General features: G+C 64.2%; 111 protein-coding genes, 1 other RNA gene, 1 pseudogene and 1 riboswitch (1 of these 114 cut by a window edge). Of the genes and pseudogenes, 51 read left to right on the top strand and 62 right to left on the bottom strand.

The window, feature by feature from the left end:
• A protein-coding gene (locus FJW07_RS23870; RefSeq protein ID WP_140859008.1) for a response regulator crosses the window boundary here: on the top strand, positions 1–1,180 show its 3' portion. Its footprint begins 1,154 nt before the window's first position; only the last 1,180 of its 2,334 coding nucleotides appear in the window; the start codon falls outside the window, past its left edge; it ends in the stop codon at positions 1,178–1,180.
• A gap of 76 nt (positions 1,181–1,256) precedes the next feature.
• Here the strand turns inward: FJW07_RS23870 and FJW07_RS23865 are convergent, their stop codons facing one another.
• The 3 genes from FJW07_RS23865 to FJW07_RS23855 all read right to left on the bottom strand — a co-directional run bounded on the left by FJW07_RS23865 (position 1,257) and on the right by FJW07_RS23855 (position 3,806).
• Positions 1,257–2,117 (bottom strand): lytic transglycosylase domain-containing protein, encoded by an 861-nt coding sequence (locus FJW07_RS23865; protein ID WP_140645797.1) that lies wholly within the window; start codon positions 2,115–2,117, stop codon positions 1,257–1,259.
• A 4-nt stretch (positions 2,118–2,121) separates the two neighbouring features.
• A complete protein-coding gene (gene ispG, locus FJW07_RS23860) occupies positions 2,122–3,372 on the bottom strand; it encodes a flavodoxin-dependent (E)-4-hydroxy-3-methylbut-2-enyl-diphosphate synthase (protein ID WP_140859007.1) in 1,251 nt (416 codons plus the stop codon).
• Positions 3,373–3,626: 254 nt separating this feature from the next.
• Positions 3,627–3,806: a YdcH family protein gene (locus FJW07_RS23855; protein ID WP_140645799.1), complete on the bottom strand. Its 180-nt coding sequence runs from the start codon at positions 3,804–3,806 to the stop codon at positions 3,627–3,629.
• A 239-nt stretch (positions 3,807–4,045) separates the two neighbouring features.
• Between FJW07_RS23855 and FJW07_RS23850 the strand changes: the two genes are divergently transcribed.
• The 3 genes from FJW07_RS23850 to FJW07_RS23840 all read left to right on the top strand — a co-directional run bounded on the left by FJW07_RS23850 (position 4,046) and on the right by FJW07_RS23840 (position 5,948).
• On the top strand, positions 4,046–4,249 hold the full coding sequence (locus FJW07_RS23850) for a DUF465 domain-containing protein (protein ID WP_040985243.1): 204 nt from the start codon (positions 4,046–4,048) through the stop codon (positions 4,247–4,249).
• Positions 4,250–4,377: 128 nt separating this feature from the next.
• The gene (gene purE, locus FJW07_RS23845) at positions 4,378–4,875 is read left to right on the top strand and encodes a 5-(carboxyamino)imidazole ribonucleotide mutase (protein WP_140859006.1); all 498 of its coding nucleotides are present in this window, start codon (positions 4,378–4,380) and stop codon (positions 4,873–4,875) included.
• Positions 4,872–5,948: a 5-(carboxyamino)imidazole ribonucleotide synthase gene (locus tag FJW07_RS23840; protein WP_140859005.1), complete on the top strand. Its 1,077-nt coding sequence runs from the start codon at positions 4,872–4,874 to the stop codon at positions 5,946–5,948. Before purE ends, FJW07_RS23840 begins: the two co-directional genes overlap by 4 nt.
• 9 nt (positions 5,949–5,957) lie before the next feature.
• Here the strand turns inward: FJW07_RS23840 and FJW07_RS23835 are convergent, their stop codons facing one another.
• Complete coding sequence (locus tag FJW07_RS23835) at positions 5,958–6,383, bottom strand: lysozyme inhibitor LprI family protein (protein ID WP_140859004.1); 426 nt, start codon at positions 6,381–6,383, stop codon at positions 5,958–5,960.
• Between the two features lie 260 nt (positions 6,384–6,643).
• Between FJW07_RS23835 and ykgO the strand changes: the two genes are divergently transcribed.
• From ykgO to FJW07_RS23820, 3 genes are all read left to right on the top strand, one after another.
• Positions 6,644–6,769: a type B 50S ribosomal protein L36 gene (gene ykgO, locus FJW07_RS23830; RefSeq protein ID WP_006203764.1), complete on the top strand. Its 126-nt coding sequence runs from the start codon at positions 6,644–6,646 to the stop codon at positions 6,767–6,769.
• 114 nt (positions 6,770–6,883) lie between these two features.
• Positions 6,884–7,504: a hypothetical protein gene (locus FJW07_RS23825; protein WP_140859003.1), complete on the top strand. Its 621-nt coding sequence runs from the start codon at positions 6,884–6,886 to the stop codon at positions 7,502–7,504.
• A 119-nt stretch (positions 7,505–7,623) separates the two neighbouring features.
• Positions 7,624–8,685, top strand: a complete 1,062-nt coding sequence (locus tag FJW07_RS23820; protein ID WP_140859002.1) for an alpha/beta hydrolase — start codon at positions 7,624–7,626, stop codon at positions 8,683–8,685.
• Between the two features lie 182 nt (positions 8,686–8,867).
• Here FJW07_RS23820 and pyk read toward each other — a convergent pair whose 3' ends face one another.
• Positions 8,868–10,295, bottom strand: a complete 1,428-nt coding sequence (gene pyk / locus FJW07_RS23815) for a pyruvate kinase (protein WP_140645805.1) — start codon at positions 10,293–10,295, stop codon at positions 8,868–8,870.
• Entirely contained in the window at positions 10,292–10,849 is a 558-nt protein-coding gene (locus FJW07_RS23810) for a DUF1036 domain-containing protein (RefSeq protein ID WP_181175304.1), read from the bottom strand. The genes pyk and FJW07_RS23810 overlap by 4 nt, the downstream gene beginning before the upstream one ends.
• Before the next feature lie 169 nt (positions 10,850–11,018).
• On the opposite strand from FJW07_RS23810, the gene FJW07_RS23805 reads away from it, so the two are divergent.
• The 3 genes from FJW07_RS23805 to FJW07_RS23795 all read left to right on the top strand — a co-directional run bounded on the left by FJW07_RS23805 (position 11,019) and on the right by FJW07_RS23795 (position 13,766).
• Positions 11,019–11,816, top strand: a complete 798-nt coding sequence (locus tag FJW07_RS23805) for an N-formylglutamate amidohydrolase (protein ID WP_140859001.1) — start codon at positions 11,019–11,021, stop codon at positions 11,814–11,816.
• Between the two features lie 55 nt (positions 11,817–11,871).
• On the top strand, positions 11,872–12,180 hold the full coding sequence (locus tag FJW07_RS23800) for a DUF1244 domain-containing protein (protein WP_140858997.1): 309 nt from the start codon (positions 11,872–11,874) through the stop codon (positions 12,178–12,180).
• 404 nt (positions 12,181–12,584) lie between these two features.
• A complete protein-coding gene (locus tag FJW07_RS23795; RefSeq protein WP_140858993.1) occupies positions 12,585–13,766 on the top strand; it encodes an MFS transporter in 1,182 nt (393 codons plus the stop codon).
• Here FJW07_RS23795 and FJW07_RS23790 read toward each other — a convergent pair.
• Positions 13,724–14,638 (bottom strand): LysR family transcriptional regulator, encoded by a 915-nt coding sequence (locus FJW07_RS23790; protein WP_140858988.1) that lies wholly within the window; start codon positions 14,636–14,638, stop codon positions 13,724–13,726. The two genes, FJW07_RS23795 and FJW07_RS23790, sit on opposite strands and share 43 nt — an antisense overlap.
• A gap of 92 nt (positions 14,639–14,730) precedes the next feature.
• On the opposite strand from FJW07_RS23790, the gene FJW07_RS23785 reads away from it, so the two are divergent.
• On the top strand, positions 14,731–15,687 hold the full coding sequence (locus tag FJW07_RS23785; RefSeq protein ID WP_140858983.1) for an SDR family oxidoreductase: 957 nt from the start codon (positions 14,731–14,733) through the stop codon (positions 15,685–15,687).
• Here FJW07_RS23785 and FJW07_RS23780 read toward each other — a convergent pair whose 3' ends face one another.
• From FJW07_RS23780 to FJW07_RS23760, 5 genes are all read right to left on the bottom strand, one after another.
• Positions 15,688–15,846 (bottom strand): DUF3309 family protein, encoded by a 159-nt coding sequence (locus FJW07_RS23780; RefSeq protein WP_140645812.1) that lies wholly within the window; start codon positions 15,844–15,846, stop codon positions 15,688–15,690.
• A gap of 136 nt (positions 15,847–15,982) precedes the next feature.
• On the bottom strand, positions 15,983–19,153 hold the full coding sequence (locus tag FJW07_RS23775; RefSeq protein ID WP_140858979.1) for an efflux RND transporter permease subunit: 3,171 nt from the start codon (positions 19,151–19,153) through the stop codon (positions 15,983–15,985).
• Between the two features lie 74 nt (positions 19,154–19,227).
• Complete coding sequence (locus tag FJW07_RS23770) at positions 19,228–20,427, bottom strand: efflux RND transporter periplasmic adaptor subunit (protein ID WP_140704611.1); 1,200 nt, start codon at positions 20,425–20,427, stop codon at positions 19,228–19,230.
• An 85-nt stretch (positions 20,428–20,512) separates the two neighbouring features.
• Entirely contained in the window at positions 20,513–20,725 is a 213-nt protein-coding gene (locus FJW07_RS23765; RefSeq protein WP_140704608.1) for a hypothetical protein, read from the bottom strand.
• A gap of 59 nt (positions 20,726–20,784) precedes the next feature.
• Positions 20,785–22,206, bottom strand: coding sequence for a coniferyl aldehyde dehydrogenase (locus FJW07_RS23760; RefSeq protein ID WP_140858973.1), 1,422 nt, complete (start codon positions 22,204–22,206; stop codon positions 20,785–20,787).
• Between the two features lie 272 nt (positions 22,207–22,478).
• On the opposite strand from FJW07_RS23760, the gene FJW07_RS23755 reads away from it, so the two are divergent.
• Positions 22,479–23,363, top strand: a complete 885-nt coding sequence (locus tag FJW07_RS23755; protein WP_140858968.1) for an AraC family transcriptional regulator — start codon at positions 22,479–22,481, stop codon at positions 23,361–23,363.
• Positions 23,364–23,452: 89 nt separating this feature from the next.
• On the opposite strand, the gene FJW07_RS23750 is transcribed toward FJW07_RS23755, so the two are convergent.
• Together FJW07_RS23750 and FJW07_RS23745 are read right to left on the bottom strand one after the other, a co-directional pair.
• Positions 23,453–24,583, bottom strand: coding sequence for a patatin-like phospholipase family protein (locus FJW07_RS23750; protein WP_140645818.1), 1,131 nt, complete (start codon positions 24,581–24,583; stop codon positions 23,453–23,455).
• Between the two features lie 492 nt (positions 24,584–25,075).
• A complete protein-coding gene (locus FJW07_RS23745; protein ID WP_140858966.1) occupies positions 25,076–26,161 on the bottom strand; it encodes a citrate synthase/methylcitrate synthase in 1,086 nt (361 codons plus the stop codon).
• Between the two features lie 89 nt (positions 26,162–26,250).
• Between FJW07_RS23745 and FJW07_RS23740 the strand changes: the two genes are divergently transcribed.
• On the top strand, positions 26,251–27,396 hold the full coding sequence (locus tag FJW07_RS23740) for a citrate synthase (protein ID WP_140858965.1): 1,146 nt from the start codon (positions 26,251–26,253) through the stop codon (positions 27,394–27,396).
• A gap of 79 nt (positions 27,397–27,475) precedes the next feature.
• Here the strand turns inward: FJW07_RS23740 and thyA are convergent.
• Positions 27,476–27,839 (bottom strand): annotated as a pseudogene (thyA, locus tag FJW07_RS23735) (thymidylate synthase); the annotation flags it as partial.
• A gap of 365 nt (positions 27,840–28,204) precedes the next feature.
• Positions 28,205–28,630: a helix-turn-helix domain-containing protein gene (locus FJW07_RS23730; RefSeq protein ID WP_140858964.1), complete on the bottom strand. Its 426-nt coding sequence runs from the start codon at positions 28,628–28,630 to the stop codon at positions 28,205–28,207.
• Between the two features lie 206 nt (positions 28,631–28,836).
• Here FJW07_RS23730 and FJW07_RS23725 point away from each other — a divergent pair, with 206 nt between their 5' ends.
• The gene (locus FJW07_RS23725; protein WP_140858963.1) at positions 28,837–30,069 is read left to right on the top strand and encodes an NAD(P)/FAD-dependent oxidoreductase; all 1,233 of its coding nucleotides are present in this window, start codon (positions 28,837–28,839) and stop codon (positions 30,067–30,069) included.
• 438 nt (positions 30,070–30,507) lie between these two features.
• Here FJW07_RS23725 and phaR read toward each other — a convergent pair whose 3' ends face one another.
• On the bottom strand, positions 30,508–31,101 hold the full coding sequence (gene phaR, locus FJW07_RS23720; RefSeq protein WP_140645823.1) for a polyhydroxyalkanoate synthesis repressor PhaR: 594 nt from the start codon (positions 31,099–31,101) through the stop codon (positions 30,508–30,510).
• Between the two features lie 305 nt (positions 31,102–31,406).
• Here phaR and FJW07_RS23715 point away from each other — a divergent pair, with 305 nt between their 5' ends.
• The 6 genes from FJW07_RS23715 (at position 31,407) to FJW07_RS23690 (ending at position 39,467) form a co-directional block, all read left to right on the top strand.
• The gene (locus tag FJW07_RS23715) at positions 31,407–32,591 is read left to right on the top strand and encodes an acetyl-CoA C-acetyltransferase (RefSeq protein ID WP_140645824.1); all 1,185 of its coding nucleotides are present in this window, start codon (positions 31,407–31,409) and stop codon (positions 32,589–32,591) included.
• 124 nt (positions 32,592–32,715) lie between these two features.
• Positions 32,716–33,441, top strand: a complete 726-nt coding sequence (phbB, locus tag FJW07_RS23710; RefSeq protein ID WP_140858962.1) for an acetoacetyl-CoA reductase — start codon at positions 32,716–32,718, stop codon at positions 33,439–33,441.
• Positions 33,442–34,153: 712 nt separating this feature from the next.
• Positions 34,154–37,546 (top strand): helicase-related protein, encoded by a 3,393-nt coding sequence (locus FJW07_RS23705; protein WP_140859024.1) that lies wholly within the window; start codon positions 34,154–34,156, stop codon positions 37,544–37,546.
• Between the two features lie 91 nt (positions 37,547–37,637).
• Positions 37,638–38,024: an RNA-binding S4 domain-containing protein gene (locus FJW07_RS23700; RefSeq protein ID WP_140704592.1), complete on the top strand. Its 387-nt coding sequence runs from the start codon at positions 37,638–37,640 to the stop codon at positions 38,022–38,024.
• Positions 38,025–38,175: 151 nt separating this feature from the next.
• Positions 38,176–38,514 carry a ferredoxin FdxA gene (gene fdxA, locus FJW07_RS23695; RefSeq protein ID WP_140645827.1) on the top strand — a complete coding sequence of 113 codons (339 nt, stop codon included), beginning with the start codon at positions 38,176–38,178 and terminating at the stop codon, positions 38,512–38,514.
• Between the two features lie 371 nt (positions 38,515–38,885).
• Positions 38,886–39,467: a CarD family transcriptional regulator gene (locus tag FJW07_RS23690; protein ID WP_140645828.1), complete on the top strand. Its 582-nt coding sequence runs from the start codon at positions 38,886–38,888 to the stop codon at positions 39,465–39,467.
• A gap of 298 nt (positions 39,468–39,765) precedes the next feature.
• Here FJW07_RS23690 and FJW07_RS23685 read toward each other — a convergent pair whose 3' ends face one another.
• The 4 genes from FJW07_RS23685 to FJW07_RS23670 form a co-directional block, all read right to left on the bottom strand.
• Complete coding sequence (locus tag FJW07_RS23685) at positions 39,766–40,536, bottom strand: amino acid ABC transporter ATP-binding protein (RefSeq protein ID WP_140858961.1); 771 nt, start codon at positions 40,534–40,536, stop codon at positions 39,766–39,768.
• Positions 40,533–41,213: an ABC transporter permease subunit gene (locus FJW07_RS23680; protein WP_140645830.1), complete on the bottom strand. Its 681-nt coding sequence runs from the start codon at positions 41,211–41,213 to the stop codon at positions 40,533–40,535. Before FJW07_RS23680 ends, FJW07_RS23685 begins: the two co-directional genes overlap by 4 nt.
• A gap of 162 nt (positions 41,214–41,375) precedes the next feature.
• Positions 41,376–42,149 carry an amino acid ABC transporter substrate-binding protein gene (locus FJW07_RS23675; protein ID WP_140645831.1) on the bottom strand — a complete coding sequence of 258 codons (774 nt, stop codon included), beginning with the start codon at positions 42,147–42,149 and terminating at the stop codon, positions 41,376–41,378.
• On the bottom strand, positions 42,146–42,385 hold the full coding sequence (locus FJW07_RS23670; RefSeq protein ID WP_140858960.1) for a hypothetical protein: 240 nt from the start codon (positions 42,383–42,385) through the stop codon (positions 42,146–42,148). Before FJW07_RS23670 ends, FJW07_RS23675 begins: the two co-directional genes overlap by 4 nt.
• 68 nt (positions 42,386–42,453) lie before the next feature.
• Here FJW07_RS23670 and FJW07_RS23665 point away from each other — a divergent pair, with 68 nt between their 5' ends.
• Together FJW07_RS23665 and FJW07_RS23660 are read left to right on the top strand one after the other, a co-directional pair.
• Positions 42,454–43,317, top strand: coding sequence for an RNA polymerase factor sigma-32 (locus tag FJW07_RS23665; RefSeq protein WP_140645832.1), 864 nt, complete (start codon positions 42,454–42,456; stop codon positions 43,315–43,317).
• A gap of 171 nt (positions 43,318–43,488) precedes the next feature.
• Positions 43,489–45,480 (top strand): caspase family protein, encoded by a 1,992-nt coding sequence (locus FJW07_RS23660; RefSeq protein ID WP_140858959.1) that lies wholly within the window; start codon positions 43,489–43,491, stop codon positions 45,478–45,480.
• A gap of 72 nt (positions 45,481–45,552) precedes the next feature.
• Here FJW07_RS23660 and FJW07_RS23655 read toward each other — a convergent pair whose 3' ends face one another.
• The 4 genes from FJW07_RS23655 to thiB all read right to left on the bottom strand — a co-directional run bounded on the left by FJW07_RS23655 (position 45,553) and on the right by thiB (position 50,830).
• Positions 45,553–47,019 (bottom strand): M48 family metalloprotease, encoded by a 1,467-nt coding sequence (locus FJW07_RS23655; RefSeq protein WP_140858958.1) that lies wholly within the window; start codon positions 47,017–47,019, stop codon positions 45,553–45,555.
• A 152-nt stretch (positions 47,020–47,171) separates the two neighbouring features.
• On the bottom strand, positions 47,172–47,960 hold the full coding sequence (thiQ, locus tag FJW07_RS23650) for a thiamine ABC transporter ATP-binding protein (protein WP_140858957.1): 789 nt from the start codon (positions 47,958–47,960) through the stop codon (positions 47,172–47,174).
• Positions 47,957–49,579, bottom strand: a complete 1,623-nt coding sequence (gene thiP, locus FJW07_RS23645; RefSeq protein ID WP_140858956.1) for a thiamine/thiamine pyrophosphate ABC transporter permease — start codon at positions 49,577–49,579, stop codon at positions 47,957–47,959. The genes thiQ and thiP overlap by 4 nt, the downstream gene beginning before the upstream one ends.
• A gap of 240 nt (positions 49,580–49,819) precedes the next feature.
• Complete coding sequence (gene thiB, locus FJW07_RS23640; protein ID WP_140782994.1) at positions 49,820–50,830, bottom strand: thiamine ABC transporter substrate binding subunit; 1,011 nt, start codon at positions 50,828–50,830, stop codon at positions 49,820–49,822.
• A gap of 42 nt (positions 50,831–50,872) precedes the next feature.
• A riboswitch (TPP riboswitch) is annotated at positions 50,873–50,978 on the bottom strand.
• 137 nt (positions 50,979–51,115) lie between these two features.
• On the opposite strand from thiB, the gene FJW07_RS23635 reads away from it, so the two are divergent.
• The 4 genes from FJW07_RS23635 to FJW07_RS23620 are packed head-to-tail and all read left to right on the top strand — an operon-like array spanning position 51,116 to position 54,175.
• Positions 51,116–51,760: a thiamine diphosphokinase gene (locus FJW07_RS23635; protein WP_140858955.1), complete on the top strand. Its 645-nt coding sequence runs from the start codon at positions 51,116–51,118 to the stop codon at positions 51,758–51,760.
• A gap of 1 nt (position 51,761) precedes the next feature.
• On the top strand, positions 51,762–53,576 hold the full coding sequence (locus FJW07_RS23630; RefSeq protein WP_140858954.1) for an ABC-F family ATP-binding cassette domain-containing protein: 1,815 nt from the start codon (positions 51,762–51,764) through the stop codon (positions 53,574–53,576).
• Between the two features lie 57 nt (positions 53,577–53,633).
• Positions 53,634–53,876: a type II toxin-antitoxin system CcdA family antitoxin gene (locus FJW07_RS23625; protein ID WP_140645840.1), complete on the top strand. Its 243-nt coding sequence runs from the start codon at positions 53,634–53,636 to the stop codon at positions 53,874–53,876.
• Positions 53,876–54,175, top strand: a complete 300-nt coding sequence (locus FJW07_RS23620) for a CcdB family protein (RefSeq protein ID WP_140645841.1) — start codon at positions 53,876–53,878, stop codon at positions 54,173–54,175. Before FJW07_RS23625 ends, FJW07_RS23620 begins: the two co-directional genes overlap by 1 nt.
• A 27-nt stretch (positions 54,176–54,202) precedes the next feature.
• Here the strand turns inward: FJW07_RS23620 and FJW07_RS23615 are convergent, their stop codons facing one another.
• Complete coding sequence (locus tag FJW07_RS23615; protein WP_140858953.1) at positions 54,203–55,999, bottom strand: hypothetical protein; 1,797 nt, start codon at positions 55,997–55,999, stop codon at positions 54,203–54,205.
• Between the two features lie 69 nt (positions 56,000–56,068).
• Positions 56,069–57,367 (bottom strand): adenylosuccinate synthase, encoded by a 1,299-nt coding sequence (locus tag FJW07_RS23610; RefSeq protein ID WP_140858952.1) that lies wholly within the window; start codon positions 57,365–57,367, stop codon positions 56,069–56,071.
• Between the two features lie 320 nt (positions 57,368–57,687).
• On the opposite strand from FJW07_RS23610, the gene FJW07_RS23605 reads away from it, so the two are divergent.
• On the top strand, positions 57,688–58,587 hold the full coding sequence (locus FJW07_RS23605; protein ID WP_140858951.1) for a DMT family transporter: 900 nt from the start codon (positions 57,688–57,690) through the stop codon (positions 58,585–58,587).
• 108 nt (positions 58,588–58,695) lie between these two features.
• Here FJW07_RS23605 and serA read toward each other — a convergent pair whose 3' ends face one another.
• The 5 genes from serA to glmM all read right to left on the bottom strand — a co-directional run bounded on the left by serA (position 58,696) and on the right by glmM (position 65,132).
• Complete coding sequence (serA, locus tag FJW07_RS23600; RefSeq protein ID WP_140858950.1) at positions 58,696–60,297, bottom strand: phosphoglycerate dehydrogenase; 1,602 nt, start codon at positions 60,295–60,297, stop codon at positions 58,696–58,698.
• A 65-nt stretch (positions 60,298–60,362) separates the two neighbouring features.
• The gene (locus tag FJW07_RS23595) at positions 60,363–61,538 is read right to left on the bottom strand and encodes a phosphoserine transaminase (RefSeq protein ID WP_140858949.1); all 1,176 of its coding nucleotides are present in this window, start codon (positions 61,536–61,538) and stop codon (positions 60,363–60,365) included.
• A 194-nt stretch (positions 61,539–61,732) separates the two neighbouring features.
• Positions 61,733–62,518, bottom strand: a complete 786-nt coding sequence (locus tag FJW07_RS23590) for an outer membrane protein (protein ID WP_140858948.1) — start codon at positions 62,516–62,518, stop codon at positions 61,733–61,735.
• Between the two features lie 201 nt (positions 62,519–62,719).
• Positions 62,720–63,559 carry an outer membrane protein gene (locus tag FJW07_RS23585; RefSeq protein ID WP_140858947.1) on the bottom strand — a complete coding sequence of 280 codons (840 nt, stop codon included), beginning with the start codon at positions 63,557–63,559 and terminating at the stop codon, positions 62,720–62,722.
• Positions 63,560–63,779: 220 nt separating this feature from the next.
• Positions 63,780–65,132, bottom strand: coding sequence for a phosphoglucosamine mutase (gene glmM, locus FJW07_RS23580; RefSeq protein WP_140654936.1), 1,353 nt, complete (start codon positions 65,130–65,132; stop codon positions 63,780–63,782).
• Positions 65,133–65,501: 369 nt separating this feature from the next.
• Here glmM and FJW07_RS23575 point away from each other — a divergent pair, with 369 nt between their 5' ends.
• Entirely contained in the window at positions 65,502–66,362 is an 861-nt protein-coding gene (locus FJW07_RS23575) for a hypothetical protein (RefSeq protein ID WP_140654933.1), read from the top strand.
• Positions 66,363–66,855: 493 nt separating this feature from the next.
• On the opposite strand, the gene ftsH is transcribed toward FJW07_RS23575, so the two are convergent.
• The 9 genes from ftsH to ybgC form a co-directional block, all read right to left on the bottom strand.
• Positions 66,856–68,790, bottom strand: a complete 1,935-nt coding sequence (ftsH, locus tag FJW07_RS23570; protein WP_140645850.1) for an ATP-dependent zinc metalloprotease FtsH — start codon at positions 68,788–68,790, stop codon at positions 66,856–66,858.
• Positions 68,791–68,895: 105 nt separating this feature from the next.
• Positions 68,896–70,272: a tRNA lysidine(34) synthetase TilS gene (tilS, locus tag FJW07_RS23565; protein WP_246680854.1), complete on the bottom strand. Its 1,377-nt coding sequence runs from the start codon at positions 70,270–70,272 to the stop codon at positions 68,896–68,898.
• Positions 70,266–71,435 (bottom strand): tol-pal system protein YbgF, encoded by a 1,170-nt coding sequence (gene ybgF / locus FJW07_RS23560; RefSeq protein ID WP_140858946.1) that lies wholly within the window; start codon positions 71,433–71,435, stop codon positions 70,266–70,268. The genes tilS and ybgF overlap by 7 nt, the downstream gene beginning before the upstream one ends.
• Before the next feature lie 210 nt (positions 71,436–71,645).
• Positions 71,646–72,152, bottom strand: a complete 507-nt coding sequence (pal, locus tag FJW07_RS23555; protein ID WP_126080754.1) for a peptidoglycan-associated lipoprotein Pal — start codon at positions 72,150–72,152, stop codon at positions 71,646–71,648.
• Positions 72,153–72,569: 417 nt separating this feature from the next.
• Entirely contained in the window at positions 72,570–73,856 is a 1,287-nt protein-coding gene (tolB, locus tag FJW07_RS23545) for a Tol-Pal system beta propeller repeat protein TolB (protein ID WP_226892221.1), read from the bottom strand.
• A gap of 66 nt (positions 73,857–73,922) precedes the next feature.
• Positions 73,923–75,077: a TonB family protein gene (locus FJW07_RS23540; protein ID WP_140858944.1), complete on the bottom strand. Its 1,155-nt coding sequence runs from the start codon at positions 75,075–75,077 to the stop codon at positions 73,923–73,925.
• Positions 75,078–75,084: 7 nt separating this feature from the next.
• A complete protein-coding gene (gene tolR / locus FJW07_RS23535; RefSeq protein ID WP_140645854.1) occupies positions 75,085–75,543 on the bottom strand; it encodes a protein TolR in 459 nt (152 codons plus the stop codon).
• Positions 75,544–75,552: 9 nt separating this feature from the next.
• Positions 75,553–76,263 (bottom strand): protein TolQ, encoded by a 711-nt coding sequence (gene tolQ, locus FJW07_RS23530; protein WP_140645855.1) that lies wholly within the window; start codon positions 76,261–76,263, stop codon positions 75,553–75,555.
• Between the two features lie 309 nt (positions 76,264–76,572).
• Complete coding sequence (ybgC, locus tag FJW07_RS23525) at positions 76,573–77,046, bottom strand: tol-pal system-associated acyl-CoA thioesterase (RefSeq protein ID WP_140704559.1); 474 nt, start codon at positions 77,044–77,046, stop codon at positions 76,573–76,575.
• Between the two features lie 131 nt (positions 77,047–77,177).
• Here ybgC and FJW07_RS23520 point away from each other — a divergent pair, with 131 nt between their 5' ends.
• On the top strand, positions 77,178–78,428 hold the full coding sequence (locus FJW07_RS23520) for a cellulase family glycosylhydrolase (RefSeq protein WP_140858943.1): 1,251 nt from the start codon (positions 77,178–77,180) through the stop codon (positions 78,426–78,428).
• A gap of 96 nt (positions 78,429–78,524) precedes the next feature.
• Here the strand turns inward: FJW07_RS23520 and FJW07_RS23515 are convergent, their stop codons facing one another.
• The 6 genes from FJW07_RS23515 to FJW07_RS23490 all read right to left on the bottom strand — a co-directional run bounded on the left by FJW07_RS23515 (position 78,525) and on the right by FJW07_RS23490 (position 83,825).
• The gene (locus FJW07_RS23515; RefSeq protein ID WP_140654914.1) at positions 78,525–79,427 is read right to left on the bottom strand and encodes a metallophosphoesterase; all 903 of its coding nucleotides are present in this window, start codon (positions 79,425–79,427) and stop codon (positions 78,525–78,527) included.
• 133 nt (positions 79,428–79,560) lie between these two features.
• Positions 79,561–80,598 (bottom strand): Holliday junction branch migration DNA helicase RuvB, encoded by a 1,038-nt coding sequence (gene ruvB, locus FJW07_RS23510; RefSeq protein ID WP_140858942.1) that lies wholly within the window; start codon positions 80,596–80,598, stop codon positions 79,561–79,563.
• Positions 80,599–80,641: 43 nt separating this feature from the next.
• On the bottom strand, positions 80,642–81,262 hold the full coding sequence (gene ruvA / locus FJW07_RS23505) for a Holliday junction branch migration protein RuvA (RefSeq protein ID WP_140858941.1): 621 nt from the start codon (positions 81,260–81,262) through the stop codon (positions 80,642–80,644).
• 10 nt (positions 81,263–81,272) lie between these two features.
• Complete coding sequence (gene ruvC, locus FJW07_RS23500) at positions 81,273–81,782, bottom strand: crossover junction endodeoxyribonuclease RuvC (protein ID WP_140858940.1); 510 nt, start codon at positions 81,780–81,782, stop codon at positions 81,273–81,275.
• A 137-nt stretch (positions 81,783–81,919) separates the two neighbouring features.
• On the bottom strand, positions 81,920–82,984 hold the full coding sequence (locus tag FJW07_RS23495) for a glycosyltransferase family 2 protein (RefSeq protein ID WP_140858939.1): 1,065 nt from the start codon (positions 82,982–82,984) through the stop codon (positions 81,920–81,922).
• A gap of 310 nt (positions 82,985–83,294) precedes the next feature.
• Positions 83,295–83,825, bottom strand: a complete 531-nt coding sequence (locus FJW07_RS23490; RefSeq protein WP_140654898.1) for a DUF1465 family protein — start codon at positions 83,823–83,825, stop codon at positions 83,295–83,297.
• A gap of 561 nt (positions 83,826–84,386) precedes the next feature.
• Between FJW07_RS23490 and FJW07_RS23485 the strand changes: the two genes are divergently transcribed.
• Positions 84,387–84,938: a DUF2269 family protein gene (locus FJW07_RS23485; RefSeq protein WP_140858938.1), complete on the top strand. Its 552-nt coding sequence runs from the start codon at positions 84,387–84,389 to the stop codon at positions 84,936–84,938.
• A gap of 31 nt (positions 84,939–84,969) precedes the next feature.
• Here the strand turns inward: FJW07_RS23485 and FJW07_RS23480 are convergent, their stop codons facing one another.
• On the bottom strand, positions 84,970–85,740 hold the full coding sequence (locus tag FJW07_RS23480; RefSeq protein WP_140859022.1) for a sulfite exporter TauE/SafE family protein: 771 nt from the start codon (positions 85,738–85,740) through the stop codon (positions 84,970–84,972).
• A 163-nt stretch (positions 85,741–85,903) separates the two neighbouring features.
• On the opposite strand from FJW07_RS23480, the gene FJW07_RS23475 reads away from it, so the two are divergent.
• Complete coding sequence (locus tag FJW07_RS23475) at positions 85,904–86,362, top strand: GNAT family N-acetyltransferase (RefSeq protein ID WP_140859021.1); 459 nt, start codon at positions 85,904–85,906, stop codon at positions 86,360–86,362.
• A 35-nt stretch (positions 86,363–86,397) separates the two neighbouring features.
• Here FJW07_RS23475 and FJW07_RS23470 read toward each other — a convergent pair whose 3' ends face one another.
• On the bottom strand, positions 86,398–86,796 hold the full coding sequence (locus tag FJW07_RS23470; protein ID WP_140654892.1) for a GFA family protein: 399 nt from the start codon (positions 86,794–86,796) through the stop codon (positions 86,398–86,400).
• Positions 86,797–86,942: 146 nt separating this feature from the next.
• Positions 86,943–87,671, bottom strand: coding sequence for a class I SAM-dependent methyltransferase (locus FJW07_RS23465; RefSeq protein ID WP_140858937.1), 729 nt, complete (start codon positions 87,669–87,671; stop codon positions 86,943–86,945).
• 211 nt (positions 87,672–87,882) lie between these two features.
• Between FJW07_RS23465 and FJW07_RS23460 the strand changes: the two genes are divergently transcribed.
• The 8 genes from FJW07_RS23460 to FJW07_RS23425 all read left to right on the top strand — a co-directional run bounded on the left by FJW07_RS23460 (position 87,883) and on the right by FJW07_RS23425 (position 95,013).
• On the top strand, positions 87,883–88,530 hold the full coding sequence (locus FJW07_RS23460) for a thiamine phosphate synthase (RefSeq protein ID WP_140858936.1): 648 nt from the start codon (positions 87,883–87,885) through the stop codon (positions 88,528–88,530).
• Between the two features lies 1 nt (position 88,531).
• Positions 88,532–89,650: a tetratricopeptide repeat protein gene (locus tag FJW07_RS23455; protein ID WP_246680853.1), complete on the top strand. Its 1,119-nt coding sequence runs from the start codon at positions 88,532–88,534 to the stop codon at positions 89,648–89,650.
• Between the two features lie 143 nt (positions 89,651–89,793).
• Complete coding sequence (gene efp / locus FJW07_RS23450) at positions 89,794–90,360, top strand: elongation factor P (RefSeq protein WP_140645868.1); 567 nt, start codon at positions 89,794–89,796, stop codon at positions 90,358–90,360.
• 23 nt (positions 90,361–90,383) lie between these two features.
• Positions 90,384–91,184, top strand: coding sequence for an inositol monophosphatase family protein (locus tag FJW07_RS23445; protein ID WP_140645869.1), 801 nt, complete (start codon positions 90,384–90,386; stop codon positions 91,182–91,184).
• Positions 91,185–91,376: 192 nt separating this feature from the next.
• Positions 91,377–92,069 (top strand): hemolysin III family protein, encoded by a 693-nt coding sequence (locus FJW07_RS23440; protein ID WP_140782974.1) that lies wholly within the window; start codon positions 91,377–91,379, stop codon positions 92,067–92,069.
• Between the two features lie 111 nt (positions 92,070–92,180).
• A complete protein-coding gene (locus FJW07_RS23435) occupies positions 92,181–93,203 on the top strand; it encodes a MotA/TolQ/ExbB proton channel family protein (RefSeq protein ID WP_140645871.1) in 1,023 nt (340 codons plus the stop codon).
• 1 nt (position 93,204) lies between these two features.
• A complete protein-coding gene (locus tag FJW07_RS23430; RefSeq protein ID WP_140858935.1) occupies positions 93,205–94,233 on the top strand; it encodes a peptidoglycan -binding protein in 1,029 nt (342 codons plus the stop codon).
• Between the two features lie 354 nt (positions 94,234–94,587).
• Positions 94,588–95,013, top strand: a complete 426-nt coding sequence (locus FJW07_RS23425; RefSeq protein ID WP_140645873.1) for a hypothetical protein — start codon at positions 94,588–94,590, stop codon at positions 95,011–95,013.
• Positions 95,014–95,119: 106 nt separating this feature from the next.
• Here the strand turns inward: FJW07_RS23425 and FJW07_RS23420 are convergent, their stop codons facing one another.
• Positions 95,120–95,473: a DUF1304 domain-containing protein gene (locus FJW07_RS23420; protein WP_140704526.1), complete on the bottom strand. Its 354-nt coding sequence runs from the start codon at positions 95,471–95,473 to the stop codon at positions 95,120–95,122.
• A gap of 148 nt (positions 95,474–95,621) precedes the next feature.
• On the opposite strand from FJW07_RS23420, the gene FJW07_RS23415 reads away from it, so the two are divergent.
• The 3 genes from FJW07_RS23415 (at position 95,622) to FJW07_RS23405 (ending at position 97,914) form a co-directional block, all read left to right on the top strand.
• Positions 95,622–97,109 (top strand): carboxypeptidase M32, encoded by a 1,488-nt coding sequence (locus FJW07_RS23415; protein WP_140858934.1) that lies wholly within the window; start codon positions 95,622–95,624, stop codon positions 97,107–97,109.
• A gap of 98 nt (positions 97,110–97,207) precedes the next feature.
• On the top strand, positions 97,208–97,486 hold the full coding sequence (locus FJW07_RS23410; RefSeq protein WP_140858933.1) for a hypothetical protein: 279 nt from the start codon (positions 97,208–97,210) through the stop codon (positions 97,484–97,486).
• Positions 97,483–97,914 carry a type II toxin-antitoxin system VapC family toxin gene (locus tag FJW07_RS23405; RefSeq protein ID WP_140858932.1) on the top strand — a complete coding sequence of 144 codons (432 nt, stop codon included), beginning with the start codon at positions 97,483–97,485 and terminating at the stop codon, positions 97,912–97,914. The genes FJW07_RS23410 and FJW07_RS23405 overlap by 4 nt, the downstream gene beginning before the upstream one ends.
• Positions 97,915–97,922: 8 nt before the next feature.
• Here the strand turns inward: FJW07_RS23405 and FJW07_RS23400 are convergent, their stop codons facing one another.
• Positions 97,923–99,725 (bottom strand): ABC transporter transmembrane domain-containing protein, encoded by a 1,803-nt coding sequence (locus FJW07_RS23400; protein WP_140858931.1) that lies wholly within the window; start codon positions 99,723–99,725, stop codon positions 97,923–97,925.
• Between the two features lie 206 nt (positions 99,726–99,931).
• Here FJW07_RS23400 and rpmE point away from each other — a divergent pair, with 206 nt between their 5' ends.
• Positions 99,932–100,153, top strand: coding sequence for a 50S ribosomal protein L31 (gene rpmE, locus FJW07_RS23395; protein ID WP_027166741.1), 222 nt, complete (start codon positions 99,932–99,934; stop codon positions 100,151–100,153).
• A 324-nt stretch (positions 100,154–100,477) separates the two neighbouring features.
• On the opposite strand, the gene FJW07_RS23390 is transcribed toward rpmE, so the two are convergent.
• On the bottom strand, positions 100,478–101,119 hold the full coding sequence (locus FJW07_RS23390) for a TetR/AcrR family transcriptional regulator (protein ID WP_140654865.1): 642 nt from the start codon (positions 101,117–101,119) through the stop codon (positions 100,478–100,480).
• A 128-nt stretch (positions 101,120–101,247) separates the two neighbouring features.
• Here FJW07_RS23390 and FJW07_RS23385 point away from each other — a divergent pair, with 128 nt between their 5' ends.
• Positions 101,248–101,724 carry a DUF1772 domain-containing protein gene (locus tag FJW07_RS23385; protein ID WP_140858930.1) on the top strand — a complete coding sequence of 159 codons (477 nt, stop codon included), beginning with the start codon at positions 101,248–101,250 and terminating at the stop codon, positions 101,722–101,724.
• Between the two features lie 33 nt (positions 101,725–101,757).
• Here the strand turns inward: FJW07_RS23385 and FJW07_RS23380 are convergent, their stop codons facing one another.
• From FJW07_RS23380 to FJW07_RS23370, 3 genes are all read right to left on the bottom strand, one after another.
• Positions 101,758–102,066 (bottom strand): SelT/SelW/SelH family protein, encoded by a 309-nt coding sequence (locus FJW07_RS23380; RefSeq protein ID WP_140858929.1) that lies wholly within the window; start codon positions 102,064–102,066, stop codon positions 101,758–101,760.
• A gap of 11 nt (positions 102,067–102,077) precedes the next feature.
• Positions 102,078–102,827 carry a YebC/PmpR family DNA-binding transcriptional regulator gene (locus FJW07_RS23375; protein ID WP_140654856.1) on the bottom strand — a complete coding sequence of 250 codons (750 nt, stop codon included), beginning with the start codon at positions 102,825–102,827 and terminating at the stop codon, positions 102,078–102,080.
• A 204-nt stretch (positions 102,828–103,031) separates the two neighbouring features.
• The gene (locus tag FJW07_RS23370) at positions 103,032–103,355 is read right to left on the bottom strand and encodes a helix-turn-helix domain-containing protein (protein WP_140858928.1); all 324 of its coding nucleotides are present in this window, start codon (positions 103,353–103,355) and stop codon (positions 103,032–103,034) included.
• A gap of 51 nt (positions 103,356–103,406) precedes the next feature.
• Between FJW07_RS23370 and FJW07_RS23365 the strand changes: the two genes are divergently transcribed.
• The 3 genes from FJW07_RS23365 to FJW07_RS23355 are packed head-to-tail and all read left to right on the top strand — an operon-like array spanning position 103,407 to position 104,806.
• Positions 103,407–103,889 (top strand): SRPBCC domain-containing protein, encoded by a 483-nt coding sequence (locus FJW07_RS23365; protein ID WP_140858927.1) that lies wholly within the window; start codon positions 103,407–103,409, stop codon positions 103,887–103,889.
• Between the two features lie 43 nt (positions 103,890–103,932).
• Positions 103,933–104,325, top strand: coding sequence for a VOC family protein (locus FJW07_RS23360; protein WP_140858926.1), 393 nt, complete (start codon positions 103,933–103,935; stop codon positions 104,323–104,325).
• A 16-nt stretch (positions 104,326–104,341) separates the two neighbouring features.
• Complete coding sequence (locus FJW07_RS23355) at positions 104,342–104,806, top strand: SRPBCC family protein (RefSeq protein WP_140858925.1); 465 nt, start codon at positions 104,342–104,344, stop codon at positions 104,804–104,806.
• Here the strand turns inward: FJW07_RS23355 and FJW07_RS23350 are convergent.
• From FJW07_RS23350 to ssrS, 6 genes are all read right to left on the bottom strand, one after another.
• Positions 104,803–105,567 carry a TerC family protein gene (locus tag FJW07_RS23350; protein WP_140858924.1) on the bottom strand — a complete coding sequence of 255 codons (765 nt, stop codon included), beginning with the start codon at positions 105,565–105,567 and terminating at the stop codon, positions 104,803–104,805. The two genes, FJW07_RS23355 and FJW07_RS23350, sit on opposite strands and share 4 nt — an antisense overlap.
• A gap of 70 nt (positions 105,568–105,637) precedes the next feature.
• Entirely contained in the window at positions 105,638–106,462 is an 825-nt protein-coding gene (locus FJW07_RS23345; protein ID WP_140646555.1) for a YmdB family metallophosphoesterase, read from the bottom strand.
• Positions 106,459–106,746: a helix-turn-helix domain-containing protein gene (locus FJW07_RS23340; protein ID WP_140693509.1), complete on the bottom strand. Its 288-nt coding sequence runs from the start codon at positions 106,744–106,746 to the stop codon at positions 106,459–106,461. The genes FJW07_RS23345 and FJW07_RS23340 overlap by 4 nt, the downstream gene beginning before the upstream one ends.
• 25 nt (positions 106,747–106,771) lie before the next feature.
• Positions 106,772–107,053, bottom strand: coding sequence for a BrnT family toxin (locus tag FJW07_RS23335; protein ID WP_140858923.1), 282 nt, complete (start codon positions 107,051–107,053; stop codon positions 106,772–106,774).
• Between the two features lie 46 nt (positions 107,054–107,099).
• Positions 107,100–107,681 (bottom strand): 5-formyltetrahydrofolate cyclo-ligase, encoded by a 582-nt coding sequence (locus FJW07_RS23330; RefSeq protein WP_140858922.1) that lies wholly within the window; start codon positions 107,679–107,681, stop codon positions 107,100–107,102.
• Between the two features lie 144 nt (positions 107,682–107,825).
• Positions 107,826–107,981, bottom strand: a non-coding RNA gene (gene ssrS / locus FJW07_RS23325) — 6S RNA.
• 162 nt (positions 107,982–108,143) lie between these two features.
• Here ssrS and FJW07_RS23320 point away from each other — a divergent pair.
• The 4 genes from FJW07_RS23320 to msrB all read left to right on the top strand — a co-directional run bounded on the left by FJW07_RS23320 (position 108,144) and on the right by msrB (position 111,499).
• A complete protein-coding gene (locus FJW07_RS23320) occupies positions 108,144–108,983 on the top strand; it encodes a MoxR family ATPase (protein ID WP_140858921.1) in 840 nt (279 codons plus the stop codon).
• An 88-nt stretch (positions 108,984–109,071) separates the two neighbouring features.
• Positions 109,072–109,518, top strand: coding sequence for a GNAT family N-acetyltransferase (locus tag FJW07_RS23315; protein ID WP_140646551.1), 447 nt, complete (start codon positions 109,072–109,074; stop codon positions 109,516–109,518).
• A 292-nt stretch (positions 109,519–109,810) separates the two neighbouring features.
• Entirely contained in the window at positions 109,811–111,001 is a 1,191-nt protein-coding gene (locus tag FJW07_RS23305; RefSeq protein ID WP_140858919.1) for a VWA domain-containing protein, read from the top strand.
• A 93-nt stretch (positions 111,002–111,094) separates the two neighbouring features.
• Positions 111,095–111,499 (top strand): peptide-methionine (R)-S-oxide reductase MsrB, encoded by a 405-nt coding sequence (msrB, locus tag FJW07_RS23300; RefSeq protein WP_140858918.1) that lies wholly within the window; start codon positions 111,095–111,097, stop codon positions 111,497–111,499.
• Positions 111,500–111,628: the final 129 nt, after the last annotated feature.

The following is a 111,628-nucleotide window of genomic DNA, read 5'->3' as shown; positions in this document are numbered from 1 at the left end:
CAAGGTCCGCGTCGAGGACACCGGCATCGGCATTCCGGCCGAAAAACTGCAAAGCGTGTTCGAGAAATTCGCCCAGGTCGACGGCTCCTCGACCCGCCGCCATGAAGGCACCGGCCTTGGTCTGGCGATCGGCGCGCGGCTTGTCGACCTGATGGGCGGCAAGATCGGTGTCGAAAGCGAGATCGGCCGCGGCTCCGTGTTCTGGTTCGCCGTGCCGCTGCCGGCGCACGACCAGCAGTCGCGCGACGATTTGGTACCCGTCGACGTCACCGGCGCAAGGGTGCTGGTCATCGACGACAATCCGGTCAACCGCGAGATCCTGCTGGAACAGCTCAGAAGCTGGAGCTTCGACTGCGCCGCCGCCGAAAGCGGCGCCGTCGGCCTCGCTTTCCTCGACCGCGCCTGCCAGCTCGGCGCCTCGGTCGACTGCATTATCCTCGATTACCAGATGCCCGGCATGAACGGCGCCGATGTCGCCAGAGCCATCGCCGCCGACACCCGCCTCTCCTCCATCCCGGTCGTGCTGCTGACCTCGGTCGACCAGGTCGATTTCGGCAGGATGGTGATCGATTTCGGCATCGTCGCGCATCTCACCAAGCCGGCGCGTTCGGCGGTGCTGCTGGGCACCGTGATCTCCGCTATCCAGAAGGCGCGCACGCAAGGCGCCAAGGCGCATTTCGTGCGCGAGCCGGCCGCGGCGCAGGCGGCTCCGCCGGCCTTCACCGTCATCCGCGGCCCGGCAGTTCCGGTCCCGGCCGCGCCGGAATCGACGGCAGCGCCGAGCGGCCCGATCGACATCCTGATCGCCGAGGACAATGACGTGAACCAGCTGGTCTTCGGCCAGATCCTCAACGGTTTCGGTCTTAGCTACCGCATCGCCGGCAATGGCCGCACCGCGGTCGAGATGTACCGCTCGCTGCGCCCGCGCCTGGTGCTGATGGACGTCTCCATGCCGGAGATGAACGGCTATGAGGCGACCCGCGCCATCCGTGCAATCGAACAGCAGAACGGCGATCGCACGCCGATCATCGGCGTCACCGCGCATGCGCTCAAGGGCGACCGCGAAAAATGCATCGAGGCCGGCATGGACGACTATCTGCCCAAGCCTGTCTCGCCCGACCGCCTCGGCGCCAAGATCGGCACTTGGCTCAGCGAGACCGTGGCGGCGAAGACGGCTTGAGCGGCAGGTGGCGTCAGGCAGCCATCGGCTACCGCCGAGTTCCTTCGCGCCAGCACGTCCAACTTCGTGGTACCAGTCACCGGTTACGCAACACCACGCAGGCGCCGCCGACGCTTTGCAGCTTGTTGCAGATACCGTTGGCCTCGCCGCGCGAGTCGGCGCCGATCCTGACCGCATAGATGCCGCGCCGGCCGATCGGCGTGCGCACCCGGCTCACCACCGGGTCATGGCTGGCGAGCAAAGCGGGGAACCGGCCCCTGACCCTCAGCCACTGGCCTATCGCCGCCGAGCGGCGGAAATTGCCCGCCACCTGCACGCCCCACGGCTTCACGTTGATCGAGGCCATGGCGACGGTCCGCGACATGATCACCGGCAGCCTGCGGCAGGCAACCGCGAAGCTCATCTTCGGGTCGAGCGGCTGGACGGTGCCGGCATAGGACTTGTCCGAGAACTTGTCGACCGGCTCGCCCATGACGTCGAAGACATAGCTTTCCGTCTCCATCGGCAGGAAGCCGCCCGAACTCAGCCAGCGCGACACACGGTTCTCGCCGGCATTGTAGGCCGCCGCCGCGAGCCCGAGATTGCCGTAGCTGACCTTCATCTCGGCGAGATATTTCGCCGAGGCCGGGATGGCCTGCCCGATGTCGAAGGGATCGGCGAGACCGCGCATCTTGGCGGTGCCCGGCATGAATTGCGCTATGCCTTCGGCGCCGACCGGGCTCACCGCGTTCGGATCGAAGCGGCTTTCCTTCCAGATCAGCCGGGCGAAGAAATCCTTGGGCAGGCCGTTCTGCTGGGCCTGCGCTTCGATCAGATCGCAGACACGGTTGATCAGCCGTTTGGCGGCGGACCGCGACTGCGGTGGGTCGGCGAATGCCTGACCGGAAAGGATCAGCGCGCAGATCAGGATCAGCGTCGCGCGCGGCAAAAGCGGCATCGGCCTACTCGGCCGCTGCTTTGCCGTTTCCGTAGCGCTGCTCGATATAGTCGCCGACCATCTTCTCGAAATCCTGCGCGATGGACGGACCACGCAGCGTCGCCGCCTTCTTGCCGTCGATGAAGACGGGCGCCGTCGGCGTCTCGCCGGTGCCGGGCAGCGAGATGCCGATATCGGCATGCTTGGATTCGCCCGGACCGTTGACGATGCAGCCCATCACCGCGACTTTGAGATTCTCGACGCCGGGATATTTCTCGCGCCACACCGGCATGTTCTTGCGGAGATCGGCCTGGATGCTCTGGGCGAGCTCCTGGAACACGGTTGACGTCGTGCGCCCGCAACCGGGGCAGGCCGCGACGATCGGCACGAACTGCCGGAAGCCCATGGTCTGCAGCAATTCCTGCGAGACCTGCACCTCGCGGGTGCGGTCGCCATTCGGCTCCGGCGTCAGCGAGATGCGGATCGTGTCGCCGATGCCCTGCTGCAGGAGGATGCCCATGGCGGCCGAAGAGGCGACGATGCCCTTGGTGCCCATGCCGGCTTCGGTGAGACCCAGATGCAGCGCATGGTCGGAGCGGGTGGCGAGTTCGGTGTAGACGGCGATCAAATCCTGCACGCCGCTGACCTTGGCCGACAGGATGATCTTGTCGCGGCCAAGTCCGATCTCTTCGGCCATCTCGGCCGACAGGATCGCCGACTGCACGATCGCCTCGCGCGTGACTTCCTGCGCGGTGAGCGGCGAGCCCTTCGCCTGGTTGTCGTCCATCAGCCGGGTCAAAAGCTCCTGGTCGAGCGAGCCCCAGTTGACGCCGATGCGCACCGGCTTGTCGTGTTTGATCGCCATCTCGACGATCGCGGCGAACTGGCGGTCCCTCTTGTTCTTGAAGCCGACATTGCCGGGATTGATGCGGTATTTGGCCAGCGCCTCGGCGCAGGCCGGATGATCGGCGAGCAGCTTGTGGCCGATATAATGGAAGTCGCCGACCAGCGGCACGTCGATGCCGAGCCTCAGCAGCCGCTCATGGATGCGCGGAACCGCCGCCGCGCTCTCGTCGCGGTCGACCGTGATGCGCACGATTTCCGAGCCGGCACGGTGCAGCGCCGCGACCTGGGCGACGGTCTGGTCGATATCGGCGGTGTCGGTGTTGGTCATCGACTGCACGACGACCGGCGCGCCGCCGCCGACCATCACGCCGCCGACCGATACGCCGACCGACTGGCGCCGCGGGAAGGGAGAAGAAAAATATCCGGTCATGCCGGCCGCCTTCATCTGGGAGTTCCGGGCATGAGGTGGCGGAGCAAAGATGGCTTGTCAATGGCAAGCGGCAGGCAAGGCCTGCAAATCAGTGACCGTGATCAACGGCCGCAGGGCTCATGTAAAAACCCTCGGGCTGCAAGATCTACACTAAAACGGTCTGGTGATTGAGTAAAAGCCAACAAGCCGGCGGCATATCTTGCCACCGGTAGGTTGGCACCGCAACGAGTGCGGTGATGTTGCCTAGGGCATGGTCAGTGTGTTGTCGGGCCCCCCTTCAGCTTTTCAATCTCGTCCTTGATTGCCAGCTTGCGTCGCTTGAGATTCACGATTTCGAGGTCGTCCACCGAAGGATGGTTCATCGCATCGGTGAGTTCACGCTCGATGTCACCGTGTTTCCGCTGCAACTCATCAAGATGGGATGCAAGAGACATGATTGGTTCTCCCTTTCATGGTTTCCTCGATTGCAGCCGTCGCGGGCGCCTCCACCGCAGGTTGCGACTGTGACGGCACCATGACAGTTTGCCACCAACCGATCTCGATGTCGAATGCCACGTGGTAGCATTCCACGACAAAGTGAAATGTGATAAGGGCTGCGCGCCGGTCACAAACCCGCAAGTCACGGCCCCGCCCAAACAGCCCGATTGGGCGATGCACACGCAGACGGTAGATAATGTCCGAACAGGAACAGGCTGAAATACGCCTCGAATATTCCCGGCTCAAACAAGAACACGCCGATTTCGACGCCGCCATCAACGCGATGATCGCCACGGGCTGCGACCCGCTTCAGATCCAGCGCATGAAGAAGAAGAAGCTGATGCTGAAAGACCGGCTGTCGGCGCTGGAAGACCGCATCATTCCCGACATCATCGCTTAGGGCCGAATGCTGGGCGCGCGCCCGGGAGGCCGCGGAACGTGCGGGTAGCGAGAGAGCGCATTCACCACATCCTTGCGGCTGTCGGCGAATTCCGCTAAGGCGCGCCTTTGCCGCCGCGGAGCCACACCTTGACCGATCAGCGTGCCGACGTCGCCATCATCATGGGCAGCCAGTCCGACTGGGCGACGATGCGCCAGGCCGCGGAGACGCTGGAGGCGCTGGGCATCCCGCACAAGCGGCTGATCGTCTCGGCGCACCGCACCCCGGACCGTCTCTATGAGTTCGCCAAGGGCGCCAAGGCTGCCGGCTACAAGGTGATCATCGCCGGCGCCGGCGGGGCGGCGCATCTGCCGGGCATGACGGCGGCGATGACGCCTCTGCCGGTCTTCGGCGTTCCGGTCGAGTCCAAGGCGCTTTCGGGCCAGGACTCGCTGCTTTCCATCGTGCAGATGCCGGCCGGCATCCCGGTCGGCACGCTGGCGATCGGCAAGGCGGGCGCCGCCAATGCGGCACTTCTCGCGGCCGCCGTGCTGGCGCTCAGCGACGACAAGCTCGCCGCCCGGCTCGACGCCTGGCGCGCGGCGCAGACCGCCAAGGTCGCCACCGAGCCGACGGACGCGCCGTGAGCCTGGCTCCTGGATCGGCCATCGGCATCATCGGCGGCGGCCAGCTCGGCCGCATGCTGGCGATGGCCGCGGCGCGCCTCGGCTATCATATCGTCGTGTTGGAGTCCCAGCCCGACTGCCCGGCCGCGCAGGTCGCCAACCGGCAGATCGTCGCCGCCTATGACGATCCGGCAGCGCTCGCCGAACTCGCCGCCGCCAGCGCCGTCGTCACCTATGAATTCGAGAACGTCCCGGTCGCCGCCGCCGAAACACTGACGGCAAAAGTGCCGGTCTATCCGCCGGCACGCGCGCTCGAAGTCGCGCAGGATCGCGTCACCGAGAAGAGCTTCCTTAACGGTATCGGCATCCCGACGGCGGCATTCCGCCCGGTCGATAATGACGACCAACTGACCGAGGCCCTCAAGACATTCAACGGCAGCGGCGTGCTCAAGACCCGCCGCATGGGCTATGACGGCAAGGGCCAGCGCGTCTTCCGCAACATGGAAACGGCCGGCTTTGCCGGCGTCTGCGAGGCGATGGGCAATGTGCCGCTGATCCTGGAATCGCTCGTGGCTTTCGAGCGCGAGATTTCGGTGATCGCCGCGCGAGGCCTCGACGGAACCATCGCCGCCTTCGATCCGGCCGAAAACGTCCACCGCGAAGGCATATTGCGCAGCTCGACCTTGCCGGCCGCCATCCGCCCGCAAACGGCCGCCGCCGCCAAGGACGCAGTCGCGAAAATCCTGTCCGCGCTCGACTATGTCGGCGTCATCGGCGTCGAGTTCTTCGTGCTTGCCGACGGCTCGCTTCTGGCCAACGAGCTGGCGCCGCGAGTGCACAATTCCGGCCACTGGACGGAGGCCGCCTGCATCGTCTCGCAGTTCGAGCAGCATATTCGCGCCGTCGCCGGCCTGCGGCTTGGCTCGCCCGTCCGGCATTTCGACTGCATGATGGAAAACCTGATCGGCGACGATATGCTGAAGGTGCCGGCGCTGCTCGCCGAGCCCGACCTCATGCTGCATCTCTATGGCAAGGCCGAGTCACGCCCCGGCCGCAAGATGGGCCATTTCACGCGGATTCGACGCCCGAGCTAAGCTCGCGCCCTATTGCATGTCCTGGTCGCCGTCACTCCCATCCGAGCCGGCGCAGCTCGGATCGCTCAGCTTGCAGTTGGCGTCGGACGTGAGCTGCTTTATGCGCTGGTCGGTCAGCTCCGTCAGGCACTCCGAAACTTCCATCGGCTGGATGGAGCCGCCCTCGCTGTCGGCGGTCGAATAGGCGCATTCGGCGTCGCGAAAGGCGATCCAGGCGCGTTGCGCGGTCTGCAGCAATTTGTTGGCCTTCTGGTCATTGTCGCCGACAAGACCCTTATACGCGGCGTTGAGCTTGGCATCGGCGGCCTGATAGTCGGCATCGGCGCAAATGTTCAGCATCGACTGGCTGTCGTCGTTGCGGTCGCAATCCTCGGCAAAGGCGGCCGGGGCGGTCGCAAGCAGGACCAGACAGACGGGCAGAAAGAGACGGCGCATGGGGAATCTCCAGTCGCTTGGGCCTGGATCACCATTCCAGTCGCCCCACCATTCCAGTCGGCCTTGAGTCGCGCAATGCCGCGCCGCGCGGATGGCAAATATTTGATATGCCGCGCCACTTGTGGCATTCGGACATCGTCACGTGGTTGACACGGACAACACTCCTCGTTTATGAGCCACCGCAAGTTCAAAGGCGCGCTTTTTTCGGGCGCGCCTTTAAAATTCGGCCCGGGACGGGCCCTGACCGAACAGGCAAGACCATGAAGATCAAGAATTCGCTCAAGGCGCTCAAGGCGCGTCACCGCGACAACCAGCTGGTTCGCCGCAAGGGACGCATCTACATCATCAACAAGACCGCTCCGCGCTACAAGGCGCGCCAGGGCTGAGACTTGCTGCGCCCGGCGCGACCACGCCGCGCCGCTGATGTCGAGTGCCGGTTCGCCGGCCCTCTCACGCTAAAATCACTTTGACGATCCGCCGCCCGCGATTAGATTCCGGCGATGCGGATTCGTTTTGCATTTCTCGCCGCCCTTTTGCTGTCCGGCACAGCTTTGCCTGCAGGGGCAGAAACGGTGCCAGGCGCGCTGCCTCCAGATGCCGCGCCACCCGCCGCCACGCCACCGCCGGCCGCTCCGACCAAGCAGGGTCGCCTCGATCAGCTCTTCACCGAGCTGAAGCGCGAGCGCAACGAAAAGGCGGCCGAGCGCATCGCCGGCCGTATCTGGAACGAGTGGAACCAGTCCGGCAGCGCCTCGATAGACCTGATGATGCAGTGGGCGCAAAAGGCGACGGAAGACCAGAAGTTCGACGTCGCGCTCGACCTCCTCGACCAGGTGGTGACCCTGCAGCCAGGTTATGCCGAAGGCTGGAACCGGCGCGCCACCGTTCATTTCATGATGAAGAATTACGGGAAGTCGATGGCCGACATCGACCGCACCTTGCAGCTCGAGCCGCGCCATTTCGGCGCGCTCTCAGGGCTGGCGCAGATCATGGCCGAGACCGGCCACAAGCAATCGGCGCTGGAAGCCTGGCAGAGGGTGCTCACGATCTACCCGATGATGCGCAGCGCCCAGAACCAGGTCTCGACGCTCTCGGAAGAACTGGCCGGCGAGGGGATTTAGGCAATAGGAATTGGGCAGTAGGGAAAGAGAGCAGCCTACTGCCTACTGCCTACTGCCTACTGCCTACTGCCTACTGCCTACTGCCTACTGCCTACTGCCCTCCTTCCGTATCTCCCCCCATGAACCTCATCTGCGCCGCCTTTCTCTTCCTTGTCGCGCTTTTCCTTGCCCTCGCCGGTATCACCCGCGCCGGCGTCTGGTCGATCGAGCGCCGCAATCCACCCGTCGGCGGGTTCGCCGAGATCAATGGCGCGCGCATCCACTACGTCCATTTCCCGGCGCCGGCCGGCGCCGATCTGCCGCCGGTCGTCTTCATCCATGGCGCCAGCGCCAATCTGAAAGACCAGATGCTGCCGCTGAAGCCGCTGCTCGAGGGCCGCGCCGAAATGCTGTTTCTTGACCGGCCGGGCTTCGGCTGGTCGGAGCGTGGCGACAATGAAACGCTTGTCGCGCAGGCGGACACCATTGCCGCGCTGCTGGACCGCCTCGGCATCGCAAAAGCGGTCATCGTCGCCCATTCCTTCGGCGGCGCGATCACCACGGCCTTCGCCCGCCAGCATCCGGACAAAACGCTCGGCCTCGTCTTCCTGGCTCCCGCCACGCATCCCTGGCCGGGCGGCGCGACCGCCTGGTACTACAAGCTCACCGCCATGCCGGCGATTGGCTGGCTGTTTTCCGAAACGCTCGCTTATCCGGCCGGTATGCTGCGGATCGGCAATGCGACGGCTTGCGTCTTCTCGCCCAACAAACTGCCGGACTTCTATATCGACAACACCTCGATCCCGCTGGTGCTGCGGCCGTCCGCCTTCCGCGCCAACGCCCGCGATGTCGCCCAGCTCTACGACTATGCACGCTCCGCCTCGCCGCATTATCGCGAGATCAAGGCGCCGACGGTCGTGATATCGGGCGATCGCGACAAGGTGGTTTACGCAACGATCCACTCCATCGGCCTGGAACGCGACATTCCCGGCGCCGAGCTGGTCTGGGTCCACAATCTCGGCCACAAGCCGGACTGGATCGCGTCCGAACTCGTGGTCGGCGCGATCCGGAAAGTCGCAGGCAAGGATGTCGATCTACAAGCGATGGCCAGGACCGTGGAAGGCCGGCTCGCCGGCGATGCCTATAACGACGGGAAATGCCCCGACATCAAAGTGCCCGACGCCGAGCTCGCGCCGACCTGATTTTTGGGAAATTAGCTCCTGAATGCCACGGCGGAGACGGTTAGGTGTGTCGAGATTCAGGTCAGGCCGAGTCGAAAGTAGTGGCTTCCGAGAACCGGAGCGGAGCGTACTTTAAGTACGTGAGCACCGGAAGCGCAGGTAGCCGCTACTTGCAGGCCGGCCTCACCTGAATATCGGCATATCTAATGCGCGTCCGATCCCAGATACGCTATCCGCAGCATATTGGTCGAACCGGGCGTCCTGAGCGGCACGCCGGCCGTGATGATCACCCGGTCGCCCGGCTTGCCGAAGCCTTCTTCCAGCGCGATCCGGCAGGCCCTGTCGACCATGTCGTCGAGGTCGGTGGCATCTGGCGAGACGACGCAATGCGTGCCCCACAGCAGCGACAGGCGACGCGCCGTGTTGAGGATCGGCGACAGCGCCACGATCGGCACCTGCGGGCGTTCGCGCGCGGCGCGGAGCCCAGTGGTGCCCGATGCGGTGTAGGAGATGATCGCCGACAGTTTCAGCGTCTCGGCGATCTCGCGCGCGGCCAGCGAAATGGCGTCGGCCCCAGTGGCCTCGGGCTCGGAGCGCTGCGCGTTGATGATGCCGGCGTAAGTCGGGTCGGCTTCGACCTTGGTGGCGATGCGGTTCATCATGGCGACCGCTTCGACCGGATAGGCGCCGGCCGCGGATTCGGCCGAAAGCATGATCGCGTCCGCGCCTTCGAAGACGGCGATCGACACGTCGGAGACCTCGGCGCGGGTCGGCACAGGCGCGGTGATCATCGATTCCAGCATCTGCGTGGCGATCACCACCGGCTTGCCGGCGCGGCGCGCCGCGCGCGTGATCTGCTTCTGGATGCCGGGCACCGCTTCGATCGGCATCTCGACGCCGAGATCGCCGCGGGCAACCATCAGCGCGTCGGAGAGCTCGATGATTTCGGGGAGCCGCGCCACGGCCTGCGGCTTCTCGATCTTAGCCATGATCAGCGCGCGGCCGCGCGCGATCTTGCGGGCCTCCGCCAAATCCTCCGGCCGCTGCACGAAGGACAGCGCCACCCAGTCGACGCCGGTGGCGAGCACCGCGTCGAGATCGGCGCGGTCCTTTTCGGTCAGCGCGCCGACCGGCAGGTCGGTGTCGGGCAGGCTGACACCCTTCTTGTCGGAAATGCCGCTTCCCGCGACGACCGTGCAGGTGATCGACTTGCCGTCACTCTTGACCGCCTTCAGCTCCAGCTTGCCGTCGTCGATCAAAAGCCGGTGACCGGTCTCGACCGAGCTCAGAATTTCGGGATGCGGCAGATAGACTCGCTTCGACGTGCCAGGTTCGGGATTGTCGTCGAGCGTGAATGTCTGCCCTGGAGTCAGCGCTTCCTTGACGTTGGCGAACTTGCCGACCCTGAGCTTCGGGCCCTGCAGGTCGGCGAGGATGCCGATCGGCCGGCCAACGGCTTCCTCGACGGCGCGGATGCGGCCGACCAGCGTGCGCATCAGTTCGTGGTCGGTATGGCTCATATTGATGCGGAAGACATCGGCGCCCGCTTCGAAAAGCTTTTTCAGCATCTCCTCGGATGAGGAAGCCGGACCGATGGTGGCGAGGATCTTGACCTTGCGGTTACGTCTCATTGACTGTTTGTTCCCGGAGCGGGGGCCGCTGCTGGCGCGCCTCCCGTTGCGGGCTCGTCGGTCAGCTGGACCATCCAGCTGGCCTGCTCGCCCGTGTCATATTCCTGAAATCCGGCGCGTTGGAAGCCCCGGGCGACGCAATCATTCACGCCGGCGATCTTGAACTCTTTTTCGGCGACGCACATGTTGATCGGGCCGTCCCAGCGCCCGCCGCGTTCGGCGTCTTCTGCATAAAGATAGTAAAACCTTGATGACAGCGGACCTTCGATCAGCGTCTTGCAGGTCGATCCTTCGATGTGCCACCAGCCCTCGGTGATCCAGCCGGCCTTGGCGCGATAGCCGATGCCGACGCCCACCAGATTTTGCGTTGCGTTGCAAACGCGGAAGTCGGCCCGGGCCGGCGAGGTCGCGGCTATCGCGAAAAATCCCGCGCCGATGATCAGCAACGGCACGACCAGGCGCTTGCGCAACCGGCCGGCAAAACCCATCGCAGATCCCCTTGCGAACCACATTTGCATCTCTCGAAGCCCCTTTTCAGCAAACTCAGGTCGCATGTCAACGCGCCGTTTTGTTCAATTCCAATCGATTTAGAAGGGTCCGCCGCGCGAATTCTCCACCGTCGGGGATTTTTTGCAGAAACCTTGGCCAAACAACGGCATTGCGCCGGCGTCCTCTTCGTGGAATGACGATAGCACATCGCAGCCGCCATCCCCTTTTCAGCCGATGACCCGATCCACAGTTTTCACGCCGTTCGACATTGTCGAGGGCGACCGCAAGAAGGGCGTCGTGCTTCTGGCCGACCACGCCCGCCGCGATCTCCCCGACGAATATGGCCGCCTCGGGTTGCCGGCATCCGAATTCGATCGTCACATCGCCTATGACATCGGCGTCGAGACGGTGACGCGCGAGCTTGCCGCGGCGCTCGATGTGCCTGCCGTGCTTGCCGGCTTCTCGCGGCTGCTGATCGACCCCAACCGGGGCGAGGACGACCCGACCATGATCCGCCAGCTCTATGACGGGACCGTGGTGCCGGGAAACTATCCGATTGCCCGGGAGGAACGCGAGCGGCGGCTCGACCGCTTCTACCGGCCCTACCACGACGCCGTCGGCGCGATGATCGCCTCCGTCGCGCACGCCTCGGGCAAGGCGCCGTTCATCTTCTCCGTGCATTCCTTCACGCCGGTGATGCAGGGTTTTGTCCGCCCCTGGCATGTCGGCGTGCTGTGGGACCGCGACGACCGCGTGGCGCGGCCGCTGATCGACACGCTGGCCGAGGATAAGTCCCTCGTCGTCGGCGACAACGAACCCTATGACGGCGCGCTGCGCGGCGACACCATGTTCCGCCACGCCATCGTCAACGGCTACGCCCACGCGTTGATCGAGATCCGCCAGGACCTGATCGCCGACCGTGCCGGCGCTGTCGCCTGGGCCGAGCGCCTGGCACCGATCGTTGACGCCATCGACCGGCGTCCCGATATACATGAGGTGAAAATGTTCGGCTCGCGCACCGGACCCGCATGAAAGGCCGTCGGGCCAGACATGTACGTGATGAGACCGACAGTCCAGGAGTTCCTCAATGACCGAACTCAACGACAATCAGAAACGCGATTTCGAGGCAGCCGCCTTCCGCAGGTTGATGACGCATCTGCGCGAACGCGGCGATGTCCAGAACATCGATTTGATGAACCTCGCCGGCTTCTGCCGCAACTGCCTGTCCAACTGGTATCGCGAAGCCGCCGAGGCCGAGGGCGTGGCGCTCTCCAAGGACGCTGCGCGCGAGATCATCTACGGCATGCCCTATGCCGAATGGCAGGCGCTTAACCAGACCGACGCGTCGGAAGCCAAGAAGGCGGAATTCGAGGCGCGGCGGCCAAAGGATCACTAAGCGGCCTTGTATGGCTCGTCCCTGCGGCTTCGTCATTCTAGGGCGGAGCAAGGAGCGAAGCGACGCGCGTAGACCCTGGAATCCATTCCGTGACGCCTGCCGAAGAATGCCGCCGTCCAAAATATCATCGCAACGGCGCCGCTCGGGGACCTTCTGCACCGCTGCAACGCTCCTAAGGCACGGAATGGATCCTCGGGTCTACGCGCGTCGCTTCGCTCCTTGCTCCGCCCGTGGATGACGAACGGAGAGGCGTCGCAGCAATCGTCAAAGCAGCAGCCTGCCGCGAACGACGCCGACCCCCGATCGCGCCCTTGGTCCAAGCACTTCCCCGCTGCGGTCCTTGACTGCTGATTGAATCGATCTAATTTGCCGCGCGAACTCCTTTGCATGGCGGATTTCAGACCATGAGCGTGCAAACCACGATGCGGGCCGCGACGCGCGGCCGCTGGGCCGTCGCCGGCATTTTCCTCGCCAATGGTTTCTTGACCGGCAGCTGGGCGCCGCAGATCCCGGTGTTCCTCACCCGACTCGACATCACCAGATTCACGCTCGGCCTGCTGATCCTCCTGTTCGGTGTCGGCGCCGTGATTGCCATGACCTGGTGCGGCCATCTCATTTCCAGGCATGGCTCGCGCACCGTGACGCGTTGGTTCGGCATCTGCGGCAGCTTCGGCCTGCTGATCGTGGCGCTCGCGCCCAACGTTCCCCTGGCGGCCATTGCCATGCTCGTCTTCGGCGGCTCGATCGGCGGCATGGATGTCGCGATGAACTCCAACGCCGTGGTGGTGGAAAGGCGGCTCTCCCGGGCGATCATGTCGTCCTCGCATGGCTTCTGGAGCCTTGGCGGCTTCGCCGGCGGCGCGCTCGGCGGCTATTCGATCCAGAACTACGGGCATCTTCCCCATGCCGTCGTGGTGACGGCGATCGCATTTGCCGTCATCGCCTTCGCCATTCGCTATCTCGTCGCGGACGACAAGCCGCAGGCCGTCGAGCACCAGAAATTCACGCTGCCGCGGCACACGGCCGTCTACCTCGTCGGGCTGATGGCGCTGCTCACCATGATTTCGGAAGGCGCGGTGCTCGACTGGGCGGCGCTCTTCCTGCATCAGGAGCTGGGCGCCGATCTCGCGGTCGCCGGCCTCGCCTACGCCGCCTTTTCCGGAGTCATGGCGCTGATGCGTTTCCTGGGCGATGGCGTGCGCAACCGCTTCGGCGCGGTGGCGACCTTGCGCGGCTCGGCGTTGGTCGCCGCCACCGGCATGCTGGTCGCCGGTCTCTCGCCCTCGCCTTACCTCGCCATTGCCGCTTTCGCCTTCTGCGGCTTCGGCATCGCCAACATGGTGCCGATCCTCTTTTCGGCCGGCGGCAACCAGGAGGGCATGTCGTCGGGCACAGGCATGAGCGTCGTCACCACCATGGGCTATTCCGGCATCCTGGTGGCGCCGTCGGCGATCGGCTTCGTCGCCGAGCATTCGAGCTTCGGGCCGATCTTCGTCGCACTGTCCGGGCTGCTGGTCATCGTGCTCTTGATGGCCGGGCTCGCTCACCGGGCCGAGTTCGCGCCCGAGCCTGTTCCTGCCGAATAGCGTTTCAATTCTTCATACAGGAAGTCCGCTACGCGGCGGATGCGCATGCTGGTGCGCACGTCGCGATGCATGGCGAGCCACACTGGCAGGACCGGCAGCGGTACATCGGGCAACAGCTTTTCCAGGTCCGGATCGCGGTCGGCCAGCGGCTCCTGGCCGATGCCGATACCGTTGCCGGTCCGCACCGCTTCCCACAGCACGATCTGGTTGTCGGTCCGGAAGCGGAAATAGCTGCGGCCGACCGGAATGCCGAACGCGGTGAAGCCGCGAATGATCTCGTCGCTACGGTCGAAGCCGACCAAGGCGTGCTCGGCAAGTCCGGCGGGTGTTTCGGGCCGGCCACGCCGGTCGAGATAGGCGCTTGCCGCACATAAGCACAGTGGAATGTCGGCGACCTTGCGCGCCACCAACTCGTTCTGCGCCGGCCGGACCATGCGGATGGCGATGTCGGCATCGCGGCGCAAAAGGTTCTCGACCTGGTTGGAGGCGACGATCTCGACCTCGATGCCCGGTTCCTCCTCGCCAAGACGGGCCATCATCTGCGGCAGCACAAAGGCAGCGACCACCTCCGAGGCGGCGATGCGCACGGTGCCCTCGATCGCCTCGACGGAGCCTAGCGCCAACAGCGAAAAGGCATTGGCCTGCTCGCTGACCGCCCGGCCGCGCTCGTAGAGCGTGCTGCCCGCCTCGGTCAGCTCATAGCCGCGCCGCCCGCGCCGGAACAGGATGACGCCAAGCGCTGCCTCCAGCTCGGTTATGTGGCGGCCGAGCGTCGGCTGGCTGGCCGCAAGCCTGCGCGCGGCGCCCGACAGACTGCCGGTTTCGGCGACGGCGACGAAGCTCTTGATCAGGTTCCAGTCGAATTCTTTCATTCATTTTTGAATAACAGATCGCCGAACTCAGTCAATTTCAATTCGCCTGTGAAGCCATCAGATTGATCGGGCAAACGCAACGGAGAGAACAGATGACCAAGATCGCAATCCTCGGCGCCAATGGCCGGCTCGGCCGCGTGGTCGGCAAGGCTTTCATCGACGCCGGCTTCGATGTCCGCGCCGTCACCCGCACCGGCAAGATGCCGGCGGAACTGAAGGGCGCTATCGCCGTTGCCGGCGATGCGCTCGACCGCCAATCCCTGATCCGCGCAACGGAAGGCGTCGACATCATCTTCAACGGCCTGAATCCGATCTACACCGACTGGGGCAAATGCATGCCGATGGCCGAAAACGTCATGGCCGCCTGCCGCGAAAACGGCGCGCTGCATCTCTTCCCCGGCACCGTCTACAATTACGGCTCGCCGATGCCGCAGGTGATCACGGAAGCGACGCCGTTCCATCCGACCACCGAAAAGGGCCGCATCCGCTGCGCCATGGAAGCGCTGTTCCGCGACGAGGCCGAAGCCGGCCGGGTGCGCACCATTGTCCTGCGCGCGGGCGATTTCTTCGGCGGCACCGGCTCAGGCTCCTGGTTCGACCTCGTCGTCGCCACCAAGATGAACAAAGGCGTCTATACCGCGCCCGGCCCAACCGACCTGACGCATGAATGGGCCTACCTGCCGGACTTCGCCGTCGGCTTCGTCGGCCTGGCGCGCAATCTCGACAAGCTCGGCTTCTACGAAGCCATCAATTTCCCCGGCCACGCCATCACCGACTTCGATATGAAGGCTGCGTCCGAGAAGGCGCTCGGCCGCAAGCTGAAGCTCTCCTTCATGCCCTGGTGGGTGCTGCGCGCCGGCAGCCCGTTCGTGGCCATGTGGCGCGAGATCGTCTCGATGTCCTATCTGCGCTTCGAAGCGCACCGGCTGGTCTCGACGCGGCTGGAAGAGGTGATCGGCGAAATCCCGCACACCCCGCTCGACGAAGCGGTGAAAGAAGCGCTGCGGGATATCGGCATCGCCGCCGAACCCGCTCGCCGGGCCGCCTGATCAGATCCTGCCCATGAGCACAAGGATCAGCAGCACGACCAGGACGACGCCGACGATGCCGGACGGCCCATAGCCCCAGGATCGCGAATGCGGCCAGGCCGGCACGGCGCCGATCAGGATCAGGATCAGGATTATTACGAGAATTGTGCCGATCGTCATGAGAAACCCTCGCCGTCTGGTTGAACTTGAGGGCACAATGCAAAAAGCCGCTCGGTTGTTCCCGGGCAGCAAGGCTTAAAAAAGCGCGTCACCTGAATCCGCTTCAGCGCGACGCGCTTTAGACTTGGAAAGCGCTCTATTCCGCTGCTTTCGGGAAGGCCTCCACCGCGCCGGCCTCGTCGGCCGGCTCGTCGGCCGAGACCTGGCCCTTGCCGCGCCGGAACAGGCGGCTGAGCCAGTGGCGCCGCTGCCCGGGCTTCACCTTGGCGCGTGTGAACACCATCAGCATCGAGGGCGTCACCACCAAGGTCAGTAGCGTGGCGAAGGACAGGCCGAAGACGATCGCCGAGGACAGCGAAATCCACCATTGCGTCGACGGCGCGTTGATCGTCGTCTCGTGATGGAAGATTTCGAGCCCGAGGCCGAAGGCGATCGGCAGTACGCCGAGGATGGCCGACACCGCCGTCAGCACCACCGGACGGGCGCGCTCGCGGCAGGTCTGCAGCACCGCGTCCATCTTGTCCCAGCCTTCCTCGCGCAGCCGGTCATAGGTGTCGATGAGCACGATATTGTTGTTCACCACCACGCCGGCGAGCGCGATAACGCCGATGCCCGACATGACGATGTCGAAGGCCTCGCCTGTCAGAAGCAATCCGAGGAAAACGCCGATCGTCGCCATGACCACGCAGGACAGCACCAGCCACACGCTGGTGAACTTGTTGAACTGCGCCAGCAGCACCAGGAAGATCAGGAAGATCGCGGCACCGAAAGCCTTGCCGAGGAAGGCGCTGGCTTCCGCGCTGTCCTCGTTGGAGCCGGCGAGCTTCCAGCGGATGCCGCTGCCGAGATCCATATCAGCGACGGCCTTGGTCACCTGCTCCTGCACCGCCGCGACCTGCGCGCCGGCGCTGACATTGGCCTGCACGACCACGGTGCGCGCGCCGTCGATGCGGTTCAGGATGCCGACGGTCGGCTCCGGCTTGCGCACGACGAAGTTGGAGATCGGCACCGACCCTTGCGAGGTCTGCACCCTGAGCTCGTCGAGCGTCGACAGCGTGCGCCGGTCCTCGGGCAGGCGGAGCCGGATGTCGACCGCATCGTCGGCACCGGCCGGCCTATATTCCGACAGCTTGAGGCCGTTGGTCACCAGTTGCACCACCGTGCCGACCGAAGTCGGGCTGATGCCGTATTGCGCCGCCTTGGCGCGGTCGACCTCGATCGCCCAATCGACGCCGGGCGGCGGCAGGCCGTCCGAAATGTCGATGACATTGGGGATCTTGGCGATGCGTGCCGCGACCGCGCGCGCCTTGTCGTCGAGCCCGGCCGGGTCGACGGCCGAAAGCCTGATCTGGATCGGCTTGCCGGTCGGCGGGCCGGCTTCCGGCACGCGCACTTCGACATCGACGCCGGGAATGCCGGCCATCACGCCGCGTAGGTCGTCGAGGATCTGGTTGGCCGACTTGCGCTCGCGCCAGTCGACGAATTCGTACTGGATGACGCCGACCACGTCTTCCGGGATGTCCTGGCCGCCGCCTTGCGTCTTGCCGACACGCGTATAGACCGACTTCACGCCGGGCCAGCCGAGCAGGCGGTTCTCCGCCGTCTTCGTCGCCGCGTCCATTTCGGCCAGCGAGAGATTGCCGCGGGCATGCACATAGAGCAGGCCGTAGTCCGGCTCGACGCTGGGGAAGAACTCCACGCCGGCGCCATATTTCGAATAGGCGAAGCCGACGCCGACCAGAAGTCCGACAGTGAGCAGGATGACGGTGATCGGGAAGCGCACCGCCTGCTTGACGACCGCCATGTACCAGCCGTCGCGGTTGCCCTCCTCGTGATGCTCAGGCGCCTTGGCGAAGATCGCGCCCAAAGTCGGTGCGAAGACCAGCGCGTAGAGCATCGAGGCCGACAGCGTCACGATCAGCGTGATCGGCATGTACTTCATGAAGTCGCCGATGATGCCCGGCCAGAACAGCAGCGGCGAGAAGGCGGCGATGCGCGTCATCGTCGCCGCGATGACCGGGCCGGCCATGCGCTTGGCGGCCAGCGCGAAGGCGTCCGCCTTCGGCATGCCCTCGCTCATGCGCCGTTCGGCGAATTCTGTGACGATGATGGCGTCGTCGACCAGCATGCCGACCGCCAGGATCAGGCTGAACAGCACGATCATGTTGATCGTGTAGCCCATCATGGCGAGCAGCAGGATGCCCATCAGGAAGGACGACGGGATGGCTAGGCCGATGAGCAGCGAGGCTCGCCCCGACAGCGCGTAGAGGATGACGATGAAGACCAGGATGACGGCGATCATCACATGGTTCTGCAGGTCGCCCAGCAGCTGGTTGACGAAGACCGACTTGTCCTGCGTGTAGGTGACGTGCATGCCCTCGGGCATCGTCTTGATGAAATTGTCCGACACTTCCCTGACATGGGTCAGCGTGTCGATCAGATTGGCGCCGATGCGCTTCTTCACTTCGATGGCGATGGCTGGCCTGCCGTCGAGGCGCGTCACCGTTTCGGCATCCTTGAAGGTCGAGCGGATCGTCGCGATGTCTTTTGCCTGCACCACCGCATTGGGCGTCGCGACGACCGGCAGGTTGGCGACATCCTCAGGCGTCTCGATCAGCGACGGCACCTTGACCGCGTATTTGCCTTCCGAGCCTTCGAGATTGCCGGCGGCAACCAGGCTGTTCGAGGAGGCGACACCCTGGATCACCTGGTCGAGCTGCAGCCCGTAGGAAGAGAGCTTCACCGGATCGACGACGACCTCAACGAGGTCGTCGCGCGCCCCCTGCAGCGAGCCTTCGAGCACGCCGGGCACTTCCTCGATGCGGTCGCGCAGCTCGCGCGCGGCGGACGTCAGCACGCGTTCCGGCACATCGCCGGAAAGCGTGACGACGAGGACCGGGAATTCCGAGACGTTGACCTCGTTGACCGTCGGCTCCTCGGCTGCCTGCGGCAGGTCGGCCTTGGCGTCCTGCACCTTGCTGCGCGTGTCCTGCAGCGCCGTCGCGAGGTCGGTCTGCGGCTGGAACTCGACCAGCACGTAGCCGCCGCCCTGGAAGGCGGCCGAGCGCATCTCCTTGAGCCCCTTGAGGCTCTTGAGCTTGCTCTCCATCGGCCTCAGCAGCAGCCGCTCGGAATCCTCCGGCGAGATGCCCTGATAGATCAGGCTGACATACATCATCGGAATCGGAACGTCGGGTTCCGCTTCCTTCGGCGTCGACTGATAGGCGATCCAGCCCGCGACGAGCAGGAACAGCAGCGCCGATATGGTGAGGCGGGCGTTGTTGATGGCGAGTCTGACGATATCCATGACTTCGGCCTGTTATGCTTCGGAGGCTGCGGACTGCCGTCGCCGGGGTGGCCCGGCGCGCGCCGCGTCGTGCTTTACTGCGTGCCGGCGGTGGCTTCGCCGATCAGCTTGCTGATGGTCGCCTGGTCCGCCTCGACGGGCTTCACCAAGTCGCCTTCCTTCACCAATTCCTGGCCGGCGACGATGATGCGCGCATCCTGCGGGATGCCGCCCAGCACCAGGCCGTGCGGCGTGTCGTCGACGAGATCGATCGGGAAGAACGCCACCTTGTCGTCCTTGCCGACGGCGCGGATGCCGAGGTCGCCCTTGTCGCCCAGCGTCACCACCGAGCGTGGCAGCATGACCGCATTGGTCGGCTCGGCGCTGAGCGTGATCTCGGCCGTCATGCCGGCGGGGATCGAACCGTCGCCATTGGGGATCGCCACCTCGACGCGGAAGGTACGGGTCTGCGCCGAGGCATCGCGGCTGATGTAGCGCACGGTGCCAGTGACCTTCTGGTCATTGACCAGGCGCACATCGGCCTCGTCGCCGATCTTGACATAGCGCAGGTCGCGCTCGCTGATCTCGCCGCGCGCGATCACCGGATCGAGCTTCAGGATCGTCGCCACCTCGCCGCCCTGCATCACCGAGCTGCCTAGCTCCACCGGGATGCGGTCGATGACGCCGTCGAACGGCGCCTTGACCTCGTTGCGGTCGAGCTCCGCCTGCGCGGTGTCGAGCTGCGATTGCGCAAGCGTCAGGTTGGAGCGGGCGGTGTCGAGCTGCAGCTTGGGCAGATTGCCGGTCTTGGCCAGCCGCTCGGCGGCGTCGAGCTCGGCCTTGCGCTGCACCAGCAACTGCTTGGCGTTGTCCACATTGGAGATCTTCTCCTCGGCCGCGAGCATCAGCACGAGGTCGCCAGTCTTGACGTGATCGCCCTGCTTGACCGGCAGCTTTTCGATGACGCCATTGACGCGGGTTGCAAGAACCGCGCGCTTGTCGGCCTCGGTCAGCCCGGAAACGCGGATGGCGCGCGCAAAGGTCTTGCGCGGCGGCGTCACCACCGCGACGGTGCGCGGCGCAGCCTTGGGCTCGGTTTGCGCCTCGTTCGGCTTGGTGGTGTCCGGCTTCCCGGCTTCAGGCTGCGCCGGCTTGCCGGCGTCAGCCTGCTTGTTGGCGGTAACCGTCTTGTCGGCGGCGCTGCCGACGGAGGAAAACTCGCCCGTCCCCATCCAGGCCGCGAATCCGATGAGCACGACAATGGCTGCAAGCTTGTGAAACCTGATTTTCGGCATCGTCATTTTTCCGTTGCAGGACCTGGCGTGGTCGGCGCTTCCGACTTCGGGCGCGCGGCCGATATGGGTGCGCGCGGGGCCCAGTTCAATTTGCCGTGAACGGCGAAGCGCCGCTTCTACCTGAAAGTTGCGGCGCAATATAGCCGGAAAAGTTGCGGGAACGTTGCGGCGTGGAACGCTGTGCCTCGACAAATGCAAGCTTTTCTGCCAGCCGGCTGCCGCTTTTGCAGGCGCGGTGACAGGTTTCCCCAAGGTTACTGGCAGCAGCCGTCAGCATGATGCGAAAAATCTTCCGCATGCAGCGACAGTCGCCCGGCTGGAGCGCAGTCACGCCCCGCCATTTCCCGGCTGAAGTTGTCAAGTGATGAGGTTCAGCAGCCGGAAGAGACGCTCGAAGGTCTTGCCATAGGGCGGGCGCAGCAGGCCACCGGCGCTGAGCTTCGACTGGATGAAGATCGGTTTTTCCTTGCTGAAGGTGCGAAACCCCCATTCGCCGTGATAGGCGCCGGTGCCGCTCTCGCCGACGCCGCCGAAGGGCTGCCGCTCCTGCACCAGATGCAGCATGCAATCATTGACCGTGACGCCGCCGGCCACGGTTTCCCGCATGACCCTCTGGCGGTTGGCGCTGTCGCTGCCGAACCAGTAGAGCGCCAGCGGACGCTCGCCCCGGTTCACATGCTCGATGGCCTCGTCCACCGTGCCATATTCGACGATCGGCAGCACCGGCCCGAAGATCTCCTCGCGCATCAGCCGCAGATTCTCGCCGGCATTGCGCACCAGCACCGGCGCCATCTTGCGGTCGGTGACGCCGAGCTTCTCTTTCCCAGGATTGATCTCGGTGATGTCGGCGCCACTGTCGCGCGCCTCGGCCACCATGTCGCCCAGCCGCCGGTGATGCCGCTCGCTGACGATCGCCGTATAGTCGCGATTGTCGCCAAGGCGCGGATAGAGCTTTGCGATTGCCGCCGCGAACTTGGCCGCGATCGCCGCGCCCTGGCCTTGCGGGACCATCAGATAGTCCGGCGCGATGCAGGTCTGGCCGGCGTTGAGCAGCTTGCCATAGGCGACGCTGGCGACCGCCGCGTCGAGATCGCAGGAGGGATCGAAGATCGCCGGCGACTTGCCGCCGAGCTCGAGCGTCACCGGCGTCAGATTGGCGGCGGCGGCGAGCGCAACCTGGCGGCCGACGGCCGTCGAGCCCGTGAACAGCAGGTGATCGAACGGCAGGGACACGAATGCCTTGCCGACCTCCGCGTCGCCGACCATCACGCTGACCTCGTCGGCGGCGAAATATTTTTCGACCAGGCTGGCAAGCAGGTCCGAAAACTGCGGCGTCAGTTCCGACGGCTTGATCATAACGCGGTTGCCGGCAGCGAGTGCCGCGGTCGCCGGCGCAACGGCGAGCTGGAACGGATAGTTCCAGGGCGAGACGATGCCGACGACGCCGAGCGGTTGCGGCAAGAGGCGGTTGCGTCCCGGCAGGAACGGCAGGCTGGTGGCGACGCGCCGCTCGCGCATCCAGGCGCCGAGATGCGACAGCGCATGCCTGATGCCGGCGCGCACGACGAACAGCTCGGCAAGCCGCGTTTCCTCAGCCGAGCGTGCCGAAAAATCGCTGTCGATCGCAGCACATATTTCGGCTTCATGCTTTTCGGTGAGCGCCAGAAGGCGGTTCAGCCGGTCCTTGCGCGCCGCCAGCGTCGGGAACGGCTCCTTCTCGGAGGCCCTGCACTGCGCTTCAAACCTGACCCCGAGAGCGTTCCGTCCGGTCTGCAGCATCGCTTACCTCCCGTTTACGTTCAGGTAAGTTACATCGGCCAAGCAACCGAATCCAGCATTGCCCCGATCCAAGCGATCCGGATATCCCGTTTGGCACCCGTCATCGACATAGGAAAGCCACCGGTCCGCAAACCGCCCTTTTCGCCGTTCATGCATGAATTGGCGTGCAAACGGTCCTTGGCGGCGGTGGGCGGCTCGCGACAGAACCGCAAGATCGGTCGAGCGCCTCATGTCCGCGCGGCTTAGCTGATGCTGCCACGGAGAATGGAACGATGAAGGCGGCAGTTCAAAACCACCATGCCCGGATGCGGAGGGTGCTGGATCACATAGACCGGCATCTGGACGACGATCTGGACCTGGACGCGCTGAGCGGCGTCGCGGCCTACTCGAAATATCATTTCCACCGGCAGTTCACGGCGACCTTCGGGCTGTCCGTGCATCGCTATGTCCAGCTCGCCCGCATGAAGCGCGCTTCATGCCGGCTGGGCTGCGCGGATGCCGAAAGCGTCACCGATATAGCGATGGATGCCGGTTACGACGCACCGGATGCCTTCGCCCGCGCCTTCCGGCAACGGTGCGGGCAATCGCCGTCGTCGTTCCGGAGATCTCCCGACTGGGGTTCGTGGCTGATGGCCTTCGGGCCGCTCGACAACGCGAGGAGAAAGCTCATGCAGATAATCTTTACACCGGAAGACGTGATGATCCGCGACGTGCCGCCCACCCCGGTGGCGATCATGAAACATCGCGGGGACCGGGCGACGCTCGGCGACACCATCCAGCGGTTCATCGCCTGGCGCAAGGCAGCCGGCCTGTCGCCCGAAACGAGCCCGACCTTCAACGTCTTCCGGTCCGAAAGATGTCCCGCTGTCGCGGCCGATTACAGCATGGACATTTGTGTCGGCACCGACCGGCCGATCGACGCGGGCGACGAGCAGATGAAGGCTGGCGTGATCCCCGGCGGACGCTGCGCCGTGCTGCGCTACCCCGGCAACACCAACAATCTGGAGCCGGCCGCGCTTTATCTTTATCGCGACTGGCTTCCGGCCAGCGGCGAGGAAGCACGCGACTTCCCGATCTATTGCCAGCGGCGGCTGTCCATTCTTCCGGAGATGTCGGTGCCCGAGATCGTGACTGAACTCTTTTTGCCTCTAAAATAGCGCGGCGGGAAAGCGGCCTTTCTCTTCCGTTCGAAGGAACGGGCCGCAATCCAACCAATCTCGGCTTTACCAGCTCACGACCTGGGCAATCAGGCGCGGCGCCGCGCGGATTCCGGCTTGATGCGCGCGGCGAGGAATTCCTTGACGCGACGGCCAGGCGCCGGGCCGCGCAGCGGCTTGAACCCATCGTCGAGCTCGCCCGATAGATCAAGCGTGGCCCGCTGGCCGACGGCGTCGTAATTTTCTTCCAGCCAGTCGCTGGCGGCGCTGCGGCCGAGGTCGCGCAGATAGGCGATGAAAGCCCATTCGGCATTGACCTTGGACGAGGCGGACAGGTCCTTGAAGGCCTCGTCGGCATCGATGCGGTGCATGCGGATGTCGCGATATTCGCCATGCGGCAGGCGCCCGGCCGCGATCAGTTCCTTGACGAAGGCGATCGAGCGGAATTCGCGCAGCAGCCCGGCGTTGAAGGTGATCTCGTCGATGCGGTTCTGGATCTCGTTGGCGCTCTTCGGCGTGCCTTCGCGCACCACAGGATTGATCTGCACCAGGAGCACGTCCTCGGTCGCCGCCGTCTTGAAGAACGGATAGAGCGCCGGATTGCCGCCATAGCCGCCATCCCAATAGGGCACGCCCTTGATCTCGACCGCCTGGAACAGCTGCGGCAGGCAGGCCGAGGCCATCACCGTGTCGAGGTCGATCTCGCCGTCGGAGAAGACGCGCAGTTGCCCGGTTTCGACATTGGTCGCCGAGATGAACAGTTCCATCGACTTGCAGGCGCGCACGTTGTCGAAGTCGATCTCCTTCTCGACCACGTCGCGCAGCGGGTTGAGGCCGAGCGGATTGGCGACATAGGGCGAGAACACCCGCGACATCGTGTCGAAGAAGACATAGCCGGGTGTGTTCTCGATCGACCAGTTGCCCCAGACCACGTCCCAGGGCATGCGCTGCACCGGGCTGAAACGGCCCTTCGAGGCCACCGCCCGCCAGAAATCGTCGAGCTTTTTTCGCGCGCCTTCCACGCCGCCCCGGACAAACCCGTCGGCCAGCGCCACCGCGTTCATGGCGCCGGCGCTGGTGCCGGACACCGCCGCGATCTCCAGCCGCCCATCCTCCAGCAGCCGGTCGAGCACGCCCCAGGAAAAGGCGCCGTGCGAGCCGCCGCCCTGGAGGGCAATGTTGATCTTCTTCTTTTCCTCCGCCTTGCCGTTCTTCGCCATGGCGTTCCTTGTCTCGATGCGCCGGCCTACCGCTGCGTCATTTGGACGGAGCCGGTGCAGTCAGCCTATGTTGCAGTGCAGCATATAAGGGCGGACCAAGGCAAGAACACGAACACACAAGCGTGATCATGGATTTTCCTCGCCCCACGAAGTGGGCTACAGCATGCTGTGACTGGCGTGACTGATCAGACCTGAGGCTTGATTGCCACGTGGTTCCCCCAATCCGTCGCTGCTTCGCAGCGCCACCTTTCCCCCCTCCGGAGGGAAAGGAAGGGAGCGTTGCTGGACGAGCATTGACGGCAAAAAGCTTGGCGCCTTTCCTCTACCCCGTCGATCGGGGGAGAGGTGGCTCGGCGAAGCCGAGACGAAGTGGGGGTCGATCAGCGCTACATTAGCCAATGCATGCGCCAAGCTGCAATACACGCTATCGCCAAAGGCCAGCCGCTTGGAAATGTGTGCATGCCGCAGACGAAGTGGGGCGAGGAACTACCCTCAGGCGACGAGATCCGGCACCGGCCCGACATAGCGCGACTGCGGCCTAATGAGCCGTCCGGTCGCCTGCTGTTCGCGGGCGTGGGCGATCCAGCCGGCAACGCGGCCGGCGGCAAAGACGTTGGAGAATGCCTCTTCCGGGAAGCCTACCGCTTCCAGGAGAAGCGCGGTGTAGAACTCGACATTGGTCTGGATCGAGCGTTGCGGCTTGGCGATCCTGAGCACTTCGAGCGCCGCCTGCTCCACCGTCTCGGCGAAGGCCAGCCGGCTGCCGGTCTCGTTGCGGGAACAGAGCTGCCGCACGACGGCCTTCAGCGCGTCGGCGCGCGGATCGCGCACACGATAAATGCGATGGCCGAAACCCATGATGCGCCGGCCATGCGCGATCTCGTTGCGCAGCCATGCCGTGGCGCCGCCGCTCGCCTCGATGGCATCCAGCATCTCAATCACCGGCCCGGGCGCGCCGCCATGCAGCGGCCCTTTCAGCGCGCCGAGCCCGGCCAGGACCGCCGAGGTCAGGCCGGCCTGGGTAGAAGCCACCACGCGGGTCGCGAAGGTCGATGCATTGAGGCCGTGGTCGCAGACCGTCACCAGATAGCTGTCTAGCGCCCCGGCAAGCGCCGGCGAGGCGGTGCCGGCAAGCATCCGCAGCATATCGCCGGCATGATCGGCATTTTCGTCGGGAGCGATCGGCGTCTCGCCCCGGCCAAGGCGCAGCAGCGCCGGCGTGAGCACCGCCGGTGCCGCGATCAGCCGCAGCGCGTCGGCAAGCCCGTCACCGTCCGACAGGACGGCCATGCCGGCCCGCATGCCGCTATAGACATCGAGCGGCGCCAGCTGCGCAAGCATCGGTTTCACACGATCAAATACTTCCACCCGCGCCTTGCCGATCGCCTTCGCCAGCTCGGCATCGCTGGGAAGGTCGTCGAAGAAGCCGTCGAACAACAGCCGGACCACCTGCGCGTAGCGCCAATGGCCGGCGAGTTCCATCAGCGAATGGCCGCGGATGGTGAGGTGCCCGCCTACACCGTCGACGTCGGAAAGCACCGTGTCGGCCGCCACAACATCATCGAGCCCATTCGCCATGATCGTCTCCTTGACCTTTTGTGCATTGCAATTAATGCTGCGCAATCAATGCATCAATCTTGATCAAGATAATCAATGTAAGGCGGCAAATGACGGAATGGCTGTCGCGGGAGCAAGCGTTGGAGCGGCTGAACGTCCGGCCGCAGACGCTTTATGCCTATGTCAGCCGCGGCCGCATCGGCATGAAGCCGGACGACACCGACCCGCGCCGCAGCCAGTACCGCGCCGACGACATCGCTGCGCTCGCCACGCGCCGCGACCGCGGAAGGAGCCCGCGGGCGATCGCCGAGAGCGCCATCGCCTGGGGCGAGCCGGCGATCGCCACCTCCATCTCGACGGTGCTGCATGGCCGCCTCGTCTATCGCGGCAGGGACGCGGTGGAGCTTTCGGCGACGGCGACGCTCGAGGAGACCGCCGAACTCGTGTGGGCTTCCGACCGTCCGGTGTCGTTCGCTTCGCTGACCCCCTCGGCTGCCCGGCAAAGCGGCACGCCAACGGCATTTGCCAGGCTATCGGCGCTGGCTGCCGAAGGCTGGCCTTCGCTCGGCCGCAGGCCGGCCATGCTGCAGCAGGACGGCGCCGCCGCCACCAGCGCGCTGGCCACCGCGCTCGGCGCGACGCCGGGCTCGGAGCCGGTGCATGACAGGTTGGCGCAGGGCTGGTCGGTGGACGCCGCAGGGGCAAAACTCGTCCGCAAGGCGCTGGTGCTGCTCGCCGATCACGAGCTCAACGCCTCGACCTTCGCCGCCCGCGTCGCGGCCTCCACCGGCGCGCCGGTCGCCGCCTGCCTGCTCGCCGGTCTCGCGACGCTGAGCGGCCCGCGCCATGGCGGCGCGGGCGCGGCGGCGATCGCGCTGGTCGAGGACGCCGAGCGGCTGGGTCCTGACGAGGCGATCGCCCGCTGGCTCGCCCACGACCGGCCGCTGCCGGGCTTCGGCCACCCGCTCTACCCCGAAGGCGATCCGCGCGCCGAGGGGCTGTTTTCCGATTTCAGGATCGATGACGGCCTGTTGCAACTGCGCAAGGCGGTTCTTGCCGCGACCGGGCTGCATCCGAACATCGATTTCGCGCTGGCCGCGATGACGCGCGGCCTGCGCCTGCCGGCCGACGCCCCGTTCCGCCTGTTCGCGCTCGGCCGCAGCGTCGGCTGGACCGCGCATGCCGTCGAGCAGGTGACAAGCAACAGGCTGATCAGGCCCCGCGCCCGCTATGACGGACCAATTGGCGCGGGATGATGATCTTGGAGATCAGCCGGAACGCGTTTGAGGTCGTCATCCTGGGGCGGAGCGTGTGGCTGCCGCGCTATCGGGGACTCTAGACGGCGATCGGCGCCTTGATGCTCGCATCCGCGAGCCGGAAATCCTCGAAGCGGAAGGCGAAGAGGTCTTTCACCTCCGGATTAATCCATATCGTCGGCAAGGCCTTGGGGGCGTGCGCCGCATCTGCTCGCGCGCCTGCTCGAAATGCTCGAATAAAGATGCGCATCGCCGAGCGTGTGGACGAAATCGCCGGGCTTCAGCCCGGTCACCTGCGCCACCATCATGGTGAGCAAGGCATAGGAAGCGATGTTGAACGGCACGCCGAGGAAGATATCGGCCGAGTGTTGATAGCGCTGGCAGGAGAGCCTGCCCTCCGAGACATAGAACCGGAACAGGCAATGGCAGGGCGGCATCGCCATATTGGAGGCTTTGCCCGAGATCATCGCATCGGCAAAGTGCAAAACGCCTTGGCCCGCCAACGCGATGCTGCTTAGGCCGCCTTGGGACCCCTTGCAACACGCCTCTCTACTCGCTCGGACTTCACGTCGGCAAACTTGGACCTGGCAAGCCAACGTGGCAGGGCCGATCTTGCTCGGGCGCTGCCGATCGCTTCGATCCTGCTTTGGCTGAGCGCGGCGTGAAGTGGAAGATCACCGCGCCAGACGTAGATCATGTCGCGCAAGGTCGTGGTTAGGTAGAGATCGACATCAAACGCAGGATCAGTGATGCAAAGCTGCGTCGCGCCATTCTCGCCGACAAACCAGTAGTGCCGCCAGCGAGCCGGTCACTCGCGGAACGTAAGCTTCACGACCGAACGCCGTGCTCCGAAGGCATCCGGATGCGCCCCCCTTTCAATTGCCCAGAGAAGCAGACCAGCATCGAGTTCATGATCCATTAGCTCTCGGCGAGACCACCGTTGACCCCAGACGCCGAGCGCGTGCACCAGCGGCATCAGATCTTGGCCTGGCGCCGTGAGGTGGTAAGTCCAACCGCGCCCTAATTCCGGTAGGCGCCGCTCAACAAGTCCCTCCGCCTCCAGTTGTTTGAGGCGCTTGGAAAGGAGGGTCGGAGACGCCCGCGCAACACCGCGTTGAAGTTCAGAGAAGCGCGAAACGCCCTTACCGAGGTCGCGCAGGATCAATGGCGTCCAGCGCTCGCAGAATATCTCGGCGGCTTTGGAAATGGGACAGAACTGCCCGTAACTTCTCAATGGCCCGCTCCTTCTGTCAGCGTATCAACGCAAGATACTACACTTTGTGGAGTATTCGAGTGCAAGGCGTCGGGGCAAGCTCGTCCAAGCAGGAGACAGGTCGCCACGCATCGCGGGCTGGCCGCGGTCGGTTGCCGCGCGCCCAACGCGTGCGAGGGCTGCCGGAAGGATGGTGACGAGATGAACGATGGCCATTGGGGGCGGCCATGAACGAAATGGGCGTTCTGGATGCCGTGGTTGTGGGCGCTGGATGGGCCGGCCTCGGCGTCAGTTATATGCTTGCCCAATCCGATATCCGGCATTGCGTCCTTGAACGCGGGCGAATCGGCGAAACCTGGCGGACCCAGCGTTGGGACTCTTTCCACTTCAATCTTCCCAACATGTACAGCGTGATGCCGGGCGATCGTTACGATGGCCCGGACCCAGAAGGGTTTATGACGCATATAGAGTTTGCGACTCTCCTTGAAGACTATGCGCGGCGCTACCAACTCCCGGTTCGTAACGGCATCTCGGTCACAAAACTGAAATCAAGTGACGGGCTCTTTCACATTGTGACGCCGGAGCAGACGTGGCGGGCGAAAAACGTGGTTGTCGCCAGCGGCAGCTTGAACCGTCCGCGTCGACCAGTTTCCGCCTCCGCGTTGACGGATGGCCCAGTACAGCTCGATGCCTCTGACTACCGTAATGCCGACGACCTTCCCGCCGGAGCTATCCTTGTCATCGGCAGTGCGCAGTCTGGCAGTCAAATCGCCGAAGATTTGATTCTGGCAGGCAGGGAGACCTATCTTGCGACAGGCCATATTGGCCGCCTGCCGCGATGCTATCGCGGGCGCGACATTGTCGTATGGATGGTGAAGACCGGGTTGATCGATGCGCCGCGCAAGGATTTCGTCGATCCCTCCGGTCGCGTTGCCGGCAGGCCCCTGATTGGCGCTTTGCACACGATAAGTCTGCAATCTCTCAGCGCCCAAGGCGTCATACTGCTCGGACGATTTCTCGGAGTGGAGAACGGCCAGCCTGTCTTCGCCGACGACCTTGTTGGGAATATTCGGTTCGGCGACGAGATTTCCGCGCAATTCAAAAAACGTATCGATGAGTTTATCGAACGCAGCGGTCTCGATGCCCCCGCACCCGTTGAGGAGGAGGCGGAGGCAGTCGCTCCGCGCTTACCCCAGCGCCCCATTCTGTCGCTCGATCTCGTAGAGCGGAACATTTCAGCGATTGTCTGGTGCACCGGCTTCCAGGGCGATTTCAGTTGGATCGATGTACCCGGTGTTCTCGACAAGCGAGGCCAGCCGGTTCACGAAGACGGCGTTGCCCCGATTCCCGGAATCTATTTTGCCGGGCTCGATTTTGCATCCACGCGCCGGTCGGGCACCGTTATGGCCATTGAAGACGAGGCGCGTCGATTTGTCGGCCAAATATTAGCCCGGACGTGATCCGGTGACGGGTGAAGAGGTCACCTATCCGAATCGAATTCAGGAGGGTAGACGGCCAACAATCGGTGAGGACGCGCGTCTTGGAGCTTTGTTGCTCGGGCGGGCCGGGAGTTTCGAGGGTGGGACTTTGGGGCGGCCCTTGAACCGGCCTTCAACCGTTCGATGCGGTTGAAGGCCGGTCAGGCGGTGCAGGAGCTGGAGCGCTTCTCGTCCGCAGCCTCGACAGCCTAATCCGTCGCGAAACGCCAAAAGCCGCCTTTCGGCGGCCTCGGTCTTCTTCAAATCGGCACCATAAGCGACACTGGAACTGTTCGGCCTCAAATTTCCACCGTAAGTAAGTGTCGGTCTCGGTCAAAACCTGTCCGAGGATGACGAAGGGATGGGTCGGTTCGGCTAATCTCAGGCGCAGTGACGACCATCAACGACAGCCACCACCCGTCAGGACATCGTGTCCAGCTTGCGCTGCATGGCCGCAATCTGCGCCTTCAATTCCTGCAGATCGTCGCCCTTTTCTTCCTTCTTCGGCGGCTCGGCCGGTGCTGCCGAATTGCCGCCGGCGGGCGGGAACGGCGTGAACATGCGCATGGCATTCTGGAACATCTCGACATTGCGTCGCGTCTGTTCCTCGAGCGCCTTCATCGGCGTCTTCATCATGTCGATCGGCGTCTTGCCGAAGGCGCCCTTGAGCTGCTCGCGAAACCGCTCCTGCTCCTTGGAGAAGGCGATCATCGACTGTTCGAGGAAGCTCGGCACGATCATCTGCATCTGATCGCCGTAAAAGGAGATGAGCTGGCGCAGGAACGGGATCGGCAGCATGTTCTGCCCTTCCTTGTTCTCCAGCTCGAAGATGATCTGCGTCAGCACCGGGTGGGTGATGTCATCGCCGGTCTTTGCATCCTGGACCGTGAACTCCTCGCCCTTCTTGACCATCTCGGCCAAGTCCTCGAGCGTCACATAGGTGCTTGTGCCGGTATTGTAGAGCCGGCGATTGGCATACTTCTTGATGACGATCGGGTCGTCTTTTGCGGCCATCCGTATCCTCCCCAGGACACCGGCACCTCTAGGAGTAAGCGGCCGGTAACGATTGCGCCCTTTAACCAAGATACGCGCAAAAGCGTCACAATTCCAAGCGGTTTGTGCACTGCGGCATCAATTAATGCTGCACAGCCATTGCAAAATACGCCGCATGGCCAACGTCACGTTACCGCGACTGGCGCGCGCTCTGCTTGCCGCGCATGGCGGTCATGCCCATTTCCGGTTTGACTCAGGGTTTCGAACGGGCAAGAAAGTCCTAAAGCGATCTCGAAAATACGACACCTCGAAGTCTGGAGAAGAAAATGTCCGCTTCCAATTCCATCGTCGTCGCCAGCGCCGCCCGCACCGCGGTCGGCTCCTTCAACGGCAGTTTCGCCGCAACGCCCGCGCATGAGCTCGGCGCCGTCGTCATCAGGGAACTGCTGGCGCGGGCGAATGTCGAGGCGGCGGAAGTCGACGAGGTCATCCTCGGCCAGGTGCTGACCGCCGCGCAAGGGCAGAACCCGGCTCGCCAGGCCTCGATCAATGCCGGCCTGCCGAAGGAGACCACCGCCTGGGGCCTCAACCAGGTTTGCGGCTCGGGCCTGCGCGCCATCGCGCTCGGCATGCAGCAGATCGCCACCGGCGACGCCAAGGTGATCGTCGCGGGCGGCCAGGAATCGATGTCGATGTCGCCGCACGCCGAGCACCTGCGCGCCGGCGTCAAGATGGGCGACTACAAGATGATCGACACCATGATCAAGGACGGCCTTTGGGATGCCTTCAACGGCTATCATATGGGCAACACCGCCGAGAACGTCGCCCGCCAGTTCCAGATCACCCGCGAAACCCAGGACGAGTTCGCCTTGGCCTCGCAGAACAAGGCCGAGGCCGCGCAGAAGGCCGGCAGGTTCAAGGATGAGATCGTCGCCTTCACCATCAAGGGCAAGAAGGGCGACACAACAGTCGACCAGGACGAGTACATCCGCCATGGCGCGACGCTCGACGCCATGACCAAGCTGAAGCCCGCTTTCGACAAGGACGGCACGGTCACCGCCGCCAACGCCTCCGGCATCAATGACGGCGCCGCCGGCGCGCTATTGATGACCGAGGCCGAGGCTGCAAGGCGCGGCATCACCCCGCTGGTGCGCATCGCCTCCTGGGCGACCGCCGGCGTCGATCCGGCGATCATGGGCACGGGGCCGATCCCTGCCTCGAAGCGGGCGCTGGAGAAGGCCGGCTGGTCGGTCAAGGACCTCGATCTCGTCGAGGCCAACGAGGCGTTCGCCGCGCAGGCCTGCGCCGTCAACAAGGGCATGGGCTGGGATCCATCGATCGTCAACGTCAATGGCGGTGCCATCGCCATCGGCCATCCGATCGGCGCTTCGGGCGCCCGCGTCTTCAACACGCTGGTCCACGAGATGCGCCGCCGCGGCGCCAGGAAGGGCCTCGCCACGCTGTGCATCGGCGGCGGCATGGGCGTGGCGATGTGCGTGGAAGCGCTGTGAGCTCAGCCAGTAGCGAATAGGGAGTAGCGAATAGGGATGAAGAAGCGTCGCGCGGCGGGACATCGGACCCTACTCGCTATTCGCTACTCTCTACTAGCTCAGACGATTTTAAAGGGAGGACCACATGAGCAAGGTAGCAATCGTCACGGGCGGATCGCGCGGCATTGGTGCTGCGATATCGGTCGCCTTGAAGAACGCCGGCTATTCCGTCGCGGCGAACTATGCCGGCAATGACGAGGCGGCGCAGAAATTCAAGGCCGAGACCGGGATCCCGGTCTACAAATGGTCCGTCGCCGACTACGAGGCCTGCGCCGCGGGCATCAAGCAGATCGAAGCCGATCTCGGCCCGGTCGGGGTGCTGGTCAACAATGCCGGCATCACCCGCGACGCCATGTTTCACAAGATGACGCCCGCGCAGTGGAAGGAAGTCATCGACACCAACCTCTCCGGCGTCTTCAACATGACGCATCCTCTGTGGAGCGGCATGCGCGACCGCAAGTTCGGCCGCGTCATCACCATTTCCTCCATCAACGGCCAGAAGGGCCAGGCCGGCCAGGTCAACTACTCGGCCGCCAAGGCCGGCGATATCGGCTTCAGTAAGGCTCTTGCCCAAGAAGGCGCTCGCGCGGGCATCACCGTCAACGTCATCTGCCCCGGCTATATCGCGACCGAAATGGTCAAGGCGATCGACGAAAAGGTGCTCAACGAGCGCATCATCCCGCAGATCCCGGTTGGCCGCCTCGGCGAGCCGGAAGAGATCGCGCGCTGCGTCGTCTTCCTGGCGTCCGACGAGGCCGGCTTCATCACCGGCTCGACCATCACCGCCAATGGCGGCCAGTACTTCGCCTGATCCCCAACTTCGCCTGATACCCTTTTTGCGCTGAGGCGGCCCCGACGTCGGAGCCGCCTTTTGCCCCGTCGACAAGCTCGGCGCGACACCTTGCCTCAATTCGGCACGCAAAGGTTAACGGCAGCAGCCCCCTTTGTGCGCAACTCAGCCACAAGCTGTGAATTCTCGGTGGGTAAGCTGTGGATAACACCATATCTAGGGGTGAACAAACCGGGAAAATAACCGGATCGCTGATTCGTCGCCGATTCGTTCTGGCTTTGGCCGGAAAGTTAACGGCGGACGGCGCAAACGTCACCGAATCCGTTAAAGGCGATTAAGAAAAATCAACAATTTCATAACCTTGAGGACAAGGCTCAAGTCGACCGCGACCGTTGCCCGGCAAAAGTTAACGACGGTCTCGGCCCGACGGGGCCACGCAGGAATTGGGCCAATTCAGCGATTCAGCATGTGGTGAGACTCACCGTCAAAAGAACCACATATAGCCGTGAACAAAACCTGAATCAGAACGAGTCAGCGATTCGTCGCTGATTCGTTCCAGACTCGTTCCAGCCGTTAACAACGACCGATTTTGCCCACCCCGGCCCGCTCTGCCTGTCCCCAAAGGAACATTCCGCTTTCGCTTCGCGCCCGAAGTCCCTATGTGTCGCCTGTCACACGCGGCGGCACCGCCGTGCTTCAGACTACAAGCGGCAGAAACCTTATTTCCGAGCCGATGAACATCCAGCCGAAACACTCCCAGCCGCTGATCCTTTCGGGCCGCGACGTGACGGCCGTGCTGGGGCCCACCAACACCGGCAAGACCCATCTCGCCATCGAGCGCATGGTCGCGCATGAGACCGGCGTCATCGGCCTGCCGCTCAGGCTGCTCGCCCGCGAAGTCTATGCCCGGGTCTGCGAGAAGGTCGGCGCCCACAAGGTGGCGCTGATCACCGGCGAGGAGAAGATCGTGCCTGCCGGGGCGAAATATTCGGTCTGCACCGTCGAGGCGATGCCGCGCGAAACCGACGCCGCCTTCGTCGCCATCGACGAAGTGCAGCTCGCCGGCGATCTCGAACGCGGCCATATCTTCACCGACCGCATCCTGCATCTGCGCGGCCGCCAGGAGACGCTGCTTCTCGGCGCCGCCACCATGCACGGCATCCTGCAGAAACTGCTTAAGGGCGTATCCGTGGTGACGCGACCGCGGCTTTCGCACCTTGCCTATGCCGGCTCGAAGAAGCTCACCCGGCTGCCGCGGCGCACCGCTATTGTCGCTTTCTCCGCCGACGAGGTCTACGCCATCGCCGAGCTGATCCGCCGCCAGCAGGGCGGCGCGGCCGTCGTCCTCGGCGCGCTCTCGCCGCGCACCCGCAACGCGCAGGTGGAGATTTTCCAGTCCGGCGATGTCGACTATCTCATCGCCACCGACGCCATCGGCATGGGACTGAACCTCGACCTCGACCATGTCGCCTTCGCCCAGAACCGCAAATTCGACGGTTACCAATACCGTAACCTGACCGCCGCCGAGCTTGGCCAGATCGCCGGTCGTGCCGGCCGACACCTGCGCGACGGCACGTTCGGCGTCACCGGCCAGGTCGATCCGTTCGACGAGGATCTGGTCGCCAAGATTGAGGGACATGACTTCGACCCGGTGAAGGTGCTGCAGTGGCGCACCGCCGATTTCGACTTTTCCAGCCTCGATGCGCTGAAACGCTCTATCGAGGCCAATGCGCCGGTCGAAGGGCTGACCCGCGCGCTGCCGGCCGTGGACGCGCAGGCGCTGGAGCATCTGTCGCGCGATGGCGACATCCGCGCTTTGGCCACCGGCAAGGAGCGCGTGGCGCTGCTGTGGGAAGCCTGCGCCCTGCCGGACTACCGCAAGATCGCGCCGGCCCATCATGCCGACCTCGTCGCCTCGATCTATATGGACCTTGCGCGTCACGGCCATGTCGATGAGAATTACATGGCCGAGCAGGTGCGGCGCGCCGACACGACGGACGGCGATATCGACACGCTCTCGCACCGGATCGCGCAGATCCGCACCTGGACTTTCGTCTCCAACCGCCCCGGCTGGCTGGCCGATCAGCTACACTGGCAGGAAAAGACGCGCGAAATCGAAGACAGATTGTCGGATGCGCTGCATGAGCGGTTGACGAAACGCTTCGTAGACCGCAGGACTTCCGTCCTCATGCGGCGCCTTAGAGAAAATACCATGCCTGAAGCCGAAATCAGCCCTACCGGAACGGTCCTCGTCGAAGGCCATCATGTCGGCGAGTTGCAGGGGTTCCGCTTCACCGCCGACCAGAGCGCCGGCGGCGAGGACGCCAAGGCGGTGCGCACCGCCGCCCAGAAGGCGCTCGCCGCCGAGTTCGAGGCGCGCGCCGAACGCTTTGCCGCTTGCGCCAATGGCGACCTGGCTTTGGGCTCGGACGGCGTCCTGCGCTGGATCGGCGCGCCGATCGGCACACTGGTCGCCGGCGACGAGGCGTTGAAGCCGCGCCTGGTCCTGCTTGCCGACGAGCAGTTGACCGGGCCTGCCCGCGACAAGGTCACGGCGCGCGCCGAGCGTTTCGTCAATTTCCAAATCGAGTCGCTTTTGAAGCCGCTGGTCGACTTGAAGAATGCCGACCAGCTCACCGGCATCGCGCGCGGCATCGCCTTCCAGCTGGTCGAGCATTTCGGCCTGATCAATCGCCGCGACATCGCGGAGGAGATGAAGTCTCTCGACCAGGAAGGCCGCGCGGCACTTCGCCGCCTCGGCGTGCGCTTCGGCGCCTACCATGTCTTCGTGCCGGCGCTGATCAAGCCGGCGCCGGCCGGCCTGGTGACTTTGCTCTGGGCGCTGAAGAATGACGGCAAGGACAAGCCGGGCTTCGGCGACGTGGTGCATGCGCTGGCCTCCGGCCGCACCTCCGTGGTCATCGACCCGGCCTTCGACAAGACCTTCTACAAGCTCGCCGGCTACCGCAATCTCGGCCGCCGCGCCGTGCGCGTCGACATCCTGGAAAGGCTCGCCGACCTCATCCGCCCGGCGACCAACTGGAAGCCTGGCCTCGGCCAGCGTCCGGACGGCGCCTATGACGGCCACGCCTTCATGGTGACGCCGCCGATGATGTCGATCCTCGGCGCCACCGCCGACGACATGGAGGAGATCCTCAAGGGTCTCGGCTATCGCTCCGAGGCGAAGCCGGCCGCCGAGGTGAAAGCGAAGCTCGACGCGCAGGACGACGCCGCCCGTGAAGCGGCCGCGGCCAAGCTCGCCGCGGAAGAGGCCGCTCGCGCCGCGCAGACGACGGAGGCGCCCGCCCCCGAGGCCACCACCTTGGCAACGTCCGGCGAGAGCCCGGAGACGGACAGCACCGAAACCCATGCCGCGGAGACCCCGGCCGAGAGCGCGGCGGAGCCTGTCGACGAAACAAGCGGACGAGAGACACTGGCCGCGGAAGCCACGGAAACCGCGGCGGCAAGCGAACCGGCGGCGCAAAGCGATGAGCCGGCCGGCGAGGCCGTGACGGAGGAAGGCTTGCCCTCGGCTCAGGCCGAGTCCTTGCAGACCGAAACCCCGGCCGAGAGCGAGACCCCCGCATCGACCGAAATGACGACGGAAGCCGCCACCGGCGAAACCGCGGCCGAGACTGAAGAGCCGAAGCCTGTCCTTCTGTGGCGCCAGGCGCGCTTCGACCATCAGCGTCCGCGCCATCGCCACGACAACCGTCGCGACAATCGTCCGCGTGGCGGCCAGCCCGCGCGCGATGGCCAGCCTGGCGCCGCTGCCGGCCAGCCCGGCGATCGCCCCGCCCAGGAAGGCCGCCGCGAGCAGCGCGACGGCGCCGGCAAGCCGCGCTTCGACCGCTCGAAGTTCAAGCCACGGCCGGAAACCGGCGACAGGCGCGAAGGTGGCGAACGGCGCGAAGGCAGGCCGCAAGGCGAGCGGCCAGATCGCCACGAGGGGGGCCGCCGCGAGGGCCGGCCCGAATGGAAGGGCAACAGGCAGGACGGCAAGGGCAACGCCCAGGGCGGCAAGCCGGCCTTCCAGGGCAAGCCGCGCGAGGAGCGCCCGCAGCGCTTCGATCCGGATTCGCCCTTCGCCAAGCTCGCCGCCTTGCGCGACCAGCTGAAGAAATAGGCTAGAGCATGATCCCGAACCGAAGGACCGCGCCAGCGAAAAGTGGGAACCGGTTTTCGGATAAGATCACGCTCCAACAAAGCTAGCCCCGATGGTTGGAGAGGGCCGCCAGCGCATCGACAAATGGCTGTTCTTTTCGCGCGCGGTGAAATCGCGGTCCCTAGCGGCGAAAGTCGTCGTCGCCGGGCGCGTCCGCATCAATCGCGACAAAGCAGCGCAGGCCTCCGATCTGGTCAAGCCCGGCGACGTTCTCACCATCACGCTCGAGGGCCGTATCCTGGTCTGGAAGGTGCTGAATTGCGGCACGCGACGCGGTCCGGCCGACGAGGCGCGGCTGCTTTACGAGGACATGTCGCCGGCGCCGACACCCAAGGGCGAGACGGTTCCGGATGCCATTCCAGGCTTGCGCGAGGCCGGCAGCGGGCGCCCGACCAAACGCGAGCGGCGGCAGACCGACCGCCTGCTCGGCGATGATTGAATTGGGCCAGCCGGACCGCCAGCGGCGAGACCGCTGGAATTCTATTCCCCGAGGCCGGCAGTGCCCGAATGCGCTGCCCTTGCAAGCAGCCGGCAAAGGCGTTACCTCAACCTGAAAAAGCCGAGCAAATCGGGACGTTCCGGAGCCTGCAATGACCTATGTCGTGACCGACAATTGCATCAAATGCAAATACATGGACTGCATCGAGGTCTGTCCGGTCGACTGTTTCTACGAGGGCGAGAACATGCTCGTCATCCATCCCGACGAGTGCATTGACTGCGGCGTGTGCGAGCCCGAATGTCCTGCCGACGCGATCAAGCCGGACACCGAGGGCGGCCTCGACAAATGGTTGCAGGTCAATTCCGAATACGCCGAGAAGTGGCCCAATATCACCGCCAAGAAAGAGCCGCCCGCGGACGCCAAAACCTTCGATGGCGAGGCCGGGAAGTTCGAGAAATATTTCTCGCCGGAGCCCGGTGAAGGCGATTGATGCTGGCGCCGGCGACGCCGGCATGACGCGACGTAACGCGACCGATACAGTTGCTGTCTTGACAGGCAGCGACCCCGTTTGGCGTTAGCGAACGCAGCAAAACCTTGATTCTTCCGACTTTTTGTGTTACATCAACGAAACATGCCGGTGACACAACGTCGATTTATGGCGCTAACGCCCCAAATCACTGAAAGGTGAGCTTTTAGATCCGGACCAGAGCGATCTGGGCAGGCGGTCGCATTCGTGCGGTATGCCGGTCCCTGCTTTTCCGGTGGTTCATCCTGTTGCGCGGCTAATGGTCGGCTATCGCCGACCCCATCGGTTCGAGCCGGCATGATGCCGGCTGCACAACTTAAGGAGTTCAGGGCGTAATGGCAACGATCACCCCGCAGAAGAAGTCCAACGCGGCCCGCCACGGGTTCAAGACCGGCGAGTTCATCGTCTATCCGGCGCATGGCGTCGGCCAGATCGTGGCGATCGACGAGCAGGAAGTTGCGGGTCACAAGCTGGAACTGTTCGTCATCGATTTCCAGAAGGACAAGATGCGGCTCAAGGTACCGGTCGCCAAGGCGACCTCGATCGGGATGCGCAAGCTGTCGGAAGAGGACTATGTCGACCGCGCGCTGAAGGTCGTGCAGGGCCGCGCCCGCATCAAGCGCACCATGTGGTCGCGCCGCGCCCAGGAATATGATGCCAAGATCAATTCCGGCGACCTGATCTCGATCTCGGAAGTGGTGCGCGACCTTTACCGCGCCGACAACCAGCCGGAGCAATCCTATTCCGAGCGTCAGCTCTATGAAGCCGCGCTCGACCGTATGGCCCGCGAGATCGCCGCGGTGAACCGCATGTCGGAGACCGAGGCGGTTCGCCTCATCGAGGTCAACCTCAACAAGGGCCCGAAGCGCGGCGCCAAGGCCGACAACGAAGAATCCGAACAGGAAGAAGCTGCCTGAGCTTTTTCGCTCATCGAACTACGAAGAACCCGGCCTCGCGTCGGGTTTTTTGTTTGGGCTTAAAGCATGTCTCCCGAAAGTGGACCCGGTTTCGGGACAAAGACATGCTTAAAATCCAAACTTAAAGCAGGTCGCGTGAATCCTTTTTCACGCGACCTGCTTTAATGCATGTCGCGCAAAGTGTGCAGCGGTTTTGCGATAACGACATGCATGAAAACAAAGCCTTGAAGAAGCGGCGGCCCCCGCTCTTTACCCGGACCTTCGGTCCGGTCTCCCCACAAAAGGGGAGGTAAAGGACTCAGCCGCCAGACTCCTTCTGCGCTTCTTCCTGCCGCAGCGAAGCGATAAACCGCTTGGTCCGCTCACGCTCCGGATTGTCGAACACGACCGAGGCCGGGCCTTTCTCGACGATCGAGCCGGCATCGAGAAAGACGACCTCCTGCGCGATCTTGGAGGCGAGCCTCAGATCGTGCGTCGCCATCACCATGGTTGTGCCTTCGCGGGCAAGCTGCCCAAGCACGTCGACCACTTCCTGCGCCAGTTCCGGATCGAGCGCCGAGGTCGGCTCGTCGCAAAGCAGCACGCGCGGCGACGGCGCCAGCGCCCGGGCGATCGCCACACGCTGCTGCTGGCCGCCGGACAGCGTCGCCGGCCAGGCATCGGCCTTGTGCGCCATGCCTACCTTTTCGAGCAGCGCCATGGCCCGCTCGCGCGCCCTTGGCTCCGGCCATTTCAGCACCGTCACCAGCCCTTCCATGACATTCTCGATCGCGGTGCGATGCGGGAAGAGCTGGAAATTCTGGAACACCATGCCGGTCTGCAGGCGAATGCGCTGGATGTCCTTGGCCGGCACCTTGATGCCCGGATGGAATTCCAGCCCCTCCTCGCCGATGCGCAAAGCGCCGGACGTCGGGATCTCCAACAGGTTGATGCAGCGTAAGAGCGTGCTTTTGCCGCCGCCCGAAGGGCCGACCAGCGCCGTCACGCTGCCCTCGTCCAGGCTGACGGTGACGCCTTTCAGCACCAGATTGTCGCCGAAGCGCTTTTCGATGTCGGTGAGGCCGATCATGCGTTGGCCTCCAGGAACCCGCCATAGCGGTTGAGCCGCACCTCCAGCCGCGCCTGCAGCGCCGACAGCACCGAGCTCAACGCGAGATAGAGCGCCGCCGCCTCGACATAGAGGATCAGCGGCTCATAGGTGGTGGCGACGATGCGCTGCGCCGCCTGGAACATCTCGGGCACCGTGATCGCCGCCGCCAGCGAGGTATCCTTGACCAGCGAGATGAAGGTGTTGGAAAGCGGCGGCACCGCGACGCGGCCGGCTTGCGGCAGGATCGTGCGCCGCATCGCCTGGCTCCAGGTCATGCCGATCGAGTAGGATGCCTCCCATTGGCCTTTCGGCACCGAGCCGATGACGGCGCGGATGATCTCCGACGTATAGGCGCCAATGTTGAGCGTGAAGCCGATAAGCGCGGCGGGAAAGGCATCGAGCAGGATGCCGACCGACGGCAGGCCGTAGAAGATCAGGAACAACTGAACGAGCAGCGGCGTGCCGCGAAAGATCCAGACATAGAAGCGAACCAGCGCAACCAGCGGCTTTGGACCGAACAGCCGGATCAGCGCGGTCGCCAGTCCGGCGATGAGCCCGAGCGCGAAGGACAGGAGCGTCAGCGGCACGGTGAAAATCAGCGCCGCCCACAACAGCGTCGGCAACGATTCCAGCATCAATTGCAGCCAGTGCGGCACGGAGCGCTTCTCCCTTCCAGATACGGCGGCGCGTTCCTCCGTATGGACTGACTATCATGCAAAAGCCGACGGGCCGTCAAAGACGGCGGCGCATGAATATCGTGCAAAGAATAACGGGCCGTCTTTGACGGCCCGCCGGTTTCCGAACAGAGGACGATTGCCTTACTTCGAAACGTCCTGGCCGAAATATTTGTCGGCGATCTTCTGGTAGGTGCCGTCGGCCTTGATGTCGGCCAGCGCCTTGTTGATGGCCGCGACCAGTTCCGGATCGCCCTTGCGCACGATAACGCCGGAATAGTCGGCATTCTCTTCCTGCGCGGCGATCTTCACATTGGCGTCCGGCTTGTGCTTCTTGAAGTCGAGGAAGGACAGGCTGTCGTTGATGGTGGCGTCGGCGCGGCCGGTGAGCAGAAGCTGGATCGACTGGTCGAAACCGTCAGTGCCGACGAGCTCGGCGCCATTGGACTCGGCGAGCTTGCCGAAGTTGGAGGTCAGCGACTGCGCCGACTTCTTGCCCTTGAGGTCGGCGAAGGTCTTGATGTCGGTGTTGTCGCCGCGCACGATCAGCACCGCCTTCGAGGCGATGTAGGGATCGGAGAAGTCGTACTTGGCCTTGCGCGCATCGGTGATGCCGACCTCGTTGATGACGGCGTCGTAGCGGTTGGCGTCGAGGCCGGCGATCAGCCCGTCCCACTTGCCTTCGAGGAACTCGACCTTGACGCCGAGCTTGTCGGCGATGGCCTTGGCGATCTCGACATCGAAGCCGACCAGGGCGTTGGATTCGTCATGATAGGTGAAGGGCGCGTAGGTGCCTTCGGTGCCGACCTTGATGACGCCCGCCTGCTTGATCTGGTCGAGATTGGCGCCGGCATGCCCGGCCGTGACCGCCAGAACCTGCAACGTTCCGGCGACAAGGAGCGATTTGAGCCATTTCATTTTTCTGTGATCCCGTTTTGACCGGTGCCCGGCGCGATTGTGAGAGCCGGAAACTGACAGATAGAAGGCTGCGAAATAAGGAACCAGATTTCAAAAATCGCCTCTTCCAGAAATCTGTTTCTCAAATTTGCCTGATAACCGCCAAGCGACTCTTTCGGGCCGATAACAAAACGTTCCCGCTGGCAATATTTGCCCCCTCGGACGGCGGAACCATCGATGCGCCTGACACGTTGCATGGCTGTTGTAGGGCGCGGCGGCCTCTTTTCAACCGCTGTAAGCCCACTCACCACCAAAAGGAGCCGGCATGATCGAGGACGCGGCAGGACGGACGCTGGTCCGGGCGGCAATGAAGGCTCCTTATCTCGAGCGCGACGAGGAGCATGTCCTCGCTTTGCGCTGGAAGGAAGAGAACGACCAGCACGCGTTGCATAGGATCACCGTCGCCCATATGCGCCTGGTCATCTCGATGGCCTCGAAATTCCGCCACTACGGCCTGCCGCTCGGCGACCTTATCCAGGAGGGTCATGTCGGCCTGCTCGAGGCTGCCGCCCGTTTCGAGCCCGCGCGCGAAGTGCGCTTCTCGACCTATGCCACCTGGTGGATCCGCGCCTCCATGCAGGATTACATCCTGCGCAACTGGTCGATCGTGCGCGGCGGCACGAGTTCGGCGCAGAAGGCGCTGTTCTTCAACCTGCGGCGTCTGCGCGCCCGCCTCGCCAACGGCGCCGAGCCGCTCTCCAATGCCACGCTCTATCGCGAGGTCTCGGCCGCGCTCGGCGTTCCGGAAGCCGACGTGGCGATGATGGATTCACGACTGTCCTCGCCCGACAGCTCGCTCAACGCGCCTTTGGCCGACGAGAACGGCGCCGCCGAGCGGATGGATTTCCTGGTCTCCGAAGACCCGCTCCCCGACGAGATCGTCGGCGACCGGATCGACATCCAGCGCCGGGCTGTCTGGCTGAAGAGCGCGCTCGGCGCGCTCAACGCCCGCGAGCTTCGCATCATTGAGGAGCGCAGGCTGAGCGACGACGGCGCCACGCTGGAAGCGCTCGGCGAACAGCTCGGCATCTCCAAGGAACGCGTCCGCCAGATCGAGGCCCGCGCCATGGAAAAGCTGAAGCTGGCCCTTGTGAAGCAGAATCCGGAATTTTTGGCGGAAGCGGCCTGAAATTAATGTAATTAAAAAATCAAAGATAAGAAATTTATTAAATAAGAATATATTCGCCGTCGAGGCGATTTTTCCTCGATGACGCATATTGATTGTGAGCTCTTTAACAGACCGCTGCGCCGCAATCGGCTTTTTTGACGCCTCCAGATCATAACATAAGGGGGATTTGCCATGCTGCGATGCTGCGCGCTCCTTGTAGCCCTGTTCCTCGTGGGCCTCACGACATTCGAAGCGCACGCCGATCGAAGGGTTGCCCTCGTCATCGGCAATTCCGAGTATCGCGAAATCCCGGCGCTCAAGAATCCCGACAAGGACGCGGACGACGTCTCCAATACGTTCCGGCTGGCCGGCTTCGAGGTGTTCGCCGCCAAGGACCTGACCAGGCTTCAGTTCGAAGAGCGGTTCCGCAACTATCTGGCGGCAGCCGACGGCGCCGATCTCGCGGTCGTCTACTATTCGGGACACGGCTTTCAGATCGGCGGCGAGAATTTCCTGATTCCGGTCGATGCGTCGCTGAAAGACGCGGCCGACATGGAGGTCCAGGCCATCAAGGTCGACGACATATTGCGGCAACTGCGCTCGAGATCGAAGATCCAGATGATCATCCTCGACGCCTGCCGCAACAATCCCTTCCCGCGCAAGGACTATTGGCTGCGCGACCAGTTGATCGTCGCCGGCGACAGCGGACTTGCGCAGGTAACAGGTTCGCAGAACACGCTGATTGCCTATGCAACCGAGCCGGGGGCGGTCGCCTATGACGGTTCCGGCGATCTCAGCCCGTTCTCGTCGTCCTTCTCCCGCCGCGCGCTGGCGCCGGACCAGGAGATACGCTCGGTCATGGCGGCCGTGCGCCGCGACGTGGTCAAGGCCACCAACGGCAAGCAGGTTCCGTGGGAGAGCTCCTCGCTGATCGACGATGTCGTGCTGATGCGCGGGGCGGAGCAACCAGCGCCACCGCCTCCCGACGCGCAGCAGAACGAGCAGGTGGCGGAGCGCGGAATCCAGGTTGGCGATGTCGCCGAGGCGATTGGAAGTCGCGATATCCGCGTCCCGGTCGGCGTCGGCCCGGTTCCGCTGAAACTGGATCTTCCGGCCAAGGATGCCTCGATCAGCCTCAAGCTTGCGAGCTACCCGGCGACCGGAACGCTGTCCTTGCCCGGTCGCGTCCTGTCGCCGCAATCGAGCCTGATGGCCGCCGAGGTCGACAATCTGCGCTACGAGCCGCAGATCGGCTCGGCCGCTCCCGTCGAAGTCGGCTTCGATATCCGCGTCGGCAACGCCGCGAAGCGGGCGACGATGAAACTGTCGCCGGGCGTCGACCCTTGCGACCAGGCCGCTGGCGAGCCGCTCGACCTGCAGGGCGTCGTCCCGGGACGGTTGCCGAATGAGATCGGCGGCGGGGCTCTCGAGACCTGCGAGGCGGCGGTGAGGTCATACCCCGACATTGCGCGCTTCCGTTACGAGCTGGGGCGGGCGCTGCTGGCGGCGGGCAGGATCGACGAGGCCAGGCAAGCGATCCAGGAAGCCGCGGACAAGGGACATATCCGCGCCCTGTTCGCGCTCGGCTCCATCGCCTCGTCCGGAACAGGGGCGGCTGTCGATACATCGAAGGCGAACGACCTCTATTCGAAGGCGTCGGACAACGGAGACCCCTACGCCCTGGCCGCCTGGGGACGCGCTTTGTTCAATGGCCTCGGCGTCGAGCGCGACACCGGCAAGGGCCTCGACCTGCTGCTCCAGGCAGCGGCGATGGGGCATGTCGACGCCATGAAAGAGCTTGCCGTGATCTTCACGGAAGGCCGCAACGGCGTGCCCGCCGACCCGGCCCGCGCCCTGGCTTTCCTCAAAGCCGGCATGGAGCGGCAAGACGTCTATTCGATGGGCATTCTCGGTCTTTCCGCGCACCCCGCGCGCACCATCCCCGTGGTCATGGCGTGCAAGGCCCCGAAGGTCATCACGAAGATAAAAGTGGTGCGCGTGCCCGTGTCGAAACCGAAGACCGTCACACCGACAATTCCGGGGGCACCAAAGGTCAAGCCGATGCCAACGGGAACCGGGAGGACATCCTGGACTGGTGGCAGTAGCCACGCTGCCAGCACCGGCGGTGGCAATACCGGCGACGGCGAAGGTGACGGCGGCGACACCGGTAGTGACGGCTTGTGAAGGACAACGGCTCCCGGCCCGGGCGATTGTTCAAATAGCCGACGGCGCCTGGTTGGTGCGAATTCGCGAGTCCTACCTGTCGGTGACGATCTTGACCTTGTCGCCCGACGACACTGTCGCGCCCGGCGACATGGCGTTGAGCACGCGGAACAGGTCGAGCTTGCGGTCGACACCGACCATCTGCGCGGCGAGCGAGCCCATGGTCTGGCCGGCCTGGACAGTGACGACCCTGATATGCAGCGGCTTCAGCGCCGCCTTCTCGGCCGGGCTCAGCACACGGAAGGAGCCGCTGACCGAGCGCGCGACTGAATCCAGCGAAGTGCTGGCCGAGGGCGCGGCCGTCAGCAGCCTGTAGACCTGCCCGCCGGCGCGGATCACTGCGATGTCGAACTGCCAGCCTTGCGCGCTGGCATGCGCAGTCGCCGCATCGTTGCCGTTGATCGTCTCCTGGCGCACGCTGGCGTCTTCCAACCCCGCCACCCAGCCGCTGCGGATGTAATCGGTGAGCGAGACGGACTTGTCGATCGCCACGCCGTCGAAGCGGATGGCGATGTCGCCAGGCCCGGTCGCGGTGACGGCGGCCGCCGAATTGTCGATGACGAAACCCTCCGGCACGGTGAAGGACACCCCGAGTTTGGGATGCATGAAGGTCTGGCCGCGCACATAGCCTTCTTCCGGCGTGTCGCCGTAAAGCAGGCCGTCTATGCCGGCCAGAAATGCGTCGCGGTCGCGCGTGCCGACGCCGGGCGGGCCGAAATTGCGCGCAAGGCGCTGCGCCAGCTCGATGCGCTGCGGCGTGTTGGGGTGCGTCGCCAGGAAGTCGAGGCTGGCGTCGGTGGCGCCGCTGACCGAGCGGAAATCCGTATAGGCCGACATCGACTGCAGGAAGCGACCCGCCGCATAGGGATCGTAGCCCGCCTCGCCGATCGACTTGATGCCGATGGCGTCGGCCTGCAGTTCCTGGTTGCGCGAGAATTGCGCAAGCCTGAGCTTGCCGCGGATGAGCGCCGCCTTGGCCGTCGGGCTGTCGCCGAGCACATCGGAGACCACCTTGGTCGCCAGGCCTTCCTCGGCTTCGAGCTGCTGCCGCTGCAGGCCGTGATTCGCGGTGACGTGGCCCATCTCATGCGCGATGACGGCGGCAAGCTCGGACGAATCATTGGCCAGCGCCAGCAAGCCGCGCGTCACATAGAGATAGCCGCCCGGCAGCGCGAAGGCGTTGACGTTGGGCGAGTTGAGGATGGTGATGCGATAGGTCTGGGTAGGGTTGGCTGACACCACCGTCAGATTGCCGACGACCTTGGCCACCATGCGTTCGAGCCTGGGATCGGAATATTCGCCGCCATAGGTGGCGAGAATCCGCGGATGCTGCGCCTTCGCCATTTCGGCGAGCTTGGCGTTGGCGACGACATTGTCGACGGTGATCGGCTTGTCGGAGGGCTGGAAGCCGCTTTCCTGCACGTCCGGCGGCGTGAACATCTGGCAGCTGGCCAGTACGGCAACGCTCGCCAGCGCGAGAAATCGTGCCAGCGGCCTCATCCAAACCTTCTCAGCGCCGGTCGACAGATCGGTTCCTTTCGAACTCTTTCGGCAAATCGCGGCCCAGCCGGACCAGCATGGCCGGACCTAGCCACACTCCCCCGGACAAGGCAAGCAAACGCCGGATCGCCCGTTGCCGGTTTGGCCGTAAATTATGTCCGCTTCCAGGCAATATGTTGTGATCCGGCAACGGTGCCGCCTCGATCGCCGATATAGCGCCGGAAGGCGTCCGGTCCAGACCGATCGAAGAAATCATCCGCCGGCCCGGTTGCCGCGATCGTGCCTTCGTCGAGAAAAGCCACGTCCTGGCCGATGCGGCGCGCATCTTCCGGCTGATGCGTGACGAACAGCACCGTCATTTCGCGCTCGGCATGGATGCCGGCCATAAGGTCGAGCATGTCGTCGCGCAGCGCCGGGCCGAGCGACGCGAAAGGTTCGTCGAGCAGCAAGACTGGCCGGTCGCGCAACAGCACCCGCGCCAGCGCCACGCGTTGCCGCTCGCCGCCGGAAAGCTCGCGCGGCAACCGCCTTTCCTTGCCCGCAAGACCGACCCGCGCCAGCGCCTCGGTGACGTCGGCGCGATCGGCATCGCCGAGTTTGAGCGACGGCGAGCGGCCGAGCCCGACATTGGCTTCGACCGAAAGATGCGCGAACAAATTGTTTTCCTGGAACACCATTGACACCGGCCGTGCCGAAGGCGGCGTGTTGCCGAGATCGGCGCCGCCGATCAGCACCTTGCCCGCATCGGGCGTTTCGAAGCCGGCTATCAGATTGAGCAGCGTCGACTTGCCGGAGCCGCTCGGCCCCATGATGGCGGTGATCCTGCCGGCCGCGAATTCGGCGTCGAAACTGAAGGAGGATTCGCCATAGCTGAACGAGACGCCCTCCAGCGCGACGGTGAGGCCCTTTTGCGCGGCGGCGCCATCGATGCTCGTCGTCATGACTTTCCTTCCCGCCCCAGCCAGTCGGCGGCGACCACCAGCATCAGGCAGACGAGGCCAAGCAGCAAGGCAAGCCCCGCGGCGTCGGCTGTCCGGTAGCTGCCCATGCGCGCCAAAAGCAGATAGGGCAAGGTCTGCACGGAATCGCTGCCGAACAGCGCGATCACGCCGAGATCGCCGAGCGACAGCGCCACGGCGAAAGCGAAGCCGGTGGCCAGGGGCCGCCCGAGCGACGGCCAGTCGATCAGGCTGAGCCGGGTCCAGCCGGATATGCCGAGCGCCAGGCAAAGCCGCTCGTGGCGCTCGCTCGCCGCGTCATAGGCCGGGCGAATGGCGCGGATGGCGAAGGGCATCGCCATCACCGCGTTGACGGCGACGACCATGGCCGGCGCGACGGCGAAGACATCGGTGACGTGGCGCAGCGCCAGGAACCAGCCGGCGCCAAGGACGATTGGCGGCACGACCAGCACGAAGCCGGCGCCAGTGTCGGCGGCATGTTCGAGCAGGCCCATGGCGCCGCCTGCCCGGCGCCGCAGGGCCAGCGCGCGCCGCGCCGCGATCAGCGCCAGCGACAATGTCACGCTGAGCAACGCCGCAAGCAGGGCGAGGCCCGCGCTGGTGAGCGTCGCGCGGCGCACCGCCTCCTCGTCCGCCAATCGGCCGAGGTCGGCCTGAAGGCCTGAAAGCACGGTCGCCAGCATCGGCCCGGCGACGAACAGCAGGGCCAGCGCGATGAGGCCGGCGTTCAGCACGCTTTCGGTCCGTCCCGCCGAAAGGTAGCGGCGTGGCGCCACCGGCAGATTGGCATCGCCGACCGTGTTGGCGCCGAGCCGCGTGAGCGCAACGACCACGACGAAGGTGAGCGCGATCTGCAGCAGCGTCAGCACCACGGCGCGCGCGGGATCGAAGTCGAAGCGCAGCGCCTGGTAGATGGCGACTTCCAGCGTCGTCGCGGCCGGACCGCCGCCCAGCGTCAGCACGATGGTGAAGGAGGTTATGCAGAGCATGAAGACCAGCCCGGCGATCCCCGGCAGGGCCGCGCGCAGCACCGGCCATTCGATCAGCCGGAAAGCCGGCCGGGCGCCCATGCCGAGCTGACTCGCCAGCCGCCACTGGTCGGCGGGAACGGTGCCCAGCGCCTCGAGGAAGAGGCGCGTGGCCAGGGGCAGGTTGAAGAAGACATGCGCGACAAGGATGCCGGAGAGGCCGTAGATTCCCGGCCAATCCCCACCGCCAAGTTCGGCGAAGACGCCGGCAAGATACCCCGCCCGTCCATAGAGCGCCAATATGCCGAGCGCGGCGACGATCGCCGGCAAGGCCAGCGGCACGGTGAACAGCTGCAGGATCAGCCGACGCCCGGGAAAGGTCGGATGTCTCGACAATGCGCGCGCGACCAGCAGCGCCGGCGCGACCGACAGCAGCGTCGACAGAGCCGCCTGCCAGAGCGTGAAGCGTGCGACGCGCAAGAGGTAGCCGTCGAAGGCCGCGGCAGCGCCGGAGAGATCTTGCGCGCCTTCGAGGACGAGGCCGGCGAAGGCGCCGCCAATGAGGAAGCCGATGGCGGCAAGGGCGATGACGCCGGCGTTGATGCGGGAGTCAGGGTGCGCGGCGGCTTGCACGTCGCACCTTGGTGGAATTCAGCAAACGCCGCGTTCCTTCGCGCCCCCCTCTGTCCTGCCGGACGTCTCCCCCTCTAGGGGGGAGATTAGCAACTTCGACGCCGCGCTCGATCCTGCAACGCCGGAGATTGGCGAAGGCCGGCGTGACAGCCAATCTCCCCCCTAGAGGGGGAGATGTCCGGCAGGACAGAGGGGGGCGCCGTAGAGCGATCATCGCGGAAGGATAATAACCGAGACGTCCTACTTGCTCATCACCGCAAGCCACTCATCCACCCAGGCCTTGCGGTTGGCAGCCACTTCCTCCGGGCTGAACAGCAAGGTCTTTGTCGGCTTGACCAATTTGTCGAAGGCCGGGTTGAGCGGCTTGTCGGTCTTGCCGGCCGGGAACATCCAGTTGGTCTCCGGAATGACGTCCTGGAATTTCGGTCCGGTCATGAAGGCGATGAACTTTTGCGCCAGCGGGTTCTTGGCGCCCGTCGTGGTGATGCCGGCAACCTCGATCTGCAGGTACTCGCCTTCCTCGAAAGAGGCCGCCTGATAGCGCTCGGTGTTCTCGGCCACCATGTGATAGGCCGGCGAGGTGGTGTAGGAGAGCACCATCGGCGCCTCGCCCTTGGTGAACAGGCCGTAGGCCTCGCTCCAGCCCGGCGTCACCGTCAGCACCTTCGTCTTGAGCTTTGCCCAGGCCTCCGGCGCCTTGTCGCCATAGACGGACTTCACCCACAAGAGCAGGCCTAGGCCGGGCGTCGAGGTGCGCGGATCCTGGATGACGATCTTGTCCGTGCCGGCGCCCTCCACCAGGTCCTTCAGGCTCTTGGGCGGTGTCTTCAGTTTTTGTGTGTCATAGACGACGGCGAAATAGCCATAATCGAAGGGGACAAAAGTGTCGTCGCTCCAGCCGCCGGGCACGTTGATGCCGGAGACTTCGCCATGCGGCGCGAACAGGCCGCTCGCCTTGGCATCTGCCGTCAGGTTGGTGTCGAGGCCGAGCACGATGTCGGCCTTGGTGCTGGCGCCTTCCAGCTTGACGCGGTTGAGCAGGGCGACGCCGTCGGCCACCGAGACGAATTCGAGATCGCAGCCGCATTCGGCCTCGAACTCCTTCTTGATGGCCGGGCCGGGTCCCCAGTCGGCGGTGAAGCTCTCATAGGTATAGACGGTGAGCTTGTCCTTTGCCTCTGCAGGCGCGACGCTCGCCAGAAGCGAGACAAGACCGGTTGCGAGAATGAGATTGGACAGCATTGCGCGCATCGGCGCCTCCTTCGTTCGAATGACAAGGATTGAGGCGCCGGATGGTCCGAAACGTCTAATCCCTCCGCCGGTACAAACCGGATCAGGTTCAGCGGGTTGGCTTGATCGCCTCTCAGCCGGATCACGTCCGGCACCCCGTTAGAGCGTTTCGACAGATAGGCCCCGCCGAAGCGGCGCGCAAGCGGAAGTTTGCCGGGCAGCTGATGTTCGGACAGCAGGCGCGCAACCGAAGCGCGGGGCCGTCCGGCTTCCGTTTCGCTTGGAGGGCTGGTAAGGGCCACGGCCATGGGCACATTCACCATCCTGCTTGGCGGCGAGCTTATTCGCACGCCCCGGCTCGAACGCCAGATCGAAGCTTCGCGCGTCATCGCCGCCGATGCCGGCATCGGCCATGCCCGCATGCTTGGACTGGTGCCGGAGCTGTGGGTCGGCGATTTCGACTCGGTGCCTGCCAATCTGTCGGATGATCTCGCCGCCGTTCCGCGAAAAGTCTTCCCGGCCGAGAAGGACATGACCGATGGCGAGCTCGCCATAGCGGAAGCGCTTAAGCGTGGCGCCACCAGCCTGGTGCTGGCCGGCGCCTTCGGCGGCAAGCGCGCCGACCATGCTTTCTTGCACCTGGCGCTTGCGCTTCGGCTGGCAGAGGCCGGCACCGAGGTCTTGCTGACCAGCGGCGCGCAGGAAGGCGTTCCCATCCTGCCTGGCAAGGCCGGCTTCGACTATGACGACGGCACCTTGTTTTCGGTGCTCGGCTTCTCCGAGCTCGCCGGCCTGACGGTGACCGGCGCGAAATGGCCGCTCGACTGCGTCGAGGTGGCGTTCGGCTCCTCGCTCACTATATCAAACGAGGTCAAAGGGCGGCTCGGCATCGCGCTGGAGCGCGGCCGGGCGCTGCTTCTGGCCCACCCCTATCCTCTTCCAGAAAGCTGACATGGCGCCGCCACTCCTCAATCTCGACGGCATTAAACTGACCTTCGGCGGCACCCCGCTGCTCGACGGCGCGGCGCTCAGCGCATCCGCAGGCGAGAAGATCGCGCTGGTCGGCCGCAACGGCTCCGGCAAGTCGACGCTCCTTAAGATCGCCGCCGGCATGATCGAGCCGCAGGACGGCGAGGTGTTCCGCCAGCCTTCGGCGACCGTCCGCTATCTGCCGCAGATGCCGGATATGGACGGCTTTGCCGACGTGCGTGCCTATGTCGAGGCCGGCCTCGGCCCGGCCGACGATCCGCATCGCGCCACCTATCTGATGGAGCATCTCGGCCTGACCGGCGAGGAGCGTCCGAACGATCTTTCCGGTGGCGAGGCGCGCCGCGCCGCGCTTGCCCGCGTCATGGCTCCGGAGCCCGATATCCTCCTGCTCGACGAGCCGACCAACCATCTCGACCTGTCGGTCATCGAATGGCTGGAAGAGGAGCTTGCCCGCACCTCCTCCGCCGTCATCCTGATCTCGCATGACCGCCGCTTCCTCGAGCGCGTCACGCGCGCCACCGTCTGGCTCGACCGCGGCCAGACGCGGCGGCTGGACAAGGGCTTTGCCCATTTCGAGGAATGGCGCGACCAGGTGCTGGAAGAAGAAGAGCGCGAGCAGCACAAGCTCGGCCGCCAGATCGTGCGCGAGGAGCACTGGCTGCGCTATGGCGTGACCGCCAGGCGAAAGCGCAACATGCGTCGCCTCGGCGAGTTGCAGACCATGCGCCAGCGCTTCCGCAGCCATCGCGGCGCCGAAGGCACTGCCACCATGGTGGCGAGCGATGCAGCCGAATCCGGCAAGCTGGTGATCGAGGCCAAGGGCATCGACAAGAGCTTTGGCGAGCTCACCGTGGTCAAGGGTTTCTCGACCCGCATCCAGCGCGGCGACCGCGTCGGCCTGGTCGGCCCGAACGGCGCCGGCAAGACGACATTGTTGAAGATGCTGACCGGCGAGCTGGCGCCGGATGCCGGCACCGTGCGGCTCGGCGTCAATCTGGAGATCGCGACGCTCGACCAGAAGCGCGAGTCCGTCGACCCGGCCGAGACGCTGGCGCATTACCTCACCGACGGGCGCGGTGAGAACCTTGTTGTCAATGGCGAGCAGCGCCATGTCGTCTCCTACATGAAGGATTTCCTGTTCAAGCCGGAGCAGGCGCGCACGCCGGTGCGCGAGCTTTCCGGCGGCGAGCGCGCGCGCCTGCTTCTGGCCCGCGTGCTGGCGCGGCCGGCGAATTTGCTGGTGCTCGACGAGCCGACCAACGATCTCGACATGGAGACGCTGGAACTGCTGCAGGAACTGGTCGCGGGCTTTGCCGGAACCGTGATCCTGGTCAGCCACGACCGCGACTTCCTCGACCGCACCGTCACCAGCGTGATCGCGCCGGACGGCAACGGCCGCTGGATCGAATATGCCGGCGGCTATTCCGACATGCTGGCGCAGCGCGGCGGCTCGAAGCTGGAAGACCGCAAGGCGAGGTCGAAGGCCGAGGCGAGCGAGGCTGGATCGAAAGCCGAACAGGCAGCACCCAAAGGCCCCGCCAAAAAGCTCTCGTTCAAGCAGAAATTCGCATTGGACTCGCTGCCCAAGAAGATCGAGGCGGTGACGGCCTCGATCTCGCGGCTGGAGAACAACATCGCCGACCCGTCCTTCTACGAGCGCGACCCGGCCTCGTTCCAGAAGACCATTGCCGCGCTCGACAAGGAGCGCACGACGCTGGCCGCGCTCGAGGAAGAGTGGCTGGAACTGGAGATGCTACGGGAAGAGATGGAGGGATGAGCAGCTTGCTTGCACGCAGATATGCGCTTATTCTATGCGCATGAAGAGAGGTAGGCCATGCTCCATTCAACTGCAAAACCGCAACGCAAATCGGTCAACACCTCGATTGATTCCAGATTGATCGAGGAGGCCAAGGCATTGGGCATCAACATGTCCCGCGCTGCCGAGCAAGGGATCGCTAAGGCAATTTCTGCCGAGAAAACGCGTCGCTGGCAGGAAGAGAACAAGGAAGCGCTCGAAAGCTCCAACGAATATGTCAAACGCAACGGTCTGCCTTTAGCCAAGCACCGGCTGTTTTGATGGCCCGTTATGATTTCTATCGGAACGCAGGAAGCGACGGTTATCTCCTTGATGTCCAGTCCGACATACTGGAACACCTCGACACCAACGTCGTCGTTCCGCTTCTGCCGCCCAACATCGCACCGTTGCCGGCGCGCAGGCTAAATCCGATCTTCAGAATCGATGGCAAAGACCACGTGATGGTCACTCAATTCATTTCGGCTGTAATGGCTTCGGAATTGCGGGCGGCAGAAGGAAACCTCGCAAGACATCACGATGAGATCGTCGCCGCTCTCGACATGCTGTTTCAGGGCTTCTGAGCGGTAGCTCAAGACCGCCGCTGTTCCTCACCCCGACGTCTTCGCAGCCCAGGCCTTCAGCGCCTCGTCGAAAACCTTCTCGCCCGGGATGCCCTTTTCCATGGTGAGCAGCGCGCGGCGTCCGGTCTTGTAGACCACGGGCACGTCGATCCAGTCCTGGCCGCGAAGCAGCGTCAGGTTGGCGTCCTCGTCCGCCTTGGTGTCGTTGAGCGCGACGAGGAAGAAGCCGTCGGCGATCTTGGCCGGAATGCCGATCAGCGGGCTGCCGGCGTCCTGTTCGGAGCTCTTCATGGCGATGCGCAGGATGTTGTCGACGCCGCCGCCGTCAAACCCTTCCGGCGTCAGGAAGATCATCTCGACGATGTGGCTGGCCGGCAGCGTCTGGTCGGTGTTGCGCCGGATCGTCATGCGCAGCTGGATATTCTTGCCGGGGATCGTCGCCTCGGCGCGGATCGCCGGTTCGGGCGGCAGATCGCCGCCGGGCGATTCCTGCACCAGCGACCAGACGATGCTGCCGGGCTCGGCCGTGCCCTGCTGCGTGCTGGTGCGCTCCTCATAGAAGATCGCCTTCTGTCCTACCGGCACGGTCGCAGTCGTCGGCGCTGGCGCGGGCGGCGTCGTGCCTGCGGCCGGCGGCGTTGCTCCAGCCGCCGGTGGCGTGGTGCCAGCCGCGGGCGGCGTTGCCGCATCAGCCGCGGGCGGTGTTGTTCCGGCCGCTGGCGGCGTCGGATTGGCGGCGTCGGTCGGAGCCGGCGTTGCGGCAGGCGCCTCGGGCGTTTGCGTGGCCGGAACAGGCGGTGTCGTCACCGGCGCGGCCGGCGGCCGGGAGGTCAGCGCCGCGACGGATTCGCCTTCGCCGATCGTGGCCTGTCCGCCGGCCGGACCGGGATCGGTCTCCTTGCCCTCGGGTGTCAGGCGTTGCGTGAATTTGGTCGCGTCGGCCGGCTCGCTGGCGCTGGGCGCAGCCGGCGCGGCCGCCGTCTCCGTCGCCGGCTTGGCCGGAGCCGGCTTGACCAGCGGCTCGGTCGAGACCGTCTTGCTGCCACCGCCAAGGCCGAAGAGCGAGCCGAACGCATTCTTGTTCAGCCATATGCCGTAGCCGCCGCCGGCGAGCACCAACAGCGCGATGAGAGCGGCGATCAAGCCGCCATAGCTGCGCTTGCGTTCCTGCCGCTGTGGCCGCAGGCGCTGGAAGGTATCGGCCGCCGGCTGCTCGTCATTGGCAAAGACATCGCCGCCGTCATCGGCATCGTCCATGCCCGTCAGGCCTACATCGTCCTCGCGCGGCGACGGCATCGGCGGCGGCGCCTTCTGCCAGGCTGGTTCGGCCTTTGGCGCGGTCTGCCAGTTCGGCTCCGTCCTTGCCGTGTTCTGCCACGCCGGCTCGGCTTTCACGGGGTTCTGCCGCGCGGGCTCCGCCTTCGGCGCACTTTGCCAGCTTGGTTCCGTCCTGGCGGGCGCGGGCGCCGGCCTGAACGGTTCGGATTTGAACGGATCCGGCTTGGCAGGCTCAGGCGCCGCCGGCTGGCGGGAATGGCTCGGCTGGTTCTTGTTGCGGTCGATGGAGGAGAAAATATGCTCCAGCTCCGCCAGCGGATCCTCGGCCGGAACGGGTTTGGCATATTCACGCTCGACGCTGGAGATGGCATCTTCCAGCGAGCGCTTCTGCTTGCTGACGACATCGGGCGCAAGCGGCGGGGAATACTCGGCGAGCTTCTTCGCCAGCACCGCGCGGGCACCGTCGTATATCTGTTTGCGCACCTCGAACGAAGGGTCCACCTTCTTGTCGATCTGCTTTTTCAGAACACTAACGAAATCTGCCATGCGTCAGGTGACCTGCATTCTTTTCCCGCCGGCCGCAAATCAGCCGTAGCGCCGGGAAGGGCTGTGAAACTAGTCTTGAAACGGATCGGTCACAAGTATTGTGTCGTCCCGCTCGGGGCTGGTGGAGAGCAGCGCCACCGGGGCGCCGATCAGCTCCTCGATATGGCGGACATATTTGACGGCTTGCGCCGGCAGATCATTCCAGCTTCTGGCGCCGGCCGTGGTTCCCTTCCAGCCTTCGAGCGTCTCGTAGATGGGCTCGACCCGCGCTTGCGCGCCCTGGCTGGCCGGCAGGTAATCGATCGTCTCGCCATCGAGCCTGTAGCCCGTGCAGACCTTGATCTCGTCCAGCCCGTCGAGCACGTCGAGCTTGGTGAGAGCGATACCCTTGATGCCGTTGACGGCGACGGCCTGGCGCACCAGCACGGCGTCGAACCAGCCGCAGCGGCGCTTGCGGCCGGTGACCACGCCGAACTCATGGCCGCGCGTGCCGAGGAACTCGCCGATCTCGTTCTTCTGCTCGGTCGGGAACGGTCCCTCGCCGACGCGCGTCGTGTAGGCCTTGGCGATGCCGAGCACATAACCGATGACGCCGGGGCCCACGCCCGAGCCGGCAGCCGCCTGCCCGGCCACGGTGTTGGACGAGGTGACGAAGGGATAGGTACCGTGGTCGATGTCGAGCAGCGTGCCCTGCGCGCCCTCGAACAGGATGCGCTCGCCGGCGCGACGCTTGTCGTCGAGCACCTTCCAGACGCGGTCCATGTAGGGCAGGATCTCGGCGGCCACCGAGGTCAGCTCCTGCATGATCGCCTCATGCGTCGCTTCCGCATGGCCGAGCCCGCGACGCAGCGCGTTGTGGTGCGTCAGCAGCCTGTCGACCTTCAAGGGAAGTGTTTCCAAATCCGCCAAATCCATCACCCGCACCGCGCGCCGTCCCACCTTGTCCTCATAGGCGGGGCCGATGCCGCGGCGGGTCGTGCCTATCTTGGTTCCGGAATTTGAGGCGGCGTCTTCGCGGAATCCGTCCAGCTCCCGGTGCAGCGACAGGATAAGCGCGGTGTTTTCGGCTATTTTCAGGCGCTCCGGCGTGACCTCCACGCCCTGCTCCTTGAGCTTCTTGGCTTCGGCGACGAAGGCATGCGGATCGAACACCACGCCATTGCCGATGATCGAAAGCTTGCCTTCCCGCACCACGCCCGAGGGCAGCAGCGACAGCTTGTAGACCTTGCCGTCGACGACCAGCGTATGGCCGGCATTGTGGCCGCCCTGGAAGCGCACGACCACATCGGCCCGTTCCGACAGCCAGTCGACGATCTTGCCCTTGCCTTCGTCGCCCCATTGCGAGCCGACGACCACCACATTGGCCATGTTCTTTTCCCTTGAAATGCCGCGCGGGCGGCCTGAAACGACAGGCCTCTATAGCGTCTAGCGCAGGCGGGCGCGACCCTTTCTTTGCCGCCGAAACCATCCTTGGAGCATGACCCCGAACCGAAGGTCAGCGAACCCAAAAAGCGGGAACCGGCTTTCGCAAGTGACCATGCTCCACACAGGAGTTGGATCAAAATGACGCCGCCGGCGAAACGTCAACCTGATCCAGGCACAACAAATTCCGGCTTTCGCATCATTTACTTGCCGCCGCCTCCACTCTAGGCCGGGCTGAACCCTCGAACACCGAGGCCGGAACCTTCATGCACCGAGCCGCCTATCTGTTCCTTCTGTCGACCATGCTCCTGTGGGGCGGCAATTCGGTGGCAGGCAAGCTTGCCGTCGGCCATGTCTCGCCGATGACGCTGGTGTTCCTGCGCTGGGTGATGGCGGTGCTGATCCTGCTGCCCATAGGCTGGCGGACGCTGCGCGAGGATTGGCCTGAAGTGCGCAGGCACTGGAGGTTGCTTGCCGGCCTCGGCGCCTGCGGCTTCACCATCTTCAACGTCATCTTCTACACGGCGCTCAACTACACGACCGCCATCAACGTCTCGATCGAGCAGGCAGCCATTCCGATCGTCATCATCCTTGCCAATTTCGTGCTGTTCAGGCTGCGCGTGCAGCCTCTGCAGGTCGTCGGCGTCGTCCTCACCATCGTCGGCGTCGCGCTGACCGCCAGTCATGGCGACCTCGGCCAGCTCTTGAAGCTCGATCTCAACTTCGGCGACGCCATCATGCTTGTCGCGGTGCTTTGCTACAGCCTCTATTCGGTGGGGCTGCGCCTCAAGCCGGCAATCCGCTGGCAGAGTTTCATGCTGGCGCTGTCGATCGCCGCGCTGCTGATCTCCGTGCCCTTCTTCGTCTGGGAGGTCGCATCTGGCCGCGTCATCGTGCCGGATGCGCGAGGATGGGCACTCACGCTCTACACGGCGCTCGGCGCTTCGGTCGTCTCGCAGGTCCTCTACATCAAGGGCAACGAATTGATCGGCGCCAACCGCGCCGGCCTGTTCATCAATCTGGTGCCGATCTTCGGCACGTTGCTTTCGGTGCTGATCGTCGGCGAGCAGTTTCAGGCTTATCAGGCCTTCGCGCTGGCACTTGTCCTCGGTGGCATTGCGCTTGCCGAGTACAGCGGCAGCCGAGCAGCGCTGCAGACGGGATGATGTCTCAAATCATGCGCCAAGCAGCCGCCGGGTGACGGCCATATCATAAATTAGCGGCCCGCCTGCTGCTGCAGGCGGGGCATTTCATGTCGGACGATGGATGATCGGCTACTCGACACCGACGTCGAAGCGAAGCCGCTTCGCCGAGTCGATCGACTTGTGCGCGCGCACCTGCTCCAGCACTTTTTCCGGGAAGGGCGCGTCGAGATAAAGCAGCGCGATCGCATCGCCGCCCGGCCGGTTGCGGCCGAGTTGGAAGTTGGCGATGTTGACGCCGTTCTCGCCGCACACCGTGCCGAGCAGGCCGATGATGCCGGGCGCGTCGGCATTGGTGGTGTAGAGCATGTGCTGGCCGACCTCGGCGTCGAGATTGATGCCCTTGATCTGGATGAAGCGCGGCTTGCCGTCGGAAAAGCAGGTGCCGGCGATCGAGCGCGTCCTGTGCTCGGTCTTGACGGTGAGCTTGATATAGCCGTCGAACACACCCGACTTGTCGCGCTTGACCTCGGCAACGATGATGCCGCGCTCCTTCACCATGATCGGCGCCGACACCATGTTGACGTCGGAGACTTGCGGCCGGATGAGGCCGGCAAGGGCGGCGCTCACCAGCGCGCGCGTGTTCATCGTCGCGGTCGAGCCGTCGAACAGGATCTCGACCTCCTTGATCGGATCCTCGGTGACCTGGCCGACAAAGGCGCCGAGCACTTCGGCGAGCTTGACGAAGGGTTTCAGCCGCGGCGCCTCCTCGGCGCTGATCGAAGGCATGTTGATGGCGTTGGAGACCGCGCCCTTTATCAGGTAGTCGCTCATCTGCTCGGCGACCTGCAGCGCGACATTTTCTTGCGCCTCGGTGGTCGAGGCGCCGAGATGCGGGGTCGCCACGACATTATCCATGCCGAACAGCGCGTTCTGCTCGGCCGGCTCGACCTCGAACACGTCGATGCCGGCGCCCGCCACCTTGCCGCTCTTCAGCGCCGCGACCAGGTCCGCCTCGACGACCAGCCCGCCGCGGGCGCAATTGATGATGCGCACGCCGTCTTTCATCTTGGCGATCGCAGCCGCATCGATGATGTTGCGCGTCTTGTCGGTCAGCGGCGTGTGCAAGGTGATGAAGTCGGCGCGGGCGAAGAGCTCGTCGAGCTCGACCTTCTGGACGCCGAGCTCCTCGGCGCGGCTGTCCGACAGGAACGGGTCGAAGGCGATCACATGCATCTTCAGGCCGACGCCGCGCGTGGCGACGATCGAGCCGATATTACCGCAGCCGATCACGCCCAGCGTCTTGCTGGTGATCTCGACACCCATGAAGCGGTTCTTTTCCCACTTGCCGGAATGGGTCGAGGCATTGGCTTCCGGTATCTGTCGCGCCAGCGCGAAGATCATCGCCACCGCATGCTCGGCCGTGGTGATCGAATTGCCGAAGGGCGTGTTCATCACGATGATGCCCTTGCGGCTGGCGGCCGGGATGTCGACATTGTCGACGCCGATACCGGCGCGTCCGACGACCTTGAGCCTGCCGGCGGCATTGATCAGTTTCTCGGTGACCTTGGTCGCCGAGCGGATGGCGAGGCCGTCATACTGGCCGATCACCTCGATCAGCTTTTCCTTGTCCTTGCCGAGGTCGGGCAAGTAGTCGACGTCGATGCCGCGATCCTTGAAGATCTGCACGGCGGTGGTGGAAAGTTTATCCGAAACGAGAACGCGGGGCGCCATCACGGCCTCCTTGAAGGGGATTGGATGTGTCGGAAAATGGTGGCGGCCGGAGGCCGCCACGGATTTCAGGCCGCTGCCTTGAGCGATGCCTTCTGCGTGGCGAAGGCCCAGTCGAGCCAAGGCAGCAACGCTTCGAGATCGGCGGTCTCTACCGTGGCGCCGCACCAGATGCGCAAGCCGGGCGGCGCGTCGCGGTAGGAGCCGATGTCGTAGGCGACGCCCTCCTTGTCGAGCGAAGACACGATGCCCTTGGCGAAGGCCGCCTGCCCGTCCGCATCGAGCGCCGCCACTTGCGCGTCGGTGAACGAAAGGCACACGGACGTGTTCGAGCGCGTCGCCGGATCGACGGCGAGGTGGCCGAGCCACGCCGACTTGTCGGCGAACCGGTCGAGCACCGCGGCATTGGCGTCCGCGCGGGCAATCAGCGCCTCGAGCCCGCCGATCGACTTCGCCCAGTGGAGCGCGTCGAGATAATCCTCGACGCACAGCATCGACGGCGTGTTGATGGTCTCGCCCTTGAAGATGCCCTCGATCAGCTTGCCGCCGGAGGTCAGGCGGAATATCTTCGGCAGCGGCCAGGCCGGCTTGTAGGTCTCCAGCCGGGCGACCGCGCGCGGGCTGAGGATCAGCATGCCATGCGCGCCCTCGCCGCCCAGCACCTTCTGCCAGGAAAAGGTGACCACATCGAGCTTTTCGAAATCGAGCCGCTGCGCGAAGGCGGCCGACGTCGCGTCGCAGATGGTCAGGCCCTTGCGGTTCGTAGGAATGAAATCGCCATTCGGCACGCGCACGCCCGAGGTCGTGCCGTTCCAGGTGAAGACGACGTCGCGGTCGAAGTCGATCTGGGTCAGGTCGGGCAGTTCGCCGTAGCCGGCCTCGATCTTGCGCATGTCGGCGAGCTTGAGCTGCTTGACGACATCGGTCACCCAGCCGGAGCCGAAACTTTCCCAGGCGACCATGTCGACGCCGCGCTCGCCGAGCAGCGACCACAGCGCCATCTCGACCGCGCCGGTATCCGACGCCGGCACGATGCCGATGCGGTAGTCCGCGGGAACCTTGAGGATTTCGCGCGTCAGCTCGATTGCCTGCTCGAGCTTGCTTTTGCCGATCTTGGCGCGGTGAGAGCGCCCGAGCGCGGCAGCTTTGAGCGCCTCGACCGACCAGCCGGGGCGTTTTGCACAAGGACCTGAAGAGAAATTGGGGTTTGCCGGACGGAGTCCGGGCTTGGTAAGCGTCGTCATCGTGGTCTATCCTTCCAGATAGTGGCCCCTCGTTGGGGAGGGGTGGCCCACGGACGGCGATATGCGCTTAGACCTTCGGCGTCAAGAACAAAGTTTTTGTCGCTGTCAGGATATTCCCTTCGACTGATGCTCGATCCGAAACGAAAACGGCGGGGCCTTCAGGACCCGCCGTCGAACCTCTGCGCCTACTCCGCTCACCAGAGATCGTAACGCAGCCCAAGCTTGATCTGATGGTTGCTGATGCCTTTGTGGACAGGGAAGGAATTCAGGCTTGCGGCCGTAACATATTCGGCATCGGGCGCGGAGAAATACTGATAGCCAAGATCGATCAGGACATTCTTCGAGACCTGGTAGGCAAGGCCGGCGTTCAATGTGTACGCCAAGGAATATTTCGTTTTGCTGCTGCGCTGAGAGAAGTCGTCGCTTGCGTCACCGTTGTCGGTGAAATAATCCGCCGAAAGACTGTATTTGCTTTGAACGATACCGATACCTGCGCCAACATAAGGCGTGACGCCGACATATGTGCCAAGGTCGACATAGCCGTTCAATATGCCTGAGAAGGCATAGTTCTTGAGGCTTCCAGCTCCCACGGTCGCCGTTGCCGGCGCCACCACGGTGGCTGTGTCGTCATAGCTGAAGCTGGCTTTGTTGCCGGGCAGGTAGCCGAGGTTGAGGTCGGCGCGGAGATAGTCATTGAAATGATACCCGAAGCCGACGCTCGCGAAATAGGCGTCCTCGCTCTCGCTGAAGCTGGCGCTGGCGATCGCTGACGGGAAGGTGAAATCCCCGTTTTTGAAGCTCTTCTGCGGCAGATAGGCGACATCGCCGCGCAGGTACCAGCCCGAGCCGACCTCGACCGGCTGGTAGTCCGGCGCCTGGTCGGCATAGACCGGCGGATCGTAGTCCGCCGCCAGCGCCGGCGTCATCGGCAACAGGATGGTTGCGGCAAGCGTCGACGCGATACGCGATCTGGATATCATGGTCCCCGGCTCCCGAAATTGGCGCCAACCGCGAACGCGGGCGCCGTTTCAAGGAGCCATTGTTAACCATAGTGGTTAAGTGCGGGTTAAGGATAACAGCCGGTTACCGAATTGATTTTGATTGGATTTAAGCGGTCATAGGAAAGCGAAGGCCGCCCGGCTGGCGCCGGGCGGCTTTAAAATTCCAGGACTAGGAAGCGATTACTTGGTGTAGATCGGTTCCGGCGGAACGTAAGGCTCCGGCGGCGGAGCGCAGTCGGACTGGCCGCCGAACTGGTAGCGGAGACCGCCGCGCACTTCATGCACGTTGATGCCACGATCGTAACCAGGGCCGACATTGCTGTCCGAAGCGTATTCGAACATCTTGCCGCCATTGATATGGCTGTAGCGGTAGCCGACGTCCAGCTTGACGCGTTCCGTCAGGCAGTAGGACGCACCGGCCATAAGGGCATAGGCAAAGCGCCAACCCTTGCCGCCGCGATGGAAAAAGTCGCCATCGTCGTCGCTGTTGTGAAGCGTATCCCACTTGACCCAGGCGCCGCCGATGCCGGCGCCGACATAGGGCGTGATACCATGCCAGGTGCCGATATCGATATAGGCATTGGCCAGAAGCAGCAGCGCCGAATAGGAGGACGTGTCGACGGAAGTACAGGGCACGCCGCCGCCGCAGAAGCCGACGGTCGAGCCGCGGAAGTTCGACTTGCTCATCCAGTCCGCAGTGAGATCGGTGCGGAAATACTGGTTCACCTGATAGCCGATACCGGCGCCCGCAGATAAGGCACCCTTGAGGGAGCCCGTGGCGAAGCTGCCTTGAGTCTGGGGCGCGGCCCCGTAAGTGATGTAGTCAGCGCCGCCGAAGCGGGACCAATGATAGTCGATGTCGCCGCGGATGTACCAGCCGCCGACATCGATCGGCTGCTGTTCGACGACCGGCGGCGGCGCCTCTTCGATTTGCGGTTCGGGGAGGTCGGCCGCGAAGAGCGGTCCGGCCAAGCCCGCGAACAGCGCGGCAAGCAATGCCATTCTTGCTGTTTTGAACATTCTGTCACCCCTAAGAAGCCTCGGGACGACATCGCCCGAAGATGATTGACCTCGGGTGTGGATAATGAATTGCAAAGGTTAAAAGCCGTTTAACCGTACCGATTAACCACGAATCTATACAATTTTAGAGGGAACCCCGTTGTCCGAACGGCCCGCCCGGCGACGAAAAAGCCCGCCTGGCGGCGGGCTTGAAGACCTTGTTGAAACCCGGCGGCCGGCTTCAGGCGGCGCTGCGGGTTTCCTGCAGGATGCCGACAATGTCGTTGACGACCGCTTCGACCAGTTGCGGATCGTCGCCCTCGGCCATGACGCGGATGAGCGGCTCGGTGCCAGAAGGCCGGATGACGAGGCGGCCGGACGTGCCGAGCCGGTTGCGCCCTTCCTCGATCGCCGCCTTGACCGGCGCTTCCTCCAACGGCTTGCCGCCCGAGATGCGGACATTCTTCAGCAGCTGCGGCACCGGCTCGAACTTCTTCGACAGCTCGCTGACCGGGCGGTTCTGCCGCTTGATGCAGGCCAGCACCTGCAGCGCCGAGACGAGGCCGTCGCCGGTGGTCGAGAAATCGGAAAGCACGATGTGGCCCGACTGCTCGCCACCGACATTCAAGCCGTGCGCGCGCATATGCTCGACCACGTAGCGGTCGCCGACCTTGGTCCGGTGCAGCTGCAGCTTCATGTCGCCGAGGAAGCGTTCCAGGCCGAGATTGGACATCACGGTGGAGACGACGCCGCCGCCGGCCAACCTTCCGCTCTGGTGCCAGGATTCGGCGATCAGCGCCATGATCTGGTCGCCGTCGACGATCGCGCCATTCTCGTCGACGATGACGACGCGGTCGGCGTCGCCGTCGAGCGCGATGCCGATGTCGGCGCGCACCTCGTGCACCTTCTTCTGCAGGCCGGCCGGATGGGTCGAGCCGCATTCCTTGTTGATGTTGAAGCCGTTCGGCTCGACATTGATCGCCACCACCTCGGCGCCGAGTTCCCACAGCGCCTCGGGCGCCACCTTGTAGGCTGCGCCGTTCGCGCAGTCGACGACGATCCTCAGGCCCGAAAGCGACATCGAGCGCGGCAGCGTGCGCTTGGCGAATTCGATATAGCGGTCATGCACGCCGTCGACGCGCTTGGCCCGGCCGAGCCCGTCGGAATCGGCGAGCGCCAGCTCGATGTCCTTGTCGAGCATGCCTTCGATGCGCTCCTCGATCTCGTCGGAGAGCTTGTACCCGTCGGGACCGAAGAGCTTGATGCCGTTGTCGTAGTAGGGATTGTGCGAGGCCGAGATCATCACGCCGATGTCGGCGCGCAATGAGCGCACCAGCATCGCGACCGCGGGCGTCGGTATGGGACCGAGCAGGAAGACGTCCATGCCGGCGGCGCACAGGCCCGCCACCATCGCGTTCTCGATCATGTAGCCGGAAAGCCGCGTGTCCTTGCCGAGCACGACGCGGTGACGATGATTGCCGCGCTGGAAGGAGAGCCCGGCGGCCATGCCGACGCGCATGGCGACCTCGGCCGTCATCGGAAATTTGTTGGCGCGTCCGCGGATACCGTCGGTGCCGAAATACTGACCTGCCATGTGCCTTACAGTCCCCGTCGGTTCTTCAGCCGCCCGTCTTGCCACAATTGGGGCCGCATCCGATCATCAAATTTCATGATTATATATTACCAATCCTTAGAAAAACATTGTCGCGGGCGGCGCAAGTGATTCGGCAGCCTATCACCACCTTTGACTTGCCGGCGCTACACCTGCCCATGCGAGGCTCTTCGGCGCCCTATCCACCGGCAAAGCTTGACTGGCGGCGAACCGGCAAGCAATTCATCACCTTATCGGGAGCAACACACTTTGTGACGGCGCCCACGCCGGAAGCATCTGGCGCAACCGGACATTGAGAGTTATTGATTTGGCATAGGGACACTTATTGGCGGCAGCAAGGGAGAAAACGCCATGCTTATTCATAGACTTGCAGCTTTGACGGGTATCACCGTCGCAACCTTGTTCCTGGCGGCGCCGGCCAACGCGCTGACCATGGCCGAGTGCAGCACCAAGTATAACGCGGCCAAGGATGCGGGAACGCTCGCTGGCCAGACCTGGAACCAGTACCGCAAGGCGCAGTGCGGCAGCGACGCTTCCGCCGCCACCGACACCAAGGCGGCGACAGACGCCAAGGCGGCGACCGATACGAAGGCCGCCGACACCAAGCCCGCCAAGAAGACGAAGGCGGCGGCCGCCGCTACCGACGACGCCGCCAAGGGCCTGAGCTCCAAGGAATGCAGCGCCAAATACCAGGCTGCGAAATCCGCCGGCACGCTGAACGGCATGAAGTGGAACGACTTCCGCAAGGCCGAGTGCGGCGCCGGCGCAACCGCCGCGGCGGCAACCGCGCCCGCCAAGACGGCCAAGACCTCGACCGCGGCTGCCGACGGCGGCAAGGGCCTGAGCATGGCCGAATGCAGCACCAAGTACCAGGCTGCGAAAACGGCGAACACGCTCAAGGGCATGAAGTGGAACGACTTCCGCAAGGCCGAGTGCGGCGCCGGCGCCGACGATGACGACACCGTGCCGGCTCCGACGGAAGCCACCTACACCAACGAGCCGGCGAAGCCGTCCGTCGCCGCGCCGAAGGGCGTCAGCTTCCCGAAGGCGATTTCGCCGAAATTCGCCACCGAGACCCCGGCCAAGGGCCGCATGCACACCTGCCTCGAGCAGTACTACGCCAACAAGGATGCCAACACGCTGAACGGCCTGAAGTGGATCCAGAAGGGCGGCGGCTTCTACAGCCTGTGCAATGCCAAGCTGAAGAGCTGATCGCCTAGTCTCTTCCAGAGAAAGGCCCGCGCATCGCAAGATGCGCGGGCCTTTTTGTTGGGTGCTCACAAAGGTCATACCCACGCTACAAGGAGGCTCGCCGTCGGCTACGCTTCCAATCTCCCCCTTTGTGGGGGAGATGTCCGGCAGAGGGGGCGAAGGATCGCTACTTTGCGGTCGTCATTCTAATGCGTGTCGCGCTGGAGCGGATTCAGGCTACGCGCTTTAAGGCGTTGCAACGGTTGAGAATTTTGCTTCGATGCGCCCTTCGGCTACGGTCACGGCAAGCCGGTCAGACTCGAGGATGGCGAAGAGAGGCCGGCGGGACAGCGCCCCTCTCTGCCCTGCCGGGCATCTCCCCCACAAGGGGGGAGATTGGCTGTCGCGCCGGGTTTCGCCAATTCACCAGCCGCGCCAGCTAAACCTTTGGCGCTCCCAAAACGAAAACGCCGCGGTTTGATCCGCGGCGTTTGTTTGTATCGTCTACCGAACCTCAGCCCTGCGGCTGCGGTTCCATGCCGCCTTCGGGCTCGGGGCCCTTCTTGCGGCGGCCGCCGGTGCCGGCCTTCGGCACGGCCGAGCCGCGGCTGGGCGGAGTGTCGTCGCCGAGGTCGCGGGCGGGCTTGTTGCCGGCGATCAGCTGCTTGATCTCGTCGCCCGACAGCGTCTCGTATTCGAGCAGCCCTTCGGCGAGCGCGATCCATTCCTTCTTCTTCTTGGTCAGGATGGTCTTCGCGGTCGAATAGGCGTCGTCGATCAGCCGGCGCACCTCGGCGTCGATGATCTGGGCGGTCTCTTCCGAGATGTTCTGCGTGCGCGCCACCGAATGGCCGAGGAAGACCTCTTCCTGGTTGTCGCCATAGGCGACGTGGCCGAGCTTGTCGGAGAAGCCCCAGCGCGTGACCATGGCGCGTGCCAGCTTGGTCGCCTGCTCGATGTCGGAGGAGGCGCCGGAGGTGATGTTCTCCTTGCCAAACTTGAACTCCTCGGCGACGCGGCCGCCCATCATGATGGCGAGCCGCGACACCATGTATTTGTAGCTCATAGAATAGCGGTCGCCTTCCGGCAGCTGCATGACCATGCCGAGCGCGCGGCCACGCGGGATGATCGTCGCCTTGTGCAGCGGATCGGCGGACGGCACGTTGAGAGCCAGGATCGCGTGGCCGGCCTCGTGATAGGCGGTGAGCTCCTTCTCGGCCTGCGTCATGGCCGACGAGCGGCGCTCGGCGCCCATCATGATCTTGTCCTTGGCGTCCTCGAACTCGGCCATGGTGACGAGCCGCTTGTTGCGGCGCGCCGCCATCAGCGCGGATTCGTTGACGAGGTTCATCAGATCGGCGCCGGAAAAGCCCGGCGTGCCGCGTGCAACCACCTTGAGGTCGACATTGGGCGCCAGCGGCACGTTGCGGACATGCACCTTGAGGATCTTCTCGCGTCCGACGATGTCGGGGTTCGGCACCACGACCTGGCGGTCGAAACGGCCGGGCCTCAGCAGCGCCGGGTCGAGCACGTCGGGCCGGTTGGTGGCGGCGATAAGGATGATGCTTTCGTTGGATTCGAAACCGTCCATCTCGACCAGCAGCTGGTTCAGCGTCTGCTCGCGCTCGTCATTGCCGCCGCCGAGGCCGGCGCCGCGATGGCGGCCGACGGCATCGATTTCGTCGATGAAGATGATGCAGGGCGCGTTCTTCTTGGCCTGGTCGAACATGTCGCGCACACGTGATGCGCCGACGCCGACGAACATCTCGACGAAGTCCGAGCCGGAAATGGTGAAGAACGGCACGTTGGCTTCGCCGGCGACGGAGCGGGCGAGCAGCGTCTTGCCGGTGCCGGGCGGTCCGACCAAGAGCACGCCGCGCGGGATCTTGCCGCCGAGGCGCTGGAACTTCTGCGGATCGCGCAGGAATTCGACGATCTCTTCGAGGTCTTCCTTGGCCTCGTCGACGCCGGCGACGTCCTGGAAGGTGACGCGGCCATGCGCCTCGGTCAAAAGCTTTGCCTTCGACTTGCCGAAGCCCATGGCGCGGCCGGAGCCTGATTGCATCTGGCGCATGAAGAATATCCATACGCCGAGGATCAGGATCATCGGCAGCCACGAGATCAGATAGCCGAACAGCGAATTGGAGCCGTCGGTTTCGGGCTTGGCGGTGATGGTGACGTTCTTGTCCTGCAGCCTGGAGACCAGCGACGGGTCGCCGGGCGAGTAGGTCTGGAAGCCATTGGCGTTGTCCGTGTAGTTGCCGAAGATGCGGGCGCCGGCGATGGTCACGCTCTTGACCCGGCCGGACGCGACATCCTGCAGGAACTGCGAATAGGCGATATCCGTCGTGGCACCGCGCGTCTGGGGCGTCTGGAAAAGATTGAACAGGGCGATGAGCAGGACCGCTATGATCGCCCAGAGCGCGAGGTTGCGATAATTCGGATTCATCTATTGTCCCGTTGGGGTCCCGCGTACGGACCCGCGATGATGGAGAAGCTTGGGCCTAACATAGGGAGAGCGCCTCCCCTTGCCAAGCAGAACAGCACGTATCGGTTAAGCTTTCGCCCACCCTCGGCCGCCATCATGGCCGTGGAATGGCGGCGCCGGCGGCGGCGGCGCACCGACAAGGGCCGCGGCGGCGGCGGCGAGCGCGAGATCGAAGGACGGCAGGAAGCGGGCGAAAGGGGCTACCACTGGGACCATCGAGATCGCCCGCGGGCCGGCATCGCCGCCAGTGAAATCAAGGCGTTCGTCTCCAGACCACAGCGCGGGCTCCGCGGCAAGCGCGGCGCGCGAAAGGCTTGGTGGGATATCCTCGCTCAAAGGCGCTTTCCTGGCGGCGGCGGACCCCAGCGGCGCGATCACCAAGCCGTCCGGCCCGTCTTTCAAAGTGATGCGTCGCCGGTTGTCCCAAAGCTGGTTATCCGACGGCGGCAGGGCGGCGGGCAGGTTGCGGTTCTCGCGGCGCAGGAAAATGCCGGTTCGGCGCGCGTCGACCACCGTCCGCGACAATGTGGCGCAAAGCGGAGCCGACCGCAGGCGGAAAAGCAGCGCGGCGCAGCGCGCCTCGTCGGCGAGGAACGACACGCCGCCGACAGCGGCCAAAAGGATGCGCAGCGCATAGAGGGCGGCTTGGCCATCCTCATGCTCGGTAAACTCGCGGTCGAGGCGGATGAGGCCCGGAACCGGCCTGTCGGCAAACGCGTCGATGAGCATGGCGGCGCGTCGACCGATGTCGTGGCGCTCGAGAGCCGCCTGCTGCGACCGTGCCAACGCTTCCGCGATCCGCCGTTCGCCATCACCCTGCCCAAGCTTTGCCCGCACGCGCGGCCGCTCGAACCGGATATCGACATTGGTAGGGTCCTCGATCCAGCCGATGTCGCGAGCCCGCAGCATCTCGCGCAACACCGCGCGCCTGATGCCTAGCAGCGGCCGGACGATCCATGTCCGCCAGTCGTGCAGCGTGGCGGGCGCCATGCCGGCAAGGCCCCGGCCTTCCTCGTCACGGGCCTGCCGCATCAGCACCGTCTCGGCCTGGTCGTCGGCGGTATGGCCGGTCAGGATCAGCTTGATGCCTTCGGGGCCGGCCGCTTCGGCAAGCAGCCTGTAGCGTGCCTCGCGCGCGGCGGCCGGCAGACCGGTCGCGGGCTTGTCGCCGCGCCAGGGAAGAATGCGATGCGCGATGCCGCGCTCGGCGCAGAAGCGTTGAACGAACCGCGCCTCGGTGGCCGAGTCCGGCCTCAGGCCATGATCGATGGTCACCGCGAGCAGCCTGGCGGCCAATGCGGTCCGGTTGAGGTGATCTTTGAGGAGAAGGAGAAGGGCGGTCGAGTCGCTGCCGCCGGACACGGCCGCAACGGCGCCGGTCGAAAGATCTAGGTCGGAGAAAAGGTGGTCTGAAAGGTGAGTTTTGGTATCGGGCGTCAGCACGCCGCCAGCGCCTTTTCCTGCTTGATGCGTTCCTTGAGCGCGCCGGAAACATCGGGATAGCGCTTGCCGATCTCGCTGAAGGTGGCGCAGGCCACGTCGTTCTGCTTCAGGCCGACCAGCGAAACGCCGAGCTTGAGCAACATGTCGGGCGCCTTCTTGGCCTTCGGGTATTCCTTGCTGGCGGCGAGGAATATCTCGGCCGCGTCACGGTATTTCTGCTGGCCGAGCAGCGACTCGCCCAGCCAGTAATGCGCATCCGCCGCCTTGGCGTCCTTGGGGAAGCGCGAAATATGATCGCGAAAACCCTGCTCGGCGGTCGGGTAATCGCCCGACAGGATGAACTGGTAGGAGTTGCGGTAGAGCTCGTCGGGATCGTTGGTCGACGGCAGCGCGGCAACTTGCGTGTCGCCGGCCTTGTTCTTCTTGGCCGGCGTCTCGGCGGAAGGAGCGCTTGCGGTGGCCGCCGGGGCTTCCGCCGGCGCGCCGGCCTGCGGGCCGGTCTCGGCATTGACGACATTGCCGTTCTTGTCGACGGTGATGGTGCCGAAATTCTTCGGCGGCGCGCCGGTGATCAGCTTGCCGGGATCGCCGGTCTGCGATTCCACGATGACGTCGCCGACGCTTTTGCCGCCGCTGTCTTGCCCGCCGGTGTCGGCCGGCGCCTGCGTCGCCGGAGCCTGGGCGACGCTGTTGTCGGTTCCGGCGTCGCCGGTGCCGGATTGACCGGTGCCCGCATCGCCGAGATTGGTGTTGCCGTCGTTGCTGTTCCCGTCCTGGGGCGCGGCTTCCGATTTCTTCTGCCCGGCCGGCTTGGCGCCTCCTTGCGAACCGCCCTCGAGCTGCTGGAAACGGAACTCATTGTCTTCCTGCTGCTTGCGCATCTGTTCCTGCATCTGCAGGATCTGGAAATTGAGCTCCTCGATCTTGCCGTTCATCTGGCGAAGCTGGTCCTCCAGACCAGTCATGCCAGCGCCGCCATCCTGCTGCGCGATCTGCGCCTGTTCCGGCTTCTTCTTGTCGCCGAAGATGCCAAGCGTCGGCAGATGGAAGGTGAACCCGCTGTCGGAGGCCCGCCCGGCACTGTCGGCCGAGGCGGCAAGGCTTGGGAGGCTTGATACGAGCAGCAGCGCAAGCGTGCCGCTCAGGACCGTTCTGAAATGCATTCTGTCTCTCGCGGTGGGTGTTGGCCTGATGCGCCTTTCCAAATCAAACAGTGGGAGAAAGCGCCCTCGCGCTCATAGCAGGACGCGAGACTTCGGCCAAATTTTGTTTCAATCCGTTGCAAATGAAAAAGGCGGCCCTGAGGCCGCCTTTCATTTTGGGATGTTGTATTTTTGTCGCCTGGGACGCCTGGTGCCCTTGGCGAAAATCGATCAGGAGCCGGCGCCGGAAAGCGTGGTGACGGCGCGGCGGTTCTGCGACCAGCAGGAGATGTCGTCGCAGACCGCGACCGGACGCTCCTTGCCGTAGGAGATCGTCTTCAAGCGGCCAGCGGAGACGCCCTTGGAGACCAGGAAGTCGCGCGTGGCGGCGGCGCGGCGGGCGCCCAGCGCCAGATTGTACTCACGCGTGCCGCGCTCGTCGGCATGGCCTTCGATGACGATCGCGTACTGGCGGTACTGGTTGAGCCACTGCGCCTGGCGGGCCAGCGTGGTCTGCGCATCGGCGCGGATCGACGAGGAATCGGTATCGAAGAAGATGCGGTCGCCGATGTTGACGGTGAAGTCCTGCGCCGAACCCGGCGTAGCGGCGCCGGCACCGTTGAGGCCGAGATCGGCCGCGCTGTTCGGGGTCTTCTTCGAGGCGCAACCGGTAATGGCGAGAGCCGCCACCAGCGCGATCATGGCCGGGTTTCGGGTAAGTGCTGCGATACGGCCCATGCCGCCTCTCCTTCGCATTCGAGTGATTTCGTTGATCACCCAGTAACCACGTTTGGGTTAACCGGCATTCAAGAAACACGGTTAATGTTTGGTTTCGAGCCGCCGTCCGCGACTGCTTGGCCCCACGCTTTCCAAGGGGCGACATTGCGCGCGGACCCTAGGCGGAAATGCGGCCAAAACATGAAAAAAGAGGGAATTGGGGAACTGGAGAATTGAAGAACTGGAGAAACAGGTCACTTCAGCGACCCTCTGAGATTCACCAGCATTGCGTAGGTCTGGTTGTAGGATCGCAGCCACTCGTCAAACCGTGCCTTCGAAATGTGCCCGAGGTTGAAGGCGTAAGAGATCCATGTCTCGACTTCGCTGGCGCGTCCAACGTAGCGTTCCTGCTTCTTCAGTTCTCCAGTTCCCCGCCCCTCACTCCAAAAGCGGCGACCACGCCGGGTCCGATGCATAGTTCGCGGTCGGAATCTGCTGTTCGTTGCGGCCGGTGAGATCGACCGAGACCAGCTTGGGACCGCCGGCGGTGTCGCGGAAGAACATCAGCACGCGACCATTCGGCGCCCAGGTCGGACCCTCCTGCTGGAAGCCGGAGGACAGGATGCGCTCGCCCGAGCCGTCGGTCTTCATGACGCCGATCTGGAATTCGCCGCCGCTCTGCTTGGTGAAGGCGATGAGGTCGCCGCGCGGCGACCAGACGGGCGTCGAATAGACGCCGTCGCCGAAGGAGATGCGGTGCGGATTGGAGCCGTCCGCGCCCATGACGTAAATCTGCGAACGGCCGCTGCCGCCGCCGCGGTCGGAGGTGAAGACGATCTGCGAGCCGTCCGGCGAATAGGAAGGAGAAGTGTCGATCGCGGTCGAATCGGTGAGCCGCGTCGTCGAACGGCTCCTCAGATCCATGGCGAAGATGTTGGAATTGCCGTCATCGCGCAGCAGGCTCATGATCACCTTCTGGCCGTCGGGCGAAAAGCGCGGCGCGAACGTCATGCCGGGGAAGTTGCCCACCAGCTCGCGCTGTCCAGTCTCGATCTGCAGCAGATAGACCTTCGGCTGCCCGCTTTCATAGGACATGTAGGTGATTTCCTGCCGGTTCGGCGAGAAGCGCGGCGTCAGAACGATCGCGCGGCCGTCCGACAGGTAGCGCACATTGGCGCCGTCCTGGTCCATGATGGCGAGCCGCTTCTTGCGGGCGTTCTTGGCGCCGGACTCGTCGACGAAGACGACGCGGGTGTCGAAATAACCCTTTTCGCCGGTGATCTTCTCATAGATCGCATCGGCGATGATGTGCGCGACACGGCGTTGGTTGGCGTCGTTGGCGAAAAACTGCTCGCCGGCCAACTGCTGGTTGCCGAAAATATCCCACAGCCGGTACTGGGCGCGAATGCGGCCATCCGCCTCCTTGCTCACGCTGCCGGTCACCAGCGCCTGCGCATTGATGACCTTCCAGTCGTCGAAACGAGGCTGGGCATCCGGATTCGTGATCTTTTCGACAAAGGCGGCCTTGTCGATCGGCGCGAACAGTCCTGACCGCTTCAGGTCGGCTGCGACGATCTCCGATATCTGCGGTCCAAGCCCTCCCTGAAAGTCAGGGATGGCGATCGGCATCGGCTCGACATTGCCTTTGTTGACGTTGAGCTCGAGGGTTGCTCGGGCAGGCAAGGTGACGGCAGCATTTATGCCCATCGCCATCGCGGCGACCATCAGGAGCGGCTTGAGGATGGATTGCATGTCTTCTCGCTTCTCTTGCTGATTTCTCGGACGCTCAGGCTAAAGACCGAGCATCGCTCTCGGGTCGAAGTTGACGCGAACGTCGGACCATATGTCTTGCTTCCCGGCGGGAACCTGCAGTCCGGCGACGTCGCATTTCTGCACGGCGCGAACCGCGCTGGCGTCGAACTGAGGGTTGCCGCTGGACTTCTCAACGGTCGGGCGGCCCTCCAGCTTGCCGGAGGCATTCAGGTTGAAACGGATGACCACGGTGAAGTTCTCGGAACCTTCGAGGCCCACCGGAAGGGTCCAGCAACCACCGAGTTGATCCTCCAACGCCCCCTGCTCCGACTTGGAGAGCTTCTGGCCCTGGTCCTTTTCGCCGCCGAGCGAGGCCTGCTGGGTCGAGCGCTTGGCGCCGCCGCCGGACGGCTTCTGCTTATCGAGCAGGGCCGTTATCTCGTCGGCGTTGAACTGCTTCTCGTCTGACTTCGGCTTCGAGGAAGCCTCCTTGACCGGCTTTTCCGCATCCTTGCGATCCGGCGCCTTGGCGCTCTCGGCCTGGGCCGGCTGCGGCTTCGGCCGCGCTTCCGGCGCTGGCGCCGAATCCGGAAGCTTTGCCTCTTCCGTCGGCTGATCCTGCGAGATCGCCTCTGCGACGGCGTCAGGCTTGACCTCTTCCTTTTGGATGGCCGCGGTCTTGTCCGGCTGCGGCGCGGGCGTCGGTTCCTTGGCTGGTGTCGGCTTCGGCTCCGTCTGCTTGACCGGCTCGGGCTTGACTTCTTCCTTCGGCGTCGGCGTCGGGGCTACCTCGGTCGCCGGGGTCGGCTTCGGCTTCTCCTGCGGCTTCGGCACGTCCTCGACCGCGGGCTTCTCGGTCGGCGTCGGCGCGGGCGGCGGCGCCGCTGTCTTCTCGACCGGCTTCGGCTTGGCTTCGTCCGTCACCGGCTTGTCGGTATCGACGGAGTTCTCGCCGACCTTCCGGGCGTCGGGCACGACATCGGGACGCTTGGTCGGCAGCGGTGCCGGCTTGTCATGCATGACCGCCTTCTTGTCGCCCTGCAGCGTCTGTGCCACGGCTTCCATCGGCACGATGTCGACCGCCACCGACTCCACGTCGCTGGCAGGCATGGCCGGCGGCGACGACAGCGTGAACAGCCCGAAGGCCAGCGCCACCGCATGCAATATCACCGAAGAGGTGAGGCCGGTCCGCATTGGGCGTCTATTGATCCTGTTCCTGCAGCGAGACCAGGCCGATATTCTTGTAGCCGGCCGCCGAAATGCGAGCCATGACCTTCATCGCCGTGCCATAGTCCGTCGACTTGTCGCCACGGATGAAGATGCGCTCGTCATAGCCGGTCTTGGAAATCGCCTGCAGCTTGGCTACCAGTTCCTCGATCGGAATCTCAGTCTCCTGCAGGAAAATCTTGCCCGCGGCGTCGATCGAAACGGTGATCGGCTGGGTGTCGACATTCATCGCCTTGGCCTGCGTGTCCGGCAGGTCGATCGGAACCCCGACGGTGAGCAGCGGCGCCGCGACCATGAAGATGATCAACAGCACCAGCATCACGTCGACCATCGGCGTGACATTGATTTCGGATATCAGGGCATGGTGACGGCCACGCCGCCTATGGCCGCGCCCGCCTCGCCCCATGCCACCTGCGCCTGCAGACATCCCCATGATCGTTCCTCAGGTCTTCTGCGCTACTTTTTCATCGATTTGGCGCGAGAGTATGGCGGAGAACTCGTCCGCGAACCCTTCCATGCGCACGCCGAGTTTGTTCGCGTCCGATGACAGCTTGTTGTAGGCGATGACCGCGGGAATGGCCGCGAGCAGGCCGATCGCGGTCGCCAGCAGAGCCTCGGCGATACCCGGCGCCACCACCGAGAGGCTGGTGTTCTTCGAGGCGGCGATCGCCTGGAACGACGTCATGATGCCGATGACGGTGCCGAACAGCCCGATGAAGGGTGCGGCCGAGCCGGTGGTGGCGAGGAAACCGAGGCGACCCTCCAGCTTCTCCATTTCGCGCGTCAGCGCCAAGTCCATCGCCTTGTCGATGCGGGTCTGGAGCGCCAGCGCCGATTTCGCGCCCTTTTCGAAACTCTTCTTCCATTCGCGCATGGCGGCGACGAAGATCGCGCCCATGCCGGTGGTCTTGCGGTCGGCCAGCGTCCGATAGAGTTCTTCAAGCGATTGCCCGGACCAGAAGATCTGCTCGAAGCGGTTCAGTGCCAACTTCATCCTGCCATAGGCGACGAGCTTGTCGATGATGATGGCCCAGGTCCAGATCGAGGCGCAGAGCAGGCCGATCATGACCAGCTTGACCACCCAGCCGGCCTGCATGAACAGCGCCCAGATCGATAAATGCGCTGCCGGATCGGCGAGTGCGATGTTTTCCATGACTTAAGTCCTTAAGATTATCCGGGCATCGCTGGCGGCTGGCCCATGGCATCCCTTTGGTCCGATCGCGCGAAGCGTGAAGCTTGCGGGCTACGCCCCGAATGCACCGTTTCGCGGCCTTTTCGAGGCAAATATTGGTGAAAGGAAGGCGCACGGATTGCGCCAATCTTCGCCAATTCCTTCATGAACCGTTATGGTTAAGGATGGGTTAGGACGTAAGGCGCGGCGCATTGCCGCGCATGGCTGCAGCCGTCCGGCCACAGGAGCCGTCTGGTTATCGGCTTCGAGATTGTGCCGGCAACCGAAGGGTCAGGCCTTGGCCCTTGGCATAAAGGCGGCGACCCATTCCTTCGGGAAACGCTTTGGCCGGCCGCTTTCGCCGACGATCGCCGCTTCGACCCTGGCCTCGACCAGCACATCGCCGCCGCGCTTCAAATGCTGGCCCATGAAGATGCGGGCGCCGGAAATGTCGTCGGTGCGCGTGTCGATGGTCAGGACATCGTCCATGCGCGCCGGCGAACGGAAGTCGATCTCCATGCGCCGCACCACCCAGACGATGCGCTCGCCATGCTTGCCGTCCAGGAGTTCGGTGTGGTGGACGCCGGTCAGCCGCAGATAGTCGGAGCGGCCGCGTTCGAGGAATTCGAGATAGCGCGCATGATAGACGACGCCGGAGAAATCGGTGTCGGCATAGTAGACCCGGGCCATCAGCCGATGGCCGAAATCCGTCAGCGCGCCGGAAAGCCCGGCGCTCAGCGCCGCCGATTCACCATGATCGTCCATCGCGCTTTCCTTTTCAGGCCCGAACAGGCACCTAAAGCCCTCGGGCCCTAGGCATTTTTTCTATGCGTGTCGTTATCCCAAAACCGCTGCACACTTTTGGGCGACACGCACTGTTTTCGCGCGCAAACGGGATGGCATTGTTGGGCACGATGATCAAGACCTTGATGGCGGCGCTGCTTGCGTTTGCCGCTTTGGCGTTGCCCGCCGGAGCGGCGACGTTCTCGATGAAACGCGGCCTCAATCTCGACCAGTGGGTGACCTGGCCGAACGAGGACAGATGGGGCGACCGCCAGACGATCCTGCCCTATCCGGAATGGCGCAAATTCCTCAACGAGGACGACCTCAAGGCGCTCAAGGATGCAGGCTTCGACTTCCTGCGCATGCCGGTCGATCCCGCGCCCTTTCTCTCGGATCAGACCGCGGCCCTTCGCGACGACCTCTATGGCAGCGTGCTGGACTCGGCGCGCATGGTCAACCGCGCCGGCCTCAAGGTGATCGTCGACCTGCATCTGATCCCCGCCGGCGGCAATCGCAAGATCGGCATGAGCGACGTCATGCACGATCCGGCCGTCTTCGATGCCTATACCGAGCTGGTGCGCAAGATGGCGCGGACGCTGGCCAAGGAGGATCCGAAGCTTGTCGCGCTGGAATTGATGAACGAGCCGCTGGTCGATTGCGACGCGAGCGGCACCAATCTTTGGCCCGACCTGCAGAAGCGCTTGTTCGCCGCCGCGCGCGCCGCAGCCACCCGGCTCACGCTGGTGCTGAGCGGCGGCTGCTATTCGAACGCGGAGTCGCTGGCCAAAATCGATCCCAGGACGATCGCCGATGACAACGTCATCTGGACCTTCCACTCCTACGATCCGTTTCTTCTGACGCATCAGGGCGCAAGCTGGGCCGGCGACTTCATCCCCTATGTCACCGGCCTGCCCTACCCGCTGACGGCCGTTCCGAAGGCGCAGCTGGACATGGCGCTGGACACGATCCGCGACCGGATCAAGGCCGAGGCGCCTTGGGCGCGGCGGAGCGGCCTGCTCGCCTATCTCGACGAGCAGGTGGCGACGATGGACAGCCCCGAAAAGCTGCTTGGCCTGATGGATGCGCCGTTCGCGACGGTCGACGCCTGGGCGACGGCAAACGGCGTCAAGCCGCGGGACATCACGCTCGGCGAATTCGGCATGATCCGCCAGGAATACGGCAACGGCTTCGTCATGCCGGCCGCCTACCGCGCGGCCTATGTGCGCGACATGATTGCCCGCGCCGAGGCGCACGGCTTTTCCTGGTCGGTGTGGAGCTATGGCGGCGCCTTCGGCGTCGTCGACGCGTTCGACGGCGAGAAGGCGGAGCCGGACGTGATGAACGCCATCCGAGCGCTTCGGTAAGCTGAGCTAAAGCGCGTCGCGCTGAAGCGGATTCAGGCGACGCGCTTTAAGCCGTTGTTTTCATGCATACCGCTGCACACTTTTGCGCGACATGCATTAGCCGAGATCGATCTGCAGGATCTCCGGCCGCACTCCGAAACGTATCGGCGCGATGCTGAAGCCCAGTCCGCCCGAGACAATCAGGTTGCGATCGTTCTCGACGACATGGCCGTAGGCGTAACGGTTGCCGTAGGCGGAAGGCACCACCGGCGAATAGCCGAACAGCCGCACCTGTCCGCCATGCGTATGACCGGACAGCGTCAGCGAAACCCTCCAGGGCACTTTCGGAAAAATATCCGGCTCATGCGCGAGCAGGATGATGGGAGCAGTGTCGCCAACCTTGGCCAGCGTGCCGGGAAGATCGTCGAGACCGGTGAGCCCCCTGCGGCCCTTGGCCTTGTCCGGCAACAGGGCGATCTGGTCGGCCAGGCCGGCTATCCAGAAGCCCTGCCCGTCCTTTTCCAGGCGTACGACGTCGTTCTCCAGCACCGGAATGCCGACGGCCTCCAGCGCCTTTCGCGAAATCGTCGGCCCTGCCCCGGCCGCTTGCGCCGAGCGATCATCCCACCAGTCGTGATTGCCGAGGATAGACCACACGCCGAGCGGCGCCTTGAGCCCGGCCAGCGCGGGCGCCCATTCCGACGCGTTTACCCAGCCGGTCACCAGCCGGGTCCCGGCGGGGTAGTCGCCCAGCATGACGATGACGTCCGGCTGCAGCGCATTGGCCTCTTCGGCAAGTGCTGCGATCCGTTCCGGCGTCATCCAGGGCCGGCAGGCATGGATGTCGGCCAGCGCCACGACGCGCAACTTGAGTCCGGCCGGCCAGTGCGGCGGCGTCAGCGTGTAGCGCTTCACATGGGTCAGCAGCATCGGCTCGATGCCGACGGCATAAGCGCCAAGCGACACCAGGCTGAAGGCCGAGCCGCCGACAAGGCGCAGGAAACCACGTCTGGTGATCATGGATCGGCCCAAGCCCCTTGGGATTCTATCAGGAAGCTGCCTTAAAGGGGGCAATTACGCCCTCAGCTAGGCCGAGGCGAGCAGATTCTGCGCAGACGGGCCGTTACGCGGCCAAACGGCGAACAAATATGCGTTACTCTTCCTGGAACAGGCTGATCTGCTGCTGGACGATATCCTTCGGCGGGTCGAGCCGGAGATGGCGCCAGGCATTGGCGGTCAGAACGCGGCCGCGCGGCGTGCGCTGGATGAAGCCCTGCTGGATCAGATAGGGCTCGATGATGTCCTCGATCGCGTCTCGCGGCTCGGAGAGCCCGGCCGCGATCGTCTCGATGCCGACCGGCCCGCCGCCGAAATTGCGCGCGATCATCGACAGATAGCGGCGGTCGAGCGCGTCGAGGCCGAGCGCGTCGACCTCCAGCCTTGTCAGCGCCTCGTCGGCGATCTTCCTGTCGACGTGGCCGTCCCCCGCGACGCTGGCGAAATCGCGCACTCGGCGCAGCAGCCGGCCGGCGATGCGCGGCGTGCCGCGCGCGCGGCGCGCGATCTCCAGCGCGCCATCGTCGCCAAGCGGCATCGACAGGATGCGGGCGCCGCGCCGCACGATCTGCTCCAGCTCCTCGACCGTATAGAAATTGAGCCGGACGGGAATGCCGAAACGATCGCGCAGCGGATTGGTCAGGAGCCCAAGCCGGGTCGTCGCCGCGACCAGCGTGAAACGGGCGAGGTCGATCTTGACCGAGCGCGCCGCCGGCCCCTCGCCGATGATCAGGTCGAGCTGGAAATCCTCCATCGCCGGATAGAGGATTTCCTCGACCGCCGGATTGAGCCGATGGATCTCGTCGATGAAGAGCACGTCGCGCTCCTCCAGATTGGTGAGCAGCGCCGCCAGATCGCCCGCCTTGGCGATAACCGGACCCGAGGTCGAGCGGAAATTGACGCCGAGCTCGCGCGCCATGATCTGCGCCAGCGTCGTCTTGCCGAGCCCCGGCGGACCGACGAACAGCACATGGTCGAGCGCCTCGCCGCGGCCCTTGGCGGCATCGACGAAGACCTTGAGATTGGCGCGCACCGCCGCCTGGCCGACGAACTCGTCGAGCGACTGCGGCCGCAAGGTCTGGTCGGCATCCTCACCGCGCTTGTCGGGGGCAATGAGGCGGGGCGAAAGGCTCATGCCGCCTTCCTTGCATAGGACCGACAACGGAACAAGCGCCGCCTCACCGCGCCAGTTCCTTAAGGCCGAAGCGGATCAGCTTGGATGCATCCGCGCCCTCGCCGGCCGATTTCAGCGCTGCCGCAACCGCGTTCGCCGCGATGTCGCGCGAATAGCCGAGATTGACCAGCGCGGAGACCGCATCTGTAATCGGTGCCGCCGCGACGCCTTCGCCGAGCTCCTGCTTGAGGCCGATCGTGCCGCTGGCCGCGCCCGCATAGGCAGGCGCCTTGGTGCGCAATTCGGTGACGATGCGCTCCGCCACCTTCTTGCCGACGCCTGGCGCCCTGGAGACCATGGCGATGTCGCGCAGCGCGATCGCATTGGCGAGGTCGGCCGGCGCCAGCGTCGACAGGATGGCCAGCGCCACCTTGGCACCGACGCCCTGCACATTGTTCATCAAAAGCCGGAACCACTCGCGCTCCAGCGCCGACTGAAAGCCGTAGAGCCGGATCATGTCCTCGCGCACATAGGTCTCGATGAACAGCACCACCGCCTCGCCCGGCGACGGCAGCGACGCCAGCGTGCGCGCCGAGCAATGCGCGACATAGCCGACGCCGTGCACGTCGACGAGGCAGGAGTCCTCGTCGATCTCGTCCAGCGTGCCCTTGAGCTTGCCGATCATGATTGTCCCCTCACGCCAGCGCTGCCATCCGGTAGGCGACGCTTTGGCGGTGATGCGCATGGCAGATGGCGATGGCCAAAGCGTCGGCAGCATCGTCGGTATCGAAGATCGCCTTCGGCATCAGCACCTTGACCATCATATGGATTTGCTTCTTCTCGCCGTGGCCGACGCCGATAACCGCCTTCTTGACCGCATTGGGGGCATATTCGGCGACCACCAGCCCGGCACGCGCCGGCACCAGCATGGCAATACCGCGCGCCTGGCCGAGCTTCAGCGTCGCCGTGGCATCCTTGTTGACGAAAGTCTGCTCGACCGCTGCCTCATGCGGCATGGCTTGGTGCAGCACCTCGGCCAAACCGTCATGCAACTGGCAGAGTCTTGTCGCCAACGACTCCTTTTCGTCGGACCGCACCGTGCCGGACGCGACGAAGCGCAGCGAATTGCCCACGCTGTCGACAATACCCCAACCGGTGCGCCTCAGCCCCGGATCGATGCCGATGATGCGAATCGCTTCCCCCATGCGCCAAGTCTAGCCGTGGCGGCAAGCGATGCCAGCGAAATGTGAACAAACCAGAAACAATCGCGATCTTAAGAACGCATTCGAAATCCCATCAAGCTGGCGTTCACGGGCTGGCAGGCCCGAAATCCGGATCTAATTTAGTTCGTCACGCGACGGATGGTTTTCGACAGCCGCGTGAGAAATGCCGGCCTCGACGACGCGACAAGCTTCCATGCCAGGACTGCATTTCCCATGCGCCGCGGCAGGAGCCCAATGCAGAGGAACCAGGCTGCCAGCGCAGCCCGCCGCCGCCAGGATGCGTTCATTTCCAGACTGGCGGCGGCGCCCGCTTTCGCCAGTCCCAGCCGGGAGTCGGTCGCGACCGGATGCCGGGGCTCGTCGACGCAAAGCGAGGCCAGTCGCTCTTCCAGATGAACCGGATCGCGAAGGCCGGCATCCGGCGGTACGGTCAGACCGATCTCGGCCGCCCGGTCGGACAAGGCTTCAAGGCGCCGGAAGTCATGCGCCACGCGCCAGCGCGCCCGCTCGGCAAGCTTTTCGGCAAAGACCGAATGGTTGGAACCGTGGATGCGGTAGGCGCCAAGGCAGGTGTCGATGGATTTCACCTCCCCGTGCAGCGGCGCGAGCGTCGCGAGATAGCCATCGGCGCCTTGCCGGAAATCGCTTTCGGGCATGGGCATTATCGGGTCCAGCGCCTCGCGGTCGAACGCCAGCCCGCTCGTCACCGTCGTACGGTAGCGCCCCTTTCGCAACAATTCCGGGACGACGTCGCCCGAGTCGAACGGCTGTTCCGGGGGTGGAAAGACATCCTTGATACGTTGGTCCTCATCGACGAGGTGCAATCTGAATTGCGCCTGGGCGACATCCGCGTCCCACTCGTCCAGGACCTCGGAGACGGCGTTCGGATAGAGATAATCGTCGGCGTCGAGGAAAAGAACGATCTCCCCGGTGCTCGCCTCGAACCCCGTATTGAAAGCAGCGGCATGTCCGCCATTCCTGCGCCTGAGGCACGAACGGATCTTGTCGCCGTAGGATTCGATGACGGCCACCGACGCGTCCGTCGATGCGTCGTCGACGACCACGACCTCGACATTTCGGTGGTCCTGCTCCAACGCACTGTCGATGGCGCGTCCAAGAAACTGTTCGTAGTTATAATTGGGGATGATGATCGATACCGGGATGCGGTCCAATGGCGAATGCACGGGATCAAGCCTCGCAATCTGCTTTGGTCACAGTGACGGTGATTTTCTTGCAAAACCGGCTCGGGTCGACCCGGCTGCGGCGAACGGCTCCAACTAGGGGCCCATCGCTTCGAGACAAGGGCGATATTTCTCGCGAAGGCCGGCATGGCCTTCGATGCAACGACGGTTACCGTAGTACCGAAGAGCAGTCGGGGTCGCAGGCGCTCGACTTGCGGCCACGATCGCGGCTCGCCAGATCGCGCCTCGATTGAACGATGTGGGTTCCCGCTTCCCGCGCGCCGCTATCGCGGCGTTTGTTGCAAACGCGATTTCAGCCGCGCGCGAAAGCCGTATTCAAGAGACTGATCTGGTCGGAAACCGGGTTGGCCCGCCGGCTGGGGGCGTGCGTCTCGTTGATGACGCCGCCATAGATTTCCTCGTCCATGCGCCGCACCAGCGCCTGCAGGCGCAGCGAGCGCGTCACGAGGTCCAGAAAATCCTTGGGCAGCTCTTTCCAGCCGAGCGCCTCGTCATGCGCAGAGGCGGTGTCGAGCCGCACCTTGGATTTCTCCGAGGCCACCTGGTCGCGCGTCATCTCGCCGGAATTCGCCGCCCGCTGCAAAAGCAGCCACGAGGCGACCTGCATGAGCCTTGTGGTCAGCCGCATCGACTCGGCCGCATAGAGCGTCGCCGCCGTGCGCGACAATTTCTTGGCTTCGAGCCTGCCCTTGCCGTCGAGATATTCGGCGGCCTGCTCGACCAGCCCCATGCCTTCCTGGTAGAGCGGCTTGAAGGATTGGGAGAAAACCCGGCGCTCCGCCAATTTGATGGTTTTCGCGCTGCCCTTCGAAGGCTCGTTCATCGATACGCCCCTGCACTGCCGTCGGCCGATTCGGCAATCCTTGCCGACGCGGCCCGCACCCTAAATGACTGAGGCTTGAAAATGCGCTTCGATGCCCATGAAGGCAAGCGCATGTTTAACAAACGGTTAACGCCGGCCTCGTTCCAGCCATCCGCAAAGCGGATGGCACCGGCTTGCCGCCCGCGGACAAAAAAAGAGCCGCGGATAAGGCGGCTCTCAGGAGTTTAACAGGGAGGCGTCAAACAAAGTGGCTCCAACCACTCGGTAAGAATCCAGCAAAACTGGATGCGCATAGTAAACGCCCGTAAAGCTTAATGAACCCTTAACACGGCGACGATTTTTTAAGCGACCGCGCTTTTCTGTGCCGGAACAGGACAGCCGGCCTCGCCGCGCGGGATCGCCCGAAAACCGGATTTCGGATGCTGTCATCGCGGCCTTCGAAACATGTTGGCTGCCGCCGCGACATCGTTCCGAAACACGCGCCACGCAAAAGCCCGCTCCTCTGAAGCGGCGCGCAAATCCGCGCCGCTCGAAATCATGCGGGATATCCGGGAGCAGATCATGGATTGGTATTCGATCGTCAAATTCCTTCACATCGTTTCGGCCGTTTTGTGGGTCGGCGGCGGCTTCGTGCTGTTCCTGCTCGGCGTGCTGGCCGAGCGTGCCGGCAACATCGAGGACAAGCTGCAGGCTATGCGCGCCAGCGGGCAGCTCGGCGGCAGGTTCTTCGCGCCGATGTCGATGCTGACGCTGGTCTTTGGCCTCATCATGTGCGGCTTCTGGGTCGGCTTTACCGACCTGTGGATCGCCATCGGCCTCGTCGGCTATGCCACGACCTTCTCGATCGGCATGCTCGTCTTCAAGCCGACCGGCGAGCGCATGGGTGTCATGATCGCCGAGCAGGGCGTGACGCCGGCCGTTCTTGCCATCGGCCAGCGCATGATGAACTGGGCGCGCCTCGATTATGCGGTGATGCTGGTGATCATCGCCGACATGGTGCTGAAGCCCACTTTGCACGACATCGGCATTCTTGCCGGCATGGTCATGGTGGTTGCGCTGGGCGCCGCGCTCGCCTTCGGCGGTAGCCGCCAGATGGTGCCGAGCGCCGCCTGAATGCTCGTGGTGAGGTGGCCTGATAGCCACCTCACCACAAGCCGGCGATACCATCCCACAGCAACTTGACGGCGACCACCGCGACGGTGGCGTAGGTGAACGGGTAGAAGATCTCCGGCCGCATGCGACGCACCAGCCACGCCCCGGCGATGGTGGAGAGCGGCGCCAGGGGCATCAGCACCGCCGACGCTGTAAGGTTGGTGGTGTCGAACTGGCCGAGCGCGAAATAGGGGATGAGCTTCAGCGCGTTGGTGGCGGCAAAGAAGATCGCCGCCGTGCCCGACAGCACTTTCGGGTCGAGCCGGATCGGCAGCGCATAGACCTGGAAGGGCGGGCCGCCGACATGGGCGACGAAGCTGGTGAAACCGGCGACCGTGCCCCAGAAGGCGGCGGCAATGCGGTTCGGTTCCGCCGCATGGTCGGCACCATGGCGGAACTGCAGGTAGATCCAGCGCAGCACGAACACCAGCGCGACCGCGCCGACGATCAGCCGCACCATCTCCTCGGTGACCAAAGCCGCTGTCAGCCAGCCGAGCCCGATGCCGATGACGGCGCCAGGCATCATGTCGACCAGCATCTTGCGGTCGTAGACACCCCACCAGGTCCACACGGAAACCACATCCATCAGGCACAGGATCGGCAGCAGGATGGCGGCCGCCTGAACCGGCGGGATGGCCAGCGCCATCAGCGGCACGCCGACGAAACCGACGGCGCCGCCGAAGCCGCCTTTCGACAGGCCGACAAGGATCACCGCCGGAATGGCGGCGGCATAGAACCACGGGTCGCTGAGCAGGCCTGACATCGGCAAGGGAAGGTTGGAGAAGGCGGGAATTCAGCCATAGCGCAGAACAGCGCCGCCCGGATAGTCATTAATGCCGGCATCCGCTATTGCCGGCCTGATATCGACGACCTGCCGCACGGCCAAGGTTCGTCGTTCGGCCGGCTCGCTGTCTCGAGGTATGGAAATGAGCGCCATCAGCATTCGCAAGGCGCGCGAAGCGGACGTCGTGGCGATCGTCGCGATGCTTGCCGACGACGCGCTCGGTCAGACCCGCGAAGACGCCGGCCTGCCGCTGTCGCGGGCCTATCTGGACGCCTTCGCGGCGATAGACGGCGATCCGAACCAGTTCCTCGCGGTGATGACCGACGGCGACGATGTCATCGGCACGCTGCAGATCACCTTTATCGCCGGACTGTCGCTGCGCGGTGCCCGGCGCGGCCTGATCGAGGCGGTGCGCGTCGCGGCGGAGCGGCGCGGCGAGGGCTTGGGACAGCGCCTCTTCGAATGGGCGATCGACAAATGCCGCGAGCGAGGCTGCCGCGTCGTCCAGCTGACGACCAACAAGAGCCGGCTCGACGCGCAACGCTTCTATGAGCGCCTGGGCTTCAAGGCCAGCCATATCGGCTACAAGCTGGAGCTTTAGCGCGGCTCAGCGTTTCACGGAAGCGCCGGCCCCCTCTAGCCTTTCGTATAGTCAGGCCCAAAACGCGTCGGCAGGCCGTCGGCGAGTTTCAACCAAGGGAGCTTTTCCTCGAAAGCGACATGTAGCGTAGGCACAAATTTTTCCGGCTCCGCCATCGCCGCCGCAAAGAAATGCATGACACCAGACATGTTCTTTGAGCGGAAGGAAAGCGGCGAGCCACAGTGATCGCAAAATGTTCTTTCCACGCCGGGAGAAGAGTTGAATACCTTCGGTGGCTTGCCCAGCCATCGCCATTGGCCGTCCAGGACGCCAATGTAGGCGGTCATCGGCGCAGAACATTGCCGCCGACAACTTTCACAATGACAAACCACGCAGGCCTGTGCCGAGCCATCGACTTCAAAGGCAACAGCGCCACATAAGCAATGGCCACGCATGCGAAACCTCCTTGAGGCAGCGAGCACAGCTTAGTGCCGGGGGCGTGCGGGAGTCGCCAAGGAATGCGCCGAACTTGCGCCAGATCCCGACATCCGGCGCTGGCGAATGTGGCCGCGTGCGCGAGGTTAGCTTCAAGCTGAGTTCATCACCGCCGCGCCTGGACCAGCAGGAACATCGGCCGCTCGAGTTCTTCGGCCAGTTCCGGCCGGGCGGCGATCTGCTCGTCCGACGGGCAAAATTCCTCGACATGCCCGATGCTGAATCCGGCCTGGATCAGCAAATTGAGCGTCGTGCCGATGGTGCGGTGGTGCTTGACCACGCCCTTGGTGAACCAGTCTGTGGCGCGCGGTCCCTCGACCAGATACCGGTAGACCGGCCATGTCTTCCTGCCCGCGGCATCGACGGACCAGCCCGGGTTGGTCGGCGCCATGTAGATCGGATGTTCCGTCGAGAGGACGAAGGTTCCGCCGGGAACCAGGGCCTGGTGGACGGTCGCGAACAAGCCCGCGGCATCGCCGACATAATGCAAGGCAAGCGAGCTGTAGGCGAGGTCGAAACGGGCTTTTGGCAGACTGAGCTCGTCGAGGTCGGCGCGCCGATAGGTGACGGCATCGTCAGAGCCGGCGGCGCGTGCCCGCGCAAGCATCTTTTCCGACAGGTCGAGGCCGAGGACCTCGCTCGCGCCATGCGAGCGCGCCCAGCGGCAGAACCAGCCGAACCCGCAACCGAGATCGACGATGCTCAAGCCGTGGACGTCGGGCAACATGGCGCGCAGCGCCGGCCATTCGGGCGCGCCGTCCAGGCCCTCGACCGAGCGGCCGAGACGGCTGTAGCCGTCGAAGAAATCCGGACGGTCGTAGATGTTTTGCGCCATGTGCCTGTCCTGCTTTTTGCCTGCATATCTAGCGGATCTCCCCGCGGCTTCCAACGCCATCCTCGGAACCCGAATGGGCGACGCAAGCCACAGCGGTGGTTAAGCATTTTGGCCCTGGCGGCGCACGGCTGCTGTTCAAGCCGCCCCCTTTGCTCTATGCCGCAATGCAACCATCTTCGCCCGGCATAGGCGAAACCGGGATCGAAGGCCAATGAACGATTTAACTCCGCCCAACCGCTGCCGCATCGTGCTGATCGCGCCACCGCTCGTGCCTGCCGAGCAGATCTGCGCGGCGTTCGAGGGAGGCGACGTCGCCTCGCTGATCCTGCCCGACAACGGCATGGACGATGCCTCCTTCCAGGCCTTCGCCGAAAGGATCGTGCCGATCGCTCAAAGTGCCGGCGTCGCTGTCATCATCGCCGGCGACAGCCGCATCGCCGGGCGCGTCCAGGCCGACGGCATCCATGTCGAAGTGAAGTCGGCGGAACTGGCCGAGACGATCGAGCGCCTGGCCGGCAAGATGATGGTCGGCGTCGGCGGCGCCAAGACGCGCGACGAGGCGCTGGAGCTCGGCGAGGAGCGGCCCGACTATATGTTCTTCGGCCGTTTCGGCTATGACAACAAGCCGGAGCCGCACCACCGCAACCTCACCCTCGGCAAATGGTGGGCGGAGATGATTTCGATCCCCTGCGTCGTCATGGCCGGCTCCGAGCTTGCTTCCGTCGAGACGGTGGCCGCGACTGGCGCCGAGTTCGTGGCGCTGTCCAGCGCCGTCTTTGCCGACGGGCGCGACCCGCGGGCGGCGATTGCCGCCGCCAACGCGCTGCTCGATGAAACCGCGCCGCGTTTCGAGGACTGACATGCGCCTGCGTGTCCTTTCTCTGGTTGTCCTGGCCGGCTTGTTTGCGCAGGCGGCGATGGCGGCTGAGACCATCCCACTGCCACAGCAGCGGCCGGATGCCGGCACTCCGGACTCCGGCACACCGAATACGGCCACACCGAACGCGGCAACGCCGGATGCCGGCGAGCCGGATGCGAGCAGGTTCGGCACCGCCACGCACATCGACAAGCCGATCCAAAACACCTTGCCGCAACCGGCCACCATGACGCCGCCATCGGCCGACGCCGTCAATCCCGACCGTTTCGGCGCCAAGCAGCCGGACGCCGCCTACGGCGCCTTCCAGCGCGGGCTGTACAAGACCGCCTACAACCTCGCCATGGACCGGGCCAAGAACGGCGATCCGGCGGCCGAGACGCTGGTGGCCGAAATCCTGTCGCGCGGACTGGGCGTACCGCTCAATCCGGCCGAGGCCGGCAAATGGTATGCGCTGGCCGCCGAACAGGGCGTGCCGGAGGCACAGTTCCAATATGCACTGATGCTGCTCGACGGCCGTTATGTGAAGAAGGACGAAAAGGGCGCCTTCGCGCTGATGCAGGCCTCGGCCGAGGCCGGCAACCGGCTTGCGCAGTTCAATTTCGCCCAGTTGCTCGTCCAGCAGGATCCGGGCGATGACGGCCTGGTGAAGGCCGCCGTATATTACGAGCGCGCCGCCGCCACCGGCCTTGCCGATGCGCAATATGCGATGGCGCAACTCTACGCCAACGGCGTCGGCGGCAAGCCGCATGACGACGCCCAGGCGCGTCGTCTGCTGGCGCAGGCCGCGAGGCAGAACTACGACACCGCGCAGATCGATCTCGCCGCCTGGATGATCGAGGGACGCGGCGGCGGGCGCGACCTGAAATCGGGCTTTGCCTGGATGAAGCGGGCGGCGGAGGGCGGCAATGTCGCCGCCCAGAACCGCCTCGCCAAGCTCTATATGGGCGGCATCGGCACCGACCCGGACCTGATCCTTGCCGGCGCCTGGTACATCGTCGCCCGCCGCGCCGGCCTGATCGACCCGCGGATGGACGATTTCCTGCAGGGCCTCGACGACGACCAGACCAAGCAGGCGCTGCAAAAGGCAAATCGCCTGCGTTGACGCATGGCGCCACGGGGGCCATGTCCGGGCTCGTTTGGGTCCCCTCCCTTGCCTCCCTCCCTTGCTACTGCGTGCAATTTGTGGTCTTGGAGGCGCCAAAGCGCGACCCGCGCCAGAAAAATCTCATTCCGGATCAGTTCATCATGGCCAAGATCAGTGGCAACGAAATCCGTCCCGGCTATGTCATCGAGCACGATGGCGGGCTGTGGGTGGCGGTCAAGACCAACACCGTCAAGCCTGGCAAGGGCGGCGCCTACAATCAGGTCGAGCTGAAGAACCTGATCAACGGCACCAAGCTCAACGAGCGCTTCCGCTCGGCCGAGACCGTCGAGCAGATCCGACTCGATCTGAAGGATTTTTCGTTCCTCTACGAGCAGGGCGACGCCCTGGTCTTCATGGATACCGAAAGCTACGAGCAGCTCGAACTGGCCAAGGACTTCGTTGGCGAGCGCGCCGCCTTCCTGCAGGACGGCATGATGGTGACGGTGCAGCTTTACGAGGAGCGGCCGATCGGCATTTCGCTGCCCGACCAGGTAACGCTGACCATCACCGAGGCCGACCCGGTGGTTAGGGGCCAGACGGCTGCCTCCTCCTACAAGCCGGCGGTGCTCGAGAACGGCATCCGCGTGCTGGTGCCACCCTTCATCTCGGCCGGCGAGCGCATCATCGTCGACACCAACGAAATCACCTACATGCGCCGCGCGGATTAACGGCAAAAAAGCAGGAAGAAAAAATGGCGCGTTCCGCTCTCCTCAACGTCATGGTCCAGGCCGCGATGAAGGCCGGCCGCTCGCTGTCGCGCGACTTCGGTGAGGTGCAGAACCTGCAGGTCTCGATGAAAGGCCCGGGCGACTATGTCAGCCAGGCCGACCGCAAGGCCGAAGAGATCGTCTTCGCCGAGCTTTCCAAGGCGCGGCCGGGCTATGCGTTCCTGATGGAGGAGCGCGGCGCGGTCGAAGGCGAGGACGCCCAGCACCGCTGGATCGTCGACCCGCTCGACGGCACCACCAATTTCCTGCACGGCATTCCGGTCTTCTCGGTGTCGATCGCGCTCGAGCGCCAGGGCCAGATCGTCGCCGGCGTCGTCTACAATCCGGCGATGGACGAACTCTACACGGCCGAGCGCGGCGGCGGCGCCTTCATGAACGACCGTCGGCTGCGCGTTGCCGGGCGCTCCAAGCTGACCGACGCGGTAATCGGCTGCGGCGTACCGCATCTCGGCCGCGGCCAGCACGGCAATTTCCTGATCGAACTGCGCAACGTCATGGCCGAAGTCTCCGGCGTACGCCGCCTTGGCTCCGCCGCGCTCGATCTCGCCTATGTCGCGGCCGGCCGCATGGACGGCTTCTGGGAAACCGGCCTGTCGTCCTGGGACATCGCCGCGGGCATCCTTCTGGTGCGCGAAGCCGGCGGCTTCGTCTCCGATATGGATGGCGGACAGGACATGCTGGACAGCGGCGAGGTCGTCGCCGGCAATGAGGTCATCCAGCGCGCGCTTCTCAAGACCGTGAAGAAGCCGCTGTCGTCGCGCTGAGAGGCGGCGCGCGCGAAGCGCCCTTACTGCGAAAGTCGGAATCGATTTTCGGGAAGGATCGTGTGCAAATCAAAGTGCTGCCGTGTCCTTTGCGCGTCGAAAGGACGCGCCGCTCCGCAGTCGCAAAACCGCAACCGAAACTTGAAATACTGGTCCGCGACTGCCCAGATCAAGGGACAGCAGGACCATTTTATGAACGATGTGCGGCCAGATACCCAGCTTGACATCCCCTTTGTGGGGCGCTGGCATTATTCGCGCGCCGAGATAATCGCCGACGGCATCGTGCATGCAGTGGGCATCGTGCTGGCGATCGCTGCCGGCTCGACTTTCCTAGCGCTTGCCGCTTTTCATTCCGGTCCAGGCGAATACACCGCAGCCGTCTTTTACGTGGTGTCGCTGCTCACCGTGCTGTCCGTATCGCTGACTTACAATCTGTGGCCGGTCTCGTGGCCGGCGAAATGGATCCTGCGCCGCTTCGATCACGCCGCGATCTATCTCCTGATCGCCGCCACCTACACGCCCTTCCTCGCCCAACTCCACAACACGCCGCTGGCGCTGCCCATGATCGTCGTCGTATGGAGCGCGGCAGCGGCCGGCATCGCCATCAAGATGTTCCTGCCCGGGCGCTACGACCGGCTGGCCATCGTCTTCTATCTCGCCATCGGCTGGAGCGGCGTGGTACTCGCCGGCCCGCTGGTCGAGACGCTGCCGACGACCTCGGTCGCGCTGCTCGTCGCCGGCGGCATCGTCTATTCCTGCGGCGTCGTCTTCTTCGCCTGGAAGGGCCTGCGCTTCCACAATGCCGTCTGGCACGGCTTCGTCGTCACCGGCGCCGGCCTGCATTTGGCCGCCATGGTCGACTGCTTGGTGGTCAACCGGTTCTAGGCCTGTGGCGCCGGCCTATCGGGCCATATTGCCAAGCGCCATTCAATTTGGTCACAATTCCGTTTAGAGTCGCGGCAATTCTGCGGCGGTGGCATCGGAAACGGGGCACGGATGGCTTTTCTCAGATCCTTCGGCAGGCGATCGGACGTCCTGGTCTATGATCCGCACAAGCTGTCGAGCCCGCAGGTCTTCCTGCTCACCATGGTGATCTTCCTGATCATCGTCGCTTTCATCGCCGCCATCCTCACCCGCCAGATCTCGACCGCCTTCTCCTCTAATCCGGGCCTCAACGGACTGATCGTCGGCGTGCTTGTGGTGGGCATCCTGCTCGCTTTTGCCCAGGTCGGGCGGCTGTTCCGCGAGGTGCGCTGGGTCAATTCCTTCCGCGCCGGCTCCGAAACCACCGAGCCGGTGCTTTTGGCGCCGATGAAGGCGATGATCGGCCGCTCGTCGACGATCGCGTTTTCGACCTCCTCGATGCGCACGATGCTGGATTCCATCGCCACCCGCCTCGACGAGAGCCGCGACACCTCGCGCTATCTGGTCGGCCTGCTTGTGTTCCTCGGCCTGCTCGGCACCTTCTGGGGCCTGCTCAACACCATCGCCTCGATCCGCGAGACGATCGAGGCGCTGGACCCGGGCACCGGCGATGCCGCCGCCGTACTCGACGCGCTCAAGCAGGGCCTGTCGGCGCCGCTCGCCGGCATGGGCACCGCGTTCTCGTCCTCGCTGTTCGGCCTTTCCGGCTCGCTGGTGCTCGGCTTCCTCGACCTGCAGGCCGGCCGCGCCCAGACCCGCTTCTACACCGAGCTCGAAAACTGGCTGTCTTCGGTCACCGATCTGTCATCGGACATCGTCGTGTCCGAGACGTCGAAAACAGCCGAATCCTCCGAGGACATCCGCCTGCTGTCGGAGCGGCTGCGCAGCCTGCAGGAGAATGGCGGCGGCTCCAATCCGCGCGTCGCCACCGCCATGGCCAATCTTGCCGACGGCATCTCGGGGCTGGTGAAGAACATGCGCTCCGAGCAGCAGATCATGCGCGACTGGGTCGAAGCCCAGTCCGACGAGCAAAAGGCCATGCGCAACACGCTGGAAAAAATCGCCGACGCGCTGAAGAAGCAAGGGGTCCACTGACGTGGCGCTGGCAAGACGGCGCGCCGACCGCCGCATCGACTACTGGCCGGGCTTCGTCGATGCCTTGTCGACGCTGCTCTTGGCGATCATGTTCCTGCTCACCGTCTTCGTGCTGGCGCAGTTCCTGCTCAGCCGCGAGATCTCCGGCAAGGACACGGTGCTCAACCGCCTCAACTCGCAGATCAACGAGCTGACCCAGTTGCTCGCGCTGGAACGCACGAACAGCCAGGACAAGGAAGATTCGCTCGCCAACCTGCAGGCGTCGCTGTCGGCGGCGCAGGCTGAAAAGAGCCGCCTCGAGCAATTGCTGGCGCAGGGCGCCGGCGCCGGCGACGCGGCCAGCAAGCGCGCCGACCAGCTGTCCGGCGAACTCGGCAACCAGCGCCAGATAAGCCAGCAGGCGCTGAGCCGAGTCGAGATCCTCAACCAGCAGATCGCCGCCCTGCGCAAGCAGATCGGCGCGCTGGAAGACGCGCTCAACGTCTCCGAGCAGCGCGACCGCGTCTCCAACACCAAGATCGCCGATCTGGGCCGCCGCCTGAATGTCGCGCTGGCGCAGCGCGTCCAGGAACTCAACCGCTACCGTTCCGATTTCTTCGGCCGGCTGCGCGAAATCCTCGCCGACCGCGAGAACATCCGCATTGTCGGCGACCGTTTCGTCTTCCAGTCGGAGGTGCTGTTTCCGACCGGCTCCGACGTGATCAACGACGCCGGCAAGGTCGAGATGAAGAAGCTCGCCGACGCCATCATCGAATTGCAGAAGGAAATCCCGCCCGAGATCAGCTGGGTGCTGCGCGTCGACGGCCATACCGACAACCAGCCGCTCTCCGGCACTGGCCGCTACCGCGACAATTGGGAATTGTCGACCGCGCGCGCGACGTCCGTCGTGAAGTTCCTGATCGAGAACGGCGTGCCGGCCAACCGGCTGGTGGCCGCCGGCTTCGGCGAATTCCAGCCGCTCGACCCGGCCGACACCGACGAGGCGCGCAGCAAGAACCGCCGCATTGAACTGAAGCTCACCGAACGGTGATTTGAAGCATGTCTCCCGAAAGTGGGGACCGGTTTCGGGACAAAGACATGCGTAGAATCAAAGCCCTAAAGCGCACGGAGCGTATCTGAAGATCGCGACGCACTTTAGGATCACGCAAAGTCACGGGAAGTTGTTTGTCGGCTGAATACTTAGCGCGCCAAGTTCCGGCGGCAAGGCCTGAAAACATTATCTTTTTTTAATTACACATCGCGAATCGACGCACCTAACTTGCCGCGCAGGGCCGGGGTCCCGCCGGCGATGCCTCCCATCGCGACGCGACGGAACCGGACGGCCCGGAAGGTTGGAAGGCGACGCGGCGCGGCCGCTCCCTTCCTGGTAGAAGGATGCGCCGCCATGCGCGCTTCAACATCTCTCAAGACTGCAATCCTCGCTGCGGTTCTGATCGCGGCCCCGCTCGCCGGCGCCTATGCGGCCGGGCACCACAAGGGACTTCTCGATGCGACCCCTCCAGCCAATTTCATCGGCCCGCGTGTGACCAGCCTGATCGATCAGATCCAGGGCGTGGATCAGGGCATCACCGATGCCCGGCAGGCAAACAACATTTCGGCTTCGGAAGCGCACCGACTGCACATGCGCGCCGCGCATATCAGCCAGGCCGCGGAGCATGTCGCGGCCTCGGATCACGGCAGGATACCGTCCGCGCAATATCATGAGATGCTGCGGCGCCTCGACAATGTCGACCAGAGGCTGATGAACGACACCGGCAGCGGCTTCATGGTGGGCGACGGCGACGGCGGCGGCAATTACCCGAACGGCTGAAGCGGTCCGCCATTTCAAGGAGACGGCCGGCACACAGGAAGGGACCAACTGGCGCCCGCGGGACCTGGCCCCGAGGGCGTCCTTTTTGGATCGCGTCCTGCTTCGATTACACGCCGAGCCAAAGCGCGATGATGGCGAGCACCGCCGGCACAGTCTGGATGAAGAGTGTCTTGCGGCCGACGGTCGCCGCGCCGTAGAGGCCGGCAATAGCGACGCAGATGAGGAAGAACATCTTGATCTGGAATCCGCCGGCGCCGAGATAGAGTCCCCAGATCAGGCCGGCGGCGAGAAAGCCGTTATAGAGTCCCTGATTTGCGGCAAGCACCTTCGAGGCGCTGGCGAATTCCGTCGTCAGCTTGAACGCCTTGTGGCCGCGCGGCGTGTCCCACAACACCATCTCAAGGTAGACGATATAGCAGTGGATCAGCGCCACCAGCCCGACCAGGATATTGCCGATCATTGTTCCCCACCGCTCGTTCGGACAAGCATTGACCACACGTCGACGCCGCCGCGCAAGATAGGTTGACCCCGGCCTCGCCGAGCAGGGTTGCCAAGCTTCGCGCCTTGGTATCTTTTTCGCGCCAGCCCATTTGCAGCCGGAACCCGCCATGTCCTTCCAGAAACTCGACCAACTCGGCCACAAGCTCGAAGCGCTGGAGCATGCTTTAGCCATCCTCGGCGCCGACGAGGCGACGCATATGGCGGTCGGCGGCGGCGAGAAGCGCGCCGAGGCGATGTCCTCGCTTGCCGGCATGCTGCACGCCCAGGCGACCGCGCCGGAGATCGGTGACTGGATCGCGGCCGCCGAAGCCGAGCCGCTGAGCGAAGAGCAGCAGGCGGCGGTCAGGGAGTTGCGCCGCCAATACACCAACCTCACCTGCCTGCCTGTCGAATTCGTCGAGCGCCAGACGGTGGCGCGCATGCGTTCCGAACAACTCTGGCGCGACCTGCGCGCCAAGAACGACTGGGCCGGCTTCCTGCCGGCGCTGGAAGGCGTCGTGACCCTGGTGCGAGAGGAAGCGGCGCTGCGCGCCGACGCCCTCGGCCTCGCCCCCTATGATGCGCTGATGGAGCAGTATGATCCCGGCAACCGCGCCGCCGACATCACGCCGGTGTTTGCCGAGCTGAAGGCCTTTCTCAAGGATTTCCTGCCGCGTGCGCTGGCCATGCAGGAAGCGCGGCTGGCAAAACATCCGTTGAAGCCGCTGTCGGGCACCTATGCCGTCGACCGCCAGCGCGAGCTCGGCCTTGCCATGATGGCGGCCGTCGGCTTCGACCTCACCCATGGCTCGCTGTCGGTGTCGCACCATCCCTTCTGCGGCGGCGTGCCGACCGACGTGCGCATCACCACCCGCTACAAGACCTCCGACTTCCTGTCGGCACTGATGGGCGTGCTGCACGAGACCGGCCACGCGCTTTACGAGCAGAACCTGCCGAAAGCCTGGTCGCATTGGTCGCTCGGCAAGGCGCGCGGCATGGCCGTGCATGAGAGCCAGAGCCTGTTCGTCGAAAAGCAGATCGGCCGCAACCCGGCGTTCTGGCGCTGGGCGTTGCCGGTGGTCGTAAAACACCTCGGCGAAGCCTGGTCGCTCGACGACATCATGCCGCATGTCCACCATGTCGAGCGCGGCCTGATCCGCGTCGATGCCGACGAGGTCACCTATCCGCTGCATGTCATCCTGCGCTACGAGCTCGAGCAGGAACTCGTGTCCGGCCGGCTGGAGGTCGCCGACCTGCCGGAGGCATGGGACGCCAAGATGCGCGACTATCTCGGCCTCTCGACCATCGACAACCCGGCCGACGGGCCGATGCAGGACGTGCATTGGCCGGGCGCCGCCTTCGGCTATTTCCCCTCCTACACGCTAGGCGCCATGATGGCGGCGCAGCAATGGGCGGCCCTGACCAGGGAGCACCCCTCAGCCGACGAGGACCTCGCCAAGGGCGATTTCAGCGCCGTCAACGAATGGCGTCGCGCAAAGATCTGGTCGCAGGGCTCGCGCTGGTCGACGCCGGACCTGCTCGAGCGCGCCACCGGCGAGAAGCTCAACGCCGCTTATTTCACCGAGCACCTGCGCAGACGCTACGGAACTGCATAAGTCGGCGGGTCGTTACCACGTCAGAGAACTAGAATGAGCTCATCGCCCATTTGCGTACGATTTCGTGCTGCTATATCTTATGACCACGAGGTGCGCAGATGAACGCTTCAGGTCCTAAGGAACGCGCTACGTTTTCTATCGACAGCGCGGTCAAGGAGACGCTCGAGAACCAAGTTCCGAAAAACAAGCGATCCCGTTTCGTCGAGGAGGCAATCGCAAAGGCATTGAAAGATGCCGCAAAGGAGCGCGCTTTAAAGATGATCCGGGAATTGAAACCGGGCTCGACAGGCGGCGAAAGCTTGACCGACGTGCTGCGTAGAATTCGCCAGGAGATGGACGGCCGACCAGAGGACATCCTCGAAGGCCGGAAAAAGTGATTATTGTCGACGCGTCGATTTTCATCAAACTCTTTCGGGACGAGGATGGTAGCGAACAGGCGCGAAACCTGTTCGCGAAAAACATCGCAGACGGTCGCGCCATGGCCGCCCCCAGCATCTTACTTTACGAGTCACTATCTGCCGCGCTTCACTATGAGCAATCCTTCGTTATGGTCGCAACGCTGATCGCCGGGCTGCGGGAAGGCGGTTTCCAGCTTCTGGAACCGGACATGGGCGAGCTGGCCAAAACGCAGGAAATCGCGACGCAGCTGAGCCCTGCCGGCGGCTATCCAACGCTCAACGACTGCGTTTACTACGCCATGGCAATCAATCGCGCCGCAACATTGGTGACAGCCGACCAGCGCCATTTTGCCAAAACGAAACATTTAGGCAGCATTGTGCTTCTCGCCGATTGGCGAGCGCCCTAAGATTTGCTCTACTCCGCCGCGCCTCTGAAGGCGCTGGCTCCGGTCTCGAACTGCAGCTTGGCGAGCCGCGCATAGGTGCCGCCCTTGGCGACCAGGCTCTGATGCGTGCCTTCCTCGACGATGCGCCCGCCATCCATGACCAGGATGCGGTCGGCCTTGAGCACCGTCGCCAGCCGGTGCGCGATGACGATGGTGGTGCGGCCGCGCATCAGCCGCTCCAGCGCCCTTTGCACCAGCGTCTCGCTCTCGGCGTCAAGCGCCGAGGTCGCTTCGTCGAGCAGAAGGATCGGCGCGTCGCGCAGGATGGCGCGGGCGATCGCGATGCGCTGGCGCTGCCCGCCGGACAGCGTCACGCCGCGCTCGCCGACCTGGCTGTCATAGCCCTTGTCGAGCCTGGCGATGAATTCGTCGGCAAGGGCAGCCTTGGCCGCGGCCTCGATCTCGGCGTCGCTGGCGCCCTGCCTGCCGAAGCCGATATTGTCGCGAACGCTCGCGGCGAAGATGGTGACGTCCTGCGGCACGATCGCGATCCTCTGCCGGACAGCCGCCGGATCGGCCTCGCGCACGTCGACGCCGTCGAGGACGACGCGGCCGCTCTCGGGATCGTAGAAGCGCAGGATCAGCGAGAAGACGGTGCTTTTTCCGGCGCCCGAAGGCCCGACGATCGCCACCGTCTCGCCGGGCTTCACCTGGAAGCTCAGGCCATGCACGGCGGCGCGGTCCGGCCGCGCCGGATAAGAGAAGGAGACGTCGTCGAAGCTGATCGCGCCCTTGGCCGTGGCCGGCAACGGAACGGGGTCGGCAGGCCGCTGGATCGCCGGCGTCTCGGCCAGGATCTCGGTCAGCCGCTCTGCGGCGCCCGCCGCCTGCGACAGCTCGCTCCACACCTCCGACAACGCGCCGAGCGCGCCGGCGGCAAACACCGAGTAGAGCAGGAACTGGCCGAGCGTGCCGGCCGACAGCGTGCCGGCAAGCACGTCGCGCGAGCCGAACCACAGCACCGCGACCACCGAGGAAAAGATCATGAAGATGGCAAAGAAGGTCAGGAACGAGCGCGCGAACACCGAGGCCCGCGCCGCCTCGAAGGCAGCGTCGACCGCCGCGGCGAAGCGGCCGGTCACCAGCTTCTCGTTGGAGAAGGCCTGCAGCGTGCGCACGGCGCCGATCTGCTCGCTGGCATAGGCGGTGGCCTCGGCGAGCGTGTCCTGCGCTTGCCGGGACTTGCGGCGCACCGAGTGGCCGAAGGCGACGAGCGGCAGCACGATCACCGGAATGGCCGCGATCACCAGGCCGGAGAGTTTCGGGCTAGTGACGACCATCATCGCCACCGCGCCGAGGCCGAGGATGACGTTGCGCAGCGCGACCGAGGCGGTGGCGCCGACCGCCGACTTAACCTGCGTGGTGTCGGCTGCAAGCCGCGACACGATCTCGCCCGAATGCGAACGATCGAAAAAGGCGGGCGAAAGTGTCGTGACATGGGAGAAAACGTCGCGGCGGATGTCGGCGACGACCCGTTCGCCGAGCGTGATGACGAAATAGTAGCGGCTGGCCGAGGCCGCTGCGAGCAGCGCGGCCATCAGAACCAGTGCCGCGAAATACTCCGCGATGAAGGTGGAGCCCGCGGCCTGGAAACCGTGGTCGATCATGCGCCGCACGGCCATCGGCAAGGCCAGCGTCGTTACCGCCGCCACGATCAGCGAGATGATGGCACCGATGGCGAGCTTCCGGTAGCGGGTGATATAGGGAAAAAGGCTGCGGAGCGGCCGGACCGAGCGTCTGCGCTCGCTTGCGCTGCCACCGATTTCCGCCATGAGCGTTTCCTCTGGCCGCTTGCCGGCACCGCGCTTCAATATGCGCTCGCCGCGGCCTTGTGATTCAATTCCGGCTGATGTATAGGCTCGCCGACCGTTTTAGAAGCCGTGGCTTTTCATTAGCTGCGGCTTCGAGTTTTAAAAAGGGGCGCATCGACGCAGGCCTTTAGGCCCGTCAGCAGCGCCGGCAGCCAGGAAACACGACAATGAAGGCCGATATTCATCCCGACTACCACACCATCAAGGTCGTCATGACCGATGGCACCGAATACCAGACCCGCTCGACCTGGGGCAAGGAAGGCGACACGATGAACCTCGACATCGACCCGACCACGCACCCGGCCTGGACCGGCGGCCAGCAGACCCTGCTCGACCGCGGCGGCCGCCTGTCGAAGTTCAAGAAGCGTTTCGAAGGCTTCGGCCTCTAAGCCGGACACATCGGCAGACTTTGAAAACCCGCCTTCGAGGCGGGTTTTTTGTTGGCCGCATTTCTTCCTTCTCCCCGTTCTACGGGGAGAAGGTGCCCGAAGGGCGGATGAGGGGCAGCGCTAGCCTCGGCGATTGGCCGGCCAAGGTGCGAGAAATTCAGAATTCGATGACAGTGCGCTTTTTCGACGACGCCAATGTCATAGGTCGGCGCCGCCCCTCACCTGCCTGCCGGCATCCTCTCCCCGTATAGTGACGGGGAGAGGGGCGCTCTCGCCGGCGATTTCGCCAATCGCCGACGCTGTGGGAAAGCGCCTGGGTTGTACCTACTCCCCCACAAACTCCCTAAGCGCCATGCGCTTGTAGGCCGCGACAAGCCTGTCGCCCTCGTCCCGCTCGACGGAGATCGCCAGCCGCACCGCGGCCTCGCCCATCTGCCAGACGAGGAACGCCGTCGTTTCCAGCTCCACTGGATCGGCATGGGGGCGCAGCCGCTTCAGCACCGCGACCAAAAATTCGGCATTGGCCCGGCTGTCGGCGAGTTCCAGTTCGCGCAACGCCTTGTCGGCCTGCGTACCCGACCAGATGTCGCGCATCACCGGCTCGGCCAGGAGCAACTGATAGTAGATGTCCACCAGCTCCGAAAACGCCCGTTTCATTCCCTCGGCATCGCGGACATCCTTGAGCGCCGTCGCAATGCAGGCCTGGCTTTCGGCGGTGTAGCGCTCGGCAAGCGCCCAGACGATCGCCCGCTTGTCCGGGAAAAACTGGTAGAGCGAGCCGATCGACACCCCAGCCCTTTCCGCCACCTCGCCCATGCGCATGGCATCGCTGCCTTGCTCGGCAATCAGCGCCGAGGCGGCCGCAAGCATGCGCTCGACCCGCTCGCGGCTGCGCTGCTGCGTAGGCGACCGGCGCGGTGAAGCAATAGCCGCCTGGTCCGGCTTGGCGGTAACTTTTTCATCCATGGCTCTGTCCGGGCGATTTCTCGAAAACTGGCTTGACTCACAAAATACGAGGGTTTATCACGTTTTGCAAATGTGAGGATTACTCGTATTTTGGAATCGAGCAAAACCCGGCATCTGGAGCAACTGAGATGATGAACCTTCTTCCCACTCTCACCTTCATCGCCGCGATCGGCTCGGGCGTCGTCGGCGGCGTCTTCTTTGCCTTCTCGAATTTCGTCATGGCGGCCCTTGCCCGACTGCCCGTCCCGAGCGGCATCGCCGCGATGAATTCGATCAACATCACGGTGATCACCCCGACCTTCATGACGGCGCTGTTCGGCACCGGCCTCATCTGCCTGGTGCTGATTGCCGGCGTTTTCTTCGGCTGGAGCCAGTCGGGCTCGTACTGGCTGCTTGCCGGCGCGGTGCTCTATTTCGTGGGCAATCCGATCGTGACCATGATCTTCAACGTGCCGCTCAACGACGCACTCGCCGCCGTCGATCCTGCGAGCGCCAACGGCGCCGCCGTGTGGGCGAACCATCTGAATGAGTGGGTGATGTGGAATCACGTCCGCACCATCACCGCCATCGCGGCAATGGCCTGCTTCATCATGGCATTGACCTGAAGACAGCAACCCGCGAATGCAAAAGACCCCGGCTCAGGCGGAGTCTTTTTTATGATCCTTGCGATCGGCGTGGCCGAGGTCACGCTCTGGGTCGATGACGTCGCGGACCAGTTGCTTGAGCTTTGCAGCATCCGGAAAACCGCCGTCGCGCTTGCGCTCCCAGATGAGCACGTCGTTGCACGAAATGGTGAAGATACCGCCAGTTCCCGGCACCAGCACCACCTCGCCGAGATCGGTGCCGAAGGTCGAGAGCAGCTCCTGCGCCATCCAGCCGGCCCGCAACAGCCACTGGCACTGCGTGCAGTAGGTGATGCGAATGGTGGGAAGCGGCTTCTCGCTCATGGCGACTTGCCTCAGGCCGCGCTGAGCTTGGCCATGGTCTCGTCGTCGACCTCGAAATTGGCGTAGACGCTCTGCACGTCGTCGTCGTCCTCGAGGGTGGCGACCAGCTTCATCAGCGATTGCGCCCGCTCTTCGTCGACCGGAACGTTGTTCTGCGGCTGCCAGATCGGCTTTACCGATTCCGCTTCGCCGAGCGAGGCTTCCAGCGCCTTGGACACGTCGCCGAGGTTTTCGAAGGCGCAATAGATGGTGTGGCCTTCCTCGTCGGACTCGACGTCATCCGCGCCGGCTTCGATCGCCGCTTCCATGACCTTGTCGGCGCTGCCGGCCGAGGCCGGATAGTAGATCTCGCCGACGCGGTTCCACATGAACGACACCGAGCCGGTTTCGCCGAGCGCTCCGCCGGCCTTGGTGAAGGCGGCGCGCACATTGGAGGCCGAGCGGTTGCGGTTGTCGGTCAGCGCCTCGACGATCAGCGCGACGCCGCCGGGACCGTAACCTTCATAACGCACCGCCTCGTAGTTTTCGGCATCGCCCATCGACGCCTTGTTGATGGCGCGCTGGATGTTGTCCTTCGGCATCGACACCGCCTTGGCGTTCTGCACGGCGAGGCGCAGGCGCGGGTTCATCGATACATCGGGCGTCCCGCTCTTGGCGGCGACGGTGATTTCACGCGCCAGCTTGGAAAACATTTTCGACCGCACCGCGTCCTGGCGGCCCTTGCGGTGCATGATGTTCTTGAACTGCGAATGGCCAGCCATGGCACCCCTGTCGTGTTCGGCTAGAGCATCTCGAAGCGGGGTGTCATCACCTCGTCTTCGGCAAAATGCTCGAATTCAATCTTTCAGAACGTCCCGGACATGCCTGCGAAGGCACGCGGCGCTCTATGTCGGAATGGCCGGCTTATAGATAAATCGGCTCAATTCGTCCAGCCGCGCCGTCACTCCGACGTTGAACCGGCCCGCTCACCCCTCCAGATCGGACTTCAACCGGTCGAGAATGCTGATGGCGTGACCGGCATACTGGCTGATCCAGCGGTCGTGGATCTGCTTGATCGGCAGCGCATTGAGATGGTTCCAGCGCTCGCGCCCCTCACGCTTGGCAACGATCAGGTCGGCCTCCTCGAGGACTTTCAGGTGCATCATCACCGTGCAGCGGTCCATGTCCGGAAAAGCCCCGCATAGCGCGCCGGTGGTCTGCGGCTGGTCCTTCAGCCGATCCAGCAATTCGCGCCGGCGCGGATGCGCCAAGGCCTTGAAAACATGATCGTCCACGGTTTCGCTTGACATGTTATGTTTCTATAACATATCGTTTTGGCAAGCAAGGAAGGAGCTGTGGATATGTCGCTTGGATTCAGGATTTCCGGACGCATCGGCAAACCGGTCGCCGAGGTCTTCGACGCCGTCGTCAACCCGACGAAGCTCAGCGGTTATTTCACCACCATTGGCGGCGCTTCCGCTCCGCTTGTCGCCGGCACGACCGTCACCTGGTGGAAGATGGTGCCGGTGGAGGTCGACGAAGTGACGAAGGACAAGCGCATCGTGCTGCGCTGGGACGCCACCGATGCGGACGGCAAACCCGCCTACAAGACCCGCATCGAGATGAATTTCGAGCCGCTGGAGGACGGCGGCACCTTCGTCACCATCGCAGAGCAAGGCTGGCGCGAAGGCGAGGTCGGCCTGAAGAAGTCCTACCTCAACTGCGAAGGCTGGTCGCAGATGCTCGCCTGCATGAAGGCCTATCTCGAATACGGCATCAATCTGCGCGACGGCTACTACCGCAGCGAGATGAAGGGCGAACCGGCCAACGAGACCAACATCTGAGCCTGCGTCAAGTCCCGATATCCAGCAGGAGGAGGTCGCCCCGATGACGAAAGCAACACCATTCCTGATGTTCGAGGGAAACGGCGAGGAGGCCATGACCCTCTATTGCGGGACCATTCCCGATAGCCGTGTCCTCGACATCGCGCGCTACGGTTCGGGCGAAGACGGGACGGAAGGAACGCTCAAGCTGGCGCGCGCTCTGGTCGGCGGCGTCGAGATCAGGATCTACAACAGCCCCGTCCATCACGCCTTCACGTTCACGCCGTCCTTCTCCTTCTTTGTCGACTGTTCTTCCGGGCAGGAACTGGAGCGGATCGTCGACGTTCTTTCCAAGGATGGTGGATTTCTGATGCCACCAGGCAATTACGGCTTCAGCCAGCGTTTCGCCTGGCTCAACGACCGGTTCGGCGTCTCCTGGCAGATCAATTTGCCCTGACATCGAGGAGAGTACTGTGGAATTGAAGCGCGCCCCCACCGCCGAAACCGCCATGCTGATCCGGCGGCCGGTCGCCGACGTCTTCGAGGCGATCGTCGATCCGGCGATCACCACGAAATTCTGGTTCACGCATTCGAGCGGACGACTGGACGAAGGCAAGACGGTCGAGTGGGAGTGGCGCATGTACGGGGTCTCGACCAGGGTCGAGGTCAGCGAGATCGTCCCCAACGAGAAGATCGTCATGCAATGGAGCGATCCGCCGACCACCGTCGTCTGGACCTTCACCAAAATGCCCGACGAGGCGACCTTCCTCGAAGTCCGCAATTTCGGCTTCGCCGGCTCCGCCGACGAGCAGGTCAAGCAGGCAATCGACTCGACCGGCGGCTTCTCTCTTGTGCTCGCCGGAGCCAAGGCATGGCTGGAACAGGGCCTGACGCTCGGCCTGATCGGCGACCGTCACCCGAAGGGCATTTTGGCCTAATGCCCGCCGCCCGACCCCTGCTTCTTGCGATGCCGTGCCAGCATGTTGAGGCCCTCGACCAGGGCTGAAAAACCCATGGCGGCGTAGATGTAGCCCTTGGGCACATGGTAGCCCATGCCGTCGGCGATCAGCGTCATGCCGATCATCAACAGGAAGCCCAGCGCCAGCATGACGATAGAGGGGTTCTTGGCGATGAAATTGGCGAGCGGCGTCGCCGCCAGCATCATCACACTCACCGCCACGATCACCGCGATATACATGATGGCGATCTCGTCGGTCATGCCGACGGCGGTGATGATGGAATCGATCGAGAAGACGAGGTCGAGCAGCAGGATCTGGAAGATCGCTCCGGCAAGGCTCATCTGCAGCGTGCCCACCATCGTATCCTGATGGTCCTGCGGGTCGACCGTGTGATGGATCTCCTTGGTCGCCTTCCAGACCAGGAACAGGCCGCCGGCGATCAGGATCAGGTCGCGCCAGGAAAAGCCGTGGCCGAAGGCTGTGAACACCGGCGCCGTCAGCTGCACGATGATCGAGATGGTGGCGAGCAGGACGAGGCGCATGATCAGCGCCGCCGAGATGCCGAGCCGGCGCGCGCGGGCGCGCTGCGCTTCCGGAAGCTTGTTGGTCAGGATCGAGATGAAGATCAGATTGTCGATGCCGAGCACGACCTCGAGCACCACCAGGGTCAAAAGCGCGACCCATGCGGTCGGATCGGAAACAAAGTGAAAGTGCGGCGCCAGAAATTCGACAAGCTGCATGGAGGTCGTCCCCTCTACGATCTAGAGCAGTGTTGCCGGCAATTAGGTACTCTGCGCACCTATATCAATGTCACGGCCAGAAGGACGGCGCCGTTTCTTCCAGCCGCGGCCCGCGACGAAACGGCGCGATTTTTTCGGCAAGCCCGGTGCGGTCGGAAATATCGACGCCGACGCCGCAGAGCGTCGCAGGCCCGGATGCCGCCTCGAAACGGCCCTTCGGCACCTTGGAAAGAAACCGGTTGAGCGGTTCTTCCTTGTCCATGCCGAGCGAGGAATCGTAATCGCCGCACATGCCGGCGTCCGAAATATAGGCGGTGCCGCCATTGAGGATCTGATGGTCGGCGGTTGGCTGATGCGTATGCGTGCCGACCACGAGGCTGGCGCGGCCGTCGACGAAATGCGCGAAGCACATTTTCTCCGAGGTGGCCTCTGCGTGGAAATCGACGATGACCGCATCGGCCTGCTCGCCAAGCGGACAGGCGGCCAGCTCGCGCTCGCCGGCCTGGAACGGGTCGTCGAGCTCCGGGTGCATGAAGACGCGGCCCATGATGTTGGCGACCAGCACGCGGGCGCCATTGCGGGCGATGTAGACGCCCGAGCCGCGCCCCGGCGTGCCCTTGGGGAAATTCGAAGGCCGCAGGAAGCGCTCCTCGCGCGGCGCGAAGATCAGCGCGTCGCGCTGGTCCCAGACATGGTTGCCGGTGGTGACGACATCCGCGCCCGCCGCGAGCGTCTCGCGAAAGATTTCTTCAGTTATGCCGAAGCCGCCGGCGGCGTTCTCGCCATTGACGATGACGAAATCGAGCTTGAAGTCGGAAATCAGCCCTGGCAGCTGTTCCCAAACCGCCGTGCGTCCCGTCTTGCCAACCATGTCGCCGAGGAAGAGGAGTCTCATGCGGCGCTGCGCGTACCGAGCGCCCGCGACACCGTTTCCGGCTCCTTGGCGATGACCTGCAAATAGGCCTGTGCCGCTTGGTCCGGCTCGGTTCTTCCTTGCTCCCAGTCTCTCAGCGTGCCGAGCGGAATGCGATAGCGAACCGAAAACTCCTCTTGGGTGAGATGCAAGGCCCGACGGATGACTTTGACACGCGCGACACGCGCCATGCCCGGCCGATCCGTGCCAATCGGCGGATTGTCCTTATCCGCCAGGGCGCCAGCCTCCGCCTCCGCGTCGCTCATGCTACGCAGACGCTCCCAATCGGATTCAGTTCCTGCGTGCCTGGTCATATGCTTTCTGCTCATGGCGCGTCGCCTTTCTGGCGGAGATCAGTCTTATTAGGTCGCCGCGTTCGGTGTAAACCACCGTCAGCACCAATCCATTGACGATTCCAATGCCAATGAAGCGCTCCTCTTCGTAATCCATGGAGCGATCCGAATAATGCAGAGCATGGATGTCGTCGAACAGGCGTTTGGCATCCGCAAATGCCACACCATGCTTGGCAAGATTGCTCGTCGCCTTCTGGTCGTCCCATTCGAATTCAAGCATGCCAGCCTACTGGAATTCAGTAGTATTTGCCAGATGGGCGCCCGCGTCAAGTCGCGAACCGACGCAACCCGCTCTCGGTCAGTATTTCCCCAATGATGACGTCGTGGTCTTCGTTCGGCACCAGCGGCACTTCCTGGCAGTCGAAGGCGATGCCGATCAGCCTGGGCACGATGCCCTTGTCGGCCAGCCTGGCGATGGCGCGGTCGTAATAGCCGGCGCCATAGCCTATGCGGTGACCGCGGGCGTCGAAGGCGGCGAGCGGCACCAGCATCAGCGTGGGGTCGAGCACTTCCGCCTCTTCATGCGGCCCGACGGTGCCGAACCCCATCTCGACCATCGGCGCGCCGCGCACCAGTTCGCGGAAGACGATCGTGGTCTTGTCGAGAATTGCCGGCAGGCAGAGCCTGGCGCCCTTTTCGCGCAACGCGAACATCAGCGGCCGCACATCGACCTCCGAGCGCATCGGCCAGAAGCCGGAGACGACCCGGCCGGGCTCGAAGTCGATTTTTTCCTTCGCGGTCTCGGCCATTTCAAGCGCGATTTCCACCCGCCAGAATTCGTCGAGCGCATCGCGGCGCGCCAGCGCTTCCTTGCGAAGCTGTTTTTTCAGGTCTCTGGAAGGTGACATGCGCCGAAGCTAGAAAAGGTCAGATTTGAATGGAGTTTCAGGAGCGACGTTTCTAGCGCAATTCCAGGAAAAGTGCGCAGCGGTTTTTCCGTCCGGAATTGCGCAAAACAGAGAGAAGACGCATGTCTCCCGAAAACGGGAGAGTGACGATCCACACAACCGGTGGAGAGGTCGATCCCGGGTGCCTACAAAGTAGGTGGGCGCCGTGTGAGAAAACCCACGGGTCTTCCCAGGGACAGCTCCCTAAGGATCGATAAGGCCCCGGGGATAAGTTTCTCCTGCCGGGAAGCGCAGACCGCCGGAAACAAATATAGGCCGATGGTTAGCCGAGCGCCAGTGAAACGGGCAACCATTCGCGCCTAATTCGTCTTGCAGACCATCCCGGTAGGGAGCTCTTCCGCAACCGCCCTTGCGCGGCCCGTCCAGCCTCCTTACGGTCCCGCCGCACGGACAGGAGAAAAGATGCGTTTCGAAGGCACCGCAGCCTATGTCGCCGACAAGGATCTGATGGTCGCGGTCAACGCCGCGATCGCGCTGGAACGGCCCTTGCTGGTCAAGGGCGAGCCCGGCACCGGCAAGACCGAGCTCGCCCGCCAGGTGGCATCGGCACTCAAGCTCGAGTTCATCGAATGGAACGTCAAGTCCACCACCAAGGCGCAGCAGGGCCTCTACGAATATGACGCCGTCTCGCGGCTGCGCGACAGCCAGCTCGGCGACGAGCGCTTCAACGACATCGCCAACTACATCAAGCGCGGCAAGTTGTGGGACGCCTTCGCGGCGCAAAGGAAAGTCGTGCTTTTGATCGACGAGATCGACAAGGCCGACATCGAATTCCCCAACGACCTCCTGCAGGAACTCGACCGGATGGAGTTCTTCGTCTACGAGACAGGCGAGACGATCCGCGCCGAGTTCAGGCCGATCGTCATCATCACCTCGAACAATGAGAAGGAACTGCCGGACGCCTTCCTGCGCCGCTGTTTCTTCCACTACATCCGCTTCCCCGACATAGACACGCTGCACCGCATCGTCGAGGTGCATTACCCCGGCATCAAGCAGAATCTGGTGCGGGCAGCCCTCACGCAGTTCTACGAGATCCGCGAGGTGCCGGGCCTGAAGAAGAAGCCGTCTACCTCCGAGGCGCTGGATTGGATCCGTCTGCTGGTCGCCGACGACATCGCGCCCGAGGATCTGCGCGCCGATCCGAAGAACATGCTGCCGAAGCTGCACGGCGCGCTGTTGAAGAACGAGCAGGACGTGCACCTGTTCGAGCGCCTGGCCTTTATGGCCAGACGGCAGCAGTAAGCCGGCAGCAATAGCGCTTTCCCGTCCGTGGACCGTTGCCGGCGAGCGGCCGCTGCCGCAGCTTCGGGTCAAAATGTTGGAGGAAAAAATGTCCGAGATCATCATCCGCCCGCTCGCGCAGTCCGACCACGCCGACTGGCGCCGGCTTTGGACCGACTATCTGACTTTCTACGAGACGAAGCTGCCGGAAGAGGTCTACGCGATCACCTGGAAGCGCCTGTTCACGGATGGCGAGTTCGAGCCGAAGGGTTTCATTGCCACGCTCGATGGCAAGGCCGTAGGCCTCACCCATTATCTCTATCACCGCTCCGGCTGGTCCGAGAAAAACAACTGCTACCTGCAGGACCTGTTCGCCGATCCCGAGGTGCGCGGCAAAGGCGTGGGCGCCGCGCTGATCAAAGCGGTGCAAGACGAGGCCGGCAAGATCGGGGTGAAGAACGTCTACTGGATGACGCACGAGACCAACGCCACGGCGCGCCGGCTCTATGATCATGTGGCGCGGCGGACGGGCTTCATCGAATACGATCTGCTATAAGGCAATTTGAAAGCCCGGAACGAGCTGAATGACCTGCTATGTAGGAATTTTGGACGGTACCGATGACGTCTGGGGGGTTCGGATACCCGATCTTCCGGGTTGCCATGGCGGTGGCGCGAGCCCTGACGAAGCGGTTGCCGACGCAGCGCTCGCGATCCGGGAATGGACTGAGATTCGTGTTGTGAAGCGCCTGCCCGTCCCCAGCCCACGTACATTGGCTGATCTGCTGAGATCAGGCGAAATCGACTACATCTCAGGTGAGTCCGCCGTGGTCATTGGTTAGAGATAGCCGATGTTCATCCCCTTCTTCCTCGAACTGAAGGCCGCGCGGGTTCCCGTTTCGCTCAGGGAATATCTGTCGCTGCTGGAAGGATTGGAAGCCGGGCTCGTCGATTATGACGTCGAGGCTTTCTACTACCTCGCGCGCGCGGCCCTGGTGAAGGACGAGCGCCACATCGACCGTTTCGACCAGGTGTTCGCGCATGTCTTCAAGGGTGTCGAGGCGCTCGGCGGCCCCGATGCCGTCGATGTCGTCAACATCCCGGAAGAGTGGCTGCGCCGGCTGGCCGAGAAGCATCTGACCGAGGAGGAAAAGAAGCTGGTCGAAGCGCTCGGCGGCTTCGACAAGCTGATGGAGACGCTGAAGCAGCGCCTCGAGGAACAGAAGGGCCGCCACCAGGGCGGCTCGAAATGGATCGGCACCGGCGGCACCTCGCCCTTCGGCGCCTATGGTTACAACCCCGAAGGCGTGCGCATTGGCCAGGATGAAAGCCGCCATCGTCGCGCGGTAAAAGTCTGGGACAAGCGCGAATTCAGGAATTTCGACGACACCGTCGAGCTCGGCACCCGCAACATCAAGGTGGCGCTGAAGCGGCTGCGCCGTTGGGTGCGCGAGGGCGCCGACGAGGAGTTCGACCTTCCCGGCACCATCCACGCCACCGCCGAGCACGGCTATCTCGACGTCAAAACCCGGCCCGAGCGGCGCAACGCGGTGAAGCTTTTGATGTTCTTCGATGTCGGCGGCTCGATGGACGACCATATCCGCGGCGTCGAGGAACTGTTCTCGGCCGCGCGCGCCGAGTTCCGCCAGCTCGAATATTTCTACTTCCACAACTGCCTCTACGAGCGCGTCTGGAAGGACAATCGGCGGCGGCTGGCCGAGACGATCCCGACCTTCGACCTCATCCACAAATACGGGCCCGACTACAAGGTGATCGTCGTCGGCGACGCCTCGATGAGCCCCTACGAGATCGCGCACCCAGGCGGCTCGGTCGAGCATTGGAATCCGGAGGCCGGAAGTGTGTGGCTGGCCCGCCTGTTGCGGCAATGGCCGAACGCGATCTGGCTAAACCCGGAAGCCGAGAAGAACTGGCGCTACACGCATTCGATCCAGTTGATCGGCGACATCTTCGGCGGCCGCATGTTCCCGCTGACATTGGCCGGGCTTGAGGCAGCGACAAGACAGTTGTCGCGCAAGCACTAGCTCGCTTTCACTGGCGGCGTTTGTAACAAATGCCTATGTTCCGCCGAATACCCGTTGCAAGCAACAACGAGCCGCCAAGGCCGAGGAGATTCCATGGACACCCACGCCTATCCCGTCACCCGCACCGATGCCGAGTGGCGCGCCCGGCTGACGCCGGAGCAATATGCCGTGATGCGCAACCACGGCACCGAGCGCCCCGGCAGCTGCGCCCTGCTCTACGAGAAGCGCGCCGGCACCTTCTACTGCGTCGGCTGCGACCAGCCGCTGTTCGAATCCAAGCTGAAGTTCGAGAGCGGCACCGGCTGGCCGAGCTTCAACGATCCGGTTCCGGGCTCGATCGCCACCACCGTCGACCGCAGCTACGGCATGGTCCGCACCGAATGCCATTGCGCGCGCTGCGGCAGCCATCTCGGCCATGTCTTCGAGGATGGCCCACCGCCGACCGGCCTGCGCTATTGCATCAATGGCGTGGCGCTGCGCTTCGAGCCGGCAGCCTGAAGCCTCGGGAATGACTTCGCAAAGGGCGGCCTCGGCCGCCCTTTTTCATGCTCTAGGCCGTAGTGACGATTTAAGGAATTGGGATTCCCACAGGCCGGCAAATCAGATTCAACACTGATTTTTGGGGAT

Origin of the sequence: Mesorhizobium sp. B3-1-9 (genome assembly GCF_006439595.1) — a bacterium.
Classification (GTDB): Bacteria; Pseudomonadota; Alphaproteobacteria; order Rhizobiales; family Rhizobiaceae; genus Mesorhizobium.
This window is presented reverse-complemented; position numbering and strand designations above follow the sequence as displayed.

Coding starts and splice junctions, on each gene's coding strand:
- FJW07_RS23865 (WP_140645797.1), bottom strand. CDS start 2,117: ATGCCGCTTTTGCCGCGCGCGACGCTGATCCTGATCTGCGCGCTGATC.
- ispG (WP_140859007.1), bottom strand. CDS start 3,372: ATGACCGGATATTTTTCTTCTCCCTTCCCGCGGCGCCAGTCGGTCGGC.
- FJW07_RS23855 (WP_140645799.1), bottom strand. CDS start 3,806: ATGTCTCTTGCATCCCATCTTGATGAGTTGCAGCGGAAACACGGTGAC.
- FJW07_RS23850 (WP_040985243.1), top strand. CDS start 4,046: ATGTCCGAACAGGAACAGGCTGAAATACGCCTCGAATATTCCCGGCTC.
- FJW07_RS23835 (WP_140859004.1), bottom strand. CDS start 6,383: ATGCGCCGTCTCTTTCTGCCCGTCTGTCTGGTCCTGCTTGCGACCGCC.
- ykgO (WP_006203764.1), top strand. CDS start 6,644: ATGAAGATCAAGAATTCGCTCAAGGCGCTCAAGGCGCGTCACCGCGAC.
- FJW07_RS23825 (WP_140859003.1), top strand. CDS start 6,884: ATGCGGATTCGTTTTGCATTTCTCGCCGCCCTTTTGCTGTCCGGCACA.
- FJW07_RS23820 (WP_140859002.1), top strand. CDS start 7,624: ATGAACCTCATCTGCGCCGCCTTTCTCTTCCTTGTCGCGCTTTTCCTT.
- pyk (WP_140645805.1), bottom strand. CDS start 10,295: ATGAGACGTAACCGCAAGGTCAAGATCCTCGCCACCATCGGTCCGGCT.
- FJW07_RS23810 (WP_181175304.1), bottom strand. CDS start 10,849: ATGCGACCTGAGTTTGCTGAAAAGGGGCTTCGAGAGATGCAAATGTGG.
- FJW07_RS23805 (WP_140859001.1), top strand. CDS start 11,019: ATGACCCGATCCACAGTTTTCACGCCGTTCGACATTGTCGAGGGCGAC.
- FJW07_RS23800 (WP_140858997.1), top strand. CDS start 11,872: ATGACCGAACTCAACGACAATCAGAAACGCGATTTCGAGGCAGCCGCC.
- FJW07_RS23795 (WP_140858993.1), top strand. CDS start 12,585: ATGAGCGTGCAAACCACGATGCGGGCCGCGACGCGCGGCCGCTGGGCC.
- FJW07_RS23790 (WP_140858988.1), bottom strand. CDS start 14,638: ATGAAAGAATTCGACTGGAACCTGATCAAGAGCTTCGTCGCCGTCGCC.
- FJW07_RS23785 (WP_140858983.1), top strand. CDS start 14,731: ATGACCAAGATCGCAATCCTCGGCGCCAATGGCCGGCTCGGCCGCGTG.
- FJW07_RS23780 (WP_140645812.1), bottom strand. CDS start 15,846: ATGACGATCGGCACAATTCTCGTAATAATCCTGATCCTGATCCTGATC.
- FJW07_RS23775 (WP_140858979.1), bottom strand. CDS start 19,153: ATGGATATCGTCAGACTCGCCATCAACAACGCCCGCCTCACCATATCG.
- FJW07_RS23770 (WP_140704611.1), bottom strand. CDS start 20,427: ATGCCGAAAATCAGGTTTCACAAGCTTGCAGCCATTGTCGTGCTCATC.
- FJW07_RS23765 (WP_140704608.1), bottom strand. CDS start 20,725: ATGCGGAAGATTTTTCGCATCATGCTGACGGCTGCTGCCAGTAACCTT.
- FJW07_RS23760 (WP_140858973.1), bottom strand. CDS start 22,206: ATGCTGCAGACCGGACGGAACGCTCTCGGGGTCAGGTTTGAAGCGCAG.
- FJW07_RS23755 (WP_140858968.1), top strand. CDS start 22,479: ATGAAGGCGGCAGTTCAAAACCACCATGCCCGGATGCGGAGGGTGCTG.
- FJW07_RS23750 (WP_140645818.1), bottom strand. CDS start 24,583: ATGGCGAAGAACGGCAAGGCGGAGGAAAAGAAGAAGATCAACATTGCC.
- FJW07_RS23745 (WP_140858966.1), bottom strand. CDS start 26,161: ATGGCGAATGGGCTCGATGATGTTGTGGCGGCCGACACGGTGCTTTCC.
- FJW07_RS23740 (WP_140858965.1), top strand. CDS start 26,251: ATGACGGAATGGCTGTCGCGGGAGCAAGCGTTGGAGCGGCTGAACGTC.
- FJW07_RS23725 (WP_140858963.1), top strand. CDS start 28,837: ATGAACGAAATGGGCGTTCTGGATGCCGTGGTTGTGGGCGCTGGATGG.
- phaR (WP_140645823.1), bottom strand. CDS start 31,101: ATGGCCGCAAAAGACGACCCGATCGTCATCAAGAAGTATGCCAATCGC.
- FJW07_RS23715 (WP_140645824.1), top strand. CDS start 31,407: ATGTCCGCTTCCAATTCCATCGTCGTCGCCAGCGCCGCCCGCACCGCG.
- phbB (WP_140858962.1), top strand. CDS start 32,716: ATGAGCAAGGTAGCAATCGTCACGGGCGGATCGCGCGGCATTGGTGCT.
- FJW07_RS23705 (WP_140859024.1), top strand. CDS start 34,154: ATGAACATCCAGCCGAAACACTCCCAGCCGCTGATCCTTTCGGGCCGC.
- FJW07_RS23700 (WP_140704592.1), top strand. CDS start 37,638: ATGGTTGGAGAGGGCCGCCAGCGCATCGACAAATGGCTGTTCTTTTCG.
- fdxA (WP_140645827.1), top strand. CDS start 38,176: ATGACCTATGTCGTGACCGACAATTGCATCAAATGCAAATACATGGAC.
- FJW07_RS23690 (WP_140645828.1), top strand. CDS start 38,886: ATGGCAACGATCACCCCGCAGAAGAAGTCCAACGCGGCCCGCCACGGG.
- FJW07_RS23685 (WP_140858961.1), bottom strand. CDS start 40,536: ATGATCGGCCTCACCGACATCGAAAAGCGCTTCGGCGACAATCTGGTG.
- FJW07_RS23675 (WP_140645831.1), bottom strand. CDS start 42,149: ATGAAATGGCTCAAATCGCTCCTTGTCGCCGGAACGTTGCAGGTTCTG.
- FJW07_RS23670 (WP_140858960.1), bottom strand. CDS start 42,385: ATGCAACGTGTCAGGCGCATCGATGGTTCCGCCGTCCGAGGGGGCAAA.
- FJW07_RS23665 (WP_140645832.1), top strand. CDS start 42,454: ATGATCGAGGACGCGGCAGGACGGACGCTGGTCCGGGCGGCAATGAAG.
- FJW07_RS23660 (WP_140858959.1), top strand. CDS start 43,489: ATGCTGCGATGCTGCGCGCTCCTTGTAGCCCTGTTCCTCGTGGGCCTC.
- FJW07_RS23655 (WP_140858958.1), bottom strand. CDS start 47,019: ATGAGGCCGCTGGCACGATTTCTCGCGCTGGCGAGCGTTGCCGTACTG.
- thiQ (WP_140858957.1), bottom strand. CDS start 47,960: ATGACGACGAGCATCGATGGCGCCGCCGCGCAAAAGGGCCTCACCGTC.
- thiB (WP_140782994.1), bottom strand. CDS start 50,830: ATGCGCGCAATGCTGTCCAATCTCATTCTCGCAACCGGTCTTGTCTCG.
- FJW07_RS23635 (WP_140858955.1), top strand. CDS start 51,116: ATGGGCACATTCACCATCCTGCTTGGCGGCGAGCTTATTCGCACGCCC.
- FJW07_RS23630 (WP_140858954.1), top strand. CDS start 51,762: ATGGCGCCGCCACTCCTCAATCTCGACGGCATTAAACTGACCTTCGGC.
- FJW07_RS23625 (WP_140645840.1), top strand. CDS start 53,634: ATGCTCCATTCAACTGCAAAACCGCAACGCAAATCGGTCAACACCTCG.
- FJW07_RS23620 (WP_140645841.1), top strand. CDS start 53,876: ATGGCCCGTTATGATTTCTATCGGAACGCAGGAAGCGACGGTTATCTC.
- FJW07_RS23615 (WP_140858953.1), bottom strand. CDS start 55,999: ATGGCAGATTTCGTTAGTGTTCTGAAAAAGCAGATCGACAAGAAGGTG.
- FJW07_RS23610 (WP_140858952.1), bottom strand. CDS start 57,367: ATGGCCAATGTGGTGGTCGTCGGCTCGCAATGGGGCGACGAAGGCAAG.
- FJW07_RS23605 (WP_140858951.1), top strand. CDS start 57,688: ATGCACCGAGCCGCCTATCTGTTCCTTCTGTCGACCATGCTCCTGTGG.
- serA (WP_140858950.1), bottom strand. CDS start 60,297: ATGGCGCCCCGCGTTCTCGTTTCGGATAAACTTTCCACCACCGCCGTG.
- FJW07_RS23595 (WP_140858949.1), bottom strand. CDS start 61,538: ATGACGACGCTTACCAAGCCCGGACTCCGTCCGGCAAACCCCAATTTC.
- FJW07_RS23590 (WP_140858948.1), bottom strand. CDS start 62,518: ATGATATCCAGATCGCGTATCGCGTCGACGCTTGCCGCAACCATCCTG.
- FJW07_RS23585 (WP_140858947.1), bottom strand. CDS start 63,559: ATGTTCAAAACAGCAAGAATGGCATTGCTTGCCGCGCTGTTCGCGGGC.
- glmM (WP_140654936.1), bottom strand. CDS start 65,132: ATGGCAGGTCAGTATTTCGGCACCGACGGTATCCGCGGACGCGCCAAC.
- FJW07_RS23575 (WP_140654933.1), top strand. CDS start 65,502: ATGCTTATTCATAGACTTGCAGCTTTGACGGGTATCACCGTCGCAACC.
- ftsH (WP_140645850.1), bottom strand. CDS start 68,790: ATGAATCCGAATTATCGCAACCTCGCGCTCTGGGCGATCATAGCGGTC.
- ybgF (WP_140858946.1), bottom strand. CDS start 71,435: ATGCATTTCAGAACGGTCCTGAGCGGCACGCTTGCGCTGCTGCTCGTA.
- pal (WP_126080754.1), bottom strand. CDS start 72,152: ATGGGCCGTATCGCAGCACTTACCCGAAACCCGGCCATGATCGCGCTG.
- tolB (WP_226892221.1), bottom strand. CDS start 73,856: ATGGTCGCCGCGATGGCGATGGGCATAAATGCTGCCGTCACCTTGCCT.
- FJW07_RS23540 (WP_140858944.1), bottom strand. CDS start 75,077: ATGCGGACCGGCCTCACCTCTTCGGTGATATTGCATGCGGTGGCGCTG.
- tolR (WP_140645854.1), bottom strand. CDS start 75,543: ATGGGGATGTCTGCAGGCGCAGGTGGCATGGGGCGAGGCGGGCGCGGC.
- tolQ (WP_140645855.1), bottom strand. CDS start 76,263: ATGGAAAACATCGCACTCGCCGATCCGGCAGCGCATTTATCGATCTGG.
- ybgC (WP_140704559.1), bottom strand. CDS start 77,046: ATGGACGATCATGGTGAATCGGCGGCGCTGAGCGCCGGGCTTTCCGGC.
- FJW07_RS23520 (WP_140858943.1), top strand. CDS start 77,178: ATGGCATTGTTGGGCACGATGATCAAGACCTTGATGGCGGCGCTGCTT.
- FJW07_RS23515 (WP_140654914.1), bottom strand. CDS start 79,427: ATGATCACCAGACGTGGTTTCCTGCGCCTTGTCGGCGGCTCGGCCTTC.
- ruvB (WP_140858942.1), bottom strand. CDS start 80,598: ATGAGCCTTTCGCCCCGCCTCATTGCCCCCGACAAGCGCGGTGAGGAT.
- ruvA (WP_140858941.1), bottom strand. CDS start 81,262: ATGATCGGCAAGCTCAAGGGCACGCTGGACGAGATCGACGAGGACTCC.
- ruvC (WP_140858940.1), bottom strand. CDS start 81,782: ATGGGGGAAGCGATTCGCATCATCGGCATCGATCCGGGGCTGAGGCGC.
- FJW07_RS23490 (WP_140654898.1), bottom strand. CDS start 83,825: ATGAACGAGCCTTCGAAGGGCAGCGCGAAAACCATCAAATTGGCGGAG.
- FJW07_RS23485 (WP_140858938.1), top strand. CDS start 84,387: ATGGATTGGTATTCGATCGTCAAATTCCTTCACATCGTTTCGGCCGTT.
- FJW07_RS23480 (WP_140859022.1), bottom strand. CDS start 85,740: ATGTCAGGCCTGCTCAGCGACCCGTGGTTCTATGCCGCCGCCATTCCG.
- FJW07_RS23475 (WP_140859021.1), top strand. CDS start 85,904: ATGAGCGCCATCAGCATTCGCAAGGCGCGCGAAGCGGACGTCGTGGCG.
- FJW07_RS23470 (WP_140654892.1), bottom strand. CDS start 86,796: ATGCGTGGCCATTGCTTATGTGGCGCTGTTGCCTTTGAAGTCGATGGC.
- FJW07_RS23465 (WP_140858937.1), bottom strand. CDS start 87,671: ATGGCGCAAAACATCTACGACCGTCCGGATTTCTTCGACGGCTACAGC.
- FJW07_RS23460 (WP_140858936.1), top strand. CDS start 87,883: ATGAACGATTTAACTCCGCCCAACCGCTGCCGCATCGTGCTGATCGCG.
- FJW07_RS23455 (WP_246680853.1), top strand. CDS start 88,532: ATGCGCCTGCGTGTCCTTTCTCTGGTTGTCCTGGCCGGCTTGTTTGCG.
- efp (WP_140645868.1), top strand. CDS start 89,794: ATGGCCAAGATCAGTGGCAACGAAATCCGTCCCGGCTATGTCATCGAG.
- FJW07_RS23445 (WP_140645869.1), top strand. CDS start 90,384: ATGGCGCGTTCCGCTCTCCTCAACGTCATGGTCCAGGCCGCGATGAAG.
- FJW07_RS23440 (WP_140782974.1), top strand. CDS start 91,377: ATGAACGATGTGCGGCCAGATACCCAGCTTGACATCCCCTTTGTGGGG.
- FJW07_RS23435 (WP_140645871.1), top strand. CDS start 92,181: ATGGCTTTTCTCAGATCCTTCGGCAGGCGATCGGACGTCCTGGTCTAT.
- FJW07_RS23425 (WP_140645873.1), top strand. CDS start 94,588: ATGCGCGCTTCAACATCTCTCAAGACTGCAATCCTCGCTGCGGTTCTG.
- FJW07_RS23420 (WP_140704526.1), bottom strand. CDS start 95,473: ATGATCGGCAATATCCTGGTCGGGCTGGTGGCGCTGATCCACTGCTAT.
- FJW07_RS23415 (WP_140858934.1), top strand. CDS start 95,622: ATGTCCTTCCAGAAACTCGACCAACTCGGCCACAAGCTCGAAGCGCTG.
- FJW07_RS23410 (WP_140858933.1), top strand. CDS start 97,208: ATGAACGCTTCAGGTCCTAAGGAACGCGCTACGTTTTCTATCGACAGC.
- FJW07_RS23400 (WP_140858931.1), bottom strand. CDS start 99,725: ATGGCGGAAATCGGTGGCAGCGCAAGCGAGCGCAGACGCTCGGTCCGG.
- rpmE (WP_027166741.1), top strand. CDS start 99,932: ATGAAGGCCGATATTCATCCCGACTACCACACCATCAAGGTCGTCATG.
- FJW07_RS23390 (WP_140654865.1), bottom strand. CDS start 101,119: ATGGATGAAAAAGTTACCGCCAAGCCGGACCAGGCGGCTATTGCTTCA.
- FJW07_RS23385 (WP_140858930.1), top strand. CDS start 101,248: ATGATGAACCTTCTTCCCACTCTCACCTTCATCGCCGCGATCGGCTCG.
- FJW07_RS23380 (WP_140858929.1), bottom strand. CDS start 102,066: ATGAGCGAGAAGCCGCTTCCCACCATTCGCATCACCTACTGCACGCAG.
- FJW07_RS23375 (WP_140654856.1), bottom strand. CDS start 102,827: ATGGCTGGCCATTCGCAGTTCAAGAACATCATGCACCGCAAGGGCCGC.
- FJW07_RS23370 (WP_140858928.1), bottom strand. CDS start 103,355: ATGTCAAGCGAAACCGTGGACGATCATGTTTTCAAGGCCTTGGCGCAT.
- FJW07_RS23365 (WP_140858927.1), top strand. CDS start 103,407: ATGTCGCTTGGATTCAGGATTTCCGGACGCATCGGCAAACCGGTCGCC.
- FJW07_RS23360 (WP_140858926.1), top strand. CDS start 103,933: ATGACGAAAGCAACACCATTCCTGATGTTCGAGGGAAACGGCGAGGAG.
- FJW07_RS23350 (WP_140858924.1), bottom strand. CDS start 105,567: ATGCAGCTTGTCGAATTTCTGGCGCCGCACTTTCACTTTGTTTCCGAT.
- FJW07_RS23345 (WP_140646555.1), bottom strand. CDS start 106,462: ATGAGACTCCTCTTCCTCGGCGACATGGTTGGCAAGACGGGACGCACG.
- FJW07_RS23340 (WP_140693509.1), bottom strand. CDS start 106,746: ATGAGCGACGCGGAGGCGGAGGCTGGCGCCCTGGCGGATAAGGACAAT.
- FJW07_RS23335 (WP_140858923.1), bottom strand. CDS start 107,053: ATGCTTGAATTCGAATGGGACGACCAGAAGGCGACGAGCAATCTTGCC.
- FJW07_RS23330 (WP_140858922.1), bottom strand. CDS start 107,681: ATGTCACCTTCCAGAGACCTGAAAAAACAGCTTCGCAAGGAAGCGCTG.
- FJW07_RS23320 (WP_140858921.1), top strand. CDS start 108,144: ATGCGTTTCGAAGGCACCGCAGCCTATGTCGCCGACAAGGATCTGATG.
- FJW07_RS23315 (WP_140646551.1), top strand. CDS start 109,072: ATGTCCGAGATCATCATCCGCCCGCTCGCGCAGTCCGACCACGCCGAC.
- FJW07_RS23305 (WP_140858919.1), top strand. CDS start 109,811: ATGTTCATCCCCTTCTTCCTCGAACTGAAGGCCGCGCGGGTTCCCGTT.
- msrB (WP_140858918.1), top strand. CDS start 111,095: ATGGACACCCACGCCTATCCCGTCACCCGCACCGATGCCGAGTGGCGC.